The 115,343-nt window shown below is 32.5% G+C and carries 119 protein-coding genes, 6 pseudogenes, 2 riboswitches and 2 other annotated features (2 of these 129 cut by a window edge); of the genes and pseudogenes, 94 read left to right on the plus strand and 31 right to left on the minus strand.

The features are described from left to right. The 3 genes from ACFVQC_RS20400 to ACFVQC_RS20410 form a co-directional block, all read left to right on the plus strand. Positions 1 to 40, plus strand: the final stretch of a protein-coding gene (locus ACFVQC_RS20400) for a sigma-54-dependent Fis family transcriptional regulator (RefSeq protein WP_377899068.1). Its footprint begins 1,811 nt before the window's first position; the window shows 40 of its 1,851 coding nt (coding positions 1,812-1,851); the start codon falls outside the window, past its left edge; it ends in the stop codon at positions 38 to 40. A 115-nt stretch (positions 41 to 155) separates the two neighbouring features. Then, positions 156 to 401, plus strand: coding sequence for a DUF3977 family protein (locus tag ACFVQC_RS20405; RefSeq protein WP_097829362.1), 246 nt, complete (start codon positions 156 to 158; stop codon positions 399 to 401). A 21-nt stretch (positions 402 to 422) separates the two neighbouring features. Then, the gene (locus ACFVQC_RS20410; RefSeq protein WP_377899069.1) at positions 423 to 662 is read left to right on the plus strand and encodes a DUF3953 domain-containing protein; all 240 of its coding nucleotides are present in this window, start codon (positions 423 to 425) and stop codon (positions 660 to 662) included. Between the two features lie 28 nt (positions 663 to 690). Here the strand turns inward: ACFVQC_RS20410 and ACFVQC_RS20415 are convergent, their stop codons facing one another. Then, positions 691 to 1,470: an arylamine N-acetyltransferase gene (locus ACFVQC_RS20415; RefSeq protein WP_377899070.1), complete on the minus strand. Its 780-nt coding sequence runs from the start codon at positions 1,468 to 1,470 to the stop codon at positions 691 to 693. Between the two features lie 93 nt (positions 1,471 to 1,563). Between ACFVQC_RS20415 and ACFVQC_RS20420 the strand changes: the two genes are divergently transcribed. Further along, positions 1,564 to 2,001 (plus strand): NUDIX hydrolase, encoded by a 438-nt coding sequence (locus ACFVQC_RS20420; protein ID WP_002147436.1) that lies wholly within the window; start codon positions 1,564 to 1,566, stop codon positions 1,999 to 2,001. 35 nt (positions 2,002 to 2,036) lie between these two features. Here the strand turns inward: ACFVQC_RS20420 and ACFVQC_RS20425 are convergent, their stop codons facing one another. Further along, positions 2,037 to 2,648 carry a TetR/AcrR family transcriptional regulator gene (locus ACFVQC_RS20425; protein WP_097829359.1) on the minus strand — a complete coding sequence of 204 codons (612 nt, stop codon included), beginning with the start codon at positions 2,646 to 2,648 and terminating at the stop codon, positions 2,037 to 2,039. 159 nt (positions 2,649 to 2,807) lie between these two features. Between ACFVQC_RS20425 and kynU the strand changes: the two genes are divergently transcribed. The 5 genes from kynU to ACFVQC_RS20450 all read left to right on the plus strand — a co-directional run bounded on the left by kynU (position 2,808) and on the right by ACFVQC_RS20450 (position 7,285). Continuing rightward, positions 2,808 to 4,094, plus strand: coding sequence for a kynureninase (kynU, locus tag ACFVQC_RS20430; protein WP_377899071.1), 1,287 nt, complete (start codon positions 2,808 to 2,810; stop codon positions 4,092 to 4,094). 2 nt (positions 4,095 to 4,096) lie between these two features. Continuing rightward, positions 4,097 to 4,726, plus strand: coding sequence for an arylformamidase (gene kynB, locus ACFVQC_RS20435; protein WP_377899072.1), 630 nt, complete (start codon positions 4,097 to 4,099; stop codon positions 4,724 to 4,726). Positions 4,727 to 4,757: 31 nt separating this feature from the next. Beyond that, positions 4,758 to 5,597, plus strand: a complete 840-nt coding sequence (gene kynA / locus ACFVQC_RS20440; RefSeq protein WP_002147441.1) for a tryptophan 2,3-dioxygenase — start codon at positions 4,758 to 4,760, stop codon at positions 5,595 to 5,597. A gap of 126 nt (positions 5,598 to 5,723) precedes the next feature. Continuing rightward, the gene (locus ACFVQC_RS20445) at positions 5,724 to 6,641 is read left to right on the plus strand and encodes a serine hydrolase domain-containing protein (protein WP_377899074.1); all 918 of its coding nucleotides are present in this window, start codon (positions 5,724 to 5,726) and stop codon (positions 6,639 to 6,641) included. A 20-nt stretch (positions 6,642 to 6,661) separates the two neighbouring features. Further along, a complete protein-coding gene (locus ACFVQC_RS20450) occupies positions 6,662 to 7,285 on the plus strand; it encodes a Pr6Pr family membrane protein (protein WP_002147447.1) in 624 nt (207 codons plus the stop codon). A gap of 66 nt (positions 7,286 to 7,351) precedes the next feature. Here ACFVQC_RS20450 and ACFVQC_RS20455 read toward each other — a convergent pair whose 3' ends face one another. Beyond that, positions 7,352 to 7,684 carry a DUF3889 domain-containing protein gene (locus tag ACFVQC_RS20455; RefSeq protein ID WP_377892600.1) on the minus strand — a complete coding sequence of 111 codons (333 nt, stop codon included), beginning with the start codon at positions 7,682 to 7,684 and terminating at the stop codon, positions 7,352 to 7,354. Between the two features lie 144 nt (positions 7,685 to 7,828). Here ACFVQC_RS20455 and sleB point away from each other — a divergent pair, with 144 nt between their 5' ends. From sleB to ACFVQC_RS20485, 6 genes are all read left to right on the plus strand, one after another. Beyond that, complete coding sequence (gene sleB / locus ACFVQC_RS20460; protein WP_377899075.1) at positions 7,829 to 8,608, plus strand: spore cortex-lytic enzyme; 780 nt, start codon at positions 7,829 to 7,831, stop codon at positions 8,606 to 8,608. A gap of 15 nt (positions 8,609 to 8,623) precedes the next feature. Further along, on the plus strand, positions 8,624 to 9,964 hold the full coding sequence (gene ypeB / locus ACFVQC_RS20465; protein ID WP_377892598.1) for a germination protein YpeB: 1,341 nt from the start codon (positions 8,624 to 8,626) through the stop codon (positions 9,962 to 9,964). 26 nt (positions 9,965 to 9,990) lie between these two features. After that, positions 9,991 to 10,587 carry a YhcN/YlaJ family sporulation lipoprotein gene (locus ACFVQC_RS20470; RefSeq protein WP_002085166.1) on the plus strand — a complete coding sequence of 199 codons (597 nt, stop codon included), beginning with the start codon at positions 9,991 to 9,993 and terminating at the stop codon, positions 10,585 to 10,587. A gap of 104 nt (positions 10,588 to 10,691) precedes the next feature. Continuing rightward, positions 10,692 to 11,048, plus strand: a complete 357-nt coding sequence (locus ACFVQC_RS20475; protein WP_105584878.1) for a hypothetical protein — start codon at positions 10,692 to 10,694, stop codon at positions 11,046 to 11,048. A gap of 27 nt (positions 11,049 to 11,075) precedes the next feature. Continuing rightward, positions 11,076 to 11,573 carry a GNAT family N-acetyltransferase gene (locus tag ACFVQC_RS20480; protein ID WP_377899076.1) on the plus strand — a complete coding sequence of 166 codons (498 nt, stop codon included), beginning with the start codon at positions 11,076 to 11,078 and terminating at the stop codon, positions 11,571 to 11,573. A gap of 157 nt (positions 11,574 to 11,730) precedes the next feature. Next, the gene (locus ACFVQC_RS20485) at positions 11,731 to 12,267 is read left to right on the plus strand and encodes a DUF1697 domain-containing protein (protein ID WP_377892594.1); all 537 of its coding nucleotides are present in this window, start codon (positions 11,731 to 11,733) and stop codon (positions 12,265 to 12,267) included. A gap of 39 nt (positions 12,268 to 12,306) precedes the next feature. Here the strand turns inward: ACFVQC_RS20485 and ACFVQC_RS20490 are convergent, their stop codons facing one another. Next, positions 12,307 to 12,708: a hypothetical protein gene (locus ACFVQC_RS20490; RefSeq protein ID WP_377899078.1), complete on the minus strand. Its 402-nt coding sequence runs from the start codon at positions 12,706 to 12,708 to the stop codon at positions 12,307 to 12,309. Positions 12,709 to 12,917: 209 nt separating this feature from the next. Between ACFVQC_RS20490 and ACFVQC_RS20495 the strand changes: the two genes are divergently transcribed. Both ACFVQC_RS20495 and ACFVQC_RS20500 read left to right on the plus strand, forming a co-directional pair. Then, complete coding sequence (locus tag ACFVQC_RS20495; protein ID WP_377895761.1) at positions 12,918 to 14,087, plus strand: ParM/StbA family protein; 1,170 nt, start codon at positions 12,918 to 12,920, stop codon at positions 14,085 to 14,087. Positions 14,088 to 14,098: 11 nt separating this feature from the next. Next, positions 14,099 to 14,434: a hypothetical protein gene (locus ACFVQC_RS20500; RefSeq protein WP_377895764.1), complete on the plus strand. Its 336-nt coding sequence runs from the start codon at positions 14,099 to 14,101 to the stop codon at positions 14,432 to 14,434. A 95-nt stretch (positions 14,435 to 14,529) separates the two neighbouring features. On the opposite strand, the gene mleBCA is transcribed toward ACFVQC_RS20500, so the two are convergent. Next, a complete protein-coding gene (mleBCA, locus tag ACFVQC_RS20505) occupies positions 14,530 to 15,384 on the minus strand; it encodes a BCA family alpha/beta fold macrolide esterase (RefSeq protein WP_377895766.1) in 855 nt (284 codons plus the stop codon). A gap of 235 nt (positions 15,385 to 15,619) precedes the next feature. Here mleBCA and ACFVQC_RS20510 point away from each other — a divergent pair, with 235 nt between their 5' ends. Continuing rightward, positions 15,620 to 16,546: an NADP-dependent oxidoreductase gene (locus ACFVQC_RS20510; protein WP_377899079.1), complete on the plus strand. Its 927-nt coding sequence runs from the start codon at positions 15,620 to 15,622 to the stop codon at positions 16,544 to 16,546. Positions 16,547 to 16,607: 61 nt separating this feature from the next. Here ACFVQC_RS20510 and ACFVQC_RS20515 read toward each other — a convergent pair whose 3' ends face one another. Together ACFVQC_RS20515 and ACFVQC_RS20520 are read right to left on the minus strand one after the other, a co-directional pair. Further along, entirely contained in the window at positions 16,608 to 17,312 is a 705-nt protein-coding gene (locus ACFVQC_RS20515) for a class I SAM-dependent methyltransferase (RefSeq protein ID WP_377895770.1), read from the minus strand. Then, complete coding sequence (locus ACFVQC_RS20520) at positions 17,309 to 18,211, minus strand: SMP-30/gluconolactonase/LRE family protein (protein ID WP_377899080.1); 903 nt, start codon at positions 18,209 to 18,211, stop codon at positions 17,309 to 17,311. The genes ACFVQC_RS20515 and ACFVQC_RS20520 overlap by 4 nt, the downstream gene beginning before the upstream one ends. 147 nt (positions 18,212 to 18,358) lie before the next feature. Between ACFVQC_RS20520 and ACFVQC_RS20525 the strand changes: the two genes are divergently transcribed. Beyond that, on the plus strand, positions 18,359 to 18,526 hold the full coding sequence (locus ACFVQC_RS20525) for a DUF2197 domain-containing protein (protein ID WP_377895777.1): 168 nt from the start codon (positions 18,359 to 18,361) through the stop codon (positions 18,524 to 18,526). An 87-nt stretch (positions 18,527 to 18,613) separates the two neighbouring features. After that, positions 18,614 to 18,870: a binding site (T-box leader), on the plus strand. 85 nt (positions 18,871 to 18,955) lie between these two features. Then, entirely contained in the window at positions 18,956 to 20,509 is a 1,554-nt protein-coding gene (gene lysS, locus ACFVQC_RS20530) for a lysine--tRNA ligase (RefSeq protein ID WP_377899081.1), read from the plus strand. 61 nt (positions 20,510 to 20,570) lie between these two features. On the opposite strand, the gene ACFVQC_RS20535 is transcribed toward lysS, so the two are convergent. After that, on the minus strand, positions 20,571 to 20,999 hold the full coding sequence (locus tag ACFVQC_RS20535; protein WP_001128405.1) for a cell wall hydrolase: 429 nt from the start codon (positions 20,997 to 20,999) through the stop codon (positions 20,571 to 20,573). Positions 21,000 to 21,157: 158 nt separating this feature from the next. Between ACFVQC_RS20535 and ACFVQC_RS20540 the strand changes: the two genes are divergently transcribed. From ACFVQC_RS20540 to ACFVQC_RS20555, 4 genes are all read left to right on the plus strand, one after another. Continuing rightward, positions 21,158 to 22,072 (plus strand): acetamidase/formamidase family protein, encoded by a 915-nt coding sequence (locus ACFVQC_RS20540; RefSeq protein WP_377899083.1) that lies wholly within the window; start codon positions 21,158 to 21,160, stop codon positions 22,070 to 22,072. Positions 22,073 to 22,196: 124 nt separating this feature from the next. Continuing rightward, positions 22,197 to 22,904, plus strand: a complete 708-nt coding sequence (locus tag ACFVQC_RS20545) for a response regulator transcription factor (RefSeq protein WP_377895786.1) — start codon at positions 22,197 to 22,199, stop codon at positions 22,902 to 22,904. Beyond that, positions 22,901 to 23,884, plus strand: a complete 984-nt coding sequence (locus ACFVQC_RS20550) for a sensor histidine kinase (protein WP_219921045.1) — start codon at positions 22,901 to 22,903, stop codon at positions 23,882 to 23,884. The genes ACFVQC_RS20545 and ACFVQC_RS20550 overlap by 4 nt, the downstream gene beginning before the upstream one ends. Before the next feature lie 72 nt (positions 23,885 to 23,956). Further along, a complete protein-coding gene (locus ACFVQC_RS20555) occupies positions 23,957 to 24,136 on the plus strand; it encodes a hypothetical protein (RefSeq protein WP_219918882.1) in 180 nt (59 codons plus the stop codon). A gap of 307 nt (positions 24,137 to 24,443) precedes the next feature. Here ACFVQC_RS20555 and ACFVQC_RS20560 read toward each other — a convergent pair whose 3' ends face one another. Continuing rightward, a complete protein-coding gene (locus tag ACFVQC_RS20560; protein ID WP_377899085.1) occupies positions 24,444 to 26,333 on the minus strand; it encodes a YVTN family beta-propeller repeat protein in 1,890 nt (629 codons plus the stop codon). Between the two features lie 384 nt (positions 26,334 to 26,717). On the opposite strand from ACFVQC_RS20560, the pseudogene ACFVQC_RS20565 reads away from it, so the two are divergent. Continuing rightward, positions 26,718 to 26,946: pseudogene (locus ACFVQC_RS20565) on the plus strand (cytidine/deoxycytidylate deaminase family protein); the annotation flags it as partial. Positions 26,947 to 27,010: 64 nt separating this feature from the next. Next, positions 27,011 to 27,910, plus strand: a complete 900-nt coding sequence (locus ACFVQC_RS20570) for a LysR substrate-binding domain-containing protein (protein WP_002065604.1) — start codon at positions 27,011 to 27,013, stop codon at positions 27,908 to 27,910. Between the two features lie 76 nt (positions 27,911 to 27,986). On the opposite strand, the gene ACFVQC_RS20575 is transcribed toward ACFVQC_RS20570, so the two are convergent. Beyond that, a complete protein-coding gene (locus ACFVQC_RS20575; protein WP_377895793.1) occupies positions 27,987 to 28,976 on the minus strand; it encodes an aldo/keto reductase family protein in 990 nt (329 codons plus the stop codon). Between the two features lie 501 nt (positions 28,977 to 29,477). Here ACFVQC_RS20575 and abc-f point away from each other — a divergent pair. The 5 genes from abc-f (at position 29,478) to ACFVQC_RS20600 (ending at position 35,661) form a co-directional block, all read left to right on the plus strand. Beyond that, positions 29,478 to 31,106, plus strand: coding sequence for a ribosomal protection-like ABC-F family protein (abc-f, locus tag ACFVQC_RS20580; RefSeq protein WP_377899087.1), 1,629 nt, complete (start codon positions 29,478 to 29,480; stop codon positions 31,104 to 31,106). Positions 31,107 to 31,179: 73 nt separating this feature from the next. Continuing rightward, positions 31,180 to 31,773, plus strand: coding sequence for a GNAT family N-acetyltransferase (locus ACFVQC_RS20585; RefSeq protein WP_377899088.1), 594 nt, complete (start codon positions 31,180 to 31,182; stop codon positions 31,771 to 31,773). 471 nt (positions 31,774 to 32,244) lie between these two features. Continuing rightward, on the plus strand, positions 32,245 to 33,015 hold the full coding sequence (locus tag ACFVQC_RS20590) for an ABC transporter ATP-binding protein (protein ID WP_377899089.1): 771 nt from the start codon (positions 32,245 to 32,247) through the stop codon (positions 33,013 to 33,015). Continuing rightward, the gene (locus ACFVQC_RS20595) at positions 32,990 to 34,921 is read left to right on the plus strand and encodes an ABC transporter permease (RefSeq protein WP_377899090.1); all 1,932 of its coding nucleotides are present in this window, start codon (positions 32,990 to 32,992) and stop codon (positions 34,919 to 34,921) included. The genes ACFVQC_RS20590 and ACFVQC_RS20595 overlap by 26 nt, the downstream gene beginning before the upstream one ends. A gap of 50 nt (positions 34,922 to 34,971) precedes the next feature. Next, on the plus strand, positions 34,972 to 35,661 hold the full coding sequence (locus ACFVQC_RS20600; protein WP_377899091.1) for a lipoprotein BA_5634 family protein: 690 nt from the start codon (positions 34,972 to 34,974) through the stop codon (positions 35,659 to 35,661). 76 nt (positions 35,662 to 35,737) lie between these two features. Here ACFVQC_RS20600 and ACFVQC_RS20605 read toward each other — a convergent pair whose 3' ends face one another. Further along, a complete protein-coding gene (locus ACFVQC_RS20605; RefSeq protein WP_377896262.1) occupies positions 35,738 to 36,079 on the minus strand; it encodes a DUF3914 domain-containing protein in 342 nt (113 codons plus the stop codon). Positions 36,080 to 36,358: 279 nt separating this feature from the next. Here ACFVQC_RS20605 and ACFVQC_RS20610 point away from each other — a divergent pair, with 279 nt between their 5' ends. The 9 genes from ACFVQC_RS20610 to ACFVQC_RS20650 all read left to right on the plus strand — a co-directional run bounded on the left by ACFVQC_RS20610 (position 36,359) and on the right by ACFVQC_RS20650 (position 47,875). Then, entirely contained in the window at positions 36,359 to 37,600 is a 1,242-nt protein-coding gene (locus ACFVQC_RS20610; protein WP_377899092.1) for an esterase/lipase family protein, read from the plus strand. An 86-nt stretch (positions 37,601 to 37,686) separates the two neighbouring features. Next, positions 37,687 to 38,712, plus strand: coding sequence for a homoserine dehydrogenase (locus ACFVQC_RS20615; protein WP_377899094.1), 1,026 nt, complete (start codon positions 37,687 to 37,689; stop codon positions 38,710 to 38,712). A gap of 96 nt (positions 38,713 to 38,808) precedes the next feature. Then, a complete protein-coding gene (gene pdxR / locus ACFVQC_RS20620) occupies positions 38,809 to 40,257 on the plus strand; it encodes a MocR-like pyridoxine biosynthesis transcription factor PdxR (protein ID WP_002147488.1) in 1,449 nt (482 codons plus the stop codon). 4 nt (positions 40,258 to 40,261) lie between these two features. Beyond that, a complete protein-coding gene (gene ddlB / locus ACFVQC_RS20625; RefSeq protein WP_377899095.1) occupies positions 40,262 to 41,176 on the plus strand; it encodes a D-alanine--D-alanine ligase in 915 nt (304 codons plus the stop codon). Between the two features lie 73 nt (positions 41,177 to 41,249). Next, positions 41,250 to 41,355, plus strand: a riboswitch (TPP riboswitch). A gap of 126 nt (positions 41,356 to 41,481) precedes the next feature. Next, positions 41,482 to 42,171: a thiaminase II gene (gene tenA / locus ACFVQC_RS20630; protein WP_377899096.1), complete on the plus strand. Its 690-nt coding sequence runs from the start codon at positions 41,482 to 41,484 to the stop codon at positions 42,169 to 42,171. A gap of 332 nt (positions 42,172 to 42,503) precedes the next feature. After that, positions 42,504 to 44,885, plus strand: a complete 2,382-nt coding sequence (locus ACFVQC_RS20635) for a pPIWI_RE module domain-containing protein (RefSeq protein WP_377899098.1) — start codon at positions 42,504 to 42,506, stop codon at positions 44,883 to 44,885. 210 nt (positions 44,886 to 45,095) lie between these two features. Beyond that, positions 45,096 to 45,863 carry a DUF3959 family protein gene (locus ACFVQC_RS20640; protein ID WP_377899099.1) on the plus strand — a complete coding sequence of 256 codons (768 nt, stop codon included), beginning with the start codon at positions 45,096 to 45,098 and terminating at the stop codon, positions 45,861 to 45,863. A 229-nt stretch (positions 45,864 to 46,092) separates the two neighbouring features. Continuing rightward, complete coding sequence (locus tag ACFVQC_RS20645; protein WP_377896261.1) at positions 46,093 to 47,151, plus strand: glycosyltransferase; 1,059 nt, start codon at positions 46,093 to 46,095, stop codon at positions 47,149 to 47,151. A 244-nt stretch (positions 47,152 to 47,395) separates the two neighbouring features. Further along, positions 47,396 to 47,875, plus strand: a complete 480-nt coding sequence (locus ACFVQC_RS20650; protein WP_377896260.1) for a homoserine dehydrogenase — start codon at positions 47,396 to 47,398, stop codon at positions 47,873 to 47,875. A gap of 600 nt (positions 47,876 to 48,475) precedes the next feature. On the opposite strand, the gene ACFVQC_RS20655 is transcribed toward ACFVQC_RS20650, so the two are convergent. Further along, entirely contained in the window at positions 48,476 to 48,667 is a 192-nt protein-coding gene (locus ACFVQC_RS20655) for a hypothetical protein (RefSeq protein WP_377899100.1), read from the minus strand. Positions 48,668 to 49,199: 532 nt separating this feature from the next. Between ACFVQC_RS20655 and ACFVQC_RS20660 the strand changes: the two genes are divergently transcribed. Next, complete coding sequence (locus ACFVQC_RS20660; RefSeq protein ID WP_002147499.1) at positions 49,200 to 49,403, plus strand: hypothetical protein; 204 nt, start codon at positions 49,200 to 49,202, stop codon at positions 49,401 to 49,403. Positions 49,404 to 49,771: 368 nt separating this feature from the next. On the opposite strand, the gene ACFVQC_RS20665 is transcribed toward ACFVQC_RS20660, so the two are convergent. Further along, on the minus strand, positions 49,772 to 49,984 hold the full coding sequence (locus tag ACFVQC_RS20665) for a hypothetical protein (RefSeq protein ID WP_377899101.1): 213 nt from the start codon (positions 49,982 to 49,984) through the stop codon (positions 49,772 to 49,774). A 297-nt stretch (positions 49,985 to 50,281) separates the two neighbouring features. Between ACFVQC_RS20665 and ACFVQC_RS20670 the strand changes: the two genes are divergently transcribed. The 6 genes from ACFVQC_RS20670 to ACFVQC_RS20695 all read left to right on the plus strand — a co-directional run bounded on the left by ACFVQC_RS20670 (position 50,282) and on the right by ACFVQC_RS20695 (position 55,632). Beyond that, a complete protein-coding gene (locus ACFVQC_RS20670) occupies positions 50,282 to 51,286 on the plus strand; it encodes a DUF1835 domain-containing protein (RefSeq protein WP_377899102.1) in 1,005 nt (334 codons plus the stop codon). Positions 51,287 to 51,433: 147 nt separating this feature from the next. Continuing rightward, on the plus strand, positions 51,434 to 51,838 hold the full coding sequence (locus ACFVQC_RS20675) for a hypothetical protein (RefSeq protein WP_002110206.1): 405 nt from the start codon (positions 51,434 to 51,436) through the stop codon (positions 51,836 to 51,838). Between the two features lie 160 nt (positions 51,839 to 51,998). Beyond that, positions 51,999 to 53,234 carry a cytochrome P450 family protein gene (locus ACFVQC_RS20680; RefSeq protein ID WP_377899104.1) on the plus strand — a complete coding sequence of 412 codons (1,236 nt, stop codon included), beginning with the start codon at positions 51,999 to 52,001 and terminating at the stop codon, positions 53,232 to 53,234. A 267-nt stretch (positions 53,235 to 53,501) separates the two neighbouring features. Beyond that, complete coding sequence (locus ACFVQC_RS20685; protein WP_377896152.1) at positions 53,502 to 54,785, plus strand: MFS transporter; 1,284 nt, start codon at positions 53,502 to 53,504, stop codon at positions 54,783 to 54,785. Beyond that, positions 54,775 to 55,407 (plus strand): Vat family streptogramin A O-acetyltransferase, encoded by a 633-nt coding sequence (locus tag ACFVQC_RS20690; protein ID WP_377899105.1) that lies wholly within the window; start codon positions 54,775 to 54,777, stop codon positions 55,405 to 55,407. Before ACFVQC_RS20685 ends, ACFVQC_RS20690 begins: the two co-directional genes overlap by 11 nt. A gap of 69 nt (positions 55,408 to 55,476) precedes the next feature. After that, the gene (locus ACFVQC_RS20695) at positions 55,477 to 55,632 is read left to right on the plus strand and encodes a DUF1540 domain-containing protein (RefSeq protein WP_215581948.1); all 156 of its coding nucleotides are present in this window, start codon (positions 55,477 to 55,479) and stop codon (positions 55,630 to 55,632) included. Between the two features lie 102 nt (positions 55,633 to 55,734). Here ACFVQC_RS20695 and ACFVQC_RS20700 read toward each other — a convergent pair whose 3' ends face one another. After that, positions 55,735 to 56,232 (minus strand): PadR family transcriptional regulator, encoded by a 498-nt coding sequence (locus ACFVQC_RS20700; RefSeq protein ID WP_377896150.1) that lies wholly within the window; start codon positions 56,230 to 56,232, stop codon positions 55,735 to 55,737. Between the two features lie 140 nt (positions 56,233 to 56,372). On the opposite strand from ACFVQC_RS20700, the gene ACFVQC_RS20705 reads away from it, so the two are divergent. The 7 genes from ACFVQC_RS20705 to ACFVQC_RS20735 all read left to right on the plus strand — a co-directional run bounded on the left by ACFVQC_RS20705 (position 56,373) and on the right by ACFVQC_RS20735 (position 65,829). Beyond that, the gene (locus ACFVQC_RS20705; RefSeq protein WP_377899106.1) at positions 56,373 to 57,587 is read left to right on the plus strand and encodes a cytochrome P450; all 1,215 of its coding nucleotides are present in this window, start codon (positions 56,373 to 56,375) and stop codon (positions 57,585 to 57,587) included. Between the two features lie 111 nt (positions 57,588 to 57,698). Beyond that, on the plus strand, positions 57,699 to 58,277 hold the full coding sequence (locus tag ACFVQC_RS20710) for a cysteine dioxygenase family protein (protein ID WP_377896148.1): 579 nt from the start codon (positions 57,699 to 57,701) through the stop codon (positions 58,275 to 58,277). Between the two features lie 184 nt (positions 58,278 to 58,461). Continuing rightward, on the plus strand, positions 58,462 to 59,313 hold the full coding sequence (locus ACFVQC_RS20715) for a Cof-type HAD-IIB family hydrolase (RefSeq protein WP_377899107.1): 852 nt from the start codon (positions 58,462 to 58,464) through the stop codon (positions 59,311 to 59,313). Between the two features lie 353 nt (positions 59,314 to 59,666). Next, positions 59,667 to 61,445 (plus strand): ATP-binding protein, encoded by a 1,779-nt coding sequence (locus tag ACFVQC_RS20720; protein WP_377899108.1) that lies wholly within the window; start codon positions 59,667 to 59,669, stop codon positions 61,443 to 61,445. 249 nt (positions 61,446 to 61,694) lie between these two features. After that, positions 61,695 to 63,821 carry a peptidoglycan D,D-transpeptidase FtsI family protein gene (locus ACFVQC_RS20725; RefSeq protein WP_377899109.1) on the plus strand — a complete coding sequence of 709 codons (2,127 nt, stop codon included), beginning with the start codon at positions 61,695 to 61,697 and terminating at the stop codon, positions 63,819 to 63,821. A gap of 76 nt (positions 63,822 to 63,897) precedes the next feature. Beyond that, on the plus strand, positions 63,898 to 64,428 hold the full coding sequence (gene lepB / locus ACFVQC_RS20730; RefSeq protein ID WP_002013161.1) for a signal peptidase I: 531 nt from the start codon (positions 63,898 to 63,900) through the stop codon (positions 64,426 to 64,428). Between the two features lie 222 nt (positions 64,429 to 64,650). Beyond that, on the plus strand, positions 64,651 to 65,829 hold the full coding sequence (locus ACFVQC_RS20735) for a macrolide family glycosyltransferase (protein ID WP_377895993.1): 1,179 nt from the start codon (positions 64,651 to 64,653) through the stop codon (positions 65,827 to 65,829). A gap of 49 nt (positions 65,830 to 65,878) precedes the next feature. Here the strand turns inward: ACFVQC_RS20735 and ACFVQC_RS20740 are convergent, their stop codons facing one another. Next, entirely contained in the window at positions 65,879 to 66,562 is a 684-nt protein-coding gene (locus ACFVQC_RS20740; RefSeq protein ID WP_377899110.1) for an aspartate/glutamate racemase family protein, read from the minus strand. A gap of 150 nt (positions 66,563 to 66,712) precedes the next feature. Continuing rightward, positions 66,713 to 66,829, plus strand: a riboswitch (SAM riboswitch). Between the two features lie 140 nt (positions 66,830 to 66,969). Between ACFVQC_RS20740 and ACFVQC_RS20745 the strand changes: the two genes are divergently transcribed. From ACFVQC_RS20745 to ACFVQC_RS20760, 4 genes are all read left to right on the plus strand, one after another. Beyond that, the gene (locus tag ACFVQC_RS20745) at positions 66,970 to 67,518 is read left to right on the plus strand and encodes an ECF-type riboflavin transporter substrate-binding protein (protein ID WP_377895991.1); all 549 of its coding nucleotides are present in this window, start codon (positions 66,970 to 66,972) and stop codon (positions 67,516 to 67,518) included. Between the two features lie 10 nt (positions 67,519 to 67,528). Further along, positions 67,529 to 69,229 (plus strand): ABC transporter ATP-binding protein, encoded by a 1,701-nt coding sequence (locus tag ACFVQC_RS20750; protein ID WP_377899111.1) that lies wholly within the window; start codon positions 67,529 to 67,531, stop codon positions 69,227 to 69,229. Beyond that, positions 69,222 to 70,022 (plus strand): energy-coupling factor transporter transmembrane component T family protein, encoded by an 801-nt coding sequence (locus ACFVQC_RS20755; RefSeq protein ID WP_377899112.1) that lies wholly within the window; start codon positions 69,222 to 69,224, stop codon positions 70,020 to 70,022. Before ACFVQC_RS20750 ends, ACFVQC_RS20755 begins: the two co-directional genes overlap by 8 nt. Positions 70,023 to 70,156: 134 nt before the next feature. Next, entirely contained in the window at positions 70,157 to 70,255 is a 99-nt protein-coding gene (locus tag ACFVQC_RS20760) for a YjcZ family sporulation protein (RefSeq protein ID WP_000007808.1), read from the plus strand. A gap of 104 nt (positions 70,256 to 70,359) precedes the next feature. Here ACFVQC_RS20760 and ACFVQC_RS20765 read toward each other — a convergent pair whose 3' ends face one another. Together ACFVQC_RS20765 and ACFVQC_RS20770 are read right to left on the minus strand one after the other, a co-directional pair. Beyond that, positions 70,360 to 71,679 (minus strand): LytS/YhcK type 5TM receptor domain-containing protein, encoded by a 1,320-nt coding sequence (locus ACFVQC_RS20765; RefSeq protein ID WP_377899113.1) that lies wholly within the window; start codon positions 71,677 to 71,679, stop codon positions 70,360 to 70,362. A 46-nt stretch (positions 71,680 to 71,725) separates the two neighbouring features. After that, the gene (locus ACFVQC_RS20770; RefSeq protein ID WP_377899114.1) at positions 71,726 to 72,607 is read right to left on the minus strand and encodes a protein kinase family protein; all 882 of its coding nucleotides are present in this window, start codon (positions 72,605 to 72,607) and stop codon (positions 71,726 to 71,728) included. Positions 72,608 to 72,733: 126 nt separating this feature from the next. Between ACFVQC_RS20770 and ACFVQC_RS20775 the strand changes: the two genes are divergently transcribed. From ACFVQC_RS20775 to ACFVQC_RS20840, 14 genes and pseudogenes are all read left to right on the plus strand, one after another. After that, positions 72,734 to 73,252, plus strand: a complete 519-nt coding sequence (locus tag ACFVQC_RS20775) for a GrpB family protein (protein WP_377899115.1) — start codon at positions 72,734 to 72,736, stop codon at positions 73,250 to 73,252. 109 nt (positions 73,253 to 73,361) lie between these two features. Next, on the plus strand, positions 73,362 to 73,892 hold the full coding sequence (locus tag ACFVQC_RS20780; protein WP_377899116.1) for a hypothetical protein: 531 nt from the start codon (positions 73,362 to 73,364) through the stop codon (positions 73,890 to 73,892). Between the two features lie 12 nt (positions 73,893 to 73,904). Beyond that, the gene (locus ACFVQC_RS20785; protein WP_219918804.1) at positions 73,905 to 74,579 is read left to right on the plus strand and encodes a response regulator transcription factor; all 675 of its coding nucleotides are present in this window, start codon (positions 73,905 to 73,907) and stop codon (positions 74,577 to 74,579) included. Further along, a complete protein-coding gene (locus tag ACFVQC_RS20790; protein WP_377899117.1) occupies positions 74,576 to 75,991 on the plus strand; it encodes a HAMP domain-containing sensor histidine kinase in 1,416 nt (471 codons plus the stop codon). The genes ACFVQC_RS20785 and ACFVQC_RS20790 overlap by 4 nt, the downstream gene beginning before the upstream one ends. 148 nt (positions 75,992 to 76,139) lie before the next feature. Continuing rightward, positions 76,140 to 77,129: a zinc-binding dehydrogenase gene (locus ACFVQC_RS20795; RefSeq protein WP_377899118.1), complete on the plus strand. Its 990-nt coding sequence runs from the start codon at positions 76,140 to 76,142 to the stop codon at positions 77,127 to 77,129. 271 nt (positions 77,130 to 77,400) lie between these two features. After that, positions 77,401 to 78,000, plus strand: coding sequence for an undecaprenyl-diphosphatase (locus tag ACFVQC_RS20800; protein ID WP_377895982.1), 600 nt, complete (start codon positions 77,401 to 77,403; stop codon positions 77,998 to 78,000). 236 nt (positions 78,001 to 78,236) lie between these two features. Continuing rightward, complete coding sequence (locus ACFVQC_RS20805) at positions 78,237 to 80,375, plus strand: penicillin-binding transpeptidase domain-containing protein (RefSeq protein WP_377899120.1); 2,139 nt, start codon at positions 78,237 to 78,239, stop codon at positions 80,373 to 80,375. A 191-nt stretch (positions 80,376 to 80,566) separates the two neighbouring features. Next, positions 80,567 to 80,822, plus strand: a binding site (T-box leader). A gap of 66 nt (positions 80,823 to 80,888) precedes the next feature. After that, positions 80,889 to 82,127 carry an MFS transporter gene (locus ACFVQC_RS20810; protein WP_377899121.1) on the plus strand — a complete coding sequence of 413 codons (1,239 nt, stop codon included), beginning with the start codon at positions 80,889 to 80,891 and terminating at the stop codon, positions 82,125 to 82,127. Between the two features lie 49 nt (positions 82,128 to 82,176). Next, positions 82,177 to 82,416: pseudogene (locus ACFVQC_RS20815) on the plus strand (penicillin-binding protein); the annotation flags it as partial. Positions 82,417 to 82,420: 4 nt separating this feature from the next. Beyond that, positions 82,421 to 83,014, plus strand: coding sequence for a GNAT family N-acetyltransferase (locus tag ACFVQC_RS20820; RefSeq protein ID WP_377899122.1), 594 nt, complete (start codon positions 82,421 to 82,423; stop codon positions 83,012 to 83,014). Positions 83,015 to 83,209: 195 nt separating this feature from the next. Beyond that, positions 83,210 to 83,419, plus strand: a pseudogene (locus ACFVQC_RS20825) (VanZ family protein); the annotation flags it as partial. A gap of 219 nt (positions 83,420 to 83,638) precedes the next feature. After that, positions 83,639 to 84,094 carry a CcdC protein domain-containing protein gene (locus ACFVQC_RS20830; RefSeq protein WP_264540902.1) on the plus strand — a complete coding sequence of 152 codons (456 nt, stop codon included), beginning with the start codon at positions 83,639 to 83,641 and terminating at the stop codon, positions 84,092 to 84,094. A gap of 80 nt (positions 84,095 to 84,174) precedes the next feature. After that, a complete protein-coding gene (locus ACFVQC_RS20835; protein ID WP_377896198.1) occupies positions 84,175 to 84,681 on the plus strand; it encodes a DUF3189 family protein in 507 nt (168 codons plus the stop codon). Positions 84,682 to 84,878: 197 nt separating this feature from the next. Further along, on the plus strand, positions 84,879 to 85,685 hold the full coding sequence (locus ACFVQC_RS20840) for a DegV family protein (protein ID WP_002127627.1): 807 nt from the start codon (positions 84,879 to 84,881) through the stop codon (positions 85,683 to 85,685). Positions 85,686 to 85,717: 32 nt separating this feature from the next. Here the strand turns inward: ACFVQC_RS20840 and ACFVQC_RS20845 are convergent, their stop codons facing one another. Then, the gene (locus ACFVQC_RS20845; protein ID WP_002147547.1) at positions 85,718 to 86,035 is read right to left on the minus strand and encodes a TM2 domain-containing protein; all 318 of its coding nucleotides are present in this window, start codon (positions 86,033 to 86,035) and stop codon (positions 85,718 to 85,720) included. A gap of 343 nt (positions 86,036 to 86,378) precedes the next feature. Between ACFVQC_RS20845 and ACFVQC_RS20850 the strand changes: the two genes are divergently transcribed. Continuing rightward, complete coding sequence (locus ACFVQC_RS20850; RefSeq protein ID WP_377899123.1) at positions 86,379 to 87,602, plus strand: methyltransferase domain-containing protein; 1,224 nt, start codon at positions 86,379 to 86,381, stop codon at positions 87,600 to 87,602. Between the two features lie 112 nt (positions 87,603 to 87,714). Further along, positions 87,715 to 89,019, plus strand: a complete 1,305-nt coding sequence (locus tag ACFVQC_RS20855; protein WP_377899124.1) for an MFS transporter — start codon at positions 87,715 to 87,717, stop codon at positions 89,017 to 89,019. Positions 89,020 to 89,224: 205 nt separating this feature from the next. Here the strand turns inward: ACFVQC_RS20855 and ACFVQC_RS20860 are convergent, their stop codons facing one another. Beyond that, entirely contained in the window at positions 89,225 to 90,094 is an 870-nt protein-coding gene (locus ACFVQC_RS20860) for an SDR family oxidoreductase (protein WP_377899125.1), read from the minus strand. Positions 90,095 to 90,237: 143 nt separating this feature from the next. On the opposite strand from ACFVQC_RS20860, the gene ACFVQC_RS20865 reads away from it, so the two are divergent. Next, complete coding sequence (locus tag ACFVQC_RS20865) at positions 90,238 to 90,621, plus strand: winged helix-turn-helix transcriptional regulator (protein ID WP_377895363.1); 384 nt, start codon at positions 90,238 to 90,240, stop codon at positions 90,619 to 90,621. Positions 90,622 to 90,712: 91 nt separating this feature from the next. Here ACFVQC_RS20865 and ACFVQC_RS20870 read toward each other — a convergent pair whose 3' ends face one another. Beyond that, positions 90,713 to 91,411 (minus strand): hypothetical protein, encoded by a 699-nt coding sequence (locus tag ACFVQC_RS20870; protein WP_377899126.1) that lies wholly within the window; start codon positions 91,409 to 91,411, stop codon positions 90,713 to 90,715. A 515-nt stretch (positions 91,412 to 91,926) separates the two neighbouring features. On the opposite strand from ACFVQC_RS20870, the gene ACFVQC_RS20875 reads away from it, so the two are divergent. Next, positions 91,927 to 92,727: a GNAT family N-acetyltransferase gene (locus tag ACFVQC_RS20875; RefSeq protein ID WP_377899127.1), complete on the plus strand. Its 801-nt coding sequence runs from the start codon at positions 91,927 to 91,929 to the stop codon at positions 92,725 to 92,727. 45 nt (positions 92,728 to 92,772) lie between these two features. After that, positions 92,773 to 93,648, plus strand: a complete 876-nt coding sequence (locus tag ACFVQC_RS20880; RefSeq protein WP_377899128.1) for a glycerophosphodiester phosphodiesterase — start codon at positions 92,773 to 92,775, stop codon at positions 93,646 to 93,648. 133 nt (positions 93,649 to 93,781) lie between these two features. Here the strand turns inward: ACFVQC_RS20880 and ACFVQC_RS20885 are convergent, their stop codons facing one another. Both ACFVQC_RS20885 and ACFVQC_RS20890 read right to left on the minus strand, forming a co-directional pair. Continuing rightward, positions 93,782 to 94,195 carry a magnetosome magnetite crystal formation protein family gene (locus ACFVQC_RS20885; RefSeq protein ID WP_377899129.1) on the minus strand — a complete coding sequence of 138 codons (414 nt, stop codon included), beginning with the start codon at positions 94,193 to 94,195 and terminating at the stop codon, positions 93,782 to 93,784. A gap of 102 nt (positions 94,196 to 94,297) precedes the next feature. After that, the gene (locus tag ACFVQC_RS20890) at positions 94,298 to 94,765 is read right to left on the minus strand and encodes a DUF2306 domain-containing protein (protein ID WP_377899130.1); all 468 of its coding nucleotides are present in this window, start codon (positions 94,763 to 94,765) and stop codon (positions 94,298 to 94,300) included. A gap of 175 nt (positions 94,766 to 94,940) precedes the next feature. On the opposite strand from ACFVQC_RS20890, the gene ACFVQC_RS20895 reads away from it, so the two are divergent. Beyond that, positions 94,941 to 95,471, plus strand: coding sequence for a DUF4269 domain-containing protein (locus ACFVQC_RS20895; RefSeq protein ID WP_377899131.1), 531 nt, complete (start codon positions 94,941 to 94,943; stop codon positions 95,469 to 95,471). A gap of 45 nt (positions 95,472 to 95,516) precedes the next feature. Here ACFVQC_RS20895 and pdxR (ACFVQC_RS20900) read toward each other — a convergent pair whose 3' ends face one another. Further along, positions 95,517 to 96,950: a MocR-like pyridoxine biosynthesis transcription factor PdxR gene (gene pdxR, locus ACFVQC_RS20900; RefSeq protein WP_377899132.1), complete on the minus strand. Its 1,434-nt coding sequence runs from the start codon at positions 96,948 to 96,950 to the stop codon at positions 95,517 to 95,519. Positions 96,951 to 97,103: 153 nt separating this feature from the next. Between pdxR (ACFVQC_RS20900) and ACFVQC_RS20905 the strand changes: the two genes are divergently transcribed. From ACFVQC_RS20905 to ACFVQC_RS20960, 12 genes and pseudogenes are all read left to right on the plus strand, one after another. After that, positions 97,104 to 98,015 carry a DMT family transporter gene (locus ACFVQC_RS20905; protein ID WP_377899133.1) on the plus strand — a complete coding sequence of 304 codons (912 nt, stop codon included), beginning with the start codon at positions 97,104 to 97,106 and terminating at the stop codon, positions 98,013 to 98,015. Positions 98,016 to 98,283: 268 nt separating this feature from the next. Then, positions 98,284 to 99,207 carry a nucleoside hydrolase gene (locus tag ACFVQC_RS20910; RefSeq protein WP_377899134.1) on the plus strand — a complete coding sequence of 308 codons (924 nt, stop codon included), beginning with the start codon at positions 98,284 to 98,286 and terminating at the stop codon, positions 99,205 to 99,207. Between the two features lie 77 nt (positions 99,208 to 99,284). Further along, positions 99,285 to 99,743 carry a GNAT family N-acetyltransferase gene (locus ACFVQC_RS20915; protein WP_377895341.1) on the plus strand — a complete coding sequence of 153 codons (459 nt, stop codon included), beginning with the start codon at positions 99,285 to 99,287 and terminating at the stop codon, positions 99,741 to 99,743. Between the two features lie 63 nt (positions 99,744 to 99,806). Further along, the gene (locus ACFVQC_RS20920; RefSeq protein ID WP_377899135.1) at positions 99,807 to 100,253 is read left to right on the plus strand and encodes an NUDIX domain-containing protein; all 447 of its coding nucleotides are present in this window, start codon (positions 99,807 to 99,809) and stop codon (positions 100,251 to 100,253) included. Between the two features lie 199 nt (positions 100,254 to 100,452). Continuing rightward, entirely contained in the window at positions 100,453 to 100,734 is a 282-nt protein-coding gene (locus tag ACFVQC_RS20925) for a heterocycloanthracin/sonorensin family bacteriocin (protein ID WP_377895336.1), read from the plus strand. A gap of 113 nt (positions 100,735 to 100,847) precedes the next feature. Further along, positions 100,848 to 101,876: a serine hydrolase domain-containing protein gene (locus ACFVQC_RS20930; RefSeq protein WP_377895333.1), complete on the plus strand. Its 1,029-nt coding sequence runs from the start codon at positions 100,848 to 100,850 to the stop codon at positions 101,874 to 101,876. A 31-nt stretch (positions 101,877 to 101,907) separates the two neighbouring features. Then, complete coding sequence (locus ACFVQC_RS20935) at positions 101,908 to 102,051, plus strand: hypothetical protein (RefSeq protein ID WP_377899136.1); 144 nt, start codon at positions 101,908 to 101,910, stop codon at positions 102,049 to 102,051. A gap of 278 nt (positions 102,052 to 102,329) precedes the next feature. Continuing rightward, the gene (locus tag ACFVQC_RS20940) at positions 102,330 to 103,538 is read left to right on the plus strand and encodes an L-lactate MFS transporter (protein WP_377899137.1); all 1,209 of its coding nucleotides are present in this window, start codon (positions 102,330 to 102,332) and stop codon (positions 103,536 to 103,538) included. Between the two features lie 179 nt (positions 103,539 to 103,717). After that, positions 103,718 to 104,133: pseudogene (locus ACFVQC_RS20945) on the plus strand (GNAT family N-acetyltransferase). Between the two features lie 184 nt (positions 104,134 to 104,317). Further along, positions 104,318 to 104,761 carry an NUDIX hydrolase gene (locus tag ACFVQC_RS20950; protein WP_377899138.1) on the plus strand — a complete coding sequence of 148 codons (444 nt, stop codon included), beginning with the start codon at positions 104,318 to 104,320 and terminating at the stop codon, positions 104,759 to 104,761. 30 nt (positions 104,762 to 104,791) lie between these two features. After that, positions 104,792 to 105,922: a DNA polymerase III subunit beta gene (gene dnaN, locus ACFVQC_RS20955; protein WP_377899139.1), complete on the plus strand. Its 1,131-nt coding sequence runs from the start codon at positions 104,792 to 104,794 to the stop codon at positions 105,920 to 105,922. Positions 105,923 to 105,944: 22 nt separating this feature from the next. Next, positions 105,945 to 106,500: pseudogene (locus ACFVQC_RS20960) on the plus strand (NUDIX hydrolase). A gap of 206 nt (positions 106,501 to 106,706) precedes the next feature. On the opposite strand, the gene ACFVQC_RS20965 reads toward ACFVQC_RS20960, so the two are convergent. Next, positions 106,707 to 107,669: an MBL fold metallo-hydrolase gene (locus ACFVQC_RS20965; RefSeq protein WP_377899141.1), complete on the minus strand. Its 963-nt coding sequence runs from the start codon at positions 107,667 to 107,669 to the stop codon at positions 106,707 to 106,709. Between the two features lie 296 nt (positions 107,670 to 107,965). On the opposite strand from ACFVQC_RS20965, the gene ACFVQC_RS20970 reads away from it, so the two are divergent. The 3 genes from ACFVQC_RS20970 to ACFVQC_RS20980 all read left to right on the plus strand — a co-directional run bounded on the left by ACFVQC_RS20970 (position 107,966) and on the right by ACFVQC_RS20980 (position 110,008). Beyond that, complete coding sequence (locus tag ACFVQC_RS20970) at positions 107,966 to 108,232, plus strand: hypothetical protein (RefSeq protein WP_377899143.1); 267 nt, start codon at positions 107,966 to 107,968, stop codon at positions 108,230 to 108,232. 136 nt (positions 108,233 to 108,368) lie between these two features. Then, positions 108,369 to 109,454, plus strand: a complete 1,086-nt coding sequence (locus tag ACFVQC_RS20975; RefSeq protein WP_377899178.1) for a hypothetical protein — start codon at positions 108,369 to 108,371, stop codon at positions 109,452 to 109,454. Positions 109,455 to 109,642: 188 nt separating this feature from the next. Continuing rightward, the gene (locus ACFVQC_RS20980) at positions 109,643 to 110,008 is read left to right on the plus strand and encodes a RidA family protein (protein ID WP_377899144.1); all 366 of its coding nucleotides are present in this window, start codon (positions 109,643 to 109,645) and stop codon (positions 110,006 to 110,008) included. 744 nt (positions 110,009 to 110,752) lie between these two features. Here the strand turns inward: ACFVQC_RS20980 and ACFVQC_RS20985 are convergent. The 6 genes and pseudogenes from ACFVQC_RS20985 to ACFVQC_RS21010 form a co-directional block, all read right to left on the minus strand. Further along, entirely contained in the window at positions 110,753 to 111,568 is an 816-nt protein-coding gene (locus ACFVQC_RS20985) for a YwqG family protein (RefSeq protein WP_377899145.1), read from the minus strand. Positions 111,569 to 111,646: 78 nt separating this feature from the next. Beyond that, positions 111,647 to 112,054 carry a DnaJ family domain-containing protein gene (locus ACFVQC_RS20990; protein ID WP_002161631.1) on the minus strand — a complete coding sequence of 136 codons (408 nt, stop codon included), beginning with the start codon at positions 112,052 to 112,054 and terminating at the stop codon, positions 111,647 to 111,649. Positions 112,055 to 112,135: 81 nt separating this feature from the next. Then, a pseudogene (locus ACFVQC_RS20995) lies at positions 112,136 to 112,576 on the minus strand (alpha/beta hydrolase); the annotation flags it as partial. Positions 112,577 to 112,672: 96 nt separating this feature from the next. Then, on the minus strand, positions 112,673 to 113,038 hold the full coding sequence (locus ACFVQC_RS21000; RefSeq protein ID WP_377899146.1) for a hypothetical protein: 366 nt from the start codon (positions 113,036 to 113,038) through the stop codon (positions 112,673 to 112,675). Positions 113,039 to 113,293: 255 nt separating this feature from the next. Then, a complete protein-coding gene (locus ACFVQC_RS21005) occupies positions 113,294 to 113,692 on the minus strand; it encodes a YxiJ-like family protein (protein ID WP_377899147.1) in 399 nt (132 codons plus the stop codon). A 12-nt stretch (positions 113,693 to 113,704) separates the two neighbouring features. Next, entirely contained in the window at positions 113,705 to 114,556 is an 852-nt protein-coding gene (locus ACFVQC_RS21010) for a patatin-like phospholipase family protein (protein ID WP_377894660.1), read from the minus strand. Positions 114,557 to 114,734: 178 nt separating this feature from the next. Between ACFVQC_RS21010 and ACFVQC_RS21015 the strand changes: the two genes are divergently transcribed. Beyond that, positions 114,735 to 115,112 (plus strand): PH domain-containing protein, encoded by a 378-nt coding sequence (locus tag ACFVQC_RS21015; protein WP_377894659.1) that lies wholly within the window; start codon positions 114,735 to 114,737, stop codon positions 115,110 to 115,112. A gap of 121 nt (positions 115,113 to 115,233) precedes the next feature. Here ACFVQC_RS21015 and ACFVQC_RS21020 read toward each other — a convergent pair whose 3' ends face one another. Continuing rightward, on the minus strand, positions 115,234 to 115,343 hold the 3' portion of the coding sequence (locus ACFVQC_RS21020) for a GNAT family N-acetyltransferase (protein WP_377899148.1). Its footprint extends 415 nt past the window's final position; the window shows 110 of its 525 coding nt (coding positions 416-525); its start codon lies beyond the right edge, outside the window — the gene reads right to left on this strand; it ends in the stop codon at positions 115,234 to 115,236.

A 115,343-nucleotide genomic window follows, 5' to 3' on the forward strand; every position in this document is an offset into this window, starting at 1 on the left:
CAGTACATTTTATAAACGTATGCAAAAATTTAGGCTATAAAAGTAGATTTTTGTAATCTACTTTTTCTTTGTGGGCTCACGTTCTGTCGGAATGTGCGCTTGCCAGGGAAATAATAGAATTATTAGAAAGAAGATTTCCTGAAGGGGGTTAGCGTGTGAAGTATATTGAAATTGGTATCGGAAATAGGTGGTTCGTTCGAACGGAAACTGAAAATAAAGATGGAACTGAATTTGAGGAACGAGGAATTATAAAACCAATTTATTTTGAGTCTTTATACGTACGCATTTGGCTTCGGAAAACGTGTTTTATTTTTGATACGAAAGAGGGCTTTAAGAAAGTAAGAAAAAGTAGAGCTGAGTATAAGTTTATTGTTGGAATGGTGAGTAGGTTAAAACAATAGAATCAAATAGGGGGTGTTTTTATGATTAGAATTACCACATTCATACTCGCTATTATTATAATGGGCTATTCTATTTACAGTTGGGATGATGACTCGAAGCAAAGTATGCTTATTTTGCAATTATTGTTAGGATTTATGCTTGCTGGTATGGGGATACAAAACGTTAAGAAGGAGGAAAAAGAGAATAAAAATATGGGGTTGTTGTTTTTACTTACATCGCTATTTTGTATCATTGTATCGTTAATAAAATATTTAAAATAAACTGTCACTTAACATGTTGAGTAACAGTTTATTTTTTTGAAGTTTTCTCATTAAAAATATTAGTTGCTGTTTGGTACATTTCTTTATCAATACAAAATCTTTCTGTTATCCAATAAGCAAGTTCAGAAGAGGTAAGGCTATGTTCTTTTTTCTTACCTTGGAAATATCGTTTTAAAACATTATCATTAATAGAAGTTGGAATGCCATCGATATAACCGAAAATCTGAATTTTCTTTAATACAGGAGAAGAATTCCAGTCATTAGACTTTTTAATGAGTTCTTTCATACTTGTTAAATGTATTGGCTCTGTATTTAAGATTTTTGCTGGACCTGGATCTCTAGTAATTTCAATCCTATTATTTGAAACTTCATAAGAAAAAGTCTCTCTTACATTACTTACTTGAAATGATTCATACAGTGGATAAGCTTGGAATAAAGGTGCACAGTAACCAACATCAACGTAGTAAGGCTGCTCTAAGTTAACGCGTAAGCATAAGTGTCCGGGATTCATATACAAATAATGAACGTCAAAACCAAGGTTTGATAATAACCAATGGAATCCAATCGAGCACGTCCAACAAGTACCCCCCAGACCTTTTGTTGTAATACGGTTTATGTATGTCTCAATGGAAGGAAAATAATTACTTGTTTCATTACCTTTTTCCCAGTCAATTATTTTAGTAAGAGTTTCCCACTTTACTTTCTCTTGATGAGCTTTAACAAGTTCATTTAAAAAATTTAAACTTACAGGCTTTTTTGTAACGGATAAAAACGATAGAAACTGATTTGTTGGTTTCTCTTGTGACATTTGATCTTCCTTTCTTTATAGAAGTTGATATTAATAATATTATATAATAATTGTTAGAAAATACAGTTATTTATTGTGGAGGGAGAAAATCAAATGCCAATGTCATTATATTATAAAAGACTTCGTGAAAAATTAGGATCTGAACTTATTTTTATGCCGAGTATAGCTGCTGTTATTAAAAACGAGCAAGGGGAAATCTTATTCCAATATCCTGGAGGAGAACACTGGAGTTTGCCAGCAGGGGCAATCGAACCAGGAGAAACACCAGAAGAAGCGGTTGTTAGAGAAGTGTGGGAAGAAACAGGATTAAAAATAAAAGTAAAAAAAGAAAAAGGGGTATTTGGAGGGAAAGAGTTTCGTCATACATATTCGAATGGGGATCAAGTAGAGTATATTGTTGTTGTATTTGAGTGTGAAATTATCGGAGGTGGGTTAAAAGCAGTTGATGGAGAATCTGTAGAACTAAAATATTTCCCTTTATCTGAAAAGCCACCTCTAGCATTACCGTATCCCAATAAAATATTTTTATAGATGTAAAATAGCACACCTTATGAATAAATGGTGTGCTATTTATATAGACCTGTCGTATACATCACTGTCAATGTATGTACAACTTCTTCTAAGTTTAGCTCTTTATCATTTTGTACGATTTTCCAAAGAAACGTTTCATTCATCGCGAACCAACCACGTGCTACAATCTCTTTATTTAATTCAGGCTGCGCCAATCCACCTTCTTGAGAGTAAGTAATATCCTGTGTAATACTTTTTATAAAGCGTTCACGAATCTCATCCCATTTTTGACTTATCTCTCTTGATAATCCTATTGCTTCTTCGACAACTTGCAAAATATCCCGTTCTTCTTCCGCTAATTGTAAGAATGCTCTAACTTGACTTTGAATCATATCACATGCTTCTAACTTTGTTTGAGGGGAAAAGGAGCGATCTGCAATATCATAAAAGCGATTCATCACACCTTCCATCAAAATAATGAGGAGAGCATCTTTGTTTTTAAAATATACATATGCTGTTCCATAACCAGTTTCTGCATGTTTAATAATTTGCGTGATTGTAGTTTTCTGAAATCCGTTTTTTATAAAAATAGTATAACCGGAATGTAATAGTTTCTTTTTTGTTTCTAAGGAGCGGTGTTTTCTTGTTGAAAGAGTAGAATTTTTCAAGGAATCACCTCTTTATACTGAAATATCTGAAAATATAATTGTATTGTAAAAGAAGTTCGTATATAAAGTCAACTGACATAATATCATTGACGTTATATCAATTTAAGTGATATATTTCAATTAGTTAGAATAAAAAGAAAATTAAAAGAAGGTGACACCATGTATAAAGAACCATTTCAACCAACTTATGAGTATGCGCTTGAATGTGATAAACATGATGAACTGAAAGATTTTCAATCTGAATTTTATAAAAAAGAAGGAACAATATATTTAGATGGTAACTCTTTAGGGTTACTTTCAAAAAGAGCAGAGAAATCGTTACTTACCTTGCTAGATTCATGGAAAGAGTTTGGGATTGATGGATGGACTGAAGGTGAGCATCCGTGGTTTTTCCTTTCGGAGAAATTGGGTGAATTGACAGCACCTCTTATTGGGGCTTTACCGGAAGAAACGATTGTAACCGGTTCCACGACTGCGAATATACATCAAGTTATTGCGACTTTTTATGAGCCAAAAGGAATACGAACAAAAATTCTTGCGGATGAATTAACTTTTCCGTCAGATATTTATGCACTTCAGAGTCAAATTCGTTTAAAAGGCTTAGATCCAGATGAGCATTTAGTACGAGTGAAAAGCCGAGATGGAAGAACACTTTCTGAAGATGATATTATTCATGCGATGACCGATGATATCGCTTTAATATTATTGCCTTCTGTACTATATAGGAGTGGACAAATTCTTGATATGAAGCGATTAACAGCTGAAGCTCATAAACGTGGTATTCATATCGGTTTTGACTTATGTCATTCAATCGGTTCTATTCCGCATCATTTTAACGAATGGGATGTAGATTTCGCTGTATGGTGTAATTATAAATATTTAAATGCAGGTCCTGGTGGTGTTGCAGGTTTATATGTGAATAAAAAACATTTTGATAGACTTCCAGGATTATCTGGTTGGTTTAGCTCTAGAAAGGATAAGCAGTTTGATATGGAACATTCATTAACTGCGGCTGACCATGCTGGGGCCTATCAAATAGGGACACCTCACGTATTAAGTGTTGCACCATTAATCGGTTCTCTTGAAATTTTTAAAGATGCCCGTATTGAGAGATTACGTGAAAAGTCATTACATATAACAAGATATATGCTCGATTTAATTCAATTGGAGTTAAATGATATGGGATTTACAATCGGAAATCCGCTAGAGGATGAAAAACGAGGCGGGCATATTTATTTAGAACATGCTGAGGCGGCACGTATATGTAAAGCGTTAAAAGCAAATGGAGTGATTCCAGACTTTAGAGCTCCAAATGGAGTTAGACTTGCACCTGTTGCTTTATACAATACGTATGAGGAAGTATGGAACTCTGTACAAATCTTAAAGAAAATTATGAAAAATGAAGAATATAAAAACTTTGAAAATAAGCGAGAGGTTGTGGCATAAGCATGAAAACATCGCAGTGGATTGATATTTCACAACCGCTAAATAATGATATCGCGACGTGGCCAGGGGATACACCGTTCTCGTATGAAGTTTCATGGTCAAAAGAAGACAGTGGTTCGGTAAATGTCGGAAAGTTAACGATGAGTATCCATACAGGTACTCATATTGATGCACCTTTTCATTTCGATAATGACGGCAAGAAGGTGTTAGATTTAGATATACAAGTATACGTAGGCGCAGCACGAGTTATCGATGTTTCAGGGCTGGAGAGTATCGGTAAAAAGGAATTAGAACGTTTTAACTTAGAAGGTGTAGAGCGATTATTATTACGTACATCTTCACATGGTAAAGCGCAAGAATTTCCAGAAAAAATCCCGTATTTACGTGCTGATATTGCACCATTTCTTGCAGATAAGGGCATTCGTTTAATCGGGGTAGATGTACCATCAGTTGATCCGTTAGATGATAAAGAACTAGCAGCACATCATCAATTATTTAAACACGGAATTCACATTTTAGAAAATGTCGTACTAGATCACGTAGCAGACGGCGATTACGAACTTATTGCCTTACCACTTGCATTAACAGATGCAGATGGAAGTCCAGTTCGAGCTGTTATTAGACCAATATAAATAGAAATGTTAAAAGGGGCGTTTGACTAATATGAAAGAAAACGAAAAGGTAATTATGGAAAAAGGGATTCACACTGATTTTAAGGAAAATATGACGTACGGAGAGTATTTACAGCTAGATAGCTTATTATCTAGTCAACAAAGATTATCAGATCATCATGATGAAATGTTATTTATCGTTATTCACCAAGCGAGTGAGCTTTGGATGAAACTAATTTTACATGAACTGAATGCAGCAATTGAATCTATTAAACAAGATAAATTAGCACCTGCATTTAAAATGTTAGCACGTGTATCAAAAATTCAGTCGCAAATTATTCAATCTTGGGATATTCTTGCGACATTAACGCCATCAGAATATATTGAGTTCCGTGATTCACTTGGTCAGGCTTCAGGTTTTCAGTCGTATCAATATCGAATGATTGAGTATGCACTTGGTTATAAAACACCACATGCATTAAAGATTTATGAAAAAGACCCAGAATTACATGCTCGTCTTCATAAAGCACTTCATGCACCAAGTTTGTATGATGTGGCGATACAAGCGCTTGTTAAAGAAGGATTCCAAATTCATAAAGATGTGTTAAATCGTGATATTACGCAGCCTTACGAAGAGGATGCAACAGTAGAAGCAGCTTGGTTAGAAGTATATGCGGACGTGAAAAAATATTGGGATTTATATCAACTTGCAGAAAAGTTAATTGATATTGAAGATTGGTTACAACAATGGCGCTTCCGTCATATGAAAACGGTAGAGAGAATTATTGGTTTTAAGATGGGAACTGGTGGTTCTTCTGGTGTATCCTATTTAAAACGTGTGCTTGATCAACGCTTCTTCCCAGAGCTTTGGAATGTTCGAACGAAATTATAAAAATAAACTTGTCAGCTAATAAATGCTGGCAGGTTTATTTTTTTGTTTTAAAAACAAATATGATTTAATAGAAAGAACGAGATGAACAACAAATATTACATAATCATTTAGATGGAGGAAGATTTCTTGAATTTTGAACAATTACAAAATAAATTTGAAAAGAAAAAAGTTAATACATTTCTTGTTTATCAAAAGGGGGAATTAACGACTGAGTACTATAAAACGATAGACTGTGCAAATGACTTATTTAAAATTAATTCGATTACAAAAAGTATCGTATCTATATTAATTGGTATCGCAATTGATAAAGGATTTATAAATAATATACATACACAAATCACAACATGGACTCCAAATGTACCAGAGGAAAAGAGAGAATTAACGCTTTATCATTTATTAACGATGACAACGGGAGAAGAATGGAAAGAGTTTGGGAATGGGGTCGTTTTCCCAAATGATTTTGTAGAATCAGACAACTGGGTGCAATACATTTTAGAAAAGCCGATTATTGAAGAAATGGGTACGAAAATGAATTATAATTCAGGTTCTTCTCACTTACTTAGTTATATCATTCAACAAGCAACTGGTATGTCGACAGAGCAGTTTGCCAAAAAATATTTATTTGGGCCGTTAGACATTACGGAATATGAGTGGCAACAAGACCCGCAAGGTATATATGTCGGCGGATTCGGTATGAAAATGAAATCTATAGATTTATTAAAGTTTGGAAAATTATGTTTGCAGAATGGATATTGGAAGGGGAATGAAATTGTATCATCGAAATGGTTAGAAGAATCAAGCGAGGCTCTATTTGAAACGTATGAACATGTCGGTGCATATGGATATCACTGGTGGGTATTGCATAACGAAAGATTTCACATACCGTATTGTATGTATTTTGCTATGGGATACGGAGGGCAATACATTATTATCATTCCGCAGTTAGAGCTCGTAGCTGTTATTAGTAGTCACATGCCAAAGCGTGGCCTCGTACCATTAAAGTTATTTATAGAGCATATAAAAGAGAATTCCAATCATAAATAAGAAGAGACAGGAGGTGTTTTATGAGAAGTGCAAAAATGATAGCGATATTAAGATTGTTTTTAAGTCTTTTAGCGTTTAGTGCACTTATTACTCAATTTGTTACAAGAGCACAAGTGAAACCGTTCAATCCAGTTAATTTTTTTAGTTACTTCACAATTGAAAGCAACATTTTAGTGGCGGTAATTCTTCTATTAAGTAGTTTAGGGACAGCCCTATTTGGACGTTCGGAGCAGTTTGGAGTTCTTCGAGGTGCAGCTACAGTATACATACTGACTACAGGGCTTATTTATTTTTTGTTATTAAGGGGATTAGAAGAGTCACTTCAAACACCGATACCGTGGGTAAATACTGTGCTTCATTACATCATGCCATTAGCGATGATTTTAGATTGGGTTATAAATCCACCTACGAAGACCATTACATGGAAACAGGCTGCGAGTTGGCTTGTTTTCCCGCTTTTATATGTTGTCTATAGCTTAATACGAGGTCCATTCGTTAATTGGTACCCATATCCGTTTTTAGATCCGAGAATAGGGGGATATGGTAGAGTGTTTTTATATAGTATAGGGATAGCAGTTGTTATTGGAGGTATTTGTGGATTGGTGAAAATGTTAGGGAATCGATCTTTAAGTTTAAAACAATAACTTTCATTATTAAATGTATATGAATAAACCCCTCTGTTTAACTTAAAACAGAGGGGTTTATTTGTTCTATCGATTTGTTTTCTGAAATGACATCTTTAAAAACTTATCTGTTTTCGTATCGAATTCTACATCAACAAAAACACCATATTCTTTTCCATTCTCACGAAGCCATAATTTAAACTTTTCAACTGTTATTTGAACAGTTTTTGGTTTTCTACCTATATGAAGATAATCAATAATCTCTGCTTTCGGATATTGTTCTTTCGTTTTTTCAACGGCTAGTTTACCCCATTTTGCATAGGGCGGCTGTGCGTGAACTATAGATGGACCAGTATATATATTTGAACATGCTGTTAGTAAAAAAATCGCGAATGCTATACGTGTGAAGAAATACTTCATAATAAGCTCCTTTTACTCTTTTTTATATTGTGTGCATATATCTTCAAGCATATAAGTTTGGGTTTTTTTGTCTTCTTTACATAAAAGCTTCATATTTACAAAACATAACCATGAATTCATTACTGTAATTAAGGAGGGAAATATATGCTTCAAAAAGGTTTTTTGAAGATAGCGGTTTTACTTACCTTTATTGGCTTATCTTTAATGGTAAGTAGTATACAAACCAAGAATGTAGAAGCCTTTTCTAATCAAGTAATCCAAAGGGGAGCATCTGGAGAAGATGTCATTGAACTGCAAACTCGTTTGAAATATAACGGATTTTATACGGGAAAAGTTGATGGTGTTTTCGGATGGGGTACATATTGGGCGCTTCGAAACTTTCAGCAAAAATTCGGATTGCCAGTTGATGGTTTAGCGGGTGCTAAAACGAAGCAAATGCTTGTAAAGGCGACGAAGTATGATAAGTCAACCGCTAATAAAGGTACTACAACTAATAAAGGGAATAGCGGTGGAGGTACGCAAGAAAATAAACCACCACAAAGCAAAGGGACAAATGTTCCAAACGGTTATTCTCAAAATGATATTCAGCTAATGGCAAACGCTGTATACGGAGAATCCCGTGGTGAGCCGTATTTAGGACAAGTTGCAGTAGCTGCGGTTATTTTAAACCGTGTTACAAGTGCATCCTTCCCAAATACCGTTTCAGGTGTCATCTTTGAACCGAGAGCTTTTACAGCAGTAGCAGATGGACAAATATATTTAACGCCAAATGAAAATGCGAAAAAAGCCGTATTAGATGCAATCAATGGATGGGACCCAACTGGGAATGCATTATATTATTTCAATCCAGATACTGCGACAAGTAAATGGATTTGGACTCGTCCACAAATTAAAAAAATTGGTAAACATATTTTCTGTAAATAGAGCGGAGGTGGAAACATGTTACGAGGTATTATCATTGTATTGTTAACAGTAGGTGTAGTCGGAACAGGGTATTGGGGCTATAAAGAGCATCAAGAAAAAAATGCAGTATTAATTCGAGCGGAAAATAGTTATCAGCGTGCGTTTCATGATTTAGCATATGAAGTTGATTTATTACACGATAAAATTGGAACAGCACTGGCGATGAATTCACGTTCCTCATTATCGCCAGCTTTAGTAGATGTATGGCGTTTAACATCAGAGGCTCGTTCTGATGTAGGACAATTACCTTTAACATTAATGCCATTTAATAAAACGGAAGAGTTCCTTGCGAATATTGGTGATTTTAGTTATCGTGCAGCGGTTCGTGATTTAGAAAAAGAACCGTTAAATGATCAAGAATATAAAACGTTGCAAGGTTTATATTCAAATGCAGGAAATATACAAGATGAACTGAGAAAAGTGCAGCATCTTGTATTGAAAAATAATCTTCGCTGGATGGATGTAGAAATGGCTCTTGCGTCAAACCAAGATCCAGCAGATAACACAATTATCGATGGATTAAAGACGGTAGAAAAGAATGTAACATCATATTCGTCCACAAACTTTGGACCGACTTTTACAAGTGCACAAAAGAATAAAAAAGGCGGATTTGAGGCAGAAGGGAAAGCGATTTCGAAAGAGGAAGCGGAAAAAATCGCGAAATCATTTTTAAACTTAAAAGGGAATGAAAAAGTAGAAGTTGAGAAAAGTGGAAAAGGTGCAAAAGAATCATTCTACAGTGTAAAAATTCAAGATCCAGCAACGAACAATGAGTATTATATGGATATTACCGGAAAAGGTGGATATCCAATTTGGGTAATGAATAACCGAGAAATTAAAGAGCAAAAAATTAGTTTAAATGATGCAGGAAGTAAAGGATTAACATTTTTAAAGGATCATAAGTTTACAAATATGGAGCTATTTGATAGTTCTCAATATGATAATATCGGTGTGTTTACGTACGTTGTAAATGAAAATGGAGTGCGTATTTATCCAGAAGCAATTCAAATGAAAATTGCTTTAGATGATGGATCGATTGTTGGTTTTTCTGCGAAAGAATATTTAGCATCGCATCAAAAACGAACAATTCCGAGTGCGAAACTAACTGCTGCTGAGGCGAGAAAGAAAATAAACCCCGATGTAAAAGTTATGGAGGAACGTAAAGCTGTAGTAGTAAATGACTTGCATAATGAAGTACTTTGTTATGAATTTATTGGTACTTTAGGGAAAGATACGTACCAAATCTTCATTAACGCAAATAGTGGTGCAGAAGAAAAAGTGAAGAAGATGCAAGCTGTTGAAAAAATTTATGATTAAACATCAATGATAAAGTGGTGAAAATAATGAAAATCATTATATATATGTTAATGCTTTGTTTCGTCATTACTGGATGTAGCATTGGAAAAAAAGACAATCCTAATGAAAAGCCAGAACAAAAAAATGTCTCGATGAAAAATGTTACGTATACAAATAAATCAAATAAGCCAAATGAAAAAGCAGCTGATCATCTGGCATCTTTAGCTGCAAGTATACCTGGCGTAAACGATGCGACAGCAGTAGTAGTTGGGAAATATGCTGTTGTAGGTATTGATGTAAAAGCAAAACTTGATCGAACTCGTGTTGAGTCAATTAAGTACTCCGTAGCAGAAAGTTTGAAGAATGACCCAAATGGTGCTAATGCAGTCGTTGTAGCAGATGTTGATACGTATGAAAGATTAAAACAAATAGGTAAGCAAATTAAAAAAGGTAAAACTGGTGAAGGTATACTTGATGAATTAGCAGCAATTGTTGGCCGAGTAATGCCGCAAGTTCCAAATGATATGATTGAAAATAGAGAAACGAATCCGATTAAAGATAATGATAAACAATTACCAAAAGATGAAGAACAAGAACTACGAAAAGAACAAGAAGATCAGTCAAATAACCATTTGAAAAAATAGTGAAAATCCCGTGCTAAATTGTACGGGATTTTTCTGTAAGATTAAATATTCAGTTTATTTTTAAGGAAATATATGGTTTAATAATGAGGGGAGGGACAACCGTTATGATGAAAAAAAGCGCACTCATATTAGGTGTTTTATGCATAGGTTTTAGTATGACAGCGTGTGAACAGAAGAAAGAAGTGAAGAAGAAAACAGCTACGTCTTCTACTATAACGGAAAATAAAAAGCAAGAGTCCATTAATATAAATCATTTCTCAAATATTAATGAAGGAATGACTTATACAGAAGTGAAAGATTTAATCGGTTTTGAAGGGGATTTACTCATAGAAGAAGGGGAAGAGCATTCTACACAAATTAAACAAATTTTTGCTTGGAAAGGCAGCGATCCAAAATCATTTGCTGAGATTACATTTTTGGATGGAAAAGTGCATTCTAAAACACAGCAAGGTTTAAGTTAATGACTTGAAGGAATGGGAGAGTTAAGCATGAACATACATACAGGGGAAATACAATTAGTTCCGTATAAGGAGCAGTATAAAGAGATACTACAATCATTTACTTTACCAAGTGAACAAGTTCAATTTACGGCGAATCCAGGTGAATTACTGGAGAAAGCGAAAAATGATCGAACGAAAAATGTAGTTGTTATTTTAGACTATAACGGAGTACCTGTAGGTGTATTTATATTACAAACAGGTGATAGAGTACAGGAGTTTACAGAAAATAAGGATGCCATACTTTTAACTTCTTTTTCTGTTAATCATAATAAACAAGGGAAAGGATATGCTAAAAAATCCTTGGCGTTATTACAAGACTTTGTAAAATATTATTATCCAATAAAAAATGAAGTAATTCTTGCTGTAAATGAAAAAAATATTCCGGCACAAAAGTTATATGAAAAAGTTGGGTTTCAAGATAAAGGGTATAGAAGAATGGGACCGATTGGACAACAATTAATATTACATTTATCGATAACCAAATAATTTAAAAAGCTTACTCTTGAAAAATCATGAAGTAAGCTTTTTTATTTGAGATATTGTCCATGCATGATATGTTAGAAGAATTAAAGCCAGTATCCGAGAAATATGAAGGTGCAAAACAAATCGATTGTTGAGCACTTAAATACGTGAGGAGTATTATATGACAATTTATATTGCACTACTACGGGGAATTAATGTAGGTGGGCATAAAGTAATCAAAATGGCGGATTTGAAAAAAGTCTTTGAATCAATAGGTTTAAAAAAAGTGAAAACATATATTCAAAGTGGAAATGTAGTGTTTGAGTCAGAAGAAGAGATAAGTTTTTTAAAGGAACGAATTGAATGTGAAATTAAGAATGTTTTTGATTTCGATGTTCCAGTCATGTTAAGAACAAATGATGAATTTATTAATATTATTAAAAAGTGTCCTTACGAGACCCATTCGTTATTAGAAGGAGAAAGTGTACATGTGGCCTTTTTAGCTAATCCACTTTCTGAAGAAGCCAGTAAGGGGTTACTTATGTACAATAGTGAACTTGAAGAATGCTATATTTATGAGAAAGTTGTATATTTGTTATTCAAAAGTAGCATTCGGAATTCTAAACTAATGAACCAGTTTCAAAAATTACATACGCCAGCTACAGTAAGGAACTGGCGTACTGTGAATAAGCTGAAAGCAATAGCAAAAGAGATGTAAATAAAAAAGTGGTTTTCTATTTACAGAAAACCACTTTTTTTATTTATATTGTTTGGCGACAATGAGCTCAACGATAGGATAAATAAAGAATGAAGAACAAAGTGCCATAAATAAAGGTAGGTTCTTTATTTCATCGAGTAATAGGGATGAAAATCCTTCAGAAAATATTAAAATAAGAAACATCACACACATAAGTACAAAATAAGAAATTTTAAAGCTTTTATAGGTAATTTGTTGTCCCATCTCATCTTGACTTTCTTCCGATACTCCGTTTGGATCTCCCCATGTAATATGATTAATTAAATTACTAAGTATTAAAGAAGCAGCGAAAATCGTTCCACCCAAAATTGAACCTTCAGTTGCGTATTTGTATGCGCCATGTCCGAGTATCACGATTAACGATAAAACAATGATTACAAAAATAATCTTTTTAGTATTCAATATATAATTGCACCTCCACCATTGTCAAAAAATCTTTACAACCATAGTATAAAATTGGAAAATTTTCATGTCAAATACTTTTTACACGAAAAATGAATATTTGTGATATTTTGTTTAAAGGATGAAGAAAAAATTACATTACATTTGAATGTAAAAGAATGGGCTCGCATATATTTGGAAGGGATGTCAGATTAAATTAGGGGGTAGTTATGTCTATTCTTTTAAAAGCTGGTGCAGATGCAGGAAATAATGGTTTGAAGTTAATGGTGAAAGGGCAGGAACCTATTTTTATTCCGAGTATTTATTCTTTATATATAGGTGAGCCTACGGGGTTGTTAGATGAGAGTGATGTTTCATCGTCAGAATTAGAGAATCACATCGATGTGACCATTAGTTCTCCATCGCTAATGTTCAATAATGTACGATACATCGTTGGAGAAAAAGTGATTCAAGATCAATTAAAAGGTACTGAAGTGGAGAAGAAATCAAATAAATCTACTGATGAGTTGATGGTTATTACAATCCTTTCAGGATTAGCGATAAGTGCTATGCGTCAAAGTCCAACTTCAAGTCATATTAATATTCGTTATGATTTATCGGTGGCTCTTCCAATGCAACTTATTACACAGGAAATCGCTGCTGAAAATGCGAAACGGTATATGGGTAATCACAAGGTCATTTTTCATTATCCGAATGGGCGCGATGTTACGATTAATGTTTCTATTGAGTTTTGTAAATGTCTACCTGAAGGCGCTTCTGGGACGTGGGGGATTGTATATGATGAGGAAGGAAATGTTGTGAAACATAAAATAGAATGTGAACAAAATCAAGTTTCAGAAATTGATTTTGTAGATAAAACTTTATTGTCTTTTGATATTGGCGCGGGGACAACGGAAGAAGTTGTTTCATTAGGGGTAAATTTTCGTCCGCAATTAAGTAAAGGATTATCGTACGGTGTAAAAGAAACGTTACTACAAATTATTACGAGGTGGAATCGGAAATATCCTACGAAAACAATTGATAGTATTACAGAATTTAACCAAATTTATTTAAATGAAAAGCACCCAAGAAATGCATTGTTAGTTGAGGAATCACAACCAGCGTTTTTAGGTTTAGCAGCACGTGTCGCAACGGATATTATTAACAAAATTGATGATATGAAAGACGATCCATATGTATTTATTTATGGTGGGGGCGCAGTTATTATTAAAAATAGCTTGAAAATGATTTTGAAACAAAAAGGACGCTTGAAAAATGTAATTTTTGTAGATAACCCGTTATTTACAAATGCACGTGGGTTATTAGTATATACATGTTCGCCAAAATATAGAGAGCATAAGCAAAAAGAGTTAGGGTTTACAAACTTAACGATAAGTTAGTTGGTGGATGTATGCGATCTAGGCGATATAAACGTGGTGATCGAGTGAAAATTAATATTAATAAATCAGTATCGCCTGAAATGATTGCTTGGCTTAATAAACAATCTAATCCAACTAATTTCTTTTTCTTTGCAGCCCAGCAATTATTTAAACAAGTAGGAGATATTGATGTATCGAAAACCTTGCCAAGTAGCCATGTTTTTTCTTTATATGTAGAACCATCATCTCTATTAAAAGTTGAAATGAATCCGTTTAAAAACGTACCACTAGAAAATAGTAAATCCACCGGAAATGTAAAAAAAAAATCGTGGGAATCTGTTGATCAATTAGATTGCCCATTCTTTTGAACATAGAAAATCATAGGTAGAGCCCATCACTATACATATAAATGCAGTGATGGGCTTTTGTAATTGTATCACTATTTCTATTAGTTGTTTTTATCTTATATTTTAGATGTATGTTTTGAAACTGTTTTAATAATTTCGGCCCAGTCATCGGGATGATTCTCATGTCCTGAACCTTCAAGGGTTATTAGTTTTGCGTTCGGAATTTCATCAATAAGTGCGAGTCCATGTTCAAGTGGAAGAGCCGTATCGTCCGTACCATGAATTACTAAAGTAGGTACTAGTAATGACTTGAGTATACCTTCATAAGAATCATCACCTGTAAGGAGGGCATGGTTAAACATGCTTAATAAATTGTTAGCACGTTCTATTTCTTGCTTTACTTGTTTCAAAGTTCTTGCTTCATCAAATATACGCTTTGATCCACAGAGTAGACGTGATCCTGTAACTAAATATTTCGCTATAACATCTTTATTTGTCCAATCTAAATTCGCACCATTAGCATGATGTGTCAAAATTCTTTCGTCCATTGGAGGCAAATCACGAGTATTGTTATCAGATCCAATAACGCTTGTTGCTAGTAATGTTAAGGACAAAATTCTTTCTGGATGTTTTACTGCAGCAATTTGAGCAATCATACCTCCTAATGACATGCCCAGAAGGTGTGCCTTGTCAATATGATATGCATCGAGTACCCCGATTGCATCTTCAGCGAGGTCTGCTACAGTGTAATTGGAAGTCCCAGGTTCATATGTAACAGAGCGCCCAACATCACGGTTATCAAAGCGAATGACAAACCTTCCTGTACTAGCCAACCTTTCACAAAATTCTTCATCCCAATAAACCATTGAGCATGTAGCCCCCATAATTAATAAAATTGCTGGGTTATTAGGGTTACCAAAGCTTTCTGTACATATATCAATACCGTTTACCTTGAATACTTGCTCACTCATAGAACACTCTCCGTTCCAATTAAAGTTCATTATCAAATAAAGAAGGTATAACTTTGCGTTTTTCTTAACTGAAAATTAGATTGTATGAAAGTAAGGTAAATGTCTTTTGTACTCTGGACTCTTAGTTAGTAGAGTAACATACATAGCACTTCCAAATATATTTATTTTCAACCAAAACAAAATATTTTGAAAAATAATCGTAAATGATTAAAATAAACAACAAGGAGGAGAGGAAATGAAAGCAATTGTTATTGATCAATATGGCAGTATTGAAGAATTACAAGAAAGACAAGTTCCAAAACCGGTTGTTAAGTGTAATGAGGTATTAATACGTATTCATGCAACTTCTGTAAATCCTGTTGATTGGAAAATTAGACAAGGAGACTTACAAGGAAAGTTACGATTTTCATTTCCGATCACTTTAGGTTTAGATGTCGCTGGCGTAATTGAAGAAATTGGAGAAGATGTGGATTCTTTCAAAATAGGGGATAAAGTATTTACGAAACCTGAAAATATAGGAAAAGGCTCTTATGCTGAGTACATTACAGTAAAATCAAATTTAGTAGCTCACATGCCAAATAATCTTAGTTTTGAAGAAGCAGCATCTATACCCCTCGCAGGACTTACAGCTTGGCAAAGTCTAGTGGATTATGCGCAAATAAAAGAAAATGACCGAGTATTCATTCATGCTGGTGCTGGTGGAGTAGGAAGTATTGCAATTCAAATTGCGAAATCATTTGGAGCTTTTGTCGCAACAACTGCAAGTAGTAAAAATGAAGAATTTTTAAAGTCCTTAGGGGCTGATCTCGTTATTGACTATAAAAAAGATAAATTTGAAGAGTTACTACCAGATTTCGATATTGTATTAGATACAATTGGTGGAGAAGTACAAGAAAAAAGTTTTCAAGTTATTAAATCTGGTGGCGTCCTAATCTCTATCGTCCATGAACCGCTTCATGAAGTAAAGGGAATAAAATCAGGTTTTTTATGGTTAAAACCAAGTGGAAATCTATTAGACGAATTATCAGGTTTGATTCAGGCAGAAAAAATCAAACCAATCATTAGTAAAGTTGTACCGTTTAATGAAGAAGGAGTTAGAGAAGCTCATATTTTAAGTGAAAGTCAGCATACTAGAGGGAAAATTGTAATTAAAATGGAATGAACTTTACATAAATATGCGAGTGGTGACTGGATAAAATAAAGATTGTCCCCACTCGCATACACTATAATTTTTGAACGACATAAGTAATCGCATTCGTTTTTAATTTAATGCTTTTTCCGTTACGTACAATATCATACGATAAACTCTTTATTCCAACTTTTATTTTTTGCCATTCAGAATAAACGCTTTTTAGTGTCCATATCATTTCTTTAGTAGGAAGATTAATTTCAACTAACGCATCTAATTTTTGATTCGTTTCCAAGTCAATCTCTTGAATGTTAGAGTTGATTATTAAACAGTTAATACCGCCAATTTTCGTGCCAATTTTCATAGAGTGAAGCACTTTCTTAAAGTCTTCTTCTGATTTCACATGTTCTAAACTTGATACTGCAACGATGTAGTTATAAGTATTAAAGGGAATATAGTAGTCTTCAATTGCTGATTCTTCCGTTTTTATGTATTCAAATACACCATGTTCTTTGCTATAAATTTGTAACTTCTTTAAAGCTGAATCAAGTAGATCAACACAAGTAACAGTGCCGCCACTATTCATTATTTTTTGTGCAATCGGAATACTGTTTCTACCGACACCAGAGCCAAGGTCAAGTATTTGTAGGTCTTTCTGTCCTTCAAAATAGTTCAGCATGTTCATAACTATTTTAACAGGTTTATAAAGCCAAGATCCCGCTTCGAATAATTTATATTGTTCATAGCAAAGATCGTGATATTTCTTTTCTTCTTGTCTTATGTAATCGATTCTGTTCATAGTGTTTCAGCTCCAATAGTTTCATGGTGAAATGAGTAGGTTGGACAACCTTTAACATTTGTTTGAATTCGAAAAATACCACCAGCATGTGGATACTCTTTTAATCCGTCATCCGTCATTCTTGTTCTGGCTGTTGTAACATACAAATCTGTTAAATTAGGTCCTCCAAATGTACATGATGTTACATATAACGCTGGAATTGGAATACTTAATATTTGTTCTCCAGTAGAGGGATTCCATCTAGTTACTTTTGAACCTGCCCAATGTGCAATCCATAAACAACCTTCTTCATCAATTGTCATACCATCAGGTAGACCGTCATTTTCAGAAAAAATGATTACATCACTTGGATTACGAATTTCTCCAGTATATATATCATAATGATAGCGAACCACTTTTTTAGTAGGTGTATCTATAAAGTAAAGGTATGTATGATCAGATGACCAAGCGATTCCGTTTGAAGTATTCACATGTGAAACTTTTTTCTCTACGGTGAAATTATTATGTAAGCAATACAAGGAACCAGCTGCATTAATGCCGTATAAGTCTGTAGTGCCAGCCCAAAAACGGCCAGCTGGATCGCATTTCCCGTCATTAAAACGATTTTCTAATAAATGTGGTTCAGGATCATATATATGCGTAAGTTTTTCTGTATTTAGATTAAGAGAGTAAAAGCCTCTTTCCATAGCTAAAAGTACTATATTATCTAAATATGGAACAACGCAACCAATCTGTTGGTCAAAAGTTATCACTCGGTTTGTATTATTAACGGGATTATAAAGGCATAATTTCTTTTCAATAATATCAACCCAATATAAAATTTGTTTTTTCTCATTCCAGCAAGGGCCTTCAGCTAAGCTAGACTTTGCATCAACAATTAATTCTATATTTCTAATCAATATGATTCACCTCTATCCTATAAAGATACATATAAAATTCGATAAAAATGGAGGTAAACCTTTTGTTGGATTGAAATAAAGATGTACTTATAAAAAAGAATACCTTCTCAAATAATCCGAAAATAGCGTATAACTATGGGGAGGAAAATGCATATGATGTTTTATGAAATTATTTGCTTCTCATGTAAAAATGTCTGTCGCGTATATGAAGGAAGTGAAAAGTATAAGCGATTTAAGGAGAAACGAAAAGGGGCATATTGTTGTGATGAGTGCAGTCACAAGATACAATTAGAAGCAATCAAACATTTTTTTTAGATAGTGAAAAAATGTTTGATTAACATGGGTTCAGAAAAATTTGACAATATATATATTATAAATTATCATATGTAAAAACTAATAATTAAAATGGTATTGAAGAGAAGAGTAGTTAAGAAAGAATACGTACAGAGAGCTCTGGTAGCTGAGAAAGAGCGGTATACATCTTAATGAAAAAAGACTTGGAGCTGCGCAAGGAACTAATTTATTTAGGGATGGTGCGACGGGTTCTCCCGTTATAGAGATAGGGTATAAGCATAGTTTGCCGTACCTGAAAAGGTTAATATGGTGACGTATTAACAAACTGAGGTGGTACCGCGAAGCTAATAACTCTCGTCCTCAAGATGAAAAATCTTGGGGGTGGGAGTTTTTTTGTTTTATAAAAACTGAAAATGTGAAAACAAAAAATACAATTGAGGTGAGTGGCATATGCATTGGGCATATGAAGTAGCACATGAATTAATTAGAAAACATCCAAATAAAGAAACTTTTGTTTGTGCATCTGGAATTAGTCCATCTGGTTCTGTTCATATTGGAAACTTCCGTGAAATAGTAACGACTTATTTCGTTGTAAAGGCACTTCAAGATTTAGGGAAGAAGACTCGTTTTATCTTTTCGTGGGATGATTATGACAGATTTAGAAAAGTTCCCCAAAATATTGATCCATCTTTTGCAAGGTATCTTGGTATGCCATACTCTGATATTCCAGATCCGTATGGATGTCATGACTCGTATGCAGAGCATTTTGAAAAAGAGTTTGAAAAATCGCTCCAAGCATTTGGAATTGAAGTAGAATTCATTTATCAACATGCTGAATATAGAAGCGGAAGGTATAACGGAAACATATTAGAGGCTTTGTATAAAAGGAAAGAAATATATGATATTTTAATGGATTTTAAAACAGGAGTACACCGAGAAGAAGATAGAGAAAACTTTTATCCAGTTACGTTATATTGTGAGAGGTGCGGGAAAGATGCAACAACTATTACACATTTTGATGAAACATTAAAAACAGTTCGGTATGACTGTGAATGTGGAAATCAAAATGAATTATCGGTATTAAATACAAATAAAATGAAACTGAATTGGAAAATCGATTGGCCGATGAGATGGATGATAGAAGATGTTATTTTCGAACCGGGCGGAAGAGATCATTCATCGGAAACGGGTAGTTATAATGTATCAAAAGAAATTGCAAGGAAAATATTCAATTATGAAGCTCCTCATTACATTGCTTATGATTTCATTGGAATTAAAGGGCATCATGAAAAAATGTCCAGTTCTTTAGGGAATAGTATTACACCTAGCGACTTATTCAAAGTGTATTTACCAGAAGTAATTCTTTTTGTGTTTGCAAAATATAAGCCGGGCGCAGCTTTTCATATCGGCCTTGATGAAGATGTGATTCGAAATTATACAGAGTATGAACGACTGAAGGACAGTTATGAAAATAAAATGCTCAAAAATGAAGATTTATTTGATGCAATTAAACTTTCTAGACTTGATAGCCGATTTAAAGAGTATCCAAAATTTAATCAAGTAGCAGGAACTTTACCGTTATTAAATTTTGATTCATCTATTTTACAAGATATATTAGAGAAAATAGATAGGAGCTATGGATTACCTGAAATGGTAGCGATAAGTAATCGTGCAGAGCATTGGATAAGAAACTTTCAATCTGAAAAATTAATTGCGGTAAATCAAGAGAAAAATACGGAGTTTTATAACACATTAGATGAAAGGCAGAAAAAATGGCTAGTAGAAGTTTGTAAAATACTTCGTTCTAATAAAGATTATTCTAACTTAATGGAACAATTGTATCCGATTTGTCATCATGAAAATAAAAAAATAATGAAAGAAAATCAAAAACAATTATTTACCATTATATATAGGCTCATTATGAATCAATCAAGTGGTCCACGTATACCTTTATTAATACATGTGGTAGGCGCCAGAAAATTCGTCACATTATTAGATTTCTAAAGTACATTAAAAAATAACGCAAGTACTCAAAAGAATAAGTACTTGCGTTGCTTAATTTTTGCTATCGTGAATACATTTTTGGGCATTCATCACCACGTGGTTCGTAAAAGCAATGGCTTTTAAATTGCCCTGCAAACGGCTGATTATACCACTCGGGTGGGCAAGCTCCGACTGGACGGAAATACCAAAGAGCCCATCGTGCTGGCCAGCGCCATTCACCTTGTAAAACTTTTCTTGCGATTTCTTTTTCTGATTCACGGGCACGTTGATAAAAGTATCCGTATTGAACCGCTTCGAATCCGCCAGGGCTTTGATATACTGCATCACGCACAGATCGAAGCTCTTTAAAATCTAAACAATCACAAAACACACGATTTACGACAACGCAGCCAACAAGTTGTTCACCTTGTCGTCCTTCGCCCTCAGCTTCAGCACGGATTAAACGTGCTAGTAAATCAACGTCACTTTCGTTGTATGGAATAAGGGGCATAGTGATACCACCTTTCTTTAGCTCTTATAGTAAAGATTGTATGTTTTAAAATAAGCTAAGTGCTTTTTTACATGAAAATATCTTTGAATTTCAAGAGGAACTTGTATGAATTAGAGCTAATTAGTTATAGAAGATAATAATGAAAAGGGAGAGGTAGTATGTATCGTATTCATAAAGAACATATCATTTATGCAATGTCACCAAATAATGAGCCATGTATAGAAGTAGACACTGGGAGTCGGATTGTATTTGAGACGTATGACTGCTTTGAAAATCAAATTGATTCGGAAAATGTCTTATTTCAAGAACTAGATTGGAATCGAATTAATCCAGCGACTGGCCCTGTATATATTAAAGGAGCAGAACCTGGTGATATATTAGTCGTAATGATTGAAAAGATTAAAATTTCAGAGCAGGGTGTTTTAGCTACAGGTGCGAACCTTGGTGTAATGGGTAATGAGCTAAATGAAAATACAGTGAAAATTGTTCCAATCCAAAATGAACATGTAATATTTTCGGATGAACTACAAATACCAATTAATCCGATGATTGGTGTCATTGGCACGGCCCCTAAAGAAGAGAGTATTTCATGCGGTACACCGCATGATCACGGTGGGAATATGGATTGTAAAGAGATAAAAGAAGGAACAACATTACTATTACCAGTCAATGTACCTGGGGCACTATTAGCGTTAGGTGATTTACATGCTGCGATGGGTGACGGTGAAATTGGTGTAAGTGGAGTCGAAGTCGCTGGGGAAGTAACTGTAACAGTTCAAATTATAAAAGGAAAGCAATGGCCACTACCGATGGCTATCCAAAAAGAAAAAATAATGACGATTGCTTCAGAGAAATTGTTAGACGATGCAGCGAATCGTGCTGTACATAATATGGTGACATTTTTACATGAAGAATTAGAAATGGCTAAAGCTGATGCAACTCTTTTATTATCAGCAGCGGGTAATTTAAAAGTTTGCCAAGTTGTGGATCCACTAAAAACGACACGGATGGAACTAAGAATGGACTATGTGGAGAAGCTGGGTTTTAATTGGAGTAAATTTAATATTAAATAAGAATAATAGTAGAAGGATGCTGTTTTATAAAAGTATCCTTTTTTAATTTACGGATTAAATAAAAAGAGGTAGTATTTATTTTGTATAAGTATATTTGAGATTGTGAATTAAAAGGAGTTCAATAATGGTCAAAATTATGATTGTAGAAGATGATATGAAAATTGCGGAGCTATTATCAACATATGTTGCGAAATATGGTTACCAAGGAATTATTGTATCGGATTTTCAAAATGTGTTAGACATATTTTTAGAAGAACAACCAGAGTTAGTTTTATTAGATATTAATTTACCAAGTTTTGATGGTTATTATTGGTGTCGTCAAATTCGTGCGGTTTCTACATGTCCGATTTTATTTATTTCGGCTCGCGAAGGTACGATGGATCAAGTTATGGCATTAGAAAATGGTGGCGATGATTTTATTTCGAAACCGTTCCACTATGAAGTTGTAATGGCGAAAATTCGTAGTCATTTAAGACGTGCTTACGGAGATTATGCACCGAAACTAGAAGAACGTATGGTTGAGCAACAAGGTCTTTGTTTATATCCCGAAAGACTTGTATTAAAGCTTAGAAACCAAGAAATTGATATAACGAGAAACGAAGCCATTTTATTAGAGATGTTAATGAAAAACTATCCGCGTGTTGTGAGCAGAGAAGTGTTATTAAATAAATTATGGGATAGTGAATCCTATGTTGATGATAATACATTAAGTGTAAATACCACACGTGTGCGTAAAAAGTTAAAAACGTTACATATTGAAGGAGCAATTGAAACAATTCGTAGTGTTGGATATAGATTACATATTACTTGGGGTAATGGTATGGAAAAATGATAAAGCTGTTTATACGTGATCATATACCACTCATTTGTTTTACAGCAATCCAACTACTAGCTATATTCCTCGTATATTGGTTTGATGGGCATAACCACATTACAACGGCATTATATGCAATGTTTTTAGGTGCTTTTTTTATGATAAGTTATTTAGTTTTTCGTTACTTTACACATCGTTCTTTCTATGAACGCTTAGCAAATCCGATGCAATCTTTGGATGAATCTGTTCAAAAATCTGATTTTGCAGTTTTGTCTACTGCTCTCCAAGATCTGCTCGAGGTGCAATATCGCCATTATCAAAATCAGCTCCAGTTACAAGAGAGAAAAAATAATGATCATTTAACCTTTATGAATCAGTGGATTCATCAAATGAAAACACCTTTATCTGTAATAGAATTAATTACACAGGATGAAGTGGATTCACGTTTTGAAAGTATTAATGAGGAAACAGATAGGTTGAAAAAGGGGTTAGAGATGGCTTTGTATGTCGCGCGTTTAGAAGCATTTACACAAGATTTTTATGTAGAAAGAGTACAACTACATAAAATAGTGAATGATTCCGTGCATGAACATAAACGCTTTTTCATTCGGAATTTTGTATATCCAGAGCTTGAAATTGACAAGGGTATTACTGTAGAAAGTGATGCGAAATGGTTACAATTTTTAATTGGACAAATTATATCAAATGCGATTAAATATTCATCAGGTAGTAGAGAAAAGATTAAAGTGAAAGCATGTAAGGAAGGTAATACAGTCGTACTTGAAATTATTGATAGTGGCGTAGGGATACCGAAGCAAGATTTACCAAGAGTATTTAAACCTTTCTTTACAGGAGAAAACGGTAGAGATTTTAAAGAATCAACAGGAATGGGGCTATATCTTGTATATGAAATTACAAAACAATTAGGACATAGTGTGGAAATCCATTCAGAAGTTGGTAAAGGTACCGTTGTACGAATTAAATTTTGTAATGTGTAAAAGTGATTTAGGCTAAGGAACTTTGGAGATAAGCTTTTTAGCCTTGTTTTGTACCACAAATATAACGAACATATGAGTTTTATAGTTTCTGTACCTGTAAAGGAAGATGAGTATGCAGAAAGATTTGCGCAACGTGGAGCAATGGACTTTTACGAATATACAGAGGGACAAGTGCAGAATATGAATGTTGAATTCATCGTAGGTTTTTGGGGAGAGTCAGCAATAAATTTGAAAAAGCTAAATGGAATTTGAACAAAAGCGTTAGTTTAATATGTAATAAAAAATACCCTCTTTCAATGTGAGGGCATATGAGTGAACGTGTCCTATATCCATATTATATGCTTACCTTATTAAATAGTAACAGGGCTAATAAGAAAAAGAGCAACTAGCAAAAGCTAATTGCTCATCTTCAAGGGAGAGTGGAGAAATACAATCATGTCACCCTTGTATTTGACAGAATATTAAGTTTTACTATAGTTGTTCAAACGTAGTTAAAGAAAGAATATAGCATACCACATCGATACTAATAAAAACCATCCGTGTCTCTCTGTTCTTTATATTATTCGCAAATAGTTCCGGTTGCTATCCCAGTTGGAGCAGTACCTACTGGGATAGTATCGATAACGGTATTAGTAATAATATCAATAACAGAAACAGTATTACTAGCTTGATTTGTAACATAGGCACGAGTCCCATCTGGTATGATGGTTACTTGATCAGGAGATAGTGCAACAGGAATGATATCAATTACAGTGTTTGTCAACGTACTTATTACAGAAACAGTATTACTAACTTTATTCACAACGTAAATCCGAGTTCCATCCGGTGTAATAGCTATACCAACAGGCTCGACGCCTACGTTAATTGTAGTAATAACTGTATCAGTAAAAGTATCAATAACAGAAACAGTATTACTAGCTTGATTTGTGACGTAAGCAAGAGTTCCATCTGGTGTAAAGACAATTATTCTAGGGCGGATGCCGACAGGGATAGTAGCGATAACTGTATTGGTAGCAGTATCAATAACGGAAATTGTATTACTTAATTCGTTTGCAACATAAGCAAGAGTACCAATGGGATTAAATGTGATTCCTTGTGGATTGATTCCAACAGGGATAGTAGCAACAACTGCGTTGGTTGCGGCATTAATAACAGAAACAGTATTACTACCATGATTTCCAATATAAACAGTTGTTCCATCTGGAGAAACAGCTACACCAATTGGATTGATTCCAACAGGAATGGTAGTAACAACTGTGTTGGTTGCGGTATCAATAACAGAAACAGTATTAGAAAAAATGTTTGAAACATAAGCACGAGTCCCATTAGGTGATACTGCTACTTCAAGTGGAGCATTTCCTACAGTAATAGTAGCGACAACTGTATTTGTACCAGAATTAATAACAGAAACAGTATCATTTGTTGGATCATCAATGGCTCCGGCGTTTGTAGCATAAACAAGGAAATTACATACAGGACCAGTTGGGCACTCACATTCTCCTGGTGGCCCTTGAATACCTTGCACGCCTTGTGGTCCAATAGGTCCTTCAGGTCCTTCAGTTCCCTGAATACCTTGCACGCCTTGTGATCCAGTAGGTCCTTCAGGTCCTTCAGTTCCTTGAATACCTTGCACACCTTGTGATCCAGTAGGTCCTTCGGGCCCTTCAGTTCCCTGAATACCTTGCACACCTTGTGGTCCAGTAGGTCCTGGCGGCCCAGGAACTCCCATTCCTGTCCCCGAACCAGTCGGTCCTGGCGGCCCAGGAACTCCCTGAATACCTTGCACGCCTTGTGGTCCAGTAGGTCCTTCAGGTCCTTCAGTTCCCTGAATACCTTGCACACCTTGTGGTCCAGTAGGTCCAGTAGGTCCTTCAGTTCCCTGAATACCTTGCACGCCTTGTGATCCAGTAGGTCCTTCGGGTCCTTCAGTTCCCTGAATACCTTGCACACCCTGCGGTCCAGTCGGTCCAGTAATGCTTAATAGTGAACTATTCAAGACTCCTTGTAAAATTAAGTTAAATATCTGCTGTAACAAGGGAGTCGATATATTTGAACAACTAATAAGAGAAGACAAGTTTTTGAATAGAAATTGGAATAATGCTGATATTTGAGTGAGAGATGCATTGGGTATGGAACTGATTAATTCTTGTATGGTTTGTAGAACTAATTCTTTTTGGGGAGTATTTGGATGTACTGTTGTTAATAAATCATATACTGCTTGTAACGCTGATTGAAGAACGTGTGCAGTTGTCAGATTGGGTTTTGTGAAAAAGGAAAGAATAGCTTGATTTAACAAGCTTAGTACTTGTAATAATTCTTGTTGTTGAGCAAACGAAAAGAAAACAGGTGTGCAACAATTATTGTTATCACAAGAGGAAACAAAAGAAAAACAAGGTTGTTGGAATTTTTCACACGGATCCGATGACTTGGATTTTTTGTTAGAACTCATAAAAAACTTCCTTTCGCAAACTTATTTCATTATAAAATTCTTCTTTGGAGTTTAGATTTGTTTTTTGTTGGAAATATTTGCGTGTTAATAATTATTTAATGTAGGAGATTCAAAAATGGTTTCCTTTTTTAAAGTATATGTGAAAAAAATGAGAAGTTCTTATGAAGATAAATCCAGTATTTAGGTATTGATGGGATAACGCAATCATCGGAGGGAAAGCAATTGTTATAAAGTTAGAAATAGTTCATTTGAATTATGAGAAGATACTCCAAAGCAGTCAAAGTTAAATTTCATTTTGTAGTAGTTTTATTGCCAGAGGAAGTTAACGTTTCAATTAAAGGGATATTTTGTAAAGCGTTTTCAACTAAAAAGGTGGGGACTTATATGAATCTTGAGAGAGACAGATTATTTTTGGAGATAGCCAGAAAAGGCGCTAAAAGAAAACATATATCCAGTAGGAGCAGTTATTATTGATGAAAATTATAATGTCATTGCAAAAGGCCGAAATAGAGTGCATCCACAAAAAGACGTAACAGCTCATGCAGCGATAGATGCTATTCGCAATGCAGGACAAGCAATGTTTGATACGAAAATGAAAAATTCGCTATTTTCAGCTAAATGATTTGTAGTAATAAAAGAGAATTCTTTGTTAGTTGTTAATGGTAGGGGGTATTGTAATGGATATTCGAAAAATGAGATATTTCATAACAGTGGCAGAAGAATTAAACTTTAGTCGTGCGGCAGAACGTCTTATGATGGCACAACCGCCTTTAAGCCAAGAAATTCGAAAGTTGGAAGAAGAATTAGGAGTTCAACTTTTTCATCGAACAAAAAGAATGGTTGAACTTACTGACGCGGGGAAAATATTTTTAGAAGGTGCGCGGCAAACGTTACTGCAGGTAGATAGAACCATTAAAGAAACACAGCTCGCGAATGAAGGGAAAACCGGACATTTAATCATTGGTTTTGTTGATTCTACAGAAACAGTTATAGACATATTAAAAACATTTCGAGAACGGTATCCTAAAATTCAGCTCATATTACGTGAGATGACAACAGACCAGCAAATAAAAGCGCTATATGAAAAACAAATTCATATTGGATTTATTCGTTCCAAGCAGAATAATGAAATATTAGCTTCCGAAGTTTGTTCTGAAGAATGTTTAAAATTAGTTTTGCATCAAGATCATCCTTTAGTTTCGTTACCTAACATTTCAATGAAATCATTAGTTGATGAACCATTTATTTTATTTCCTCGTCATTTCGGTACTAACTTTTATGATTTAATTATTAGTTACTTTTGGGAACATGGAGTAAGTTTAAACATTGTTCAAGAGGCGATCCAAATGCAAACGATTGTGAATTTAGTTGCAGCAGGAATGGGGATTTCTGTCGTTCCATCATCGGTGGAAAGTTATAAAAAATCGGGTGTCATGTATAAAGACATTCAAGAAAATACACCGAAAATAAATTTATATGTTGGATGGAGACAAGATGAAAAGTCTGTCGTGTTAGAGAACTTCTTAACTGTTGTTAGAGAGGTTTATGCGACTTCACAATTTGAATTTGAAAAGTAAAAGCCCATCTTGATAGGATGGGCAGTGGGAATTTGGAAAGGGAAACTTCTATTTTTATTTTAAAGTCACTGATGATTCAACCTGTTTTACTCGGATCGTACTCAATGAAACCTTTTAGTACACCATCAATTTGATCCATAATTTCAGGTTGTAATTTAACACTAGACGCAATTACGTTTTCTCTTATTTGCTCCGGATTTGATGCGCCAATAATTGCAGAGGAAACAGCTGGATTTTGTAGTACCCAAGCAACAGCGAGTTGAGATAAGGTAAGATTAGTTTCTTGCGCGATGGGATTAAGTTTCTGAATTGCAGTGAGTACATCATCACTCATCCAACGTTGCACGAGTTTTTGAAAAAATGGTTTACCAGCATCAGAGTTAGCACGTGATTGATTCGGTATTGGTTTACCAGGTTGATATTTTCCTGTGAGAATACCTTGTGCAAGGGGAGACCAAACAACTTGACCAAGTCCCTCACGTTGACATGTTGGTATTACATCAGTTTCAATAACTCGCCACAACATCGAATATTGAGGTTGGCTAGCGATGAGTGGAATGTTCAATTCTCGTGCAAGTGCTGCACCGCGGGTGATTTGTTCTGATGTCCACTCACTTACGCCTAAGTAAAGGACTTTACCTTGTCTTACAAGATCAGCAAAAGCTAACATTGTTTCTTCAAGGGGAGTTGTTGTATCAAATCTATGTGCATAATAGACATCAATGTAGTCTGTCTGCAACCGTTTTAATGATGCATTACAATTTTCTATAATATGTTTTCGCGATAATCCACGATCATTTTTTCCAGGTCCAGTCGGATGACATACTTTTGTACATAGTTCTATACTTTCTCGGCGTATACCTTTTAAAGATCGGCCAAGTACTTCCTCAGCGATAGTGTCCGAATAAACATCAGCAGTATCGAACGTTGTAATTCCGACATCTAGTGCGGCTTTCACACAATCATTTGCAGTATCTTCGTTTACTTTTCCACCATGGTTTATCCAGTTCCCATATGCAATCTTACTTACTGTTAATCCACTGTTTCCTAGTTTGCTAAATTCCATTGTAGAATCCCCCCTTAAAAATGATATCTTTATTATAAGAACTGAAATTTAATATGTATAATATATAATTCATGATAAATTTATATAAAAATTATATAAGGAGGAGTATATAGAAGTTTATAGATAGGGAAATCTAAAGCAAGAAGAACATGAAAATGTAGCTTGTGTTTTATTGATATGAAGTGCAAAGAGGGAAAATAAACTTTTTTGCAGTACATATAATAATATTTACGCATGCAATACCACTATGGTACAATATGGTTATTAACGATGGAAAGGAATGATGGGTGGACGATGATTAACTAATCTTATTTTTAAATGTTGAAATTAAATAAATTTCAATTTGTAAAAAATAGGATTAGTCTGCCCAATTCCAAACAACGGTATTGCTATTTGTTTTGCGTAATAGCTTATTTGGGTATAAATAATGTAACGACTAATCCTGCCAAAATTACTTTGGGAGGATTTTTTTGTTCTCCCTTAATGAAAGGGATCGGTAATATGAAAGAACTTTTAAAATTAAATGATGTTTATGTTGAAATAATGGAAAATACTTTGTTAGAGAAAATGAATGTTACAGTAAAACAAGGAGATGTTATCGGATTAATTGGTAAAAATGGTGCTGGTAAATCAACGTTGCTTCAATTAATCAATGGGAAGATTGAGCCATCAAAAGGTACTGTTGAATGGCAGCAAATGAATATGACAACGGCATATGTTGAACAAGAAACAGAAACGTTTATTAGTAATGATGTAATTGCAAAAGAAGCAGAACTTCTTGCGAAATGGGGCGTGCCAACGAACGATTTTCTTACGTTAAGTGGTGGTGAAAAGCTTAAAGTTCGACTTGCAAAAGGATTTGCCGAAAATCCTAACGTCCTAATATTAGACGAACCGACAAATCATTTAGATGAGATGAGTACGGAATTTCTCATTAAACAAATAAAAAATATGAAAGATACAGTTATCGTCGTATCGCATGATCGATATTTTTTAGATGTTGTCGCAACAAAAATATGGTCAATTGAGGATAAGAAATTAATTGAGCATAGCGGTAATTATACGAGTTATATGAAAGCACGTGAGCAAAAAAGATTGACGCAGCAGCGTGAATATGAAAAACAACAAAAACGTCTTGAACTTGTAGAATCACAAATAAAAGAATTAAGTTCATGGTCACAAAAAGCGCATGCACAGTCTACAAAACAAGAAGGTTTTAAAGAGTTTTATCGTGTAAAAGCGAAGCGAACGGATGCACAAGTTAAGTCAAAACGAAAACGTCTTGAAAAAGAGCTAGAGAAAACGAAAGTAGAACGTGTGAAAGAGGAGTACTCAGTTGAGTTCTCTATTCAAGCGAATAAAAAAGTGGGAAAACGCTTTTTAGAAGTAAAGCAATTTAAAAAAGACTTTCATGGAAAAATATTATTTGAAAACGTTAATTTTACAATTCAGCACGGTGAGAAGATTGCGATTGTTGGACCAAACGGTAGCGGGAAAACAACATTACTGAAGATGATTATGGGAACGGAAACTGTGCAAGGAGAAATATGGATTTCACCATCTGCAAACATCGGTTATTTAACACAAGAAGTATTTGATTTACCACTTGATAAAACGCCAGAAGATTTATTTTTAAAAGATTCATTTGAAGAAAGAGGGAAAGTCCAAAATTTAATGAAACATTTAGGGTTCCAAGCTTCTCAATGGAAAGAGCCGATTGAATATATGAGCATGGGAGAACGAGTGAAATGTAAGTTAATGGCTTATATTTTAGATGAAAAAGATGTACTTATTTTAGATGAACCGACAAATCACCTTGATCTTCCTTCACGTGAACAGCTTGAAAATACATTAGCGGAGTATAATGGAACACTAGTTATCGTTTCTCACGATCGATATTTTCTAGAGAAAACAACTAACACGAAACTTGTGTTTTCAAATAATACGATACAAAAGCAGCTAAAAGAACCTACAAAAACAAGAGATGATATTGAAGAGCTACGTTTAACGTTAGAAACAGAGAGACAAGAAGTATTAGGTAAATTAAGCTTTTTAACTTCTAACGACAAAGAATATGAAGAACTTGACGAACGATTCAAAGAACTTACGAAGCAGATAAAGGCACTTTAATGTAATTATGGGTACCTCTAGCTAAGAGGTACCCATAATTACTGATTTTTAAACGTGATTAAGGGAGATTACCATGGGAGAAGAAAATTCAACTAAGTTATTTAGACTAGATTGTGGTGATATTTACTTACAAGAGTTTTCCACTAAAGATGCGGAGAATATTTATAAAATATCGAATCAACCGGAAATAGAAAAATTTTTGCCAGACTGGAAATCAACGAAAGAACAACGAGTTAATTGGGTTACAAATTATGAAATACCAGCAAATAAAGTATTTCTTGATGCTGCTACAAATTCATCAAACATAGAGGGTCATTTTTTAAAACTAGGAGTATTTATTAAAGATACAAATGAATTTATTGGATGGTGCTGTACGGGCATTAAAGAAGAACTCCCTTCACCGAACAGAGAAATTATGTATGCTATTTCAAGGGAGCATCAAAATAATGGCTACGCTACGAAAGCGACTAGAGGATTGATTGACTATTTGTTTAAAAACACCACTTTAGATGTCTTAAATGCAATTGCTTTAATTAACAACGTACCATCAAATAAAATTATTGAAAAATGCGGATTTACTTATATGAGCCAACAGACGATAGAAAATCAACTATATAATCATTATCTATTGAGTAAATCAGAGTGGATAAAAAATGTTGTTCTTTAAAAAGGGCTATAATGGAATAAAATCATTATAAAAAAGAAAAGCTTAGGGCTAAAACTCTAAGCTTTTTTACGTAATATTTACTTTTTGATTTTACTTATAAAGTATAAGTTGTTATTTACCGTTTTGAAGTTGTATATTTATTCTTTATAATCTTTCACACTTTGCTAATAAAGAATGTAAGGGATAAAACAATTGCGACTATTAATGACGCTAAACATCACTTCAGTCTACACATATTCTAAACGAGAAATTCATTTAATTAATAAGGTCATGAATATTAGAAATAAGTAGCGTTGTATTTCATACTACTTTACAAATAATATAAGATAAATAGGTATTGTTATAGATGTATTGTCTGTTTTTTCAGAAATCTTACAAGCGTGTAAGATAAATGAAAGATGAATCAATATGTGCTATAAGACAATTCATTTACACTTTATAGTGAGCAGTGGAAATGAAGGGAGAATATAAATGGAAATTTTACATGCAAAAAGTATTAGTAAAGTATATAAAGGGAAAATACCTTTTAAAGCATTGGTGGATATTGATTTATCAATTCAAGAAGGTGAATTTGTAGGAATTATGGGCCCGTCAGGTAGTGGGAAAACAACGTTATTGAATATGGTATCTACTATTGATTCTCCATCATCGGGAGAAATTTTAATTAATGGCACAAATCCTTTCCAATTATCATCAGAAGATTTAGCGTTATTCCGCAGGAAACAATTAGGATTTGTTTTTCAATCATTTAATCTTCTTAGCACACTTACTGTAAAAGAAAACATCGTATTGCCGATGACATTAGATGGTGTTTCTGTGCAAGAAATGAATAGGCGAGTGGAAGAAATTGCAGAGAAGTTAAACATTACAGATATATTGAGTAAAAGAACGTTTGAAATATCAGGGGGTCAGGCTCAAAGAACAGCAATCGCTCGTGCTATCGTTCATAAACCGCAATTATTACTTGCAGATGAACCAACAGGGAATTTAGACTCTAAATCTTCAAATGATGTAATGGAGATGCTAGATACTCTTAATAAAGAAGAAAAAGCAACGATGATGTTAGTTACACATGATCCTTATGCAGCCAGTTTTTGCAGCAGAGTCATATTTATTAAAGATGGTCAATTATATAATGAAATTTATTGCGGTGACAGCAGGCAAGCCTTTTATCAAAAGATTATGGATGTCCTTTCTTTGTTAGGAGGGAAAAGGGATGACTTTTCGTCAGTTCGCATTTAATAATATTTTTCGTAATAAGCGTACATACGCTGCCCATTTTTTAAGTTGTGCATTTTCTATTATGATTTTCTTTACGTATGCCCTTTTATTATTTCATCCTGATTTACAAGGGGAATTAAAATCGACGAGTACAACAATAAGTGCATTTGGAACATTAGGATTTACAATTTCGCAAGGCTTGATTTTTGTATTTTCATTTTTCTTCATTCTATATTCAGTTAGTTCATTTTTAAAAATGCGTAAGAAAGAATTTGGCATTTTAATGATGCAAGGAATGTCAATGAGGCAGCTTAAGAAATTATTATTAATTGAAAATATGTTAATTGGACTTGGGTCAATTTGTATAGGGATTTTCATCGGACTCATATTTTCTAAACTAGTGTTATTGATAAGCGCAAGTGTATTAATGATTAGTAATGGTTTACCTTTTTATATACCAGTGCAGGCGGTATTATTAACAGTCATCACATTTCTTTTATTATTTTTAATTGTTTCGCTTGTTACTTTTAAAATGATAAAAGTAACGGAACTTGTGGAACTTATTCAAGCAGAGGAAAAGCCAAAGCCTGAACCGAAAGCTTCTATTCTATTATCGCTATTTTCTTTAATTAGTATAGGCTATGGATATATTTCAGTATTTCGCTTTATCCCAAGTACGAATTTTATTACGCTCGGAATGGGTGTACTTCTAGTCATTATAGGAACGTACTTTTTATATACACAGTGTAGCGTGTATATATTGTATCTTGCTAAAAGGAGTGAATCATTCTTTTTAAAGCGAACAAATATATTAACATTTTCAGAATTAATTTACCGTATGAAAGATAACGCAACGATGTTTTTCATTGTATCTATTATTTCAGCAGTTGCATTTACAGCAATCGGTACAACAGCTGCTCTTGGTAATAGGAATTTAGTATGGATGACAAACCCATATACATTTCTGTATGAAAGCTCTGAAAACAACAAATTGGTAGATAAACATCTCTCTATTATAAAAAAACATCTTGAGGATGCAAATATTCCGTACCGAATGGCTTCATCTTCAAATAAATTTACAGAAAGTAACGTAAATTTATTGAAATTAAGTGAATATAACGAACTTACGAGAGCACTCGGGTACCAACAAGAAACGATTGAAAAAGAAGATGAAATTTTACTAATCCCTGGGAGGGTGTCACAAAAACAAGAATTTAAAAATGGTGACTATAAAAAAAATATTGAAGTCATTCAAGGAGATTGGACAAAGACATTTCGTGTGAAAAAAACTGTGGGAAATTTAGTTTTACCACATGATCCTAGTAGTATTTATATTGCTGTTCAAGATCATGTGTATGATGAAATTCCTCATACGAGTAATCCAAAAGATGAAAATATTCAACATCGTACTTACGGATTTGTTGTAGATGATTGGATAAAAACGAAAGAGATTTCAAATCAATTAAAGAATGTATTCGATAAAGATCTTAGGGACAGAGATTTCTACTTTGAAGCTTTAACATTAAACTTGTTGGAGGCAAAGCAAAAGAATGGTTTATTACTTATGGCAAGTGTTTTAGTCGGAATCGTTTTCTTTACATTTGCTGCTAGTTTTATTTATTTCCGATTATATACTGATTTGGACCGTGATCAACAACAATATAAAATGATTTCGAAAATGGGATTAAGTAAACGAGAGTTAAAAAAAGTTGTAACGAGACAGTTAGTATTAATGTTCTTCTTACCGATTATCATTGCAGTGATTCATACTGTAGTTGCGTATACGGCACTGCAACAATTAGTCGATTTTTCTATTTTAAATAGCTCGATCGTTATTTTAATTTCATTTATATGTATACAAGTTTTATATTTCTTTATAACTCGTTGGCGTTACCTACAAAAGCTTTATAAAGTTATGGAGCAATAGAGTATATTAGCTTGTAAGACTACACAAAAGTATGTGAAAAAATGAACTGTATGATGAAAGGAAACGCGATGAAAAGAACTTTAACTATTTTTATGTTAACGATACTACTTTTAATAAGTTTTAGTGCATGCTCTAAAAAGGAAAATCCATTTCCTGCAAACGGTTTATTAATCATTGGAGATGAAAATAAAATTTCACCAATTATTAATCGTTATCAAGAAATTACGAAAGAAAATGAAGTGTTTTCTGTGAAAAAAGGTAAAGTTGGAAATGGACAGGTATTAATTTTAAATGAATCTACAGCACAAGCGATGATTAAAGCAAATGTTTTTCGTAAACGAGATAATGGATCCAATTTAAAACTAATAGATACGTTACCGAAATTCCCAAAAGAAGGCTCGCTGTTGTTTACACATGAAGACGAAAAGAATATGAAAAGTATTGAATTAGAAGAAAAAGAGATTCCAGTTTCATACGATAGCGACGCTTGGATAGGTAACACTCGTAAATATCCAACGCAATGGTATGTGATTGTATCAAAAAATAGTGTGTATAAAGAAATAAAGGAAAATGAAACGAAAATGCACCTTCTTCATTTGAAAAAATCTCTAGGTGACGAAAAGCCTAAAATGTCGACAGATAATACATTGGTTAATGAAAATGTCAAAGTAAAAAAGCTAATTAAAGGTTTGGAAGGAGAAGTATCTTTTCAGTTTGTAACGATTGGAGAAAGACCTTAAAAAAGAGTTCGAGGCTGATGAAAATTTTATCAACCTCGAACTCTTTTTAGTTTATAGACCAATCAAATATTATGCTTTACATTACTTCATTTAATCGAGTCTCACTCGTTTCTTCAATCGCATTTGAATTTTGAACTGAATTATTTTGAGCTTCTTTTTCTTTACGAGACTTTTGTAGCATTTCAAGGATGATCCATAAAGGAACACCTTTATCCTTTAACATCTTCCATAAATCTAATTCGTTAAATTTATGCTCAGGCTGTTTCATTTCTTTTTCAGATGAACGAATATCGAACTTGATAGGATCATTCGCTTTCTTACCTTCAAGTTTAGTAGAAGAGATAGTATTATGCTCAAGACTAGAAGGAGTTATTTTAGTAGGTTGAGATAATGTATGAATATTTAATCCGATTTGCATGCTTTTTTCCTCCTTTTCAAGCAATGAAATTAGTATTCTTATGATTTCTAAATCCAGTTAACATGAGGAAACTATATTTAATTATAAATTCAAATAATCAGATTTACAAGTTGTATTGTAAAAAGTAAATACTAACTTGAATTAATATTTATCAACATTTGTGTATGTTTTCTATATATACAATGTATATAAAATACTTTACATTATGTTTAAGTTGAAAACTAATTGTGTAAATCTTTTTCATAGAAAAATGTAAACGTTTTATTAGGGGGAGAAAGTATGGGAAAATTATATTTAAAAATATGTTTTTTTGCGTTAGTGACTTTCTGTTCAGTCGCTGCGAAAACAACTTATGCAGAAGAGAGACAACAAAATAATTATCCTATCATTTTAGTGAATGGCTTTGCCGGATGGGGTAGAGAGGAAATGCTAGGGGTTAAATATTGGGGTGGTGTTCATGATATACAGGAAGATTTAAAAAGAAATAATTATACAGTATATACTGCTGCTGTTGGGCCTGTTTCTAGTAACTGGGATCGGGCATGTGAATTATATGCGCAAATTAACGGTGGAACAGTAGATTACGGTGCGGCGCATGCTGAGATACATGGACATAATCGCTTTGGCAGAACTTATAGTGGTTTTGCACTGAATTGGAGTGAAACAAATAAAATTCATTTAGTCGGACATAGCATGGGTGGACAAACGACAAGAACATTAGTGCAGCTATTAAAAGAAGGCAGTTTTGAAGAAAAGAATTATGTGAAAAATCATTCGAACACAAAGATATCACCACTATTTGAAGGTGGTAAATCGTATGTTCATAGTGTTACAACATTAGCAACTCCTCACAATGGTACAACACTTGCGGACGGAAGTCTTCTGTTACCGTTTGTTAAAGATTTACTCATTACAGCTGCAAGTTTAGGAGGAAACAATAATTTATCATTATATGATTTTAAATTGGAACAATGGGGTATAAAAAAGAATGCCGGAGAGTCCTTTTTCCAATATAGTGATCGTATTCTAAATAGTTCAATTTGGAAAAATACAAAAGATATAAGTCAATGGGATTTAAGTACTGATGGTGCAAAAGAGTTAAATAATTGGGTAAAAACGCAATCGGATGTATATTACTTATCCTATAGTGGACATGCATCACAAGCAACACCTATAACAGGTTTACATTTACCTCATATAACGATGAATAAAGTGTTAATGGGTAATGCATTCTTCTTAGGTTCCTTTGCAAGGTATGAAGAAAATCGACCATTAATAGATACTTCTTGGTGGCAAAATGACGGTGTAGTAAATACAAATTCTATGATTGCGCCTTCGTCTAATATTGCTGCAAATGATAATAAGTCATTACAGATTGGAAAATGGAATCATATCGAAACGAAAGCAAATTGGGACCACCTCGATATGGTAGGACTAAGCGTTTCAGACACGTTAGGATTTTCTAATATTCAAGAGTTTTATAGAACAATTGCAGAAAAATTATCACGGTTACCGAAATAGATAATATAAAGCGCTCTCGATGGAATTCGAGGGCGCTTTATATTATATTGAAAGAGGGATTTGGTAGAAAAATATGGGGGGATATTATGAAAATTCAAGTTGTATTATCAGGATATGGGACAGTAGGAAGAGAGTTTATAAAATTATTAAACGAAAAATATTTATATATATATGAAACATATGGAATTCATTTAGTTGTAAGTGGCGTATTAGGTAGGAATATTGCAATACATAATGAGGAAGGTTTGTCTATTCATCATTTATTGATGTATGGTTGTGGTACTGCTGCAATTGAAAAATATATAGAACATCATCCGAAGGAACGTGCAACAAATAAGATAAGTGGTAATGTATTAGTAGAATCAACAGTTACAAATCTTAAAGATGGAAATCCAGGAAAAAAATATATAAAACAAGCGATTGAGAAACATATGGATGTAGTTGCAATTTCTAAAGGTGCCCTTGTTACAAACTGGAGAGAAATAAATGAAGCAGCAAAAATGGCGAATGTACGAATTCGATATAGTGGTGCAACTGCCGCGGCACTACCGACACTAGATATTGGGCAATTTAGTTTAGCAGGTTGCAATATTGAAAAAATAGAAGGGATATTAAACGGGACAACTAATTATATTCTTACAAGAATGTATGAAGAAGATAAAACTTTTGAAGAAGCGTTGCAAGAAGCACAAAATAAAGGGATTGCGGAGACAAACCCTTTATTAGATATAAGCGGGATGGATAGCGCATGTAAATTATTACTTTTGACGAATAGTTTAATGGGAACAGATTATGCACTCAAAGACATGCGAATAAAAGGAATAGAGCACGTTACAACGCACCAAATTCAAAATGCGAAAGAACAAAATAAAACTATTAAATTAATTGCATCAGCAAATAAAGATGATAATGGAAAAGTAAACCTTAGCGTACAACCTTTTAATTTAGAGAAAGAACATCCATTAGCAAGTATAAATGGTACCGAAAAAGGAATTACGTTCTTTACGGATTCAATGGGGCAAGTGACAACGCTTGGAGGTGCCTCAAATCCAAGAGGGGCAGCCGCAGCCGCTTTAAAAGATGTAATCAATTTATATCGAAAGGATTTATAGGTTTGCTGACCGTACCGCTATTATTAAAAAATACATATGTAGTGGACCTTTTGAGAATGAAATAAATATGTAAAAATAATTGCAGGGGGTAAGAAATTGTTTAAAGATTTTAAAGTTGTAAAAGATCGTCCCGTTTATATTCAATTAAAGGATTATTTAAAAAAGATGATTATGAAAGGGCATTTGCTCGGTGATCAAAAAATCCCATCAACAAGGGAACTGAGTGAATTATTATCGGTGAGCAGAAATACAGTACTCTCTGCTTATGCGGATTTAGAACAAGAAGGGCTCATTTATGCAGTTAAAGGAAAAGGAAATTTCGTTGCGAAGGTGGATATAAGTAACACCTCGTCTGTTGAAATAGATTGGAAAAATAAACTTAATACAGTTACCACATTAGCGGATGAATTAGACTTAATGAAGCATGGAGTTCGCTGGGAAAAAGGAATGATTGTTTTTAATAGTATAGCCCCGGATGAAAAGCTATTTGATGTTGAAAATTTCAAAAGAGCTTTTCTTACTCGTATGTCCATTGAAGGGGATATCGTATTGAACTACGGATATGCAAAAGGTTATCGACCGTTAATGAATTATCTACTTCATTACATGGAAATGAAAGGTGTAGATATTTCGAACAAAGATATTTTAATTACAAATGGATTTACAGAAGGATTAGATATTGTACTATCTTCCTTATCGAAGAAATCAGGGCGTGTTATTTGTGAGAATCCAACTCACCATGCTGCATTGAAACTTTTTCGCTTACACGGGCTTGAAGTTCATGGGATAGATATGAATGATGATGGTATTGATACGACTGAAGTAGAAAAAAGTTTACGTGAAAAGGATTTTGATTTTGCATATTTAATTCCTTCTTATCATAATCCAACTGGTATTGTTACGAGTTCGGAGAAAAGAACGGAATTGATGAGGCTATTTTCGAAATATAAGGTTCCTATTATAGAGGACGGGTTCAATGAAGAATTACGTTATTCAGGTTCACATTTAGCGCCATTATTAACTTTTGCTGGGGCTGGTAATAATGTGATTTATATTAGTAGCTTTTCGAAGGTACTTTTCCCTGGTTTACGTGTAGGGTGGATTATTGCAGATAAAGAACTGATTCATTATTTAGAAAGTGTTAAAAGAGCAAGAACCATTCACACATCTACGTTAGATCAAGCTGTTCTGTTTCAATATTTACATGAAGGATATTTTGAAAAATATTTAAAAAAAGCAAGATCTGTTTATAAGAAAAAATATGAGTTAGCTGTTGGGGCGTGTAATCAGTACATTCCGTTTAAAAGGATGACTGGAGATGGCGGACTTCATTTGTTTATAGAGTTGGAAGAAAAAATTCAAGCCCGCACACTTTTACAAAAGTGTTATGAGAAAGGCGTAACGTTTTCTCCTGGTGATGTTTTTTACTCTGATGGAGGAGGAGCGAACACATTCCGATTAGGATTTTCACGTTTGAAAGAAAAGGAAATTGTTAGCGGGATTCAAATAATTGGTGAAACATTAAAAAATGAAACTTGGAGTTGAGAAAATGAGAATTGGCGTTATTATGGGAGGAGTATCCTCTGAAAAACAAGTATCAATTATGACTGGGAATGAAATGATTGCACATTTAGATAAGAGTAAGTATGAAATAGTTCCAATTACGTTAAATGAAAAATTGGATTTAATTGAAAAAGCGAAAGACATTGATTTTGCATTGCTAGCATTACACGGAAAATACGGAGAAGATGGTACGGTTCAAGGGACGCTTGAGAGTTTAGGTATTCCATATAGCGGCAGCAATATGTTGTCTAGCGGTATATGTATGGATAAAAATATTTCAAAAAAGATTTTACGTTATGAAGGAGTAGAAACACCAGATTGGATTGAACTTACAAAAATGGAGGATCTAAAGCTTGATGAATTAGATAAGTTAGGATTTCCGTTAGTGGTAAAACCAAACTCTGGCGGCTCGAGTGTTGGCGTAAAGATCGTCAATGATAAAAATGAATTAATCTCAATGCTGGAAACTGTATTCGAATGGGATTCTGAAGTAGTAATTGAGAAGTATATAAAAGGTGACGAGATTACATGTACAATTTTTGATGGTAAACAGTTACCTATCATTTCGATTCGACATGCAGCGGAGTTTTTTGACTACAATGCAAAATACGATGATGTTAGTACAATTGAAGAAGTTATTGAACTTCCAACTGAAATTAAGGAACGTGTAAATAAAGCGTCATTGGCTTGTTATAAAGCATTAAAATGTAGTGTTTATGCAAGGGTAGATATGATGGTGAAGGACGGAATTCCATATGTAATGGAGGTTAATACATTACCAGGGATGACACAATCAAGTTTACTGCCAAAAAGTGCAGATGCGGCTGGAATTAATTATAGTAAACTATTAGATATGATAATTGAAACTTCATTAAAAGTAAGGAAAGAAGAAGGTTTTTAAGATAAGTGTACAATTAAAACTTTTGATAGTTCCACGAAGTATGCTATGATAATTACAATACGACAACTAAATATTTATCCACTAGGGGGGCCTTTTGTAGGCTGAGATCAAATATAATTTTGAGACTCTTAGTACCTGATCTGGTTAATACCAGCGTAGGGAAGTGGGAAGACGATCATATTTAAAGAATAAATTAATATTGTCTATTTCACTTTCTTTACGCCTGTAAAGAAAGTTTTTTTGTTTTACGGTTTTAATAACTGTGGATAAATACGTATATTTTATACATTATTGGAGGAATTTAAATGACTTTTTCACAAACATTACGTAAAGAAGTTGATTCTATTTGGGAGGCAAGTTTTAATCATCCTTTTGTAAAAAAACTTGGTGAAGGTACGTTAGATTTAGCAAGTTTTCGTTATTATGTACTTCAAGATTCATATTATTTAAGTCATTTTGCTAGAGTACAAACTTTAGGAGCTGCAAAGGCTCTTGAATTAGAAACGACAGCTCGCATGGCGCACCATGCTCAAAATACATATGAAGCAGAATTATCATTACATGAGAATTTCGCAAAGAAATTAGGAATTACGAAAGAAGAAAAAGATAATTTTATCCCTGCACCAACTGCATATGCGTATACTTCACATATGTACCGTGCGGCGTATGAAGGGCATTTAGGAGATATTATCGCAGCAATTTTACCTTGCTACTGGCTATATTATGAAATTGGTGAACGTTTAAAAGAGTGCCAGCCAGAAGAGCCAATTTATAAAGAGTGGATTTCTGCTTATGGATCTGATTGGTTCCGTACTTTAGTTGAAGAGCAAATTACACGATTAGATGCTATTGCTGAACAAGTGACAGAGTCTGATCGGAAGCGTATGAAACAGCATTTCATTATTAGTAGTCAATATGAATATTCATTTTGGGAAATGGCTTACACTTTAGAAAAATGGCCAGTGAATACAGGCGTAAAAAATGTAATTAGATAAAGAGTATATAAAAGGTATCGCTATATCAAGAGGTGATACCTTTTATTATATTTAGTTTCTGTAATTTTTTTGTAAATCATAGATGAAAAAATTAATAATGTATTATAATGATTTTGTAATATAAAGAGTGACATAAGGAGGTAGTTATATGTTAATAGTAACTTTTTATTAATTATAATTTTAATAATATTTTATTAAAATATTCAAATTCAATCTAGTTATTTCCTTTAATGTGCTTGGTTTAAATTTGATTCGTTTATGCTTAAAAAAATTAGTATCTTTTCTAGTATTATTCATGATCAATATAAATTAAGAGAGGAAGTATTAATAATATGGAAAAATTACGGTTATTAGCATTTAAAAATATAGTAGAACCCCTCTATAATGAGAAAGTATCGTATATTTATTTTCCTATTGAATGGCTTGAGATTGTAGAGATACATTATAGAACATTTTTATTAACGAGCAAATTAAAACTTTTAAATGAAAGATTGTATGAAATGTTTTCTGATATATTATTCATTCAGCACAATCCATATATATTAAGGGAAGATACGCCCTGGATTGTAGCAAAAGAACCAATGAAACAAGAACAGTTAGACTATATTTTCCAAAGCTGGTATGAGGTTATTCATGATTGGAAACCGAATAAATTAATAGATCCACCACATTTAGAATGGCAGTATGACTTAATTAGTAATTTACCAGTATTACATGATAAAAAAACGTTTTCTAAATGGGTACCAGCTTTAATTACTCATATTTTTTGCGAAAAGCCTTTACGTATGGAAAATAAGAATGAAGAAGAAATATATTTTTCGCCACTGCGATCACAATATGTTTCTGAAGCGATGTCTGAGCCAATTAAAGATGAAGAAACACATGATTATTTTGCTTATGTATATCGGTTTGAATACGTAACTCGTGGAGGTGAGAATATTCCGCTATTAAAAGTATCTGTAGGGATTAGGAGGTTTTATCAACAATATAATCATAAAGATATCTCTATACTTTTAGGGCGAAAGCGGAGCCAAATACTGATTTCAACTCCTGAATTTGAATCAAATAATAAAAAGCAAAGATTTGTAAAGTTAAAAGTGCAACAAGCTAAAAAAGGAATAAAGTGGATTAAACGTTTTAGAAATTTAAAAGATGATTATAGGATAGGGGGAGAGGTTAAATTAGAGCAAATTCTCCAATGTCCGAAAGAGTATATTAGAGGAACTAATGTAAGAGTGCTTCTTCCATATAACGAAAATATATATAAAGTTCAAGGAACAAAAATAAAATTTGGTATAAAAGTAAGAGAAAAAGTGGAACTTTTTAATGAATTCCAACGAAGCTTCCCATATTTCACATTACTTCCAGAATGTGAAAATGTATTAACTAATAATGAGAATGAGTTATTACCTTTATTTGCCCCAAAGGGATTAGACTCAATTACGTTAGAAGTATGGTCAGATGATATAGTAATAGAGATAGAACAGGCGTTATTAGATAGCAAAATAGTTTTAGCTCAAAATGGAGATTCTTCCTATGTATTAAATGCAGACAATCCGGTGTTGTTAAAAATAGTAAGATATAACATTGGAAACGTGTTACAAAATCCATATAGAATGCAATATAGCCATAAAAACAAAAAGAAACTAGTAGACGATGTCGTAAAAGCTGTACATGCTACGGCAGGTGAGCAAAATGAAATGAAATTAGCATTAATTGCAATAAAAAATTGTGATGGTCGCGAAAAAATTAATCCAAAGCAAATTATTCGGGAAGGATTCGCTCGAACGGAACGTATTTCAGCATTTATTAATTTATTTATCGGACAAAGTGTATCTAAAAAAGAAATTAGTAATGCCATTCTTAGTTTGTTAGAACAAAAGGGGTTCTTAAAGCGTAGTTGGAATAAGATAAAATTACCGGGGATAATTGTAAATTTATCAATTGAGAAAATGTCTAAATATGATTTCTTACCTATTTTTTCAAAAATAAATGGGAGAGAAATAGTATATAAATTATATGGTCAAGAAGAATGGGGTACAATTGATCATACTTTATTAAATATAGGTAATAATAAAGTATTTTTACCACAACCATCAAAAAGGAATGATATAGGAGTCAGTTTTAAACAATTTATGTCAGAAACATTAGTTGAAATTTCGCAAGATGCACATAAACAAAATAAAGAAGTTTATTTTATTGCAGATGCAAATATGAGGAAATATTGGATAGAAGAATTACAAAATGAAAGCGTTAATATTGGGGTTTCACCTGAAATAATCTCGAATTTTAAAGAGGATATAAACATAATTAGAATTAATACTAACTCAGATGTACCGAACTATATTGTTAGAGGCCAAGAATATGTTATGGATGAAACGAGATTATTTGTAGATCAAATGGGAATTTACTATAGCACGGCTGCATACGAATTAAATTGTAATGAGATAGCACAGCAGTACATACTCGAAGTTATCCCGTTTGGTGTGAAATCTGAAGAAATAGAAGAAATCGCCAAAATGATACATTACATGTGCTGTAAATCAACCTTGCTCTCGGAACAAAATATTCATAATACGCATGTAATGCATATGGCTAAATTAATTAAAAATTATACTACCGATATTGATTCAAGGGAGTTTAAAGAATCCAATGACGAATTAGATGAAGATGTAATAATTTTAGAAAAAGAAGATGCATTGATATTAATATAAATAATAGTATACAAATCCTGCTAGTAATAATGAGCAGGATTTGTCATTTTTTCATGTAAATAAGGCTATCCTTTGTCATGTATCTTTTCTTTTACGTATTTACTTTATTTACATACAGGATTAAGATGTTTTTTAGAAATACAAAAACTACATCATATGGAAAAGCGATTTTTATTAATTGAAAATAAAATTTGAAAGGAATGGGGAATTGTGAAGAAATTAGATGTATTATTAATGCTACTGAGCGGCCTCTTTCCAATTGCAGGAATGTTAAAGCAAATCCCTCTTGAACAATCTTTATATATTGGAGGACTTTTATTTTTTACTAGTTTCGGTAGTTACTTTGCGAAAAAGATATATTCACGTATATGTAGCTGGATAGCATATGCACCATTTATAACACTACTGTTAGTTATTTGGAATCAGGATATTTCAACAAGTGTTATAATAGCAAATGCCAAAATTGCCGCTTGTATCGCTTTAATACCTTGTATATTCCGCTTTCGTACATACGGGCTTACTTTAGGTTTATTCTCATTATGGGCCGCTTTATTATGGGATATAAAAGAAGTACAGTCGTTAGTCATACTTGAGCGTATGACGAGTTTAATGACAAGCAATTACGTATATCTTCTACTCTTGGTTGGAGGACTTATATTAGGTGGATTACTTGCGACGTTAATACATCGAAAAGAGAAAGATAATAATAAAGAAAATACAAATCTATTTAAACAAAAAAAGAAACGTAAAAGGCTATCATTTAAGATCCGCTTTCCAAGATTACCGAAATTTAAGATGAAATTATTTAAGTTTGGTGGAAAAGGTTCTAAACGTAAAACGCCAGAAATAATGCATGAGCGTAATAACGAAGAAACAGTTGTAACATATGAAATGGCAGAGCAAATAGATCAATATAAAGAAAGTACTGTTCAAGGACAAACTAGGATGGAACGTCGAAAAAATAGGTATAATGCATAATAAATTTCACTAACCCCTTAATGATTTATCGTAAAATTGATAAATCATTAAGGGGTTTTTTATGTAATTAAATATAGATTGCGTATGCACAGTTTTAGAAGTATTAGTCAATTAACTAATAACTTCATGCATATCTTGAGGTAGGTATTTGTGAAGATAATTTCTTTTTCAATCATATAATACATTAGGAGGAGGGATTATCTTGACCGAAATAACAATTAGTTTATGCATGATTGTAAAAGATGAAGAGCAAGTTATCGCAAGGTGTCTAGATTCAGTAAAACACATAGTTGATGAAATAGTTATTGTAGATACTGGATCTACAGATAGAACTAAAGATATTGTTCGAAAGTATACAACTAACATTTATGATTATAAGTGGAATGATAATTTTGCGGCGGCCAGAAATTTTTCATTTTCTAAAGCGAAAAAAGATTATATTTTATGGTTGGATGCTGATGATGTTTTATTTGAAAAGGATCAGCAGAAATTTTTAAATTTAAAACAAGAAATGGATGATGATATTGACGCGGTATTAATGTTTTATCATTTAAATACTGGATTAAGTATGGAGCCAATGTATATTACAACACGTTATAGGCTTGTTAATCGCTCAAGAAATTTTCAATGGATTAACAAAGTGCACGAATTTATACAAGTTGAAGGAAATTTGTTGCATACGGATATAACTATTACTCATTGTAAAGAAAAACCAAGAATTGATCAGAATTTTAAAATTCTCCAATCCATAATTGAAACAGAAGAAGTTACGCTTACAAATTGGTTCAATTATGCGAATGAATGTATGTTTCAGCAAAAGTATGATCAGGCAATTCAATTTTATAAAAAAGTATTAGATAGTAAAGAAAATTGGGGAGAAGGAAATATTTATGTGTGCGGAAACTTAGCGTATTGTTATATGCAACTTCAAAAGTGGGATAAAGCATTAGAAACTTTTACAAGGGCTTTTCAATACGGGAATCCAAGAGGGGAAATTTGTGTTGGGATAGGGCATGTCATGATGGAACAAAAAAAATATAAAGAAGCAATTCGCTGGTATTTAGCAGCCACGAAAATTACATATCCTAATGAGGCGATACTTTATAACCCCGCAAGTTACAATTGGGTTCCATATTTCCATATAAGCTTGTGCTACAGCCATTTAGGAAACTATGATAAGGCGTTATATTATAATGAATTAGCAGCAAATTATATACCTAATCATCCAGCGGTAATATATAACCAGCAATATTTTAATACTTTATTACAAAGTAAAGAGAAGGGTTAATTAAGAAAATTAAGTCAAGTTATTTTTATTAATGATTTCATTTTCTATAGTGATATACACAATATTAATTATGAGGATGGATTGCTTCGGATTGGTAAGTAACTAAAGAAATTATTACAACTATGTAAGGTTCATGTAATGATAATCGATAGTAAATTAAGATGTTTGAGTGTATTGTTAATAGGATTTAAAAGTACTTTTTATCTATAAGGGGAAATAATATTTAATTAGGAAGTGTAATTAAATGATTGAAATTAAATCTATTATCCATTCGTACAAACTAAAGAGAAGAATAGCTAGGGATTTATACGGCAACAGAGATGAATTGACGCTGTTATTAAATGAATTTCATAATATGAAAGGTACAGCTGCATCTGAAAAAAAGAAAAATAGTATGCTATCTCGTTTGCAATTAATTTATCAAAATATAAAATTAGATAAGCAGTACCCTCTACCATTTGCTTTAAATAACAAGTTATTGGAGCGGTTAGAAAATGAATCTTTTCAAACTATTGAGGGTTGTGTATCATGTCTACATTTAATGTTGGATATAAATTATGAAAAAATAAAACATTATGGATCGAGCACAAGTAGGTCATTTGTTCCATTATCGCAATCTTCAATTTGTCTTGCTGATTGTGTTTGTTTAACAGGAGTTGTATTCGGGTTACTAGGAACAGTGACATTTGGAGGATTAATGTTATCTGTATGTTCTCTTACATAAGGAAAAAAGGGCACCCACTTAAGGTGTTTTTTTTTAGTTATTTAGGAGAGCTTTTGAGATAGGAGGGACATGGATTCAAATCTATAGTTACACATTTTTATTGTGTTGTGTAACTCAAAAAGGAAAGTATCAGCAACTGCTTATTTTGTATGACTATAAACATTGGCTATTTGGGAGCTGTAATAGAATGCTTAGAAGGGGGCAAAAAATGGTGTGTGAAATATTAATAAAAAAGGACAAGCAGTCGTACCTACTGTCCTTTAAAGGAGAAAAGTCTTTTGGTTAAGAACTACGAATAAACAGAAAATCTGCTTGTAATTAGTTTTATCCCAAATATACATGCCTATACAAAAAAGGGATAAGTTCAAAAATATTTATCCCAGGAAGGGAAATCCCAAACACCAAAATGGCTTGCATTGGTATACAGGTTCAAAAGTAGTATATGTAAAACGAAAAATCTCATACAAAAAGCAGACAATCAAAAGTATTGTCTGCCAGAAAGTCGGATGAATTAGCCAACTGTGAAAAATTGCTTTCCCACTTCAAGAAGAGTAAAGGCAACAAATTTGAAAGAAATGAATTGGGATTTAGTTATTGCTTCTATGAATGATGCGTTTTTTTCATTTTTTTTGTCCCCAAAAAACAACTAATAATTGCGAGTAATGCATTTGAAGAAATGAAATTTACGGTCCAATAAATTCCTGTTCCAGCAATTATATCGATAATTATAAATCTTTTAATTGCCGAACTTTGTACTACATGAAAAATAAATTGATTGTTATCGTTACCCAATGTTATCACATCCCTTATCTAATATATGACAAGGCATGCTTGCTCTAGTCTTCATGATAATATACGAAAAAGAGTAATTAGCAGAAGCTTATAAAGTAGTTCTAAATAAAAGATAACTATCGGAAGTTAAATTATTAATTTCAGTGAAAAAAATAACAATCATAATTTATCCTGCGTTATTGATGGGATATTATGTTTTACTTAAGGGCTTATGCGGAAAGTTTGATGAAAAATTCTTTCATTAAAAGTACGATTCCCAGCAGAAACAAGTCTTCAATTGAGAACCAAAACATACTTTTGTGAGGTTTTTTAAACTCTATAATATTGATAAAAATAAAAAAATTGCAATAAGTATGATGATTAAGAGGCGGCTTATATTAAGCATTAATAACACTCCTAATATGTAATCGGGACTATTATATAATCTTTTCCAAAGATATATAATTCTAGAAATATTTTATTGAAATTTTAACAAAAAGGATGTAAGCGTATTCTTAGCGAATTATAGATAATTAAGAAAGGCGGTGACACTATGAAGTATGTAAAAGTCAATATGAATGGTGGAAGTGAGCACAAATTCTCAATGAGTTTAGAACGATTTGAAGAACTTATTACTACAGAGAATGGATTATTAGAAAATAAATTAGTTTGTATTGAAAATGTAATGATTAACCCTACTAATATATCTTCTGTAGTTGAAAAAATTGGTGTACCTGCTAAATTTATGGAAGTTTAAAGATAATTAGATAAAAAACATCCCCATGGATGTTTTTTGTTTATAAATAAAGCAATTGTACAATGAAAGTATGAGCAGATTTTATTAGTAATAATGTAGGCTATTAAGAATGAATGGATATAGGAAGGTCTTTTCTAGCGTGTTAGTTACTCCAATGTGTATGTATCTATTTGGCATCTGGACATTGTGCTTTTTAATGCACAATGTAATAGGTACAAGCATATAGTATGTAATAGGATAAGATCTTCGTGTCCTACTAAATACTCAGAAAAAACCTCTAATCACATTAGGGCATCCAATAGCAGGGTGCTCTAATTTTTTATGAAAAATGTAGCTTCACAACGGTTTCGTTTCAATTATAGTTTTCTTTAACCTTTGATATTAAACTTATCTTTAACGCTAATAAATATTAAGATTAATATGATAGCAACAATTAAATTAGACAAATAGAAATTTTGGTGAAACAGTAGTTCAAAGATGACATCGAATGTATACAATAAAGCGACAGCAGGTAATATACAAATAAATATAAATCTCCAATTTTTTAAATAATGTTTATAATTAGTAAGTACTTTCGCCATTAATATTGCTCCTGTATTTTTTATTTTCTATATAATTATACATTTAAATAAAAAGATTTACAAAGTGTTTAAAAATTATTTAGCAACTAATGTGATCTTGGGAGATAAATAAGGAGGAAGAAAAAATATTATAGATCTATAGATTGAGAGGAATATAGAGAAAGCTTTTGTTAAAAACTTAGATGGCTGCAGCAATCTGTGTAATAAACGATTTGATTTTAAAAAGACTTTTAAACATCTGGGCTAAAATGATACACTATAATCTACGTTATTTTAGAAATGAATAGAGGGATTTATATGATAGATAAAATTAAAAATGTTGTAGAGGATATGTATGAAGATGAAGCAAAACATTTACTTCAAAGTATTCTAATACAGTTAGATGTATTAGACGGGAATTATAGCGAAGATATGATAAAAAATTTAACGAGTATCCCTAAGCAATTGACGAGTCATACAACTCAGGAAAAGAATTTAGAAGAAAGTACACATATTCATATTGCCTTTGATGATTCAACTGCCGGATGTTTAAAATATATGTTGAAACAAGAAGGATTACACGAGGAGAGTGTTGTTTCATACTCTGAATTCTTTTCAATTGGTCCCATACATCAATTACATACGAATGAAGGTCAATTAGCAAGGGCACAGTGGTTATTAAATAACTTAACTTCTTATGATTGTTATTTTGAAGAAGAGTATTTACCAAGATTTAAGGAGACTTTAGAAGAGCTACATTCAATTCCGAATGAAACACCGATTACCGTTTGGAAGGCGGATAATGCCCATGAGCACGTAGGGCTTTGTTTTGTAATTGCGCAATTAAAAGATAAGAAAAATATTCGTGTTATGAATACTTCTGAAGCGAGTAAAGAAATATTAAAACAAGATTATGATATCCGTGGAACTGGAGAATTATCTCCTGAAAGTTTAGCTCTTTTCCAAAAAAGTTTTGTGGAATTTCCGTATTTAACTGAAGAGAAGCGAATGAAGTTTTCACATGAGTGGGATAGATTATCGCAAAGCATGGAGTTTTTAAGAGTTTGGAAAGACGATGAAGTGCATTCTGTACAAGAAGGTTATTTTGATCAATTCATTATTGAGTGTGCGAAAAATGTAGGAGCAGATAAAGAGTTTTATAAAGCTCCGAGAGTAATAGGTGAAGTTCTTGGCCTTGTGGAGCAATTAGTTGGGGATACTTTCTTAGAGTATCGCTTGAAAGAATTAATTAAGCAAGAAGTATTTGAATATGAAGGTTCATTAGATCAAATGCGTTTTTATAGTGTGAAGTTAATAAAATAAAAAATATATCTTGTTTATAAAAAAGCTCGTATTTTAAAAATACGAGCTTTTTTTCAGATGAATTTAGGCTATACATAAGCTTCCTATGAATGGCGTATCACATATGAATGTTAAAAGGAACAAATGAAAAGAAGGTGATTTGTTAATATGTATAACCAACAAAATTATCCATATGATCAAACGATGTATTATAATCCACAACAATACGGATATGAACCTGATATCGAAGTTAGAGAGGTTGAACTAGAAGATTATAGACCAGATGATGCGGAAGATGCTCCAACGTCACCACCACCGTCACAAGCTCCGTCTTTACCATCCACATTTGCTTCTCCTGCACAAGCGGGCAATATGAAATCATGGATGTGTAACTGTTTAGGGAGATGGGGCTATTTACGTTTACATCGTCCTGGTCCATTCGGAAGAGATTTATGGTTCTTTCCGACAGAAGTAAGAAGAAGTGGGGTATCCGGCTACACTTGGCAAGCTGGTCGCCGCCGCAAAGTAAGTTATCGATATCAACAAATTAGTAATTTTATGTGCTTCGCATAATAGGAAGTGAGAGAGTAGAATAATTTTACTCTCTCACTTTTTTATTTTTCAATATACGAAGTAAGATTTTAATTAAAAATTTACAATTTTCTAGTTTTTATTGAAGTATAATTCAAATGTTGGGTTGATTTACACAAATAATTGAGAGTGAGGGAATGCAATGTCAATAAAAAATAAGGTTGGCCAAAAAATAGAAGATGGCATTAATTTAGCTTCTGCTCAGTTTAAAGAAGATGCTTATGAAATTTATAAAGAGTCGCGAAAAATACAACCTATATTATTTGTTAATAAAGTCGAGATTGGTACAGAATGGCTCATTACAAGATATGAAGATGCTCTGCCACTTTTAAAAGATAATCGCTTAAAAAAAGATCCAAATAATGTTTTTTCTAAAGATACAATGAACATGTTTCTTTCTGTTGACAATAGTGATCATTTAACAACGCATATGTTAAATTCGGACCCACCTAACCACAGTCGTTTACGATCTTTAGTTCAAAAAGCTTTTACACCAAAGATGATTTCACAATTAGACGGAAGAATTCAGAGAGTAGCGGATGATTTAATAAATGAGATAGAGCGAAAAGGTACATTAAATCTTGTGGATGATTATTCATTCCCATTACCGATTATTGTAATAAGTGAGATGCTTGGAATTCCAAAAGAGGATCAAGCGAAATTTAGAATTTGGTCTCATGCTGTCATTGCATCGCCAGAAACACCTGAAGAAATAAAAGAAACCGAAAAACAACTATCTGAGTTTATTACATATCTTCAATATATAGTTGATGTAAAACGGAAAAATCCAAAAGAAGATTTGGTTAGTGCGTTAATACTTGCAGAAAATGAAGGGCATAAACTTAGTGCTCGAGAGCTATATTCAATGATCATGTTATTAATTGTAGCCGGACACGAGACGACAGTGAATTTAATAACAAATACGGTATTAGCACTTCTTGAAAATCCGAAGCAATTACAATTATTAAAAGATAATCCGAAATTAATTGATTCAGCTATTGAGGAAGGATTGCGTTATTATTCTCCAGTTGAGGTGACAACTGCAAGATGGGCGGCTGAGCCGTTTCAAATTCACGAACAAACAATCCAAAAAGGAGATATGGTTATTATCGCATTAGCTTCAGCAAACCGTGATGAAACAGTATTTGAAAACCCAGAAGTATTTGATATTACACGAGAAAATAACCGTCATATTGCCTTTGGGCATGGTAGTCATTTCTGCCTAGGAGCACCACTTGCTAGGTTGGAAGCAAAGATTGCTATTACTACTTTGTTTAAACGGATGCCTGAACTACAAATAAAAGGCGATCGTGAAGATATTAAATGGCAAGGAAACTATTTAATGCGTTCTTTAGAGGAATTGCCTTTGACTTTCTAGAATAGTTAAAATGAGACATGCATACATTGAAAATGTTTTACATAGAGTATGTATGTGTTAATTAAATTCGAAACGGAAGGGTGAAAACATCCCAATGATCAACTAATTCTATTTGCAAGAGATCTTCGTTAAAAAACGAAATATTCTTCTGAATAGGATTAGTATGTACATGTATAGAAAAGGGATGTGTTTCGCACTGCGAATATATAGTCTTTTCATATGATTTGTGCTGCCTCCTGTTCAGAACACGAAATAGGAGGCTTTTTTATGTCGACGACTGTAGAAACGAAACAAAATCATGGGGTATCGGAAGTATTAAAAAATCGATTTGTGCAAGGTATTCTCGCATCGGCATTATTTTTACAAATTGGAATATGGGTTCGAAACTTTGCAGTATTGCTGTATGTAATGGAAATGACAAAAGGTGATGCATTCGCAATTTCCATGATTTCAGTTGCTGAATTTGCTCCGATTTTCATTTTTTCCTTTATTGGTGGAACTTTTGCTGATAGGTGGAAGCCGAGAAGGACAATGATATGGTGTGAAACGTTAAGTTCTATTTCAGTATTCGCTGTATTAATTACACTTATGTTTGGAACGTGGAAAATTGTGTTTTTTGTGACGCTAATCTCTGCAATCCTTTCGCAGTTTTCTCAACCATCTGGAATGAAATTGTTTAAACAACATTTATCGACGGAACAAATTCAATTAGCAATGTCTATATATCAAACGATATTTGCAATTTTTATGGTGTTAGGACCAATTCTCGGAACATTTATTTTTCATAGTTTTGGAATTTATATTTCAATCATCATAACGGGTATCGCTTTTTTACTTGCCGCAGGTGTATTGTTATTTCTTCCGAAAGATCTTGAAAACGAAGCAGCAAAGAAAGATATCACTTTGTTACAGGAAATGAAGGATGGTGTTAAGTACGTCAAAAAGAAAAAAGCATTAACCTTACTTGGTCTATGTTTTATGGCAGCAGGACTAGGTATAGGCTTAATTCAGCCACTAGGTATATTTATTGTGACTGAGCAGTTAGGGTTATCAAAAGAGAGTTTACAATGGTTACTAACAGTAAATGGAGCGGGGATGATTGTTGGTGGAGCTTTAGCGATGGTATTTGCGAAAAACGTTGCGCCGCAAAAAATGTTAATCGTAGGTATGCTAGGCCAGGCTATTGGAATTGGTATAATTGGTTACTCCACAAATTTATGGGTGACACTTACGGCACAACTTTTTAGTGGGTTAGCTCTACCGTGTATTCAAATTGGGATTAATACGCTCATTATTCAAAATAGTGACACGGATTTTATTGGTCGCGTAAACGGTATTTTAAGTCCACTATTCACCGGTTCAATGGTAGTAACGATGAGTATTGCTGGTTCATTAAAGGAGATGTTCTCATTAAGCACGATGTATGAGGGAACGGCTCTACTATTTATAATTGGATTATTGTTTATTTTACCTATATACAATTTAAAGCCAGTAATAGCAGTAGAAAGTGAAATGAATGGTAAAGGAAGTGCTGTGCAACATGAATCCTAATCCAAATGTTAAATACCCAATTGAAGGAAATCAAAACGTTCATTTTATAAAAAATACAATAACGAAATCTAATATACTCGTTGGTGACTATTCTTATTATGATGCGAAACATGGGGAAACATTAGAAGATCGAGTATTATATCATTATGAATTTATCGGAGATCGTCTCTTCATTGGGAAGTTTTGCTGTATTGCATCTGGAGTTACCTTTATTATGAACGGAGCAAATCATCGAATGAATGGATTTTCAGCTTATCCGTTTAATATTTTCGGGAATGGGTGGGAGAAGTTTACACCAGATTTGTCTGATTTACCGTATAAAGGAGATACAGTTGTAGGAAATGACGTTTGGATCGGTATGGATACAACGATTATGCCCGGAATTAAAATAGGAGATGGTGCAATCATTGCAGCGAAATCTGTTGTGACTAAAGACGTCGCACCATATACAATCGTTGGTGGTAATCCTGCAAATAAAATAAAAGAGAGATTTTCAAATGTAATAATAGACGAATTATTGCAGATTCAATGGTGGAATTTCGATATTGAAAAAATAACCGATAATATTGATTCTATTGTAGGAGCGGATATAGAATCACTAAGAAAGCTAAAAAGAAAATAAAAATGCATAGCAAAGAGTATCATACCTCCGGATTTTGTTAATGATAAAAGAACAAGGAGGTGTGATACTATGGCACAAGATGTACTATGCGAAGTGAATAACTGTAAATTTTGGAGTAACGGTAATAAATGTAGTGCAGATGCGATTTATGTAGTAAGTCATAAAGGAAAACAAGCATCTACAACGGAAGAAACAGATTGCAAAACTTTCGATCCAGAAGTGTAAATTTTTGAAGGGTAGCCAAATCGTGGTTGCCCTTTTATTAATTATAGTATTGATAATAAATCTCATTTTCATTCATTGTTTTTAACTTTTCTTGTTATTTTTTTATATTTTCTTCATAAGTGATGTAATCCAATGTAATTCATGTTCAATACGTGACTTAGTAAATTCAACAACTTCTGTAATAAAAGGTGAGACAACGTCAAGGGATTGGATCGCTGTAAGTTGTTCTTGAAGCACGTTTTGGCGTGTAGTCAAAATTTCTTTTCTAGCCTCGTAATCAAGTTTTTCGAAGAGCGCGATACGCACAAGGAATTCAGCATTGTTTGTCGCAATTTTTTCGGGAAACTCTCTTAGCATTTCATAAAAAATTTCTTCTCCTGTTTCTGTTATGGCGTACATATTTCGGTTTGGTTTTCCGATTTGTTGATGAACTTCTTTCGTTATAGCACCCATATCTTCAAAACGCCGAAGAGTGGGATAAAGCATGTTATGGTTTAATTCAAAATTATCACCTAAACGATTTTGGATATTTTTCTTTATTTCATAGCCGTGTTTTGGTCCTGTCGTTAATTCAGCTAGTAGTAAAATATCAACGTACATAGTAATCCCCCTAATATGTTTCTCAAGTTCTCATTTGAAAATTTCAGCTCTCTATATGTTAAAATAACATATGTTAGTCTATACATCTTTGTAAAACATACCTATCACTTTTATTGTAAAAGAAAAGGGAGGAAAGAACTATGACTTCACCTGAAAATGTTATTTTAGTTCATGAAATTTCAAAGCTGAAAACAAAAGAAGAGTTATGGAATCCTTATGATTGGTATCAGTATATGAGAGACAATCACCCTGTTTATTATGATGAAGAACAAGACGTATGGAATGTGTTTCTGTATGAGGATGTGAACCGTGTTTTATCAGATTTCCGCTTATTTTCAAGTAGAAGGGAACGTAGACAATTTTCAATACCACCTTTAGAAACGAGAATAAATATAAATTCTTCTGATCCCCCAGAACATCGTAATGTACGTTCAATTGTTTCGAAAGCATTTACTCCTAGAAGTTTAGAACAATGGAAACCCCGTATACAAGCCATTGCAGATGAACTTGTAAAAAATATAGAAAAGTATGATGAAGTTAACATTGTTAATCAATTTGCTGCACTTTTACCTGTTACCGTTATATCAGATCTATTGGGAGTACCAACTACAGACCGTAAACAAATTAAAGAATGGTCTGATATTTTATTTATGCCGTATAGTAAAGAAAAATTTAATGATCTGGATGCGAAGAAAGGAGTTGCTTTAAATGAATTTAAAGATTACCTTCTCCCGATTGTTCAGGATAAAAGATATCATTTAACAGATGATATTATTTCGGATTTAATTCGAGCGGAGTACGAAGGTGAATGGTTAACAGATGAAGAAATTGTAACTTTTGCATTAGGACTATTAGCCGCTGGGAATGAAACAACGACAAACTTAATTATTAATAGTTTTTATTGTTTCTTAGTGGATTCACCTGGAACATATAAAGAATTAGAAGAAGAACCAAGGTTGGTTCCAAATGCGATAGAGGAAGTATTACGCTACCGCTTTCCTGTTACATTGGCTCGGAGGATTACTGAAGACACAAATATATTTGGACCTTTAATGAAAAAAGATCAAATGGTGGTTGCATGGGTCAGTGCAGCAAATTTGGACGAGAAGAAATTCTCACAAGCTTCTAATTTTAATTTACACCGAGTAGGGAATGAAAAGCATTTAACGTTTGGAAAAGGTCCTCACTTTTGTTTAGGCGCACCGCTTGCACGTCTTGAAGCTGAGATTGCATTAACTACCTTTATAAACGCTTTCGAAAAAATAGAGTTATCTCCATCTTTCAATTTAGAAAAATGTATATTGGAAAATGAACAAACATTAAAACACTTACCTATTCGCTTAAAAACTCAATAAAACGTTCAACAAGGTACATTTTTTGTACCTTGTTTTTTATTTCTCAATTGTAAAATTTTAGTGTGCTTTATAGTATGGAGGTGTGTGGAAAAAGAGTAGAGGGGGATGCTTATGTTAACGTGCAATGGGAGTAAAACGTTTCAAACATTTATTAAAGCTGTAACTGATTTAATAGATAGTAATTTATTGGAAGAGCAAATCGTGTGTGAAATTGAAAAATTACTGGAAGAACTTTTAGAAAAGAAAACATGGCTTCCGTTAGAGAAACAGAAAGCGAATTCCGCTCAATATGCACGACACTTACTGTATGAAGATCCATTAAAACGTTTTGAAGTGCTAGCACTTGTATGGAAAAATGGACAAGCTACACCACTACATGATCATGATGGTGCTTGGGGAGTTGAAGGAGTTTTTTCCGGAAGGATAATGGTTCGAAACTTTTTACAAACTAAGCAACTCGGAAATTCACTATTTTATTTAACACATACAGGGAATATTTATTTGGGAGAAGGAGAAACAGATAAAGTAATCCCACCGGCTGATTGTCATATTCTCGAAATTGGTAAACACGAAAGCGTTGTCACTATCCATGTTTACGGAAAGCAGTTAGAAAAGTTTAAAGTATTTATCCCAACTAAAGAAAAAAATGTGTACATTTGTGAGACGAAATATATTACTTATAATTCATAGTGTAAAATGCAGAGCTTTCTTTAAAATAGAAACGCTTTGCATTTTATATTTTATTTAGTAATATTTCTTGACCTGAAACGCTTTTCATAAATTATAAATAAGAAGTACTTAACGAGCTCAATATGAAAACGATACCTTTTTGTTAAATAGATCTCGTGTATTTATAGAAAGTGGTGAAGAAATAATGAAATTAATAGCAATTGACTTAGATGGGACCCTTCTTTCCGGTAATAAAATGATTAGCAAAGAAAATGCAGAAGCAATTCGAAAATGTCAGGAAGCAGGACATGTTGTGGCTATTTGTACAGGACGTTCGATCATTGATATTGAACGCTTATTATTAGAAGTTAATTTAGACTGTCCAATCATTGCGGAAAATGGTGCCCTTATTTATACAGATAAGAAGATGATGAAGAGATATCCAATTCAAAATATGCAGGCACTTGAGATTGTAGAATATCTTGAAGAGAATGGCTTGTATTATCAGCTTTATACTAATAAAGGTGTGTATGTACCGGATTATGGCGTAGAGAGTGTGCGTAATGAAATCGAGTATGTGAAGAATACAAAAGGAAATTTCGATTTGAAAGAGTTAGAAACGATTGCTGCATTATATCTTGAGCATACAGCATTTCATAGTGCAGAAAGTTGTAAACCAATTGTAGAAATGGATATACATGTGCATAAACTTTTACCGTTTTCTTATGACATAGAGAAATTAAAAAAATTAAAAGAAACGTTTCTGCATAATACGGATTTAGCTATTACATCTTCCTATTGGCATAATTTAGAGATTAATCATCGAGATGCTCAAAAAGGAAATGGATTATATACTTTAGCAAAACATCTTAATATTCCAGTTGAAAACACTGTAGCAATAGGCGATGGCTTAAACGATGTTTCTATGATGGAGAAAGCAAATATATCAATTGCAATGGGAAATGCAGTTGAAGAAATAAAAGCGATGTGTCAATACGAAACGTTAACAAATGAAGAACATGGTGTCGCACATGCTTTAAATAAATATGTAATGTAATAAAAAAAGAAAAAAAGAATCCAAATAGATTCTTTTTTTCTTTTTATTAGGGGTAAGGTATTCTATGAGATTCATAGAAGCCTTATTACACCTCATTATATAGAATATATTGGAATAAATGTATATATTTTTCATGAAAGTTGTGAATTTTTTATGAATTTTATATTTATTGTATTTTTATACTTCTACTAGCAGCGCGTAACACTCCCATATTATTTTCTTTTTTTAATTGAAAAATAGAATTTGTTCGAATAATTATTCTACAGCTATATACCTAGGAGCACTTTCTTCGTATAATGAAGAAGTATGAATTTTTAATTTGTATAAATTTTACATATCGAGGTGAGAAAAGAATGAATGCGCGGCTAATGGAACTTATTGATGTGAGTACAATAGAAACCATGGCAGAACAATTTTATAAATTAACCAACATATCACATCAACTTCTTGATGCTGAAAACGAATGTATATTTTCATTTGGAATTAATGAAATGAAAGTATGTAAACTTCCCAAAATTGAAATCCCCCTTTTCTTATACAATCAATATTTAGGATCTTTTGTTGTATGGTCCAAACGAAGCGAAATTTTCAATTGCCAAAAATATTTTGAAATGCTTTCTAACCTCATTATAGCTGGGGTGAAAAAAGCAGTTCAAAGTAAAAATACATCGTTACTTTCTCGAAAAGAGGAAGAACTACATACGATCTTACAAAACATGCCTGTTATGGTTGATGCGCTTGACTATAATGGAGATTTTGTTTTGTGGAATCGAGAATGCGAGATTGTAACAGGTTATACTGCTGAAGAAATAATTGGGAATCCAAACGCTCTTCAATTACTGTATCCTGACCATAATTATCGCCATCAAATACAAAATAAATTTTTGACTCGTGGAAAAAATTTTAGAGATTGGAAAATGCGTTTAACATGTAAAAACGGTGAAATCAAAACGATAATGTGGTCCAATATATCTGAGCAGTTTCCTGTAACAGGATTTAGTTACTGGGCTGTTGGGGTAGATATTACACATTTAAAAGCGATAGAAGGGCAATTAAAACAACAAACCTCTGAATTAGAATTAATTTTTAAAGCTTTACCAGATTTATGTTTTTTAACAGAAGACGATGGGACAATTATAGATTATAAAGCAGGATCTCCTACAAAATTTTACGTACCCGCAGAAGCTTTTATGGGAAAAAAGTTTTACGAAATATTACCGTCTCCAGTAGCACAGCAATTTCAAGAAGCAATTCGCCAATTGAAAGAAGAAGGAAAGAATGTAATTGTAGAATACCCTCTAACAATTAATGGAAGTATTGATTTCTTTGAAGCTAGATGTTTACCATTATTACAAGATAAAATTATGATCATTGTCCGCGATATTACAGAGCGGAAAAAGACAGAAGAATTGCTAAATAAATCGGATACACTTGCAGCTATTGGTCAATTAGCAGCTGGAGTAGCACATGAAGTGAGGAACCCTTTAACTGTAATAAAAGGATTTATACAATTATTCCAAATTAACAAGGAGGATCAAGAAAAATATTTTAATCTTATGCTTTCTGAAATTGAGAGAATTGAAGCAATCCTTCAGGAATTTTTGTCGATTGCTAAAACAGATGAAATCCCTACTGAGAAGAAAGATATTTGTCAAATATTTAAAAATGTTGTGTCGTTAATTAACATAAAAGCAATTATGACAAACATTCAAGTTGAGTTATTTACAGATTCCAAAGAAATGATTATTGAATGCTCTGAAAATCAATTAAAACAAGTATTTATTAATATTTTGCAAAATTCAATTGAAGCGATGCCAGATGGTGGGAAGATTTCAATTCATATTAAAGAACTGAATGAAGGCGGTATCATAATAGATGTAGTAGACGAAGGAATAGGGATACCAGAAGAAAGAATTAAGAGATTGGGCGAACCTTTTTATAGTACGAAAGAAAAAGGAACAGGAATCGGATTGATGCTAAGTTATAAAATCATTGAAAGTCACCATGGGACTATTAGTATTATGAGCGATGTTGGTGTCGGGACAACTGTAACAATTTACTTACCAAAATTTCAAAATGAACCGTCCATATCAAAGAGTGAAGATAGATCCGTAACAATACGCTCTATATAACTCGTAAATAATTAAATACGCAATAACAAAGGGCTTAGTGAAAACTAAGCCCTTTGTTATTGCGTATTTTTAAATTTTATTTAGTAAACTTTACTTTTTCTTTACCATTGCTTAAATTTCTATTAAGTTTTAAACATTATATTAATATTCATACAACGTAATGTTTAAAAAATAATATTACTTACTATATGGAGACTACATATAGTAAGTAATGAAACGAAAGTGACGTAGGGAGGAGATTATAACGAGGTGAAAAAGCAAAAAAAGAAGAACGGTCGGCCAATGCCAATACGGTTAAATATTTTATTCTTTTGTGTATTTTTATTATTTTCTGGAATTATAATCCAGTTAGGTAAAGTGCAAATTTTCGATGGAGAAACATATAAAAATGAAGTAGCGAAGAGGGAAAATGCAACAGTTAAGCTTACAGTACCACGTGGCAAAATTTATGACCGTGAAGGGAATCCAGTAGTGGACAATAAGTCTTTACGTACGATTACATATACAAAGGTGAAAGGTGTAAAAGCGGAGGAAATGTTAAAAACTGCGAGACAACTTGCAGCAATAATTGAAATACCGCAAGAAGATATAGATAAGTTAACCGAGACAGATAAGAAAGATTTTTGGATGCAATTAAATCCACAGGTTGCTCAAAATTTAGTATCTAAAAAAGAAATAGATAAGTTTAGAGAAAATGATATTGCCGGAAAAGAGTTAGACAAAAAAATAGAAGAGTTAAAAAGAAAGCGAGTTACAGAAAAAAATCTTCAAGAATTAACAGCAAAAGACATAGAAGTGTTAGCTATTAAAAGTAAAATGACTTCAGGTTATCAAATGGTACCTCAAATTATTAAAAAAGATGTTAGTGAAAAGGAATATGCTGTGATTAGCGAAAATTTAGCAAATCTCCCTGGGGTTGACGCATCAGTTGATTGGGAACGGCTCTATGTAAATGATGGCTTATTCCGTTCAGTCCTTGGAAATGTTTCGAATGCTGATGAGGGATTACCACGTGAACGATTAGATTATTATTTAGTGCGGGAGTATAGCCGGAATGACCGGGTCGGGAAAAGTTACATCGAACAGCAATACGAAGATGTACTTCATGGCACGAAAGAAGAAGTAAGAAGTATTGCTGGTAAACAAGGTAATACAATTAGAACGGAAACAGTTTCTGAAGGGAAAAGCGGCAAGAATTTAACGTTAACAATTGATATGGAATTACAGAAAAAAGTAGAAGAGAGTATAGAAAAAATATTAAAGGCATATAAAGGTTCAGAATCAATGTTAGACCGTGCTTTCGTTGTAATGATGAATCCGAAAAACGGCCAAGTATTATCGATGGCTGGGAAAAGACTTGTAGAAAAAGACGGAAAAACGGAAGTAGAAGATTATGCTTTAGGTACGCTGACAAGTTCATACGAGCTTGGATCAACTGTTAAAGGTGCTACAGTATTAACCGGATTTGAAACAAAAGCTATAACACCGGGAACACATTTTTATGATGCACCTATGAAGTTTAAAGGAACTAAGGAGAAAAAGTCATGGAAAGATTTTGGAGATATAGATGACCTAAGAGCTTTACAAGTTTCCTCTAACGTTTATATGTTTAACACAGCATTAAAAATTGCTGGTATGGATTATGTAAAGAACAGTTCATTAGATATTAAACAAGAATACTTTGATAAGATGAGATATTATTTCAGACAATTTGGTTTAGGTGTTCCAACAGGCATTGATTTACCGAATGAAACAGCGGGGCAAATTGGGAGAAAAGATAATCAGCCAGGTTTCTTATTAGACTTTTCCATTGGTCAGTATGATACGTATACACCACTTCAGCTTGCACAATATATTTCAACTATTGCAAATGGCGGGTATCGTATGAAACCACAAATTCTTCAAGAAATTAGAGAACAAACCGTTCAAAAAGATGAGGTCGGTAAAGTAGTACAATCAATAGAACCCGTTGTTTTAAATAGAATTGATATGAAAGAAGAATATATCAATCAAGTAAAAGAAGGCTTTAGGAAAGTATTCCAAGAAGGGGATGGAACGGGAGTAAGGGCGTTCCAAAAAGCACCGTATAAACCAGCTGGCAAAACAGGAACTGCACAGACTGTATACGGTGGAGAAAGTGATATTGGGAGAAATGAGAAAGGCGATCGTAGAGAATGCTATAATTTAACATTAGCAGGATATGCGCCATATTCTGATCCAGAAGTAGCATTTTCTGTTGTAGTACCATGGGTTATAAATGATAAGTCTGGTATTAACTCTGATATTGGAAAAGAAGTTTTAGATGCTTATTTTGATTTAAAAAATAAGCGATTAACTGGCGAAGCACCAAAAATAGATGACTCTAAAGAGAATTAAAATATACGAAACGTCTCTAGCATTTATATGGACTAGAGACGTTTTTACATACGAATAGATTAGAAATGAGGTATATATGAAGCAATTGATTCTAAAAGATTGGAGAAAAATATGTAGCTATATTTTAATTATAATAGGAATTATTATTATTAATAAGTCATTTTTATTTTGTATGGTAGAAGGAATTTCGATGCAACCTACTTTGAATGAAAATAATCGCATACTAGTTAATAAGGCTAGTGTCTATTTTTCTTCTTTTCATCATGGTGATGTTGTAATAATAAAAAAAGAAGACGAGCCTACATACTACGTGAAACGAATTATTGGATTACCAGGGGATAACATACAATTAAGAAACGATGTGGTATATATTAACGGTAAAAAGCGAGATGAGTTGTATATACAGTTAGATATGTCACAAGTATCAAATCGTTTTTCAAACTTTAGAGAAATGAAAGTTCCCTCGCATAAATTATTTGTATTAGGTGATAATCGAAATCATAGTAAAGATAGTAGGAATACACTTGGACTTATCAATGAGTCACATGTAATAGGTAAAGTGAAAATGGTATATTATCCATTTGATCAAATAAAATGGTTAAAATAATTCATATATTGATAGCATAGGACAAGCAGAAAAGCTTATCCTAACCTCACAGAACACTCCTTATCACAGTTAGGCATCTACTTATGTAGATGCCTTTTCCGATGACTGATAATTATTTATCAACCTAAAGTAGTAAGCATATTGGGACTATTAGAGGAAGATTGCTTGTAATAATAACAGTACGATTAATAAGAACATTGAATTGTAAGGAGTGAGAAATACGTGTTGAATATTTTAATAGTTAATTTTCCTGCAGAGGGACATGTAAATCCTACATTAAGTTTAGTAAAGGCCTTTACTGAAAGAGGTGATAACGTACACTATATTACAACGGAAAACTTTAAGGAAAGGCTTGAAGTTTTGGGAGCTATTGTACATACTCATCCGGATTTATTAAAGGAGATTTCTATTGATAATGAAACTTCATATGGATTAAAATCTTTCTTTCATGTACATGTTCAAACTTCTTTATATATATTAGAAATTACGAAACAATTATGTAAAAGCATTAATTTTGATTTCGTAGTTTATGATATATTTGGTGCTGGAGAGTTAGTAAAGGAATATTTACAGGTTCCAGGCATAGTTTCCTCTCCTATATTTTTAATTCCACCAGTATTATTGGAAACCTTGCCTTTTCATCCAAATGCAGAAATAAAATTCCAACCCGATGAACTCTCTGAAAAGTTACTGTATCAAATGGAACATGAATTTGGAGTAAAGCCCAAAAATAATCTTCAATTTATGCATAATAAGGGAGATATTAGTCTTGTGTATACAAGTCGTTATTTTCAACCTAATAGCGATTCGTTCGGAGAAAACAATGTTTTTATTGGACCGAGTATTATAAAGCGCAAAACAAATGCAAAGTTTCCACTTGAATTGCTTTCAAAAAAGAAAGTTATTTATATTTCAATGGGAACACTTCTTGAAGGGCTCGAACCATTTTTTAATACTTGTATTGATGCTTTTTCAAATTTCGAAGGGATTGTAGTAATGGCGATCGGTGATAGAAATGATATTTCAAAAATTAAGCAAGCGCCAGACAACTTTATTATAGCCCCTTACGTACCTCAATCAGAAATATTAAGTGAAGCAGATGTTTTTATTACACATGGTGGAATGAATAGTGTGCACGATGCAATCCATTATAATGTCCCATTTGTGATAATACCGCATGATAAAGATCAACCTATGATAGCGCAAAGATTAACTGAGCTTGAGGCAGCACATAGATTATTGAAAGAGCATGTTAATGTGCAAACTTTAAAAAAGGCGGTAACAGACGTTCTTTCAAATAAAAAGTATAAACATGGCATTCAAAAACTGAATGAAAGTTTTTTAGAGTGTGGTGGTTCCAAAAGAGCCATTGCAGTTATTGATGCTCTTTTAAATAAATAGTTCGGACAATATAAAAGCATAGAGGCTCTACCTGTATGCTTTTATATTATTATCCAGCAAATTGTACAGCAGTATTCGCATGTAAATAAGCAGTATCAAAAACAGGAACAGATAGATCATTTTGGGAAATGAGCAAAGGAATTTCCGTACAGCCAAGTAGAATTCCTTCAGCCCCATTATTAATTAATGAATTGGTAATTTGTATTAGTTTTTCTTTTGATGTTTCTGAAATAATTCCTCTACTTAATTCATTTAATATGACGTGATGGATAAAAGTTCTTTCTTCGTCATTTGGGATAATTGTCTCAATGTTATATTTTGCTAGTCGTGATGTATAAAAATCTTGTTCCATCGTTTGTTTCGTTCCTAATAATCCGATCCGTTTTATATTCCGTTCTACCATTTCTTTAGCACTTACATCACCGATATGAAGAAGTGGGATTGATATTGCTTGTTCTACTTCCTCAGCAAATAGATGTACAGTATTAGAACACATTAGTAAACATTCAGCTCCTGAGTTTTCTACCTTTTTTGCTACCGTGACTAATTCATTTTTCACTTCTTCATATTGATGGTTTTGCAATAATGTAGTTACCTCCCCAAAGTCCATGCTATATAAAACAAGCTTCGCATTTTGATCATATTTAGAGAGAGTAAGTGTATTAATGTGTTTATAGTACAACGATGTTGATTCCCAACTTAGTCCGCCAATTAAGCCAATTACTTTCATCATGCATTCCTCCCGTAACAATTTTGAATTTATTATTTCACAATTCCGATAAGAATACAATGATTTAAATGAACTATTTATCGAAAAATAAAAATAGTAAGAAAAGTATTGAAATTATTTATTGTTAGTGCCATAATACAAATTACAAATACATACTTATCCAGAGAGGTAGAGGGAACGGCCCTATGAAGCCTCAGCAACCCCTATGTAAATGCATAGGAAGGTGCTAATTCCGCAGAGGACATTTATATGTCTTTTGAAAGATAAGAGGATTCTTGTACGTGAAAGAAAATGACCTCTTAATTTAAGGGGTCATTTTTTGTTGTATAGAAAGGAAGTGTCGATGCATAATTCATTTTCAAAATAAATATAGAGTATTAAAAGCGGGATAATGGGAGAGGAGAATTGTAATGAACAAATTAACGACAAAACTAGTAGTAGCAATCGGAATTGGAGCAGCTTTATACGGGGTATTAGGGCTTTGGGGATTTTCTATCGCACCCAATACATTTATTAAACCAGCATTGGCTATATTAACAGTTTTTGGTGCGTTATTTGGCCCAGTAGCAGGACTTTTAATAGGACTCATCGGTCATACGGTTACAGATACGATCGCTGGTTGGGGTATTTGGTGGGGATGGGTGTTTAGTTCGGGGATTATCGGATTTTCAATGGGTCTTATACAAAAAAGAACTGGTTTCAGTGTGAAAAATGGAACGTTTAATAACCGTGATATTTCTTATTTTGCAATTGCAGGGTTAATTGGTATTGTCATAGCTATTATATTTGCTGGAGCATTCGATATTATTGTGATGGGAGAACCGTTTGACAAAATCGTTATACAAGTACTAGGCGCAACAATTGCAGACGTTATCGTATTTTTAGTTCTTGGCTTACCAATCACGATCGGTCTAGCAAAATCAAATAAGAAACATACACATTTAAAAATTGAAAAGTAGGGATGAATACATGCAACCAATTATTTCTTTTGAACAATTTACCTTTCAATATAGGCATGCCACGCAGCCTACTTTAAAAGATATTACATTTCAAATATATCCTGGGGAAAAGGTTCTTATCGCTGGACGAAGTGGTTCAGGGAAGTCAACATTAGCTCATTGTATAAATGGGCTAATCCCATTTTCTTACGAAGGGATAAGCACCGGTAACATTTTAATAGCTGGAAAGGATCCGAGAGAAGGTAGTGTTTTTGAACAGAGTAAACACGTAGGGACAATATTACAAGATCAAGATTCACAATTTATAGGCCTTACTGTCGAAGAAGATGTAGCATTTGCATTAGAAAACGATTGTGTAAATCAAATAGAAATGAAAAAGATTGTTACGGATTCTTTAAAAAAGGTAAGCATGCAGGAGTTCCATGCACAAAGTCCACATGAATTATCAGGAGGTCAAAAACAGACAGTTTCTCTTGCAGGTCTGCTAACGATAAATGCAGATATATTATTATTTGATGAACCGTTAGCTAATTTAGATCCTGCATGTAGTTTGAATACAATAGAACTCATTAAAAATATGCATGAGAAATATAATAAAACAATTGTAATTATTGAACATCGAATAGAAGAAATTTTAAATCTTGATTTAGATAAAATTATTTTAATAGATGAGGGAGAAGTTATTGCGATTGGTTCACCGGATAGTATTCTAAATTCTAATATATTACCAAATATCGGACTAAGAGAACCTATTTATATAGAAGCTCTAAAGAAATTAAATTTTGACAGTAATAATGTTGGGGTATTTCCAATTGAAAATCTACGTAATGCAGGCGTTCATAACCTATTAAAGAACTGGATGCGGAAGCAAGTGTCATCTAAAAACACGTATATTAAAAAAGCCTTATGCAAGATAGAAAATTTATCATTTACATACAATAACAAACATACAGCCTTAGAAGATATCAACCTTTCAATAGGAGAGGGAGAGATAGTAGCGTTATTGGGTCATAATGGAGCAGGGAAATCGACATTAGCTCATACTCTTATAGGAATAAATAAAACAAAGAATGGGAGAATAACATTCGATGGAGAAAATATAAATTCTTGGTCTATTCGTAAACGCGGGGAAGTTATTTCTTACGTTATGCAAAACCCAAATCAAATGATTACACAGCCCACTGTTTTAGAAGAAGTTTCATTTTCATTAAAATTAAAAAAAGTTTCTAAAGATGAGATTGAGAGTAGAGTCGAAAAAGCTTTAAGAATTTGTGGATTATACCCATTTCGTAACTGGCCAATTCAAGCATTAAGCTACGGACAAAAAAAGAGGCTTACTATTGCATCTGTACTTATAACAAACCCGAAACTTATTATATTAGATGAGCCGACAGCTGGACAAGATTATTATCATTACAAACAGTTTATGTCCTTTATTAGAAAACTGGTTGAAAAAGGCACATCCTTTATTATTATCACACACGATATGAATCTTGCTTTAGAATACGCAGATCGAGCGGTAGTTCTGCATGAAGGGAAAATCATTGCGGACAATACTGTATCCACTGTATTAGGGGATCAAGGAACGTTACAAAGAGCTAATCTACGGGAGATTTCATTAATAAAACTAGCTAAATTAAGCGGAATTCCAACTCCAGAAAAGTTTGTGAAACTTTATATTGAGGCTAATAGGAGGGAGGAATATGCATAATACGTATTTTCATCGTATGGATGGTGCAATTAAGTTATCTTTATTTATATTTTGTATGACTCTTACTTTTTTATTTTTTGATTTTCGTATATTGCTAATTTTATTTATTATTGGATGTATCGGCCTCTTAATTGCAAAAATTCAATTGCGTAAAATTATAGTTATTTTCAGCGTTATATTTACATTTAGTTTATTAAATTCCGTTATGATTCTTTTCATTACGCCCACCTATGGATCGGAATTAACGGGAACGTATACCTCTTTTTTTCATATAGGTTATGCAACAATTACATATGAAACATTATTTTATGCCGCTACACTTTCATTGAAATATTTTACGTTATTACCATTTACACTTCTTTTTATTTATACAACTCATCCAAGTGAATTTGTAAGCAGCTTAAATAAATTTGCTGTTCCTTATAAAATTACATATGCAATAAATATTGCACTGCGTTATATACCAAGTATTCAATCCGAATATATTATCATTAGACACGCACAGGAAGCAAGAGGCGTACCTTTTGAAAAAGGAGAAGCGAGTTTGTGGATTCGTATGAAAAACCGTGTTTTAATTTTTTGGCCACTTATTATTCATTCATTAGAAAGAATTGATACTGTGTCAAACGCAATGGATTTAAGAGAATTTGGAAAGAAAGATAAACGAACGTGGTACTGTGCAAAGGACGCACAAAAGGAGGATTACATCACACTTTTTGTTGGTATTATCATTTTAATTATTGCAGTGTACTTAAAAGTAAATGTATTCAAGAGTTTCTGGTACCCATTTTAAAGCACTCTCAATAGAGTGCTTTTACTAATTTTATGAAGACATGCTCAAAAAAGGGAGATACACATACTGTATAATACGAACCAGTTAAAATGATCAACTACCTATTAGTTTTCAAACCAAAAGGAGGAGAAAATATGAGTTTCGGCGGTTCTTGTGGTTTTGGTGGAGGTTTCGCATTATTAGTTGTGTTATTTATTTTATTAATTATTGTTGGATGTAGCTGTTGGAGCTAAGGTTACTAATTTCTAATTAATCTCTACAAAATGTAAACTTTAAAAAACATAGCAGATACTTTTTGTATCGAAATAAATGAAAAAGGAGCTTAATAGCTCCTTTTTCATTTATTATACGAAATCTCTTCATTACTGTATTTAGGTAATGTGATAGTTAAAGTAGTTCCTTTATTTATAACACTTCGGATTTTCAATGTGCCTCGCATCGTTTCGATAATTTTTACAGCAACCATCGTACCTAAACCAGTACCTTTCGTTTTTGTACTAAAATACGGTTCGCCAAATCGATTAATTTGCTCTTGTGACATTCCAGTTCCATTATCTTGAATTCGTATTATGACTTTATTATTACTAACAGATGCAGAAATAATAAGATCACCGCCATTCGGCATTGCTTCAATACTGTTTTTAATTAAGTTTAAAAAACATTGATGGAAGTGCTGTGTATTACCAATAATTGTTCCCTCTGAGAACTCTTTTGTAATATTAATATTATTCATGTTACAAAAAGGCAACATCATATTAATAACTCGATTTAATTCGTGCCTCACTGAAATATGATCTAGTTTTTCTGAAGCCGGTTTGGCAAAAGTTAAGTAATCATCAATAATTGCTTGTGCACGATTTAACTCTTCAAGAATATGTTCAATATACTCATCTTTGGATTGTTGAGTTATATTGGGTGTTTTTAAAAGTTGTGTAAATCCTTTTACAACAGTCAATGGATTCCTTACTTCATGTGAAATACTTGCAGCGAGTTGGCTGACAATCTCCATTTTTTCAACTTTTATTAATTTTGATCGCATGAATATTGCATCTTTTAAGACCTCATTAAAATAGACCATAAATAATATTAAAATAGTTGGTAATAGAATGAAATAAATAATGTACAAATTATTCACTTCAAAATCTGATAGAGTTAAAACAATTACTGTTGTAAATATTGCAAGGAAAAAAGTTAAAAACATAGATGAAGTTACTTTTATTTTCCTATTGTATGTATTAAATTTTGATGATGCGAATGCTGTAATTATTAACATCGTTCCATAAACAATGATTGTTAACAGGCTAAAACCATAAAACATAAAACGTATTATTAATAAAATCATGAGTAATGCAATACCGACTGGAAATCCACCATAAAGTGTACCAATTAAAAAGGGGATTTGTCTTAAATCGTGAATATAATTTTCATCCATATAGATGGGATACCGCATACATAAAATTAGTGGGATACTCGTACAAAGAATGATAAGTAGTTTCTTATATTTCTTCCCGAAGTACCCACTATCATAAATAAAATAAAAAACAAATATACTGCTTAAAATATAAAGAAGATTATTTAAAACATTTTGATTAATGTAAACAAAGTTCATAATACATGCCCCGTTATCCTGAATTTCAATCCCATATGTATTATACATTATAAAAGTACAAGTTTTACATGTACTTTTACAATGTATGTAGTTTTTATAGATTTTCAGTGTTATAGGCTTTTAACCATGCATTATTAAACTCTTCCATTGACGCATAGCGCTCACTACGATTTTCATTTACAGCACGGTATGCTACTTCATATAAGCCTTCACTAGCTTCCCATTTCATAAAGGAACGATCTTGCCCGCCACCTAGTAGTGCAAAAGCCATAGCCCCCATATTAAATACATTTGTTTTTCCGTCTATTATAGAGTTAAGTTGAAACTCTTCAGGTGACATAAAACGAGATGATCCCCACATTCGTCCCATCTTATTTACATACGGTTTGTTACTGTATAAATCAATATCACAAATTTTTGTTTCATTAGTTTTAAAGTTGTACAAAATACTACCGTCATAAAAATCAATAGCTACATAGTTTTTGTGTTCAACGTAAGTATGGAAATTAAAAATAGAATTTAATGAAATTAGCCTATTTTTAACGGATAATTTCTTATATTTATAAAATGGTGAGTTAGGATCATTATATTTTTCTGGGAGTGGGAAACTCCAGTGCGGGTGAAGACATTCACCGTCAAACCAATCAAAAATTAAAACATATCCATGTTGTACAGGGTAGTGATCAATTAAACTTATAAGAGAAACGTGTTTTAATTCATTGTATATAGTAACTGAGCTTTTTAATCTTTGTATAGCTTCATTTGTAGAAGCATTATATGCGAGTGTTTGTGCCCCTGCATATTTTATAAAGTTCTTTTTCCCATTCTTTTCAACACCAAAACTTATATTACCGGAATCTTGTTGGTCAAAAACCGCAAATACTGTACCTAGTTTTGTAAGCCAATCAAAATTATGATGTTTTTTTAGTTGGAATGTTATAGTATCTAACTGAATTTTAACTGGAATATCTTTCATAATTCACCTCAAATTTAATATAATTAAGTTGTCCATTACAGTATTCGACATATTTTGTGAAATCCCTATATTTATAAAATTAAATTTTATAAATATAATAATATACAGTTATAAGGAGGAAAGCAAATGGATGGAAAAATCATAATTAAACCGTACCAACAATATTGGCATACAGAGTTTTTAAATGAAAAAAATAAAATTGTGCCGTTACTCCATGAAGAAATTATTGCTATTGAACATATAGGAAGCACAGCCGTAGAAGGATTAGGGGCTAAACCGCTTATTGATATGATGATTGGTGTAACAAATTTACAAATTACAGAAAATTGGAGGGAATCCCTAGAAGAAATTGGATATGAATATGTTCCTAAAAAAACACCTAATTGGCGTTTTTTTAGAAAGGGTAAATGGAGAGCTGGTACCCACCATTTACATGTTTATATTTATAATAGCGAAGAATGGAGGAACAACCTTTTATTTCGAGACTTTCTAATAAATCATGAGTGGGCACGTGAAGAATATAGAAAATTAAAAGAGATGCTTGCTGCTACATATCCTTTTGAACGTGTTTCATATACAAATGCAAAAGCACCGTTTATTTGCAACATATTAGAATTGGCCAAAAAGGATATAAACAAAATATAAGTAGTTTGCAGATTCTCATTTTATTTTAATCTTTCTCTCATGTTATTCTCTCATTTACTTGATACACTGCTGATTATAAAGCTTTTGAGTCAAAAGGGGATTATATAAAATGGAGAAAATACTTAGAAATAAATATTTCCATATGTATGTTAAAATAATAGGTATTACTATTATTATTTGCAGTGTAGAATTGCTATTTATTAATGTTTTGTACGGGAATGTATTAAATGTAAAATGGTTAAATAAGAAATTAGGTTCTTTCGGTGAATATGGGGCAATTCTAGCTGCATCATTATGGTTTTTACGTCAAATATGGTTATTTTTAAAGAAGAAAAATATGCACGGATTTAAAATGATTAAAGAGCTATATCTTTTCATAAAACAGTTTCACGTATTAATTGGATACGCTGTAATAGCTGTTGCGACTACTCACGGTGTTTACTTTTTAATAAAAGGAAGTCGTCATATAATACTAATATACAGTGGTATATTTTCTCTTTTAGCCTTAATAACATTAGGGGTTGCGGGATTTGTTTTACAGAAATCTAATCAGAAAACAAAATTGAAGATGTATCGAAAAACACATCAAATTATTGCAGTCATATTCGGAATAGGATTACTTATTCATTTAATCGTATAGGAGGAAGTATCGTTGCAACATATACTAATTATTGAAGATGAGGAAAGCTTAGCAGATTTTTTAGAATTAGAATTAAAGTATGAAGGATATATAGTAGATATACAACTTGATGGAAGAAAGGGATTAGAAGCAGCACTTGAAAATAGTTATGATCTCATATTACTTGATTTAATGTTACCAGGATTAAATGGACTGGAAGTATGTCGTCGACTAAGAGCAACTAAAAGTACACCTATTATTATGTTGACTGCTCGTGATAGTATTATGGACCGTGTGACAGGGTTAGATAGTGGAGCTGATGATTATCTTCCAAAACCGTTTGCAATTGAAGAACTTTTAGCACGTATGAGAGTGATTTTTAGGAGAGAAGAAAATACAGAGCAAAAGCACGCATCATTTCTTTCGTTTAAAGATCTACAGCTTCAGATTGAATCTCGAACTATAACTAAAGGAAATGAAGAAATTGAACTTACAAATAAAGAATTCGAGCTACTGCTTATGTTTATGAAAAATATTAATCGAGTTCTTACCCGTGATATTTTACTGGACCAAGTATGGGGATATGATGCAATGGTTGAGACAAATATAGTCGATGTGTATGTTCGTTATCTACGTAATAAGTTACATAGTTTAGATAAGGAGGAGTATATCCAAACAGTCCGCGGTGCTGGATATATAATGAAATGATAAAAAACATTATGTACCGAATTAGAAATTTGCCTATAAAGTGGAAATTAACACTTTGGTCCACTACACTAGTATTCATTTTGTTTATTTTATATAGCGCGTTACAATTCATTGTAATTAATAAGTGGACTATAGATTATGAACAGAAACAAATAAATAGACAAGTGACAGAAATAGCGGCATATTTCCAAGATAAAAATGATACGCTCTCGAGCAAAACATTTGAAAACAGTAATGAATTTCTTAACAACATGATTGATAAACATCAAATGATTCGTATTATCGGAAATGATGGAAAACCCATTGTTACTGTTTCGCGAGATTTTAATGAATCGTGGATAGAACCAAAAAATGTTACACAAGATGAATCATTTATAAAAAGACATATAGAAGATCGAATATTAGTTGAGCGCATACCAATTCAAACAAAAAAATTCACGGGAACTATTGAACTTACGAAAAACTTAGAGACATTTGATCATTTATTAAAAATTATCTTAGTGGTAATGGTCTTTGCAGGGATATGTGGATTAGTGTTTAGTTTTTTAGGCGGAATACTTATAACGAAAAAGCTTTTATCAAGTGTCCAAAACATAACAGAGACGATGAAGCGTATTAAGAAAAACGGACTAAATGAAAGAGTTCCAGTACGAGAAAATAATGATGAACTCGCAAAATTATCGATTCTTTTTAATGAAATGATGGATGAAGTAGAAACTTCTTTTACACAGCAAAAACAGTTTGTAGAAGACGCATCGCATGAATTAAGAACACCATTAACAATTATTCAAGGGCACTTATCAATGCTGAATCGATGGGGGAAAAATGATTCAGCAGTATTGGATAAATCTCTTCAATCCAGTCTAAAAGAAGTAGATCGATTAAATAAATTAGTTTCAGAATTGCTAGAACTATCAAGAGCTGAAGCAGAACAGATGCATCCAATAGCAGTCGAACGAGTCCATGTTAATAGCGTATTAAAACAAGTTACACAAAACTTTTCAGTACTGCAAACTGACTTTAAATTTGATATGAAATTGGATGCAGATGATGCAGATGTTTCAATGCCATCATCTTACTTAGAACAAATTATTATTATTGTAATGGATAATGCAGTGAAATATACAAAAGAAGTTGATAAGTATATTTGTATTGAATCAAGTATGCAGTCAGGGGAAATTAATATTCGCATAATAGATCATGGAGCGGGAATACCTGAATCGGATTTACCCTTTGTTCTTAACCGTTTTTATAGAGTCGATAAAGCTAGAAGTCGAAAACAAGGTGGCAATGGGCTAGGCCTATCTATTGCAAAACGGCTTGTAGAAAAATATAACGGAACTATTCAATTAGACAGTAAAGAAAATGAAGGAACAGTTGTTACGATTACATTTCCTTATGCTACCCATTGATAGTTGAAGGTGGAAAATTCTTTTTGTAAGAGTTATTTAAAAGGAGGAATACATTTTGTATTTCCTCCTTTTTTGATGCTTAGTAATCAAATTATTTTATTTATTTCGATATTTAAAGTACATTGAAAGTATTAAGGGGGAATAATTAATGAAAGCTATTGTACATCAACATAAAAATGGAATAGAAGGTTTAAAATATAAATTATCACCTGAGATAACACCTAATGTTGGGGAAGTTAAAGTGAGATTAAAAGCAGCAGGTTTAAATCATCGTGATTTATTTATAATGAATAATAGAAAAGAAATGGAATTACCTTTAATTCTAGGATCAGATGGTGCAGGTATTGTTACGGAATTAGGAGAAGGTGTTTCAAATATCGCACTACATACAGCGGTTATTATAAATCCTAGTATTGGATGGAATAATACTCATGAAATACCAGAGTTACCTGAGGTACTAGGTGGACCAGCCGATGGAACGTTTGCCGAATATGTTATTGTACCAGCTGAAAATGTAGTGAAAAAGCCATCCTATCTTACGTGGGAAGAATCTGGCGTTTTATCTTTATCGGCATTAACTGCATATAGAGCGCTTTTTACAAAAGGTAGATTAAAACCTGAAGAACATGTCCTAATTCCGGGAATTGGCGGTGGTGTAGCTACTTATGCTATGTTATTTGCTAAAGCAATTGGAGCAAAGGTGAGTGTTACTTCAAGGATAGAGGACAAAAGAAAGGCTGCTGAAAAATATGGAGCAGACTTTTCTTTTAATAGTTCTGGTAATTGGGAAGAGTGCCTACATGGAGAAAAAGTGGATTTAATTATAGATAGTATAGGTCCGGCGACTTTCTCGAAATATTTCGATATATTAAAACCAAATGGAAGAATCGTTAACTTCGGTGCAAGTTCAGGAGATAAAATCGAATTACCGTTACGAGCATTATTTTATAATCAAATTGATATTATGGGAACATCAATGGGAAGCCGTGAAGAATTTAATGAGATGGTTCATTTTATAGAGGAACATAATATTAAACCGATTATTGATAAAGTATATCCATTAGAAGAAGCAATCCAAGCTTTAAATCGAATGCAGCAAGGAGAGCAATTCGGTAATATTGCCCTTCGTATGGAATGAAAATATGATTTCAGAGAAATTATATTTAAATGAACATGTTAAATATTATATTCATGCATAAAGTGTTTACCATACTATTTAAAATGTTTTACAACCTTTATACATACTTAGCTCTTGTAAATAGTTACACGATTGTCAAATGAATAGTAATAACATGAGAATTAGATGAGAAAAGTTTAAGCCCATTTTCATATTGATGTTGTATACTGTGTAAATCAAGAACTTGTATCTTTATTTAAAGTACAATGAGAAATAATAAGGAGAGAGTAATATGAATTACACAGTATTTCAATGGATTAATAACTTTGCTGGATCATCCAAGCTATTAGATACGCTAATGATCGCTATTACAAATAGTGCTGCATATGTAGCTATTCTATTCATGCTTATCCTATGGTTCAATAATGGAAAGAAAGAGAATGCAATTAGAAAACAATATACAGTGTTATATACGACACTTTCAGTTAGTATTGCATTATTAGTAAATGTTCTTATACATGCGGTATATTACCATCCGCGTCCTTTTATAACACATCATGTAAATCAATTAGTGCCGCATGCAGCAGATTCATCATTTGTAAGTGATCATTCTGTGCTTGTATTTTCGATTGCTTTCGTATTTATTCTAAGAGGAGAAAAACTTAAATATATCGCGCTTATATGGGCAATATTAGTCGGTGTATCACGCATGTACGTAGGTGTTCATTATCCTCTAGATATACTTGGTGCTGCGTTCTTAACATTTATTACAAGTGGATTAGTAATACAAAGCACACGTATATTTGAACCGTTAGCAAAATTTATTTTCAAAATGTATGCACTAGTAGCAAAACGAGTTCCTTTTTTAGCGAAATATAACCATATAGCTTAATCGTAAGAACCTACAAAAAGTAGGTTCTTTTTATTTAAAAATTCTTAAATTTCACTTACCGTATTTTTATTTTAAAAATATAAATGAATAAAAAACAAATAGTAACATAGCTAGTTTTCTTATAGTTATAGAGGAATTAGTAAAAAAACTTCGAAAAATATAGTATCTAATATAATAAAGAACATATTTAGTAGCGCATCTTTGCATTAATACATTGGAAAAGAAAGGAGATAAGTATGCATAAATTTCAAACGAATAAAGGCGCTCGATATATGATGGTTGCTTTTATTGTTTTGTTTCTTACTATGCTTTTACGTATATTTTATATTCAAGCAGTAGGAGTCGTGCATAATGTTAATGTAAAAGATCTTGCGAATGAACAACAAAACAAAAATGGAGTTCTTGAAGCAAATCGCGGGACAATTTATGATCAAAACGGTAAAGTATTAGTCCAAGACTCAACGACATATCGCATCGTTGTAAACTTAAAAGGAAAAGATAAGTTAAAAGATAAAGAAGATACTGCACAACGTTTAGCAGATGCGCTTGAAGTTGATAAAGAGGAGATCACGAAAAATTTTCATGAAGGACGTACGCAAGTTGAAATTGGTAAAAGTGGACGTAACCTATCTAGAGAAGCGAAGGAAGAAATTAATAATTTGAAAATACCAGGTGTATCGTTTAGAACAGAAAAAGCCAGAGTATACCCAAATGAAGATTTCGCTTCGTATATACTTGGTTTTGCAAGACCAGACGATAAAGGTAATGCGAAGGGGAAGTTTGGGCTTGAAGAAAGTTTGGATAAATATTTACGCTCTACAAACGGAAATGTAGAATATGTAGGTTCACGAAAAGGTATCCCACTTACAAATGATATAGGAAAAGTAGAACCTGCTAAAAATGGAAATAACGTATATCTTACGCTTGATAAACAAATTAATAGTTTTTTAGAAGACGCGATGAATAAAGCGGAGCAACACTATGATCCTTCTATGTTAGTAGGAATTATTGCGGATCCAAAAACAGGTAAGATTTTAGCAATGTCTAGTAAGCCTAGTTATAATCCTAACAAAGGAGACATTGAATATTTTTTAAACGATCCAATTGCGAATGCATTCGAACCAGGGTCTACAATGAAAGTTTTTACATTAGCTGCTGCAATTAATGAAGGTGTATATAACGGAAAAGAATATTTTCAATCAGGAAAATACGCAGTTGGTTCAGCAGAGATTAAAGATCATAATGGTGGCTATGGATGGGGCTCAATTACATTTGATGAAGGGTTTGAACGGTCATCGAATGTTGCTTTTTCTATTTTAGAAGACCAGTTACTGAAACCAAATAAATTCAAGCAATATATGAATAAATTTGGTTTCAATCAAAAAACAGGGATAGATTTACCTGGAGAAAGTAAAAATACATTATTGTTAAATACTCAAATTCAACAAGTTACTACTTCTTTCGGCCAAGGCTCAACTATAACTCCTATTCAAATCGTACAAGCGGCCACAGCAATTGCAAATGACGGAAAAATGATGAAACCTTATATTGTTGATAAGGTTGTAAATCCAACAAATAAACAAGTTATTATGGAAAATCAACCTAAAGAAATAGGGAATCCGATAAAAAAAGAAACTGCAGAAGAGGTAAGGAACTTAATGGAGCGTGTTATAACTTCATCTAAAGGAACGGGAACGATGTATAAAATTGATGGTTACCCGATTGGTGGTAAAACAGGAACAGCGCAAATTCCGAATCCGGAAAATGGACGATATATGGAAGGGAAAGAAAATTATATTTTTTCATTCTTAGGAATGGCTCCAATTGATGATCCACAATTAGTCGTATATTTAGCCATTAAGCAACCTAAATTAAAAGGAAATGAATACGGTGCTCAGCCTCTTGCTGAAATTTTTAAACCAGTTATGAAAAACAGTCTAGAATATTTAAAAGTGAAACCATATACAGAAAAACAAATGGCAAATGCAACAAAGCAATCTGAAATAAAAGTACAAAATTATGTGAACGAATCGATAGATACTGTAAAAAATATTGCAGAAAAAGCGAAACTTCAGCCGGTATTATTAGGAGAAGGAAAGATAATAAAACAATATCCACAAACTGGCGAGGTAATAAGTGAAGGAGATCGCATATTTCTAGTGGGAAATAATGTGAAAATGCCTAACCTAAAAGGTTGGTCAATGCGTGATGTTATGTATTTCTCTAAGTTGTTGAAATTAGATTTAAAAACAACAGGTACAGGGTATGTAACGAGTCAAAGTATTGAAAAAGGACAAGATTTACAAAAGGGAGACACTTTAATACTGAATTTAGAACCGCCTTTAGAACCATTAGCAGAAGCGAATACAAATTAGTCTAGAATTTCGGAAGGGCCTATAGTATAATAGGCCCTTTTTGTTTGAATTATAAGTAATTTCACGCACCGCATTTATTATTAATAATAAATTAAATCAAAGAATTAAAAGGAGTGTTCTCTTTTTAAAAAAACTGATTATTCTTTTTAATCATTTACAATATACTACCCTCCATGATAATATGGATAAAATTACATGCGATGATGAGAAGAGTAGATAAAATGAATTTTTCACAGAGAGCTCCATTTAGCTGAAAAGGAGTAAAAATTCTTTATTGAACCAAGCCTCTGAGCAGCACATCGGAACCTATTATAAGGAGGTGATGTGACGGGAGCTCCCGTTATAGAGCTAAGGTATAAGCATGAACAATGCAGTACCTGATAAGTTTAATATGGCGACATATTAATAAACTAGGGTGGCACCGCGATGATAAATCTCGTCCCTAAGACTATAAGTCTTGGGGGTGGGATTTTTTTATTGCTTTAAAATAATTAGGAAAGCGTGGGGCCTAAAGTGAAAAAAACACTTAAAGATTGGAAATATCCTTTATTGCTATTGTCCGGAGTTGGTATTGCGAATTTAGGTGCATGGATTTATTTAATAGCACTTAATATACTTGTCTATAATATGGGTGGCTCAGCTTTAGCGGTTGCTGCTTTATATGTGATTAAACCATTAGCTGCTTTATTTACAAACGCTTGGTCAGGAAGTATGATAGATCGTTTAAACAAACGGAAGTTAATGATTCACCTCGATATATATCGAGCAGTATTTATCGCTATGTTACCTTTACTTCCATCACTTTGGATTGTTTATCTATTCGTATTTTTTATAAGTATGGCCAGTGCGATTTATGAGCCTACTGCTATGACGTATATGACGAAATTAATTCCAGTAGAGCAAAGACAACGCTTCAACTCACTACGTACTTTAATAGGATCTGGTGCATCTTTAATTGGTCCAGCAGTAGCGGGAGTATTGTTAATAGCGAGTACACCAGAGTTTGCTATATATATGAATGCTATAGCATTTCTGTTATCAGGGTTAATTACATTACTTTTACCTAATCTTGATAAAAAACACGCTTCTAATACATCAAGAGATAAGTTATCTCTAACTGTACTAAAAAAAGATTGGAACATAGTTTTAAATTTTAGTAAAAAATCTTTGTATGTCGTATGTGTGTACTTCTTATTCCAGGGGATGATGGTATTAGCTACCGCAAATGATTCACTTGAATTATCATTTGCGAAAGAAGTTTTATTGTTAACAGATAGTGAATATGGCTTTTTAGTTAGTATCGCTGGAGCGGGTTTTATTTTAGGAGCCATAACAAATACAATTTTATCAAAAAAATTAGCACCTTCATTTCTAATTGGGATAGGATCATTATTCATTGCAATCGGATATTTGATTTATGCTTTTTCAAGTGAGTTTTTAATAGCTGCTATCGGATTCTTTATTTTATCTTTCTCTATGGCATATGCAAATACAGGGTTTTATACATTTTACCAAAACAACGTTCCTGTTCATATGATGGGGCGGATTGGGAGTATATATGGGCTCTTTATTGCGGTAGTAACAATTTTTATTACAATATTGTCCGGTGTTGCAACTCAGTTCACTTCTATTCAGACTGTAGTCATTGTAGGAGTAGTTGTAATGCTACTTATTACTATAATATTGTGTGCGTTTACCTTATTACCTTCAAGGTCCAAGGTATATTCAACTGAATCAATAGATTCGAAATAATTTTTCTTTCCTTTTACAATTAATAGCACGTAATAAGAGGGTTCTTCCATCTATATATACGAAGTTACTTTTTACCCTTCACATTTTGGTGAATACTCAGTCTTACGATTATGGAATATGGATTGAGGAAAAACAAAACGATATTTTTAAATATTATAGAATGGGATATCATCCAGGCGTGAGTTTTGGCTCGGTCGTATACCCAGACCTAGGAATTACATTAGTTCTTCCATCAAATAAAGGGGCAGAACCTGAAAAATTAATGGAAGAAATAGAAGGAGATTTTTGATTACATGGATATTAAGATTAGGGCGTATAAAAAAGACGATGAAATAGGCTGGATACGTTGTCGTGCATTATCTTTTTTAGATACAGCATATTTTGATAACGTATTTAGAGAAAAAGAAAAATATGAAAATCCTGCTATTGAATTAGTAGCTGTATACGAAAATCAAATAGTGGGGTTAATAGATATTGAATACGAATTAGAAGAACGTACTGTTTGTTCAAGAGGAACTGGTCTTGGCGGCATGATTTGGCATATTGCAGTTCATCCGGATTTCCGTAGAATGAAAATTGGTAATCAACTATTAAATGAGGCAGAAAAGTTAGCTAAAGAACTTAAATTAAATCGATTGGAAGCATGGACTAGGGACGATTTATGGGTTCAACGCTGGTATGAAAATAATAATTTTGTAAACGTAGATTCGTATTTACATGTATATTCTGATCAAACGAATGAAATAAAAGATGTGATAGAAAGTAATATGAAACAGTTATATCCGGTTCAAACATTTTCTCATTATACAGGTGAAAATAAAGAAGAGATAAGAAAACAATTTAAACGGGTTCATGATTGCATCTGCTTTGAAAAGTATTTTAGTTAATGAGGTAAGTGATAAATTGAAAACCTTCATTTTATTTACAAAATGAAGGTTTTCTTAAATGGACTGTAATTCTATACAGATAAAAATCAAATTATACGCACGTAAATGTTTCAGTTGGATATTTAAGTTGTAATTCATATTGATATACATATAAGAATAATGATATGTAGTTTTAATATTGATCTGAAGGATGTGTTAGCAGTTTGCATTGAATTATTACAATTAATTGAGTCGTTATTTAGTGGATGGGGACGCATTACCGATATTGATGATGTAATCTGTAACGTTCTAGGCTCTATTCTTGGATTTTCTATTTATAAAACTACTTTAAAACTAGCTGCTAAATTTAACATTCAAGTATTAGATAAAGCTAATTCTAAAGGTGTAGAATCTATTGATAACTAAAAGTTTAAACGAGTTCATGGATGTACTTGTTTTGAATAAAGGTACTAAAAGACGTACGAGTAAAAAATACGTCTTTTTACTTTTATAAATAATGCTTAAGACTGATGGAAGATTACATTCCATATTTTACAATTAAAAGTAGCTATTGTATTTCAAGTATGGAATAAAGAAAGGAGAATATAATTTTTAAAGGGAAACGTGTAAATAGGGGGGATTTAATTGGATATTATCGTTGTTATTCTTATTATCGTTTTAATGCAAGGTAAAGAACGTAAAGTGAAAATTAATCGTATTTGGCTCGTTCCAGCTTTATTGTGCTATGTAACAATTCAGTCCATTGTTCACATGGAGCAAGTAACTTTATTGCAAGGACTTCTTTTCGTTGCAATGCTTGGAATTGGAGTGGCCCTTGGAATTATTAGGGGGAAAGCTTTAACATTTCGGTTAGATAGTGAAACAGGTCATGTATTACGAAAAGGAAATTGGTTAAGTACAATTATTCTCCTTGTTATTTTAGGTGCAAAAATCGTGATTAAGCAAAGTATGTTTTCTGGCAGTACGCACTCCACATTGATGGTTGTAACGAATGCGTTCCTCTGTATCACATTAGGTACAGTAATTAGTAGACGATATTATATTTGGAAAAAATATAATGAATTAACACAAAAAGTATAAATCAATTCATCCCTTGTTTAACAATCTTTTGAATGGTGATACTAATTAACATTGAACTTTTTACAATAAGGGATGATATTATGATTTTTATCTATACAGATTTCGGTGGAACACATACAACCTCGCTAGCTGCAGCTTATCATTTAAATAAATTACCAACGGATCGGAAGTTAACGAAAGAAGAAATTTTAAATGTGGAGTATTTTAATAAATTGAAAACAGAAGATATGGGGAAAATTATTTTTCATGGACAAGATGAATATGGGAATCCCGTATATACAATTGGATGCGGGGCATCAAAGGTCGTTGTACCTGCGATGAAGCATTTAGGCGAGATTCTACAAAAACATTATCAAAACCAGGATAAGATTATTTTTTCTAATACATCACCAACAGTTCCATTGCCAATGACTTTAGGCGGTTTGTTTTCTAGAAGATTTCATATTGATTTTATTGGTGTACCGTTACTCGTATGGGGAGCAAAAATTTGCTGTGATAACATCCAGCGGCTTGTCAATTATACGAAAGAAGCGGGGCGAATGACGAATGATTATGTTGTTATTTTAGATAACGAAACATTTAAGTAATGTAATATTAAAAGAAGACCGGAAAAATTTGTGGTTTTCTTTTTTTATGACAAATAGACAAAAAACATTCACATTTATTATACATCTACTATAGCCAAAATAATAAAGTCCTGTTACTATTACAGGGGATATCCTCTTTTCGTAAGATGAATATATAGAAAAGTCAGAAAAGAGGAACAGAATAAGGGAGGAACAACATGAAGCGTGTTGCTTGGTTTACTGATAGTACAACTGCGAGTTTTACAACAGATGGTGATAACTTTGTTATCCCAATTGAAGTTATTATTGATGGAGTGTCTTATAAGGATTGTGAAGAAGGAGTTCATAAACGTCTTTATGAAGCGTTAAATGACGGAAGAACAGTTACTACTTCGCAACCTAACATAGGGGAAATGGTAGAATTATTTACTAAATGCAAAGAAGAATATGAAGAAGGCTTTGCAGTTGCTATTAGCGGAAAAGTAAGTGGGACCTATCAAAATATGAAGTTAGCTGCTGATATGGCAGGTTTCCCTTTAACTGTATTAGATAGTGAAACGACAAGTTATCCAATGGATGAACTTTTGAGAAAAGCTAAAACGTTATACAATGATGGTATGACTTTACAAGATATACATAAAACATTAGTAGATGAAAAAAGAAGGCCTTTTTATGTATTTCCAAAAAGCTTAAAAGGTTTATATGCAAGTGGTCGAGTAAAGGGAGTTCAATTTTTACTTGGAAGTTTATTAAGTGTCAACTTAATCTTAGAAGTAAAAGGCGGAGAACTTTTACTTGAAAAGAAAGTGCGTAAAATCCAAAAATGTAGAGAATACATTAAAAATGAGCTTGAAAAAGAATTACCAAAAGTACTTCATATGTTCTATGCTAACGATAAAGATGGAGCTGAAGAATGGATTTCAGATATTAAACAAGCATTCCCTGAAATGGATTTCAAGCTTTATCCATTGCCAATTTCATTTGCTGTTCATGCAGGTGAAGGAACAATAGCAATAAGTTATTAATAAAAAAAACCTCCAATTGGAGGTTTTTTTTATTAAGATACGCGAGTAGATGAAGTCATAGTTTTTACTTTTAAAATAATATCACGTTCTAACTCTTCATTTTTCTTACCAATACGACGTCCAATAAAGAATACATCGATTAAAGCCCAAATGCCAAGCCCACCAAGTGTTAAAGTCATTGCGATAGCCATACCGAAATCACGTGCATAATAGCGATGACCTCCAAGCCCTCCTAGGAAAAACCAAATTAAGTAAGCAAGCCCTTTTGATTTTTTATTTTTTTCGAATTCTGAGTTTACAAGTGCCAATTGTTCTGATGATAAATCGTTCTTTAATAATAAATTATCCACTTAAATTCTCCTTGTTATGTAAGATTTTATGAATACGAATTTTAATATACCATAACTCAAATGAAATTGTAATAACTATATTAAAATATTAAATGATGTACGAATTGAGCTGAGATTTCGAACAATTGTAATAGAATAAATATTTATTTTGAAATTATTTATATTGAGTACTACCCATTAACTTTAACGATAAGAATCTATTTTTTTATATTAAGAATGATATCTCCATACAATATAAAAATAAGTTGTGCTTACAGTAGTATATTTTCTTTAAAATAAATGGATTTTCAATAATAATATAGAACTATAAAGTAAATAAATAATATATATTGGTAGTGATATTATGAAAATCGGTAAATTTGGAGAAAAAAATAATTTAAGTATAGATACGATTAGACATTATATGGATCTCGGACTAATTATCCCTGAAAAGAAGGGTGGCCATTATTTTTTTGATGAGTATTGTCAAAAAGATATAGAGCTTATATTAGAATACAAATGGCTAGGATTTAGTTTGAATGAAATTAAAGAACTTTTTCTTTATAAAAGTTTAGCAAAATCTATGAATTACGAAAAAGATACTTTTTACCAATCTTTATTTAAATTGAAATATGAAAAGGTTAAACAAGAAATAAAGAGTTTAAAGGAAAGAAAAGATAAATTAAAGGAAGCGTTAAATGATTTATCTATAACAACTGAGATTTCTAATTCAATTTTAGGGGTAGATTTAAGGGTACTTAACTTTCTTACATGTTTTAAGTGTAGCGGAAATTTAATTCTTCAAGATGGAATTATTAATAGTAATCAAATTACGGAGGGGAAATTAACTTGTAATTGTGGCGAAGAGTATGTTATTGCTTCAGGGATTTTAACAGCAGGTAAATCATTTGAAACGTCTGACAGGGCTTCTTTTGAAGATCCTATTTCAGATTATATCCATGCAACTGATTCTTCTTATTTGGAGAATATACATAGAGTAGGAGAATGGGCGAAAAAGAAACTAAAACAACTAGATTTAAATGACAAGGTAATACTTGATATAGGATCGGGTCTTGGCTTCTTTTTACGAAATATTTATGAAGAGCTGCCGGAAGATTGCTTATATATTGCTGTTGATCGAGATTTGAATAAACTTCTATTTTTAAAAGATGTAATTGAAAAAAGAAATTCCAAAAGAAACATTCTTTTTATTTGCGCTGATTTTTTAAGTATACCTATTCAGAATCAGTCTGTTGATATTGTAATTGATCAGTCTGGTACAAGTAATTACAGTTTTGAGCATGAAAAATTTTTATTGAACGAATTAAACTATCTATTCAAACCTGATTGTTATTTATTAAGTTCATTTATTGTATTTAAAAATTTTAGCATAAATAGCCAAATTACAACTAGATTAAGAGATAATTTTACGTCTTCAAAAGTGAAGGGAGAAATCCAAAAGCTACAGTTTAATTCCATAGATGAAAGAACTTCAGAATATATAGAACGAGGGGGAAAATACGAGAATTTCTTTGTTCAAGGAGAAGAAATTTATACATATTCATTTTTCGGAAAAAGATGGGGTTAACCCCATCTTTTTTAATTTTTCTTTTAAAAGTTTTAATACTAGCATATTGATATTGGGTTGACCCGAGAACTTACACTGTACGTAATACAAAGTTAAGCGGGAGGGAAAAGTTATGGGGAGTTTACGATTACATTTACAAAATGAAAAAAGCAACCAAGAACTAAAAAATATTTGTCTCTATGTAATTGGGAAAACAGTATCAATATTTGGTAGCTCTATTTATAGTTTCGCATTAGGATTATATGTTTTACAAACAACCGGATCAGCATTAAATTTCGCAATCACACTCATTTTAGGAACGATTCCAATGATTGTTATGAATCCATTTGCTGGCGTAATCGCAGATAAGGTTGATAAAAAGAAACTAGTTGTTTGTATGGATCTACTAAATGGAGGCTTATTAATTGCTATTTATATAGTAAGCAGCAATTATGGATTAAACTTATTCATCATTTATGCTACTACCTTTCTTATGTCTGTATTTACAACATTCTTTGGAATAGGGTTAGAAGCCGCAAAACCAAATATCTTCTCTGAAAAGAGGTTAATGAGTATTAATTCTATAAGTAAAATTATTGATTCTGTATCTTTGATTCTCGGTCCTATGTTAGGTGGCATCGTTTTTGCTGTCTTAGATATAAAAACTTTTATAATTATAAATGGTATTTCATTTATTCTTTCGGGCATATCCATAATGTTTATTCACTTAAAATTGTTCAAGCACGACATAAATGAAGAATGTTTAATAAGAGAAATTAATTTTATTAAAGATTTAAAGGAGGGGTTTTCTTATTTACTTGAAAAAGAAAGCTTAAAGAATACATTTCATATTTTAATTTCGCTTAATTTCTTCTTAGGATTTGCTGTAACTGTTCCATTACCATACATTATTAACACAGTTCTCAATCTTAGTTCTAAGCAATTTGGTATCATTCAAGGGACTTTTCCAGTAGGGATGATAATTGGTGCAATTTTAGTAAAAAAGATAACTAATCGTTTTTCTTACTCTTATCTTTTGAAAAAGCTAAGTTCAATGTTGGCAGTTTTTATGATTATTTCAGGAATTCCAGTTCTATTCAAAAGTTTTGAAGTAAATGATTTTGTATACGTTATTACGTATTGTGTTGTTATGTTCTTTTTAGGGCTAATAATAGCGTTAATTGATATTCCTTTAATTTATTTCATGCAAAAAGAGATTCCTGATGAATATAGGGGGAGGGTACTCAGTATTGGATTTAGTATAGGTAAAATGATGCAGCCAATAGCATTGGCATTATCAGGATTATTATTAAATTATATCCCTGCTTACACGCTTCCAATTACAGGAGGGATAGTATTTCTTATTTTGAATAAGGCTTATTCAAATAAGTTGAACTTAGAAATTCATTCAAAAGATTATAGTGTTTTGCGTAGCTAAGTAAATTTGTTAAGTAACAAAAAGATGTTTATTTTGCAATAAAGTCCTTTAAAAAATAATAATGTTGTTTAAAAATCCTTCTTTAACTAAAGTGATAGATGGTCGAAGTAAAGGCAGTCATAAAGAAGTGCCATTCCTAATGTGGACTGGCACTTTGTACAATACAAAATTTATTATTTGATCTCGGCTGTGGAATTTGAGTTATCTATTTTGTATTTACTAATAAATGTGTTAATGCTTGCTTTAATGGTGTAGCCTGACGTTCTAATAAGAAATTCAAATGGGTATGTGTTGATTCTAATCCTCCTTCACGAATCCCTTTTTGAGCCATGACTAACATTGGAAGGTAGGCTTCAGGTACTCCAGCACCTTTTAACATTTCTTTATAAGAAGAGTCATCTACTTCTAATAAAGGAATTTCTTTGCCTAATACTTCACTTAATGTATCAACAAATTGCTGTTGTTTTAAATTTTCACCAGAAAGTTCATAAATCTTATTTTTGTGACCAGCAGCTACCAAAACATTCGCTGCTGCTTCAGCTAAATCCGGACGATATACCCAGCCGATTTTCCCTTCTCCTGCAGAAGTCACCCAAGGGGCACCAGCCATACAGCTTTGAATTGTACCAAGTTCATTTTCTACATACCAGTTGTTACGCAAAATCACATAAGGAATACCTGATTCAATAATTGCTACTTCACGTGCTCTATGCATGCCTGCTAGGAAGAAGTCATTTCCTTCTGCTCTTGTAACACTTGGATAAATAATTTGTTTTACACCTGCTGTTTTGGCAGCTTCTAGTGCATTTGTATGCTGACGTATAACTGTATCAAAGTCACCAAATGTTGACATGATGAATAAACGATCAACATCTTTGAATGCTGAAAACAAGGTTTCTTGATTTTCAAAATCCGTTACACGTACTTCTAAGCCTTGTTCCTTATAGCTAAGTGCTTTTTCAGACTTGTCATCACGTACACCAACAAGTATTTCTTCAATTGATAATCTGGTAAGTAAATACTCAACAATTTTAGAACCTAAATTTCCGTTTGCACCTGTTACTAAAACTTTCATACAATCTCCTCCGTTACATACAGCGTTATTTTTGATTTTTGTATACATTACATATACTATTTCTTAAGAAGGATTTATGTAAGTAGGCACAATTTAATAACATAGTCATAAAAATAGTACTTAGCGAAAAAGGAGATTTTATTATGGCACGTTTTAGTTATCAAGATGAATCGGTTTCTAAAGAAACACAGCAAGAAATTTGTCCATTAACAGTTACCCAAAATGCAATTGCAGGAAGATGGAAAATCGTGATTTTGTGGCATTTAAGCAAAAATGAAATTATTAGGTTTAATGAATTATTGAGGATGTTACCTGGTATCTCAAAAGGAATCTTAACTAGACAATTAAGAGAGCTTGAAGAGGACGAGCTAGTACACAGAGAAGTTTATAAAGTTGTTCCACCAAAGGTAGAATATTCTTTAACAGAGCAGGGGAAAAAGTTTATACCTGTATTAAAAGCAATGCAAGTCTGGGGTAAAGATTTACTAAATAAAAAAATAGAGATGTATGAAAAGCATAAGGACTAATAAATTATTAATACCTTCCTATTACCAATAGGAAGGTATTAAGTTCAAATTAAATACGGAACAATTTATTAATGTAAGTTGTACTGGAAAACTATCGTAATTCAGCTGTCTTTCTAATAACTATTTTATCAATATCATCTTCTTCATCACCAATAAATAATCCGCGCTCTTTTAAATATGTTTCGAAGTATAAATCTGCTTCTGCACGTTCATCATATGGCTTTACAGATAGAACGAGACCTAATTTATTTTGCTCCTCTAAATGAGAAGTGGAGATGTAAGCCGGTACATTGTGGCGCAAAAAGAGCTCTTTAACCGGAATAATCATATCTTTCATTAATTTCGTTAGCATACCCATTTCAAACTCAAAATTAAAGCGATCTATACTAGATAAATCCGCGAATACTACACCAATAAAACCTGTATTAAATACTTCTTTATATTCTACTTCTTCGTTACCGTAAAAATTCTTTTCGATTAAATAATTTATAAAGTAAGCAACGCCATCACTTTGTTCAAACGGTTTTGTTGAAAGAACAAAGCCGATTTTCTTTTGTTTATGTAAATACACACATGACATGTATGCGGATATATTATGTTCTTTAAATAATGCACTCGTTGCTCCAGATAGACCATCTAGTACGTGATGAACAATTTGAAGTTTTTTACGAGCGAAATAATAGGATTTCTTTTGTAACTCCAATGTATCAATAAAGACAGAGCCAATAAAGCCTGTATTTGAAATAATAGGTGTTTGCTTTTTTCTTCCTCTGCGCTTCGCTGGAGCCATTGATAAAATCATCCCTTCATGTACGATTAAAATAAAAAAGAACGTTTGTTCGTATATTTATATTTTACTATTAAAACGCACTAAAGTAAAGGGTTTTTGACGAAAAAACAACAAAAAAGACACCTATAAAAGGTGCCTTAAACGTTGCAGGGAAGAGGTTTCATCCCATTATTTATATTAAGATACAGATACAATCTCTTCTGTATCCTCTACATCTAAATGACAGTCCATTGTACGAACATCTTGATCTTCATGACTTCCGAAATAAATAGTAATTTTCATATGTATCGCTCCTTTATTCTAGGAATACCTAAAATAATTACTAGTAATGTTAATGTTTATTATATACCACTTTTTTCATTCCGACAATATTATATCATTTTTAATTCTTATTATGCTACATTGTGTGATATAAAGGGGTTAAAAAGAGGGATTTCATTGATTAAGTGAAATTTCTTATATGTTATATTTAATATCGGTATTATTTAATTACTATTTTTTAAGGAGCATAATTGATGAATTATCAAAAGTTACTTATAGATAATTTTATATACAAAACTTCATATGTTGCTCGTTATGTGCAAGGGATGAGTGTAAAGAAAACGAAGAATTATATTGCAGTTAACTGTGGTTTACCTACAGATACATTTAATATTATTACTTTATTAAACAGTAACTTAACGGAAGGAAACGAGGAATTATGTGCGGAGATAGAACAATTTAATCAAAAAGGGTTTCCTATAAGTGTTTGGTATTGGGATTCAAAGCGAGAGAATACACTTAAGTACGAGTTACTAAAACTTAGATTAATAGAAGCGGAAAATAATATTGCAATGGTTGCAGATTTACAAACAATTCATCCTACATTAGACATACCAGCAGGTTTTATAATACAAAAAGCAACTTCGCCGGTACAAATACAAAAATTTGGCGAAACGTTAGCGGCTTTATTCGGTACATCAGCGGAAGGCTCTAATGTTCAATCCTACTATAATCAAATTTCTTCTTTAGATTTATGGAATAGCGATGACATGCAACTATACTTAGGTCTTTATAAAGGTGAGGTAGTATCTGTTGGCTCTTTAGTATGTACGAAAGATAGTGTCGGTATTTATGATATAGCGACTAAAGAAGAAATGAGAGGGCAAGGATTCGGCTCTACTATGTTTAATTTCTTGCTGCAAGAAGCTAAACAACTAAAAAATACGTATTGTGTATTACAAGCTTCACCTGATGGAATAAATATTTATAAAAAATCCGGCTTTCAAGCTGTAGGACAAATGACTGTTTTTGAAAATCGTCATTTATTTGAGTAAATGATCAAGTCAAATTGTTTTAAATATAGGAGTTAACATACTGTTATGAACAAAATATCTCTAATTACAATCATTTGTTTCTTCATAGTAATAAGCATCTTTGTTTTTCAACAAGTAAATGAACATAATTATATAAAAGCTACTAATCAATCAAATCATATAAAAAACATTGCACATAGAGGTGCTTCTGCATATGCACCAGAACATACAATAGCAGCTTATAAATTAGGGCGACAATTAAAGGGTGATTACATAGAAATAGATCTTCAAATGACAAAAGATGGACATTTAATAGCTATGCATGATGAAACATTAAACCGTACAACTAACGGTATGGGATTAGTTAAAGAACATACATTAGAAGAAATAAAGAAACTAAATACAGGTTCTTTTTTCAATAAAAAGCATCCAAATTTAGCAAAAAAAGAATTTGAAGATGCTAAAGTTCCAACACTAGAAGAAATTATTGAAACGTTTGGACATAATGCTAACTATTATATCGAAACAAAATCACCAGATGAATATCCTGGAATGGAAGAAAAACTATTAGAAATTATAAATCGCTACCAAATAAATGATAAAGCTATTATTCAATCATTTAGTGAAGAAAGTCTGCGAAAGATTCATAATTTAAATACCAATATACCGCTAGTACAATTATTATCATATAAAAAATCAGTTCAATTAACAGAATCAGAAATAGAAAAGTATAAAACATACTGCATAGGTCTTGGTATGAATTACAAATATATTGATGCAGCCTACGTAAAAAAAATAAAGAATTACGGATTAGAAGTTCATCCATTTACAGTAGATACTGAAAAAGATATGAAAAAGTTACTTTCTTGGGGCGTCGACGGGATGTTTACTAATTATCCGGATCGTTTACATTCAATATTGGATGTAAAAAATCATAAATAAAAAGAATTACCCAATAGGAAATGATATACGGCTGTTTTCATGATGGTAATATCATTGAATACATTGAGCCGAAGTTTAAATAACTATGCAAAAGAGAAAATAAAAAGAATCCAATAAAATTATTGGATTCTTTTTATTTAGTTCTATGCACCCATCGTGAAACAATAGGATAATGAAACTCTTTATTTTGTAATTCATATAAAATCCCTTTAAGTGGTCCTAAAATTACAGCAGCTAAAAGTATTATATATAGTGGAATTGTTCCAAAAATAACAAATAAGGAATTCGTACTCAAGTCAATGTGTAATAAGGAAAACATGATCGTACGGACTACTACGAAGTTCCAAAGAAATACAGCGAGCCATACTCCAAATTGGAAAAGGGCTGATTCTAGATTCATTTCTTTTATACTTTGTGATTTGAAAACGAAATAAAGTATGAGCGGTATAAAGAAAAGTGTATTACCAAAGAGGAAAAAGGCCAAGAAAGATAATAAAGTAATTCCATGTATCGCTAGTTTAATATTTTTATCTTGTGATAGTATCATTAAAACCCTCCTATATTTAATTTAGATGGTAAAAAACAATACAACCCATTATATCATAGGAAACATGGAATAAAAATCAACTAGAAAGTAATCAAAATGTAACTAATTTTTCCTCTGTTTTTTATATTTTTTTGATACACTGACTACGAGAGGAATACCGATTAACGTCGGTAAAAACCAAAACCATATAGGTGGCAGTAAATTAATAATGGGAATATGAATTCCGACGTTTACTAAAAGTGCAGTAACAGCACCGATATAGGAGCCTAACATACCTCTAATATGGTGGCGAATCCAATTTTTCCAACGCTTTTTTCTTGCAAGGTAGCCATAAATCGCAAATGAATAAGAGAAAATTGCTACATAAAATAAATATGCGATTTTATCCCAGTTTATAATGGACAATATAATTGCAGTAAGAGTTATTACAACATAGGATGCATGATATATTTCGCCCCATTCCGTATGTTTTCCTTTCTTTTTTTGAGCAAGCATCGCTACAATACCAGTAATTAAACATATGGTTCCAAATAATATGTGTATGGTTAAAAGAATGTTGAAAATGCTCATAAAAGTTCCTCCTTTTTTATTTTTATAGTATTGCAGTATAGGAGAAAAGTTGAAAAATATAGTTAGTTCGCCTTAATATATTGAAATAAGGGTACTCCTAGAACAAAATGAAATGATTAAATTTTTTTTCAAATTTAGTGAGATGAGTATTACGTTAAATGAAGGAGAGACTTCAATGTTTACATCTATCACATACTTACAATCTGGGAACGATAAACAACAAAAAGTTTACGAAGTTATGAATAAACTAAACATAATGGCGGATTTAGCTTTATATAGTCCTGTACTTTGCGGGACAATCCCTATTAGAATTGATACCCTTCACTCTGACTTAGATATTGTAATGGAAATACATAATTATGATGTTTTTGAACAGGAAATTAGATCTTTGTATGGTTCATATGAGGGTTTTGAAATGAAAAAGAAAAACATTAGAAATATCTTAACAATAAAGGCAACTTTTCAATTTGAAGGTTTTGAATTTGAATTATTTGGTCAACCGCAGCCAGTGCGTAACCAAAATGCATATAAACATATGATAGTGGAGCACATGCTATTAATGCAGCATCCCCATATTAGAAAAAAAATCATCCAATTAAAAGAACAAGGTATAAAAACAGAACCGGCTTTTGCACAAGTATTAAAAATTGACGGAGATCCTTACGAAGAACTTATTTTATTAGGACAGGAAATGAGATTGTGGTAAATAAGGTACACAAAAAAATCCTCTTTTTATAAAAGAGGATTTTTATTATGCCATTAACTTACGAATCAAATTACTTAATATATAAATACCTTGAGCAATTTGTTCAGGAGAAGCATATCCATACGATAAGCGTATGCACTGATCCGATTCTTCTTCATAAATACGTCCTGGGTTTAAAAGAACTCCCATTGATAGTGCCTCTGAAAACAGTTTTTTCATTGGAATGTTAGGTACAACTGTTAGCCATATAAAAAATCCACCACTTGGAATATCCCATGTAGCAATATCTGCACAATACTTGTCTAAAGCTTGTACCATCATTCGTCTTCGCTCTTTCAGGTGGATCCTTACGTTCGCAACGTGTTCTTCATAAAAACCTTTACTTAACCATTCTGCAGCAACTCTTTGAGATAAAGAACTCGATCCATAGTCTGTTTGCATTTTTATGTCTGATAATCTATCAATAACTGGCTCTGGTCCGATAATCCAACCAATTCTAAGTCCTGGACTAAGCGTTTTAGAGAGACTACCAATATATAATACATGTCCGTGTTTATCCATTGATTTTAATGGAGGTGGAGGTAGTTCATCAATCCATAACTCACGATAAATATCATCTTCAATGATAGGCAATTGTTCCTTTTCGCAAATTTTTAGTATTTCTTCTCGTCGCTCTTTGGACATTAATACACCCGTTGGATTTTGAAAACAAGGAATCGAATATAAAATATTTTTCTTTTGACTATAATTAATTCGTCTTAATAAGTCATTAGGAACAATGCCGTGTTGATCCATATGTATTCCAGAAAGGTGAATATTAGCCGACTGAAATACATGAAGTGAATATAAGTAAGAAGGTTGTTCAAGTAAAACAGTTGACTCTCTATGTAATAGACCGATTGATATTAATTGTAATGCCTGCAATGCACCAGAGACTATTAATACAGAACTTGGAGATGTATTTATTCCGAATGATTTTACATAATTACTTATCGCTTCACGTAAAGGGAAATATCCTTTTTGTTCCTCGTATCCGAAATAATCTAGCTCCTCACATACGTTTCCCATAATGAATTGCATGGTTTCTAACGGGAAAAGATGAGGTGCAAGTTCTCCTTTACTAAGATGAATGAATTTTTTGTTTGCTTCTGCTTCATTAATTTCTCGAACCATTACCTTGCTTGGTTTATGAATACCGGCTTTCACATATTCACTCCAATCAGGCGGGGGATTAGTCGCTAATAATGACCATGTATTATTCATTACAATTGTTCCCGCTCCAACTTTTCCTTGAATTAAACCATCTGCCATAAGTTCTTCTAGCGCAGTTATTATAGTACTGCGATTTACATGAAATAATTTTGCTAACTGTCGTTGGCTAGGAATCTTACTTCCAATTGGCCATTCTCCGTTTTCAATTTTTTCTGTCATATAGTCTATTATTTGTCGATATTTTGGCAATTTTTTATTCGTAGACATATAAAAAAACTCCCTCATTCATTTTAAAAATGCAAAGTGGTTGGTTTTTTCGAGGAATAACTGGTTGAAGACATTGTATCAACTATTAAATATGATGAAAAGAAATAATTGGTAATAGGAAAATGGCTGGTTTATGGGAGAGGGAGAGAAAATATGCATAATAAAAAATGGGATTTTCGTATTATATGTGCTCACGCTTTTACGATTCTTATATGGGGGACAGCTTTTCCGGGAATTCGTATGGGGCTTGAAGCTTACACGCCTGAACACCTTACACTACTACGATTACTGATTGCTTCTTTAATTCTTATTCTGTTTTCGTTAATATACAAATTACGTTTACCTGACTTAAAAGACATTCCAGTAATTTTTATATTTGGCGCTCTAGGATTTACTATTTATCATACTGCACTGAACTACGGTGAGAAGAGTGTGAATGCTGGACCTGCTAGTTTAATTGTATCTGTAACACCTATATTAACGGCAATTCTTGCTTCTGTTTTTTTGAATGAAAAAATGAAATTAAATGGTTGGATCGGTGGTGTAATTAGTTTAGCAGGAATTGCTTTTTTATCATTAAATCAAGGAGATTCCATTCAATTGAATAGTGGGGTATTCCTTATATTATTTGCGGCATTTTCAGAAAGCCTATTTTTCGTTTTCCAAAAGTCGTACTTAAAAAAGTATGGTTTCTTGTCATTTACAATATATACAATTTGGTCTGGTACTGTATGTATGCTTATTTTTTCACCTGGGATTTATCAAGAAATCGTAGCAGCTCCTATTGAGGTTACTTTGAGCGTTATATATTTAGGTGTGTTCCCGACAGTCCTTCCGTATATTGCATTAGCATATATTACATCCCATGCCGGTGCATCTGAGGCAACAAGTTCTCTATATTTAACACCAGTAACTGCATGCTTTATTGCTTGGATATGGTTAGGTGAGGTGCCAACCTTCGTTTCGATAATTGGAGGGATAATTACTATACTTGGAGTTGTGATTGCTCATTTAACATTTAATAAAGATGATTATAAGCAAATTGAGAGTGAAAAAGTATGGTAAGACACCTCTGCGAGTAGTTGTACAATATTGAACTAATATGGGGTTTTTAATATAGATATAACGGAAAATATCTATATTAATATGCACTAGTCCAGCATTTGTACGGAATTTAATTATACTGTTAGATGATTACCAGAGTAAGAACTAGTATAATACTAGTTCTTTTTTATCGCCACACTACTCACCATTAATATTTGCTTAGAATTGTATAGATTTAAATTTTTTTCACATATACATAATTATCTTACCTATGAAAGGGGAACGTTTCTTGAAGAAAGTTTTATTTTTCGGAGACCCAGGTATTGATGATTCATTTGCAATTATGTACGGATTACTACATCCTGAAATTGAAATTGTTGGTATCGTAACTGGATATGGAAATGTTGAACATATACATGCCGCTCATAATGCCGCATATATTTTACAGTTAGCAAACAGACAAGATATTCCTGTAATTAGCGGTGCAACAAAGCCACTTACAAATGAAATTACAACGTATTACCCTGAAATTCATGGGCCAGAAGGATTAGGACCCATACATGTACCGGAAAGTGTGTTATCTATTCCGATATACAATTTTGGTAGTATTGCTGCGATTCTTGTAAAGTATGGAGAAGATTTAACAATTGTTGATGTAGGAAGATCTACCTCGTTAGCGATTGCTTTTAATTTATGGAACGACTTGATGTTAAATGTAAAAGGAATTTATTTTATGGGTGGTGTCTTTTTAGAAGCAGGGAATGTTACTCCATTAGCAGAGGCAAACGTGTACGGAGATCCTATAGCAAGTCAAATTGTATTTCAGCAAGCGAAAAACATAACGTTATTCCCTTTAAATGTAACAAATAAAACAGTTTTAACACCAAATATATTTACTTATATTTTAGCTAATACAAAAAATCCATTTAAATCGATCATGAAACCAATGTACGATTATTATTTATCAGCATACCAAAAGCTCAATCCATCTATTGAAGGGCCATTATTACACGATGTACTTGCTATAAGCGGTTTAGTGAATCCTACATTTTTAAATTATACATCCCGAAAAGTGACTGTGGATATATGTGGCGAAACGAAGGGACAAACTTTTGCTGATTTTCGCCCACACTCTAAATCTGAAGGGGCGCGTATAGCGTTACAATTAGATGAGGAAAAATTTATTCAGGATTTTATGAAAATCATGTTATGAGTTGATGTCGAAAAAGGGAATCATTTCACTCCGTTGAATATAAAAGATAAATTCTCTTTTTAAAGGAGCTTAAAATAGTGAACGTCCAATTAAAAATTGTTACGAGAGAAAATTGGGAAGATGCATTAAAGTTACAAGTTAAAGAAAATCAAATGCAATTTGTTCCGGCAGTGGCAGTATCACTTGCTAAAGTATACATAAAACCAGATGGTGAAAACGTTAAATATATTCCCTTCGCTATATATGATCGTGATCTTATAGTTGGTTTTATTATGCAAGCTTTTGTACAGGAGACAACAGACATGTATTGGATAAATGGATTTATCATTGATAAAAAGCAGCAAGGAAAAGGGTACGGCAAAGCAGCATTGCAAGAAATCATTAATTTAATAAAAAATAGATTTAAAGAGTGTAAAGAAATTAGATTAACAGTACATAAAGATAATATCTCTGCAAAGAAACTATATGAACGTTACGGTTTTCAGCCATTAGGACATGATTATGACGGTGAACAAGTGTATCGTTTATTTGTTTAACTTTAAATAAGGCAAATGACTTTTTTAATCAAGTATAAAGTAAATAATTAGGAGGAATATCAATTGAACAGTAAATTACATCACATTGTACGAGCTGTTATGATTAAAGATGAAAAATTGCTAGTTGCTGAATACATAGGACATCATTATTTTTTACCCGGTGGCCATGTTGAAATTGGGGAATCAGCAGAGAATGCACTAATAAGAGAGTTGCGAGAAGAACTTGGAGTAACTTGCAGTATAAAACAATTTTTAGGCGTCATAGAAAATCAATGGCAAGCCAAAGAAATGCTCCACCATGAAATTAACCACATTTTTGAAATAGATTCAAATGAGTTAAAACCCGATTTCACTCCAATATCTAAAGAGTCCCATTTAGCATTTCACTGGATTGATTTTAATAAAGAAAATATAAACTCCTATACACTAATGCCAACACCTTCAGTAAAAGCATTACTAGAAAGAAAATTAAGTGATGAACTATTAACTTGCTGGATTAGTAACTTTTAATCGTCTCTATTTATATTAATTCCGTCCACTAAAAGAATATAAAGAAAATAGGCTCATAAACAAGGTACATCACCTAGTGTAAAGTCATATTTTGTTGATGTACGTATTTAGTCTATAGCCTTATTTCTACTTTATTTTTAAAAGTAAATAAACTTGAAAATTTGGACGGAATTCACATTTGTAAATGGAGGGTTTCATAATGAATGATTTTCAACAAGAACTACAAGCGTTAAACCTTAATGCTTATCAACCTGGTAATGTTGTGTATTGGGATCAGCAACAAAATCAATATCCATATTACTACATTCAAGACGATGCACGTCGTTGTGGCGGATGCGGTGGCGGCGGACGTTGTGGCGGTGGCGGTTGTGGTGGTCGCTGTGGTGGTTGTGGCGGCGGACGTTGCGGCGGTTGCGTAGGTTGTGTAGGCTGTGTTGGTTGTTTCAGCTGTTCTAATTGCTGGAACTGGTGGATTATTTAAGTACTATAGATCAATAATATTTCACATGAAAGAAAAGTGCAGATGCAAAGTTATAATGTATTGAAACTTTTCTTTCATGCTGTTATTTTTATATGTTTTAGGGGGATATTTATTTGTACAAATATGAAAAATTAATTTCATGGGTAGAAAACATTAAAGAGACAAATCAAAGTTCTACGGCAGCACTTTGTATTATGAAAGATAATAAGATTGTGCTAGAGCATTATAGTGGAACGCATTCAAATACTCCTACTAGTAAAAAAGTAACTATATCTTCACAATTCAATGTCGCTTCCGCAAGAAAAAGCTATTTAGGATTAATGGTAGCTTATGCAGTTTATGAGGGGAAAATAAAATCTCTTGATGACGAGGCTGTAAATTATTTTAAAGAATATGATCCTTCATTACTTGGAAAGACAACGATAAGACATTTAGTAACTCATTCACACGGTTTAAATGAAACCGATGATGGGACAGCTTTTCGTGAATTTGAGCCGGGACAAGCTTGGGCGTACAGAGATATTAATGTAAGAATGGTGACGCAGCTTATTTATCAACTGTATAATAAGAGTTTTCCTGAACTATTAAAGGAGCGTGTATTCATACCTGCTGATTTCAAAGAAACTGGATGGAGAATAAAACAAGATGATAATTTAGTTAAGGTTGTTGTAAACCCAGATGAAGATGCAATAAGTAGTGTTGGTGCAGTAGATGACGGCTCCGAGAAAAATCTTTTTGTCTCTGCGAGAGAATTTGCCTACTGGGGGAACCTGCATTTAAATAAAGGGTTTTTAAATGGTAAACAAATTGTGCCAAAAGAAGTTATAGCACTTGCTACGAGCTTACAAAGTCCGGAGTATACAAATAAAGAACTACCTCAAAACGGGTTGTTTTGGTTCGTTCAAAATGAACCTGCTTTATTTAGCGAACTTGGTGAGCGAGTTCCTAAAGGTTCCTATCAAATATTAGGAATTACAGGACCAACGATATTAGTCATTCCAGAATATAATGTCGTCGTTGCTAAAATGTACAATAAAAGATACAACTATGGTGGGGATAATTATTTATATTATTTACGTGAATTTAGCAATTTAGTCGCTGATACATTTAGTAGCAGTAAAAATACTATGGTTAGGGTATAACTACTCCTATAATAAAAAGGAGTGAACTTTAATGAAAAATGAAGTGAATAAAAATAAAAAGCAAAATATAAAGGATGTCAGCACAGAACAAAACGCGATTTATAGCGATCCGAAAGATGCAGCTAATATGCAAACTGTACCGCAGCCGAAAGACTTTGAGGAAATTGAATATTAATTTTCTCTCCGACTTATTTATGAAAGAAAAATACGTCTTAAGTCTCATCACTTTCAGCAAATTATTTGATAACATATATACATAAGCATTCGAAAATGTCTTATCTTAACAAAGCTTTCTTTAAATGCTGTATATAACCTACAAAAAGACACTTCTTGATGAAGTGTCTTTTTGTGTAAGCTAACTCAATTTCCATTTTCCGTACAGTATCTTGCAATTTATCATGGATATACTAACTGTGAAAATTCATGTCATGATAAAAGAAGGGGACAGTTAGCATGAAACAAACATCTATAAATCCATTGCTAATTGTTCTAGGTACAATCATTGTTCAAATTGGCCTAGGAACAATTTACACATGGAGTTTATTTAATCAACCCCTTGTAAGTAAGTTTGGATGGAACCTCAATTCAGTCGCGATCACGTTCTCAATTACGAGTTTTTCTTTATCATTCTCAACTCTATTTGCAGGAAAGCTACAACAAAAATTTGGACTTCGTAAACTTATCGCTACTGCAGGAATTGTTTTAGGACTCGGTTTAATACTTAGTTCACAAGTTTCCTCATTACCATTACTTTATTTATTAGCCGGTGTTGTCGTTGGATACGCTGATGGAACAGCATATATTACATCACTATCTAATTTAATTAAATGGTTTCCAAACCGTAAAGGACTTATTTCTGGTATATCTGTTTCGGCATATGGAATGGGAAGCTTAATCTTTAGATATATAAACGGAAATCTTATCAACAGTCTTGGAGTATCACAAGCATTTTTATATTGGGGTATTATCGTCTTACTATTAGTGTTGATAGGATCATTCTTCTTACGTGAAGCAATTGTAAGTAACACTGCAACTGAAACCTTACACAATGATTATACGCCGCGTGAAATGATGAAAACGAAACAAGTATATCTCTTATTTTTCATGTTATTCACATCATGTATGGGCGGACTGTATTTAATCGGTATGGTAAAAGACATCGGGGTGCAGCTCGTTGGTCTTAGTGCAGCGACTGCCGCAAATGCCGTCGCAATGATCGCAATCTTTAATACAATAGGTAGAATTATTCTTGGAACGTTATCAGATAAAATAGGCCGATTAAAAATCGTCTCTGCTACATTTATTATTATTGGATTGTCCGTCTTCACTCTAAGTTTTATTCCACTAAACTACGGGATTTATTTTGCTTGTGTAGCAAGTGTCGCCTTTTGCTTTGGTGGTAATATCACCATATTCCCAGCCATTGTCGGAGATTTCTTCGGATTAAAAAACCATAGTACAAACTACGGGATTGTTTACCAAGGTTTCGGATTTGGTGCACTTGCAGGATCATTCATTGGAGCACTACTTGGAGGGTTTCAACCAACCTTCATTACAATCGGTGTTCTATCTGTTATATCTTTCGTTATCTCTATAGTAATCCGCCCTCCGAATGCAGAAAAGGAGAAGGAAATCAAATCGTTAAATCGAAAAATAGCTTAATGCTAAGAAAGAGTCCTTATGCTAGGGCTCTTTTTCATTACAGCATAATGTATAAACAATGGATGCCATTCAAAAAATCTAATTTTGTCCCTGTACTTACTACATAACTAACATTAAAGAAGATAGGAAATTCCGATTATTAAATTGAATAAATAACATAAAGGAGCGTGCTAGTTAAAATGAAAATAGTAAAGCAATGGGTACAAGAAGATAGTGATTACATAAGAGAAAAGTAATTGAATATAACCAAAAACAACTTTCAAATGAAGAAAAAACACCTTCAGAAAAGATTAGTTTTATAGTGAAAAATGAAAAAGAAGAAATAGTAGGAGGGATAACAGCAATAACATCCTGGCATCATTTACATATCGACTTTATATGGGTTTCTGAAGAATATAGATACGAAGGATACGGCAACAAATTAATGGAACTCATTGAAGAATTTGCAATTAAAAAAGAATGTAGGCTAATCAACTTAAATACTTTTAGTTTCCAAGCCCCCAATTTTTATAAGAAGCATGGATATAAAGTGATAGGGGTAAGTGAAGATCATCCTAAAGGGCATAATCATTACTATTTAGAAAAAAGGTTATAAATGAATCATTAAAGAGTGTATTATGATTAACCTTTTTCAAAATATGCTCTTTTCTTTTGTGTGTCTATGAACACGATATCGTTTCGTATTAGTTATTTACTCAAATTACTTTTTATGAATCCAAACAATTTAATGATAGAATAAAATAAAGACAGAAAATTTTCACCATTCAAGGGGGTTACATATGAAAAAAGTAAATGTTACATACGCACTTCTATATGATGAAACTCATGAAAATCTATTAATGGTTAAAAACAAAGGGAAAAATGGGTCTTATTACACTTTACCAGGTGGAGCAGTTAAATTCGGGGAAACGTTAGAAGAGGCAGCAATTCGTGAAGTGAAAGAAGAAACAGGGCTAGACATATCCGTAAAAGGGGTTTGTTCCATTAGTGAAGCCTTTTTTGAGGAGAGAGGACATCATGCAATCTTCTTTAATTTTTTAGGAGAAATAATCGGAGGGGAAATCTGTATATCACGGCCAAAAGAGATTGAGGAGATTACCTGGATGGAATTAGATTCAGCAGAACCTTATTTACGTATACCAGAACACTTAAAAAGCCTTTTACAAAAAAAAGAAACAGTTCCTTATATTTTTAATGGAACTATTATTCATCAATCTTCATAAAGATAGTATTTCATTTAAGGCGGGGGAAAAATGGAGTTTATCGTTAATCACAAACAATTTACACAAGCTCTTTCAGAAGTAAGTAAAGCTATCTCAACAAAAACTTTAATTCCTATATTATCCGGAATAAAGATAACAGCAGATCAATCTGGAATTACTTTAATCGCAAGCAATTCGAATATTTTCATTGAAAAATTTATACCTATTTCAATTGAAGACGAACAAATTACAACTATTTTAAAAGCAGGGAGTATTGTTGTACCAGCAAAGTATTTCATTGAAATTATTAAGAAAATGCCAAGTGAGATTTTAATAAAAAGTATGAATGAGCAGTTGATTACAATTCAATCAGATGAAATTACTTTAAACTTAAATGGACTCTCGGCAAATGAATTTCCTAATGTACCATTTTTAGACGCACATACAGAAATACAAGTAGAAACGGAACAGCTGATTGAGGTATTCAAACAAACTGTCTTTGCGACTGCTAAAAATGAATCTAGACCAGTTCTTACTGGCGTACATTTCGTTATTGATCATAACAAATTAATTTGTGCTGCTACTGATTCGCACAGACTGGCTTTACGTGAAATACCCATTTCTTCACATGCGAAATTAAATTGCATTGTACCAAGTTCCACTATTAGTGAACTACTAAAATTAATGAACAGTAATTCAAATTTAGTATACATATATCTTTCAGAGAGTCACATTATTTTTAAATTCGGTACAATTACGTTGTATTCAAGACTTATTGAAGGAAAATATCCTAATATATCCGGCCTAATTCCAAATGAATCCCAAACGGTTATTAATATAGATAGAAAAAAGATTTTACAAGGTGTAGATCGGTCAAGTTTATTGGCTAGTGAATGGGCAAACAACAACGTTAACTTAGAAATCATCGACGAATTCACAATACAAATCTCTTCTAACGCTTCTCAGATTGGTAAAATATCCGAGACACAACAAATAGATGCTATTCACGGTGAAAAGCAATTAAATATATCTTTCGACGGACGATATATGGTCGATACTTTAAAAGCAATAAAAGAAGATAGAGTTACTTTAAGTTTTGGCGGTTCCATGAGACCGATATTAATTGAAGCAGGGGAACAATCTGCAGCAGTATATTTAATATCGCCTGTTAGAACTTATTGAGAACAAAGGAAGGAATTAAATTATGTACAAGCACACTTTATGTTTTATAAAAAGAAATGAAGAAATACTTATGCTAAATAGAGAATATGATCCTGTAAAAGGATTATGGAACGGTGTAGGAGGGAAGATAGAAAAAGGAGAAACACCTTTAGAAAATGCAATTCGTGAAATAAAAGAAGAAACAAATATAGATGTTGAACAAAATCAAATTCAATTTAAAGGTATTATTAAATGGGAGGATTCCTCATATTAAAGGTATTATTAAATGGGAGGATTCCTCATATTCTGGTGGCATGTATGTCTATTTAGTAGAGCTACTTAATGAATTTACATATCACACTCCAAAAAAAGTCTCAGAAGGAATTCTAGATTGGAAAGAGGTATCTTGGATTCTAAGTGACTATAATTACGGCGTAGGAGAGATGATACCTAAATTTTTAACTGAAGTACTTTATAATGAATTAATATTAGAGCACTCTTGCGTTTTATCAAATCATAAATTAGTAGAATATGAGAATAAAGAATTAGCTAAGCAGACCAGCCCAATAGATTCAATACATAAAGCAGTGCAAGCATGAACAGAAAATAATTAGTGTAATCGAAATGTAACTAAAGATAAAATTTAACGTGAGGGCGATTAATATGTAATAGAAGGAGGGCTCATGAAAAAAGAAAAAAATGCAAATGCAATTCCAGTAGATAAAACAAAGAATATTAATAGATGAGTCATAATTATAATAAAAAGCGAACCATCAATATTAAATCGGTTCGCTTTTTATTATAATTATACTTCTCGCCACCAAGCTGACGTAGGATATTCTCTAGATTTTAACGTAATAGCTTCACCAATTTGTGGCGTTGCAATATTAACTCCTAAACGATTTGCTTCTTTTGTAACTCGCTCGATTGGATCACTCCAATCATGTAATGCTAACGTAAAAGCACCCCAATGAATAGGAACAAGCAATTCTCCTTTAACGTCAATATGAGCTTGTACTGTTTCTTCTGGCAACATATGAATAGCAGACCATCTCGTATCGTACTGCCCGCATTCCATTAAAGTAAGATCGAATGGACCATATTTCTCACCAATTTCCTTAAAGTGAGAAGCATAACCGCTATCACCACTAAAGAAGACTTTAGTTTCTTGACCAAGAATAAGCCATGAACACCATAACGAACAATCTCTATCTGTCATACTTCGTCCAGAGAAATGCCTTGCAGGTGCACAAACTAACTTAATATTATCAAACGTAATTTCATCCCACCAATTATGCTCACTAATTTTACTAGGTGAAATACCCCATTTAATAAGATATTGCGCAACTCCCGCTGGAACATAAAAGTGCTTTGCGCGATCTTTTAACTGCATAATACTCTTGTAATTTAAATGGTCATAGTGATTATGAGAAATGATAATCGCATCAATTTCTTGAAGTTCATCATGTTCTAAAGAAAAAGCACCACTATACCGCTTACTATTAAACACAGGAAATGGGGAAGAGGCATCTCCAAACATAGGGTCTAACAACAGCTTTTTACCTTCTATTTTCAAAAGAGAAGCAGAGTGCCCAAACCACGTCACACTCTCTAAAGACTCATTATCTTTATTCGATAAAACAATAGGTAAATTCTTTATAGGACGCAGCTTTGTTTTCATTTTAAAGTAATCAGTCATTAAACCTATAATATCTTTCGGTTTAAAACTTACATCAGTATGGATTTGATTTGTATATTTCTTTTTCATTAGTTCTCCTTTTTACGTTTAACAATATACGTATGTTGTTATTGTAGCTATTTGTAGTGTAAACTATATCGTTTTACCTTTCATCTTTAATGCAGTACATTTCATAAATTCGTCAAATTCATTATTTATATATATAAAATGAAATTCATTTAGCAGCAGCTAAAACTAATATTATGTAATTGTAGATTGTTTTAATCAAGTAAATCCCTTCTCGAAAATCACAAAAAACGTACGTTTCATCATATGTTTAAGAAGCAGATATTCATCTAATTATTCAATGGAAGGAGAGTCTTTACATGCATGAAGGAAATAAAAAGAAGTCAAAATGTAAACTATCAAGATTTGAAATGATTCAGCTTTATACAGAAGGGAAGAGAACCTCAGAGATCACTATGCTTGCTAATGTGTCCGCTAGGTATATCCGCATGGTTTTAACAGACAATAACGTTCCAAGGCGAGCTATAGGTAGTTGGAAGAGAAAGTATGACATAAAAGAAGATTATAGCGAATTGACATTTAAAAGTTGGTTAACAAATGATAATCAATTTAACATATACCAATAATTCATTATAAAAACCTTAGTATAACTGTACTAAGGTTTTTAATTTGAGCTTATTAGAGGATACTTATTTTTATTTATAGAACATAATTAATACATAGATTTTACAATTGACTTAATTAAAAAGGAGGGATTCAATGATGCTTGTTAATAATAATACTCCAGAGAAAATACTACAAACAGATTATGAGACTAAAATGATTTCATCTGGAGACAACTCTCCATCTATAAAAATAAGTGGAACAAATCTTCAACATTTGCTTGTAATGCTCCATCTGGGCATAGAATCAAATACTATAAAAACGAAGCTAAATTGGACTAACGAGGAATTCGAAAAACAAATGCACGCATTAGAACTAGAAGGTTTATTGAATAAGACAGAAGGGAGTTACTATCCAACATGTATGGTTATAACAGCTAATGAAGGAGAAAAACTGTATAACCTATGTGAGCCTCTAATTAAAACTGCACTTAACATAATTGAAAAGTATTCTAATCAAATTGATGCTATGTCTAAAAGAATCGAGACATTTAATCATTTATCTAAAGAATCGTATAGTCTTTTACTATATAGTGGTGTGTTATTAGATTTTGGACAAATAATTAACATTGAAGAAAACTATTTAGAAACAGAACGGCCTTTGAGAAACAATAAAAGATATTATTATGCGATTCTAGAACAAGAACAAACAGACAAAGAGTCCTTTGGAATGTATGGTAATACGTATTTGGATTTAGGGGAATATCAAATTGGTCTTTATGGAAACACTCGATATACAAATTTGAATTTAATAACTGCGAATAAAGAAACGTTTGAAGAATATTTTCACGATGCTATTATCGATATTAATTATACGAAAAAGCAATTAGTTGAAAATTTTGTAGCAGTAGATAGACAAGTAGACTTAAATTCAAATGTATTATACGAAAAATTAGGCTTATATAAAAATTCACAACCTGTTATCCCAGTGTTTACAGCCGTAGATTTATCTATACTTAACGAAATCGCGAACACGATCAGTGAAGATTTGATTTTATTATGTAAAGAAAATGAAAAGCCTTTAAAAGAATACTTTGCAAGCAGCAGATACTCAAAAGAAATAACTTACGAAGAATTTTTTATTTGGTGGTATCACTTTTTCTATACAAAAGTAACTGAAGAATTAATACAAAAAGGCGTAATTATAACAAGCGCTCAAAAAAATCAAACGTACATAATCTATTAAAAACTTTAAATTAAAGTGACTAATATACTTTTGCATATGTAGCAGCTGAATGATGTATAGACAATAATTAGTAAATAGAGGATAATTAGTAAATAGAGGATAATCCGAAATCAAAACCTAATATAAAGAAAACAAGATATTAAAAGGAGAGAAGAGCCACGCAAAAGAAATTTATCAATCCAGAAACAATGCCAGCAACTTTTGGATACTCACATGTAGTTGAAGTTAGTAACGCTAAACGAACAATTTACATATCTGGACAAGTAGCGATCAATACTGATGGTCAAATAGTTGGCATTGATGATTTAGCTACACAAACGCGACAAGTATTCGAAAATATTAAAAGCGCATTAGAAACTTCGGAATTAAAATTTAATGATGTAGTAAAATTAACATTTTTCTTAACAGATATTTCTCAAATGGCCATTGTTAGAGATGTTCGAGATCAATACATTGATACTAAGAATCCACCAGCAAGTTCAGCTGTAGAAGTTAGAAAGTTAATTAACGATAACTTATTAATTGAAATCGAAGCAATTGCTGTAGCAAACTAATTTAAAAACTTATTATCAATTAAATTAATATCGAAGCAATTTGTTTAAAGTTAACGATTAAACAAATTGCTTTTTTATCTTAACTAAAATTTGTTTGCGGTATTATTTATGAAAATAAACAACAAAAATATATTAGAGCAACTTATCCGAGCTATTAAGCTTTATCAATTCATATAACACACAACCAATCATGAACAAAGAAAAGGGAAGTGCAATAACTTGAATTAACATATGGTAAGTTTATTACTTTTTTCTAGTTAACATAATATATATTATACAAAGTTGTATAGAATAAGTGTTTACCTGTATCAAAAACCAAGTAAACTATACTTAATGAGACGGAAAGGATATTTTTATTGAGATTTACACAAAATCTTATCTAAATGAATTTCTACAGTTTTTATCGTTTATTTTTGTATAAATTAATCACAGCATATTTCAATCGATTATCGACTTATCATTTAACAACTCAAAATTATTTTTGATCAGTAAAAAATTTTTATACGAAATAATTTTTCTATACAAAATCTAAATTTCATTTTATGTTTTACTGTATAGATTTATTACTAATTACATACATTTTATAATTTTATATTCTTGTTGTTATTTCTTTTATTTACACTTGACTTTTATTGTACGCATCGTTTTTCATTCTAGTTAACATAACGTTTATTTTTATACTAAAAAAATCCTCCTCACCTTCAGGAAGATTTTTTAGCTAGCTGGTAATCCATTTATCTCTTTTTAGTAGCAATCCCAATTGTAAATAATATTGGAAAAATCTAGGTTCAATAAATCTTCCTTGCATATAAAGAAATTAGCAACACCAGAATCTCCCCACATAATATTTAATGAATCGTCTGTATCAATTTGCAACAATAATATATCGTGTTGTTGGTATTTTTCTTCCCATTCTCTTGGATCTGTCTGTGTGAAAAATGGATAACCACCAATTTTATGTCCTTGATCTTCGCATAAATCATCATACAGTTCGCCTAATTCTGTATTGTTTTCTTTATCAACAATTTCTTCCCAATCAATGTTATCGTTAAAAATCTTTTCGAATCGATAATCTCTTGATGTTACCGGTTGATAATCCAATTCAAACTTTAGTTTCGCTGCTTCGGGTATGATAAAATCCTCTAATTCTAATGTATTTAAGTAACTAAAATCAGTAATAACCTTAGTTAAATCTTCTGTAATTGTAGAATGATAAATAATTCGAAAGTCTTTTTGGCTTGTTGGATGATCAAAATCTGCTCCAAAAAGCTCATCATCAGCACTTACGAAAAATTGTAACATGCCCTTTTGAGGCATATATTCAATATGCGGAATTTCTTCAAGCTTTAACTGCGCAAGTAACATCATAGGTTGGCCATTAGAGTCTTTAGGATACTCTTGATTTATAGGTACATACGGATAGCCACCAAACTTACTTTCAAAAAGGGTTGTCTCTGCTTGCGTTCCAGACACTTTAATGTACGGTTTCACACTTTCTTCTAAAATACTACGATACTGTTCTAGTTCTTTCGGAATTTGAAGTTGATACGTATTTTTCACAACTTTTCCCTCCCTTTAGTAATGAATTGAAAATACCTAACTTAATTATATAGCAAGAGATAGCTTAATTGAAAAATGTTAAAAATCCGTTTTCACCCTCATTTTTTGCGCACTTGGCGGACAAAGTAAATTATGTTCTATAACTTTTTTATTTATAGTTCGAATTAAATCCGCTGCTTCTGCTGTATTTGTATTTTCTTTTAGTCTTTCTTTTAAATCGTCAATTTCTTTTGAAAGCTCAATCCACCTAGGTAAAACATGATTATTTGCCAAAGTTCTATACAGTTGCTTTTCAGGATTGTACGAAAGGTCTTTATCAAGATTAAGAGGTTTCCCTTTACCAGGTAAATCATTAAAAGCTCCTTTCTTTTCTGCCTGTTTAACAATAGAACTAATATGATCCTCATACGTGAATGACCAAACTTTCTCATCTTTCACTAAAATTTCTTGTTTTTTTAGCTTTTTATCTAGTTCATCTTGATTCATAGATTCATTCCTCTTTTCATTTTATAGTGTTGTTTTTGAATATTTCAATGTCCTCAATCCATCAGGTAGCTTTTTACACCGTTAAATCCTATCATGACCGCCTTTAAAGTCTTCACAAGTGTTTTATATCCTTTTTCTTTTAAAGCTTTATACAGGCGTCTATTCGCCGTTAAAAGAGGTTTAGTTTCAATTTCCCCTGCTGCTATATAAAAATGAACATGATTAGCATTTGGATTTACAAATGCAATTAGAAACTTATTTTGAATCCACGAAAGTAATTCATCCGTTAACAATGTATTCGTTCTATCGTTAGTTAGCTCCTCTAACCGACCAATGTGATCTACAGCAACGACAATGCAAGGTGGAATTTTGTTTTTATTAATTAAATAATTGAGTGTTCTTGTGATAGAAAGGTTTTTATTCCATCAAATACAATGAGAAGTCCTTGAAGGTGTAAGTGTGAGGATAATTATGAGGCGTGTAAAGATGAACCTTACGTGTATTATTTAAAAGTGAACTATAAACTTGCTGTAATTAGAGCCTTGCTACATTTTATTTGTAATAAGGCTCTTTAAAGTTGTTTAATTCTTATTGAACTAACGCATCCTTTTAGGTCAGTTATTTATTAGAAAAATTATCAATTGCTTGAATAGCTTGTTCCAACGCTTTTATTCTTCTTTCTAAAAGCGTTCTTTGAGGACTACCAGCCTTTGACTTATCATACGCCCTCTCAATTGACGGGAGCAAACCAGTAAGGAGATTGCGAGCTTCTGCTAAATCTTCCTGAGTATAATGATGGGTTCCTTGATTCCAAACGTTTTCTAGCATTGCTAAGCCGATGCAAACAGCTTTCAGTCGTTTCTTTACTAAAGTAGTATTTGCGCCTTTTTGAGTCATCTGTGACAAAGCATTTTCTAGTTTATTGATTGTTGATTGTAAAGATTTTAGTGATTCCAATTTATCTACATTTGATACATTTTCCATGTTAGTACTGTCCTTTCTTCGATTCTGAATTATTTTGCTTGATACTTTATAACATCGATAAGAACCTGATTTCACTCGGATATCTTAACATAAATAACTAACAAAATTTGAAAATAATTCTCAAGAATCCGACACAATTGTTGAACAAAAGTTAACTAACCTGCCTATATGTACTTCTTTCTTATAATTAGAATTCCTATATAAACAAGTTGATAATATTGTATATTTTATGAACTAAAAAAACGCACAAGCTATTTAACCTGTGCGTTTAAGATAGTAAAGTAATAGTTTCCGGACCTTCTCATAACTCATGAAATCTCTATACAAAATGGGATACTTCACAATTTCTGTTTCTAGAAAACGATATTGTGGAAACCATTCGAAAAACGATTTTCTCAGCCACTTTATTTGTTGAAACGTAATATTCTCTTCGTTTTCATTTAGTACAGAATTTAAAGTTGCTGCTGTATGCATCCAATAATGATTAAAATCAGCGTTTATATAGTCGTCTTCGGTAAATTTACTTTTTAAATCTCGCTGTAATTTTCCTGTAGCTCGCTGTAATTTTCCTGTAGCACGATAAGGAAACGGTTTATGCAGTGGACTATGCATTTTCTGCAATTCCTTAAAAATAACTTGTTTTCCTAACTTCACCTTTTCACCCCTTTATTTCTCTATCCAATTTAATAAGTTTTCAAAATGATATTGAGCATCGTTATACCCAAGATTATATAGATTAACGAGCTTTTCCTTATTTCTTTCTATTCCGCTTGTTGGAAGCTGTGCACTTGGTTGAATTACATAAAAATTATCTTTTTGTTCTTTTTGATTCATATAAGATATAGTTTCATTATAAAAACGATAATGGTCTACTAAATGTTCTGCGATTTTCGGATAGTTTCTATACAAGAATTTAGCTAGTCCAGAAAATTTATTCCGCTGCTTCTCGTATCCTTCTGGCTTTGTCATAATAACAACGTTCTTTTGATAACCATCATGTTGTGCTTTAAAAACTGGAATAGGATCTATAATCCCTCCATCTAACAATTTTCGATTATCATATTCTACAGCAGGTGCTATAAACGGCACAGAGCTTGATGCACGAATGATTTTTAAAATATCATTTCCATGATCTGTTTTATTATAATAAACAGCCTGTCCTGATTCGCAATCAGTCGTTCCTATGACAAACTGTTCACTTGAGTTTAAGAAAGTTTGAAAATCAAATGGGACAATTTTATTAGGTACTTCATCAAATAAAAAGTCCATCCCAAATAATTCACGTTTTCGAATTAAGTTTCGATAAGATATATACCTGTGATCTGATACTAGCTCTGTATTTACTTTCTTATTTCTCCCTTTTTGACGTGACAAATAGGTTGCTCCCATACACGCTCCAGCGGATACACCGACTACATACGGAAAAAATAAGTCCCTTTCCATAAAATATTCGAGTACTCCTGCAGTATATAAACCTTTCATTCCGCCGCCTTCTAATACTAAACCGATATTCTTCATGCTCAATCCCTCTGCTTCTGTTTTCTTACTTACATGTTAGCACAAGATTTTAGGATGAGGTTATATAAAATAATTGCAATAAGCAAAAAAACTACAGATGCAATGTCATAATGTATTTAGGCATAGCATGGTACAATATAAGAAACTCATTCCACATATTATAAAGGAGGAATTTCATATGGGTTTATTTAGTGGTATTTTAGGAAATGCATCAAGTGCGAGTACAGAAAGCGTAGAACATGATTTAGAAAAGATTATGCTTGATGATGAGAAAGTTGAGCATGCTTATAAATTAATTCGTGATTTAATCGTATTTACGAATCGTCGTCTTATTTTAGTAGATAAACAAGGAGTAACTGGTAAAAAAACAGAATACCATTCTATCCCTTATAAAAGTATTACACAATTTAGTATTGAAACAGCTGGGCATTTTGATTTAGATGCGGAACTTAAAATTTGGGTGTCTAGTATGGACGATCCAATTGCGAAGGAATTTAAAGGTGATGATAGTATTTTAAGCATTCAAAAAGCGTTAGTGACATATACGACAAAATAGTTCATTTTTGTATATTTATTCGAATCCGGAATTACTAACCCGAATATTTTGGAAGAATATACATTAAAATTGTATATTTAATCTAAAGCGGAACAAAAAGGTAAAGCATTTAAAATGTGCTTTACCTTTCTTTTTTATAATAAATTAAAGTTGCTTTATCATTTAATTTCTTTTTAAATTCCGCTTTTCTATATCCCATCTTTTCGTATAGAAAACAATTTCGTTCTTCCT

Origin of the sequence: Bacillus sp. NPDC057893 (genome assembly GCF_042796455.1) — a bacterium.
GTDB lineage: Bacteria > Bacillota > Bacilli > Bacillales > Bacillaceae_G > Bacillus_A.

Excerpts from the sequence above, each read along its gene's own strand:
- ACFVQC_RS20410 (WP_377899069.1), top strand. The coding sequence starts at position 423 with ATGATTAGAATTACCACATTCATACTCGCTATTATTATAATGGGCTAT.
- ACFVQC_RS20415 (WP_377899070.1), bottom strand. The coding sequence starts at position 1,470 with ATGTCACAAGAGAAACCAACAAATCAGTTTCTATCGTTTTTATCCGTT.
- ACFVQC_RS20420 (WP_002147436.1), top strand. The coding sequence starts at position 1,564 with ATGCCAATGTCATTATATTATAAAAGACTTCGTGAAAAATTAGGATCT.
- kynU (WP_377899071.1), top strand. The coding sequence starts at position 2,808 with ATGTATAAAGAACCATTTCAACCAACTTATGAGTATGCGCTTGAATGT.
- kynB (WP_377899072.1), top strand. The coding sequence starts at position 4,097 with ATGAAAACATCGCAGTGGATTGATATTTCACAACCGCTAAATAATGAT.
- kynA (WP_002147441.1), top strand. The coding sequence starts at position 4,758 with ATGAAAGAAAACGAAAAGGTAATTATGGAAAAAGGGATTCACACTGAT.
- ACFVQC_RS20450 (WP_002147447.1), top strand. The coding sequence starts at position 6,662 with ATGAGAAGTGCAAAAATGATAGCGATATTAAGATTGTTTTTAAGTCTT.
- ACFVQC_RS20455 (WP_377892600.1), bottom strand. The coding sequence starts at position 7,684 with ATGAAGTATTTCTTCACACGTATAGCATTCGCGATTTTTTTACTAACA.
- sleB (WP_377899075.1), top strand. The coding sequence starts at position 7,829 with ATGCTTCAAAAAGGTTTTTTGAAGATAGCGGTTTTACTTACCTTTATT.
- ypeB (WP_377892598.1), top strand. The coding sequence starts at position 8,624 with ATGTTACGAGGTATTATCATTGTATTGTTAACAGTAGGTGTAGTCGGA.
- ACFVQC_RS20470 (WP_002085166.1), top strand. The coding sequence starts at position 9,991 with ATGAAAATCATTATATATATGTTAATGCTTTGTTTCGTCATTACTGGA.
- ACFVQC_RS20475 (WP_105584878.1), top strand. The coding sequence starts at position 10,692 with ATGATGAAAAAAAGCGCACTCATATTAGGTGTTTTATGCATAGGTTTT.
- ACFVQC_RS20480 (WP_377899076.1), top strand. The coding sequence starts at position 11,076 with ATGAACATACATACAGGGGAAATACAATTAGTTCCGTATAAGGAGCAG.
- ACFVQC_RS20485 (WP_377892594.1), top strand. The coding sequence starts at position 11,731 with ATGACAATTTATATTGCACTACTACGGGGAATTAATGTAGGTGGGCAT.
- ACFVQC_RS20495 (WP_377895761.1), top strand. The coding sequence starts at position 12,918 with ATGTCTATTCTTTTAAAAGCTGGTGCAGATGCAGGAAATAATGGTTTG.
- ACFVQC_RS20500 (WP_377895764.1), top strand. The coding sequence starts at position 14,099 with ATGCGATCTAGGCGATATAAACGTGGTGATCGAGTGAAAATTAATATT.
- mleBCA (WP_377895766.1), bottom strand. The coding sequence starts at position 15,384 with ATGAGTGAGCAAGTATTCAAGGTAAACGGTATTGATATATGTACAGAA.
- ACFVQC_RS20510 (WP_377899079.1), top strand. The coding sequence starts at position 15,620 with ATGAAAGCAATTGTTATTGATCAATATGGCAGTATTGAAGAATTACAA.
- ACFVQC_RS20515 (WP_377895770.1), bottom strand. The coding sequence starts at position 17,312 with ATGAACAGAATCGATTACATAAGACAAGAAGAAAAGAAATATCACGAT.
- ACFVQC_RS20525 (WP_377895777.1), top strand. The coding sequence starts at position 18,359 with ATGCATATGATGTTTTATGAAATTATTTGCTTCTCATGTAAAAATGTC.
- lysS (WP_377899081.1), top strand. The coding sequence starts at position 18,956 with ATGCATTGGGCATATGAAGTAGCACATGAATTAATTAGAAAACATCCA.
- ACFVQC_RS20535 (WP_001128405.1), bottom strand. The coding sequence starts at position 20,999 with ATGCCCCTTATTCCATACAACGAAAGTGACGTTGATTTACTAGCACGT.
- ACFVQC_RS20540 (WP_377899083.1), top strand. The coding sequence starts at position 21,158 with ATGTATCGTATTCATAAAGAACATATCATTTATGCAATGTCACCAAAT.
- ACFVQC_RS20545 (WP_377895786.1), top strand. The coding sequence starts at position 22,197 with ATGGTCAAAATTATGATTGTAGAAGATGATATGAAAATTGCGGAGCTA.
- ACFVQC_RS20550 (WP_219921045.1), top strand. The coding sequence starts at position 22,901 with ATGATAAAGCTGTTTATACGTGATCATATACCACTCATTTGTTTTACA.
- ACFVQC_RS20555 (WP_219918882.1), top strand. The coding sequence starts at position 23,957 with ATGAGTTTTATAGTTTCTGTACCTGTAAAGGAAGATGAGTATGCAGAA.
- ACFVQC_RS20560 (WP_377899085.1), bottom strand. The coding sequence starts at position 26,333 with ATGAGTTCTAACAAAAAATCCAAGTCATCGGATCCGTGTGAAAAATTC.
- ACFVQC_RS20570 (WP_002065604.1), top strand. The coding sequence starts at position 27,011 with ATGGATATTCGAAAAATGAGATATTTCATAACAGTGGCAGAAGAATTA.
- ACFVQC_RS20575 (WP_377895793.1), bottom strand. The coding sequence starts at position 28,976 with ATGGAATTTAGCAAACTAGGAAACAGTGGATTAACAGTAAGTAAGATT.
- abc-f (WP_377899087.1), top strand. The coding sequence starts at position 29,478 with ATGAAAGAACTTTTAAAATTAAATGATGTTTATGTTGAAATAATGGAA.
- ACFVQC_RS20585 (WP_377899088.1), top strand. The coding sequence starts at position 31,180 with ATGGGAGAAGAAAATTCAACTAAGTTATTTAGACTAGATTGTGGTGAT.
- ACFVQC_RS20590 (WP_377899089.1), top strand. The coding sequence starts at position 32,245 with ATGGAAATTTTACATGCAAAAAGTATTAGTAAAGTATATAAAGGGAAA.
- ACFVQC_RS20595 (WP_377899090.1), top strand. The coding sequence starts at position 32,990 with ATGACTTTTCGTCAGTTCGCATTTAATAATATTTTTCGTAATAAGCGT.
- ACFVQC_RS20600 (WP_377899091.1), top strand. The coding sequence starts at position 34,972 with ATGATGAAAGGAAACGCGATGAAAAGAACTTTAACTATTTTTATGTTA.
- ACFVQC_RS20605 (WP_377896262.1), bottom strand. The coding sequence starts at position 36,079 with ATGCAAATCGGATTAAATATTCATACATTATCTCAACCTACTAAAATA.
- ACFVQC_RS20610 (WP_377899092.1), top strand. The coding sequence starts at position 36,359 with ATGGGAAAATTATATTTAAAAATATGTTTTTTTGCGTTAGTGACTTTC.
- ACFVQC_RS20615 (WP_377899094.1), top strand. The coding sequence starts at position 37,687 with ATGAAAATTCAAGTTGTATTATCAGGATATGGGACAGTAGGAAGAGAG.
- ddlB (WP_377899095.1), top strand. The coding sequence starts at position 40,262 with ATGAGAATTGGCGTTATTATGGGAGGAGTATCCTCTGAAAAACAAGTA.
- tenA (WP_377899096.1), top strand. The coding sequence starts at position 41,482 with ATGACTTTTTCACAAACATTACGTAAAGAAGTTGATTCTATTTGGGAG.
- ACFVQC_RS20635 (WP_377899098.1), top strand. The coding sequence starts at position 42,504 with ATGGAAAAATTACGGTTATTAGCATTTAAAAATATAGTAGAACCCCTC.
- ACFVQC_RS20645 (WP_377896261.1), top strand. The coding sequence starts at position 46,093 with ATGATTGTAAAAGATGAAGAGCAAGTTATCGCAAGGTGTCTAGATTCA.
- ACFVQC_RS20650 (WP_377896260.1), top strand. The coding sequence starts at position 47,396 with ATGATTGAAATTAAATCTATTATCCATTCGTACAAACTAAAGAGAAGA.
- ACFVQC_RS20660 (WP_002147499.1), top strand. The coding sequence starts at position 49,200 with ATGAAGTATGTAAAAGTCAATATGAATGGTGGAAGTGAGCACAAATTC.
- ACFVQC_RS20665 (WP_377899101.1), bottom strand. The coding sequence starts at position 49,984 with ATGGCGAAAGTACTTACTAATTATAAACATTATTTAAAAAATTGGAGA.
- ACFVQC_RS20670 (WP_377899102.1), top strand. The coding sequence starts at position 50,282 with ATGATAGATAAAATTAAAAATGTTGTAGAGGATATGTATGAAGATGAA.
- ACFVQC_RS20675 (WP_002110206.1), top strand. The coding sequence starts at position 51,434 with ATGTATAACCAACAAAATTATCCATATGATCAAACGATGTATTATAAT.
- ACFVQC_RS20680 (WP_377899104.1), top strand. The coding sequence starts at position 51,999 with ATGTCAATAAAAAATAAGGTTGGCCAAAAAATAGAAGATGGCATTAAT.
- ACFVQC_RS20685 (WP_377896152.1), top strand. The coding sequence starts at position 53,502 with ATGTCGACGACTGTAGAAACGAAACAAAATCATGGGGTATCGGAAGTA.
- ACFVQC_RS20690 (WP_377899105.1), top strand. The coding sequence starts at position 54,775 with ATGAATCCTAATCCAAATGTTAAATACCCAATTGAAGGAAATCAAAAC.
- ACFVQC_RS20695 (WP_215581948.1), top strand. The coding sequence starts at position 55,477 with ATGGCACAAGATGTACTATGCGAAGTGAATAACTGTAAATTTTGGAGT.
- ACFVQC_RS20700 (WP_377896150.1), bottom strand. The coding sequence starts at position 56,232 with ATGTACGTTGATATTTTACTACTAGCTGAATTAACGACAGGACCAAAA.
- ACFVQC_RS20705 (WP_377899106.1), top strand. The coding sequence starts at position 56,373 with ATGACTTCACCTGAAAATGTTATTTTAGTTCATGAAATTTCAAAGCTG.
- ACFVQC_RS20710 (WP_377896148.1), top strand. The coding sequence starts at position 57,699 with ATGTTAACGTGCAATGGGAGTAAAACGTTTCAAACATTTATTAAAGCT.
- ACFVQC_RS20715 (WP_377899107.1), top strand. The coding sequence starts at position 58,462 with ATGAAATTAATAGCAATTGACTTAGATGGGACCCTTCTTTCCGGTAAT.
- ACFVQC_RS20720 (WP_377899108.1), top strand. The coding sequence starts at position 59,667 with ATGAATGCGCGGCTAATGGAACTTATTGATGTGAGTACAATAGAAACC.
- lepB (WP_002013161.1), top strand. The coding sequence starts at position 63,898 with ATGAAGCAATTGATTCTAAAAGATTGGAGAAAAATATGTAGCTATATT.
- ACFVQC_RS20740 (WP_377899110.1), bottom strand. The coding sequence starts at position 66,562 with ATGATGAAAGTAATTGGCTTAATTGGCGGACTAAGTTGGGAATCAACA.
- ACFVQC_RS20745 (WP_377895991.1), top strand. The coding sequence starts at position 66,970 with ATGAACAAATTAACGACAAAACTAGTAGTAGCAATCGGAATTGGAGCA.
- ACFVQC_RS20750 (WP_377899111.1), top strand. The coding sequence starts at position 67,529 with ATGCAACCAATTATTTCTTTTGAACAATTTACCTTTCAATATAGGCAT.
- ACFVQC_RS20755 (WP_377899112.1), top strand. The coding sequence starts at position 69,222 with ATGCATAATACGTATTTTCATCGTATGGATGGTGCAATTAAGTTATCT.
- ACFVQC_RS20760 (WP_000007808.1), top strand. The coding sequence starts at position 70,157 with ATGAGTTTCGGCGGTTCTTGTGGTTTTGGTGGAGGTTTCGCATTATTA.
- ACFVQC_RS20765 (WP_377899113.1), bottom strand. The coding sequence starts at position 71,679 with ATGTATAATACATATGGGATTGAAATTCAGGATAACGGGGCATGTATT.
- ACFVQC_RS20770 (WP_377899114.1), bottom strand. The coding sequence starts at position 72,607 with ATGAAAGATATTCCAGTTAAAATTCAGTTAGATACTATAACATTCCAA.
- ACFVQC_RS20775 (WP_377899115.1), top strand. The coding sequence starts at position 72,734 with ATGGATGGAAAAATCATAATTAAACCGTACCAACAATATTGGCATACA.
- ACFVQC_RS20780 (WP_377899116.1), top strand. The coding sequence starts at position 73,362 with ATGGAGAAAATACTTAGAAATAAATATTTCCATATGTATGTTAAAATA.
- ACFVQC_RS20790 (WP_377899117.1), top strand. The coding sequence starts at position 74,576 with ATGATAAAAAACATTATGTACCGAATTAGAAATTTGCCTATAAAGTGG.
- ACFVQC_RS20795 (WP_377899118.1), top strand. The coding sequence starts at position 76,140 with ATGAAAGCTATTGTACATCAACATAAAAATGGAATAGAAGGTTTAAAA.
- ACFVQC_RS20800 (WP_377895982.1), top strand. The coding sequence starts at position 77,401 with ATGAATTACACAGTATTTCAATGGATTAATAACTTTGCTGGATCATCC.
- ACFVQC_RS20805 (WP_377899120.1), top strand. The coding sequence starts at position 78,237 with ATGCATAAATTTCAAACGAATAAAGGCGCTCGATATATGATGGTTGCT.
- ACFVQC_RS20820 (WP_377899122.1), top strand. The coding sequence starts at position 82,421 with ATGGATATTAAGATTAGGGCGTATAAAAAAGACGATGAAATAGGCTGG.
- ACFVQC_RS20835 (WP_377896198.1), top strand. The coding sequence starts at position 84,175 with ATGATTTTTATCTATACAGATTTCGGTGGAACACATACAACCTCGCTA.
- ACFVQC_RS20840 (WP_002127627.1), top strand. The coding sequence starts at position 84,879 with ATGAAGCGTGTTGCTTGGTTTACTGATAGTACAACTGCGAGTTTTACA.
- ACFVQC_RS20850 (WP_377899123.1), top strand. The coding sequence starts at position 86,379 with ATGAAAATCGGTAAATTTGGAGAAAAAAATAATTTAAGTATAGATACG.
- ACFVQC_RS20855 (WP_377899124.1), top strand. The coding sequence starts at position 87,715 with ATGGGGAGTTTACGATTACATTTACAAAATGAAAAAAGCAACCAAGAA.
- ACFVQC_RS20860 (WP_377899125.1), bottom strand. The coding sequence starts at position 90,094 with ATGAAAGTTTTAGTAACAGGTGCAAACGGAAATTTAGGTTCTAAAATT.
- ACFVQC_RS20865 (WP_377895363.1), top strand. The coding sequence starts at position 90,238 with ATGGCACGTTTTAGTTATCAAGATGAATCGGTTTCTAAAGAAACACAG.
- ACFVQC_RS20870 (WP_377899126.1), bottom strand. The coding sequence starts at position 91,411 with ATGGCTCCAGCGAAGCGCAGAGGAAGAAAAAAGCAAACACCTATTATT.
- ACFVQC_RS20875 (WP_377899127.1), top strand. The coding sequence starts at position 91,927 with ATGAATTATCAAAAGTTACTTATAGATAATTTTATATACAAAACTTCA.
- ACFVQC_RS20880 (WP_377899128.1), top strand. The coding sequence starts at position 92,773 with ATGAACAAAATATCTCTAATTACAATCATTTGTTTCTTCATAGTAATA.
- ACFVQC_RS20885 (WP_377899129.1), bottom strand. The coding sequence starts at position 94,195 with ATGATACTATCACAAGATAAAAATATTAAACTAGCGATACATGGAATT.
- ACFVQC_RS20890 (WP_377899130.1), bottom strand. The coding sequence starts at position 94,765 with ATGAGCATTTTCAACATTCTTTTAACCATACACATATTATTTGGAACC.
- ACFVQC_RS20895 (WP_377899131.1), top strand. The coding sequence starts at position 94,941 with ATGTTTACATCTATCACATACTTACAATCTGGGAACGATAAACAACAA.
- pdxR (WP_377899132.1), bottom strand. The coding sequence starts at position 96,950 with ATGTCTACGAATAAAAAATTGCCAAAATATCGACAAATAATAGACTAT.
- ACFVQC_RS20905 (WP_377899133.1), top strand. The coding sequence starts at position 97,104 with ATGCATAATAAAAAATGGGATTTTCGTATTATATGTGCTCACGCTTTT.
- ACFVQC_RS20925 (WP_377895336.1), top strand. The coding sequence starts at position 100,453 with ATGAATGATTTTCAACAAGAACTACAAGCGTTAAACCTTAATGCTTAT.
- ACFVQC_RS20935 (WP_377899136.1), top strand. The coding sequence starts at position 101,908 with ATGAAAAATGAAGTGAATAAAAATAAAAAGCAAAATATAAAGGATGTC.
- ACFVQC_RS20940 (WP_377899137.1), top strand. The coding sequence starts at position 102,330 with ATGAAACAAACATCTATAAATCCATTGCTAATTGTTCTAGGTACAATC.
- ACFVQC_RS20950 (WP_377899138.1), top strand. The coding sequence starts at position 104,318 with ATGAAAAAAGTAAATGTTACATACGCACTTCTATATGATGAAACTCAT.
- dnaN (WP_377899139.1), top strand. The coding sequence starts at position 104,792 with ATGGAGTTTATCGTTAATCACAAACAATTTACACAAGCTCTTTCAGAA.
- ACFVQC_RS20965 (WP_377899141.1), bottom strand. The coding sequence starts at position 107,669 with ATGAAAAAGAAATATACAAATCAAATCCATACTGATGTAAGTTTTAAA.
- ACFVQC_RS20970 (WP_377899143.1), top strand. The coding sequence starts at position 107,966 with ATGCATGAAGGAAATAAAAAGAAGTCAAAATGTAAACTATCAAGATTT.
- ACFVQC_RS20975 (WP_377899178.1), top strand. The coding sequence starts at position 108,369 with ATGCTTGTTAATAATAATACTCCAGAGAAAATACTACAAACAGATTAT.
- ACFVQC_RS20980 (WP_377899144.1), top strand. The coding sequence starts at position 109,643 with ATGCCAGCAACTTTTGGATACTCACATGTAGTTGAAGTTAGTAACGCT.
- ACFVQC_RS20990 (WP_002161631.1), bottom strand. The coding sequence starts at position 112,054 with ATGAATCAAGATGAACTAGATAAAAAGCTAAAAAAACAAGAAATTTTA.
- ACFVQC_RS21000 (WP_377899146.1), bottom strand. The coding sequence starts at position 113,038 with ATGGAAAATGTATCAAATGTAGATAAATTGGAATCACTAAAATCTTTA.
- ACFVQC_RS21010 (WP_377894660.1), bottom strand. The coding sequence starts at position 114,556 with ATGAAGAATATCGGTTTAGTATTAGAAGGCGGCGGAATGAAAGGTTTA.
- ACFVQC_RS21015 (WP_377894659.1), top strand. The coding sequence starts at position 114,735 with ATGGGTTTATTTAGTGGTATTTTAGGAAATGCATCAAGTGCGAGTACA.